Source organism: Stenotrophomonas sp. YJH_SMC_127 (assembly GCF_059372445.1).
The window spans coordinates 1-111,206 of record NZ_JCAFVO010000008.1 but is presented as its reverse complement, the minus strand read 5'-3'; the positions used below and the strand labels follow the sequence as shown (position 1 = coordinate 111,206).

The following is a 111,206-nucleotide window of genomic DNA, read 5'->3' as shown; positions in this document are numbered from 1 at the left end:
TCCCGCATGCCTGCCACCCCCGAACGCTTCTTCGATGCGCGTACCGAACAAGGCGTGCTGCGCCTGTCCATCGCAGGCTCATTGCTGCTGGCTGCCGCTGCGGTGGTATTTGGTCTTCTGGCCAATTCCTCGCTGATCATCTTCGATGGCATCTACGGCCTGATCGATGTGGTGATGACGTGGCTGTCACTGCTGGTCGCGCGTCTGATCGCACTGTCCACCAGCACCGACGCGCTGCAGTCGCGGCTCAACCAGCGCTTCACCATGGGCTTCTGGCACTTGGAGCCCATCGTGCTGGGGGTGAGCGGCACGCTGATGATCGGCGCGGCACTGTATGCGCTGGTCAATGCGGTGGATGCGCTGATGTCCGGCGGCCGCCACATCGCACTCGGTCCAGCCATCGCCTTCGCCGGGTTGTCGATCATCGGCGAAGGTGCGCTGGCCTGGTTCGTGCTGCGCGTCAACCGCCGCATCGGTTCGGAGTTCATCGCGCTGGACGCGAAGAACTGGGTGATCGCCGCCAGCATGTCGGCCTGCTACCTGCTGGCCTTCCTTGGCGGCGTACTGGTGCGCGGCACCTCGCTGGCCTGGGTCGGGCCGTACATCGACCCGGCCATCCTCGCTTTCGTCTGCGTGCTGGTGATGATCGCCCCGCTCGGGACGGTGCGCCGGGCGCTGGCCGGCATCCTGCTGGTCACCCCGCCGGAACTGCAGGCGCACGTGGACGCGGTGGCACGCGCGATCGTGGCCAAGCATGGCTTCGTCGAGCATCGCAGCTACGTCGCCCAGGTGGGGCGTGGCGAGCAGATCGAGTTGTTCTTCGTGGTACGCGAGGACGACCCGCCGCGGCCCCTGCTGGAATGGGACCAGCTGCGCGACGAGATCGGCGATGCGCTGGGCGAGGCCTCGCCGGACCGCTGGCTGACCATCATGTTCACCACCGACCGCGAGTGGACGATCTAGGCCAACAGGACGATCAATCAAGTTTTTCGTACGGACTGCAACCCAACGTACGCAGAAACCGGGCAAAGTAGGCTCCATAGCAGTACCCACCCACTGATCAGGAGCATCCCGATGTCCATCGAAAAGGTTCTGTATACCGCCCAGGCCACCTCCACCGGCGGCCGTGAAGGCCGTTCCGTCTCGTCCGACAACGTGCTGGACATCCAGCTGTCGACCCCGCGCGAGCTGGGTGGTGCCGGCGGCCCGGGCACCAACCCGGAACAGCTGTTCGCCGCTGGCTACTCGGCCTGCTTCCTGGGCGCGCTGAAGTTCGTGGCCGGCCAGGCCAAGGTCGCGCTGCCGGCCGACACCACCGTCACCGGCAAGGTCGGCATCGGCCAGATCCCGACCGGCTTCGGCATCGAGGCAGAGCTGACCATCAACGTGCCGGGCGTGCCGCGCGAGCAGGTGGAAGAACTGGTGCAGAAGGCGCACATCGTGTGCCCGTACTCCAACGCCACCCGCGGCAACATCGACGTGACGCTGATCGTTGCCTGATGCGGTGCCGGGGTCGGATCCCTTTGCCACCGGCAAAGGGCTCTGACCCCATCCCAGGCCCGCACGGCTATATGGGGTCAGAGCCCTTTCGCGTTGCGAAAGGGATCCGACCCCCAAAAAAATGGGCGGATGCCGGTCGAAACCGGGCATCCGCCCATCCCACCTCGGGTGGGCCCCAGCACGTGGCCGGGGACGCATTCGCTGCGGCGCGCATCCATCCTTCTGGAGAAGAGCCCCCTTGTTGTTCAAGGGGGCGCGCCAACGGCGCGGGGATAAGGTGGAATGCGCGGACCAGCGACCAGTTACTGGTCGCTGGTGATGAGCTGCACGACGCTGGAGAAATCCAGCTTGCCGCGGCCGGCCTGGTGGTTCATCGAGTAGAGATTGCGGGCCACTTCGCCCAGCGGAATCGAAGCGCCGACACTCATCGCCGCTTCCACCGCCAGGCCCATGTCCTTCAGCATCAGATCGCTGCCGAAACCGCCGCTGTAGCCACGCGAGGCCGGCGCATTCTCCAGCACGCCCGGCCACGGGTTGCACACTTCGGTGGCCCAGCTGCGGCCGGTGCTGACCGCCATCATCTGCGACAGCACCTTGGGGTCCAGCCCGTGCGCCACGCCCAGTGCGATGGCTTCACCGGTCACCGCCATGATCACGCCCAGCGCCATGTTGTTGCACAGCTTGGCGACCTGGCCAGCGCCGCTGGCGCCGACGTGGAAGATGTTCTTGCCCATCGCCTGCAGCACCGGGCGTGCGCGTTCCAGCGCGTCTTCCTCGCCGCCGACGATGAAGGTCAGGGTGCCGGCCTGGGCGCCGGCGGTACCGCCGGACACCGGCGCGTCGATCATCTGCAGGCCACGCGCGGCGGCCGCTTCCGAGACCTTGCGGGCACTGGCCGGGGCGATCGTGCTGCAGTCGATGACCAGTGCACCGGCCGGGATCGCGGCAAGAATGCCGTCGTCGCCCAGGTACACGCCTTCGACATGACGGCTGGCCGGCAGCATCGAGATCACCACTTCGGCATCGGCCAGGGTGTCGCGCGCCGACGATGCAGCGCTGGCGCCGGCGTCGACAGCGGCCTGCACCGCGGCCGGAACCAGATCGAATACGCGCACGCTGTGGCCGTTCTTGACCAGATTGGCGGCCATCGGGCCACCCATGTTGCCCAACCCGATGAATGCAATGCGGCTCATGCAAGGCTCCTTTCAACAAGGGGAGTGCCCAGGTCGGCCAGCGGATGCGCGGCGTCGGCCCAGGGGGAAGCGAAGAAGGTGTCTGCCCACGCGCCAGTGGCCTCGGCCAGGGTGGCCGGGTTCCACTGCGGGTTGCGCTCCTTGTCGACCAGCAGCGCGCGGATGCCTTCGGCGAAATCACCATGGGCGGCGCAATGCAGGGCGACGATGTACTCCAGGCGGTAGATCGCGGCCAGGTCCTGGCCGGCACTGCGGCGCTGCAGTTCGTACGCCAACCGTGCCGAACCCGGTGCACCGGCAGCAAGGGTCTTCTGAGCCGCCTGCAACCAGGCGTCGTCGGTCTGCAGGCCGGCAATGCGCGCCACGATGGCTTCAAGGTCATCGCCTTCGCACAACGCATCGACCTGCGCCGCGTGGGCCAGCAGTGGACCGGTGGCGGCATCGCTGGCATGCGACTGCAGCAGATGGGTCAGGCGTTCGTGGTTGTGTGCGGTGTCATTGGACCAGGCCACCTGCAGCAGCGCATCGAACACCGCGCTGCGGCGTTCTTCGGCCACGTGCACGTCGGCCAGGCCGGCGTAGATGGCATCGCCCGGGTTGAGCAGTGCGCCGGTCAGGGCCAGGAACAGGCCACCCTTGCCCGGCACGCGCGACAGCAGCCAACTGCCACCTACATCGGGGAACAGGCCGACGGTGATTTCCGGGAAGGCCAGCTTGGAGCGTTCGCTGACCACACGGTGGCTGGCGCCGGACATCAGGCCGATGCCGCCGCCCATCACGATGCCGTGGCCCCAACACAGGATCGGCTTGGTGTAGGTGTGGATGAGGTAATCGACGCGGTATTCGACGTCGAAGAACTCGGCGGCATAGGCGTTCTGGCGGATGTCGCTGTGGCCGGCCTCACGGAAGGCGACCATGGCCTTGTACAGGCTGTGCAGGTCGCCACCAGCACAGAACGCCTTTTCGCCGGCGCCCTGCAGCACCACCATGGCGATGCCATCGTCGTCGGCCCAGGCATTCAGCTGGTTCAGCAGCAGGTGCGCCATCGGCAGCGAGAAACCGTTGAGCGTACGCGGCGCATTGAGCGTGGCGATGCCGATGCGCGTGCCGTTGCCGGCCACGCGCTCTTCGAACAGCACCGGTGCGTCGTCGGCAGCGGTATCCGTGCTCATGCGTTCTTCCACTGCGCGGCGCGCTTTTCCAGGAAGGCAGTCACGCCCTCGACCTGGTCGGCGGTGTCGAACAGGTCGACGAAGGCTTCGCGCTCGGCCACCAGCGCCGAGGCGTGGGTGCCGGTGCGGGTGGACTGCACCAGGGTCTTGCAGGCGGCGATGCTGGTCGGGCTCTGCTTGCCGGCCTTCTTCGCCCATTCCAGCGCCAGCGCCTTGGCTTCGCCCTTGCCGACCTTTTCTTCGGCCAGGCCAATGCGCAGCGCGGTCTCGGCGTTGATGCGCTCACCCAGCAGGATCATGCGCTTGGCCCAGCCCTCGCCGACCAGGCGCGGCAGGTTCTGGGTACCGCCGGCACACGGCAGCAGGCCGACGGTGGCCTCCGGCAGCGCGACCTGGGCATGGTCTTCAATGATGCGCAGGTCGCAGGCCAGCGCGCACTCCAGGCCACCGCCCATGGCGTAGCCGTTGATCGCGGCGATCGACACGCCACGGAAACCGGACAGCGCTTCGAAGGCTTCACCGAAGCGGCGCGCGGCCTCACGTGCAGCGGCCTTGTCGCCGGAGGCGAACTGGTTGAGGTCGGCACCGGCGGAGAAGAATTTCTCGCCATCACCGGTGATCACCAGCGCGTAGATGTCGCGGTCTGCGTTGAGCGCGCCGACCAGGTCGCGCAGCGCCGACAGGCTGTGCACGGTCCAGGTATGCGCCGGCGGGTTGTTCAGGGTGACCACGGCGGTGTGGCCATCGACCTCCACCTTCAGGCCCACGTGCTCCTGGGTACGCCAATCCTTCATCGCAGTTCCTCTTCGGTGTTGAGCAGGTGACGGGCAACAATCACCCGCATGATCTCGTTGGTGCCTTCCAGGATCTGGTGCACGCGGCAGTCACGCAGCAGGCGCTCGATCGGGTATTCGCGGATGTAGCCGTAGCCCCCGTGGATCTGCAGCGCTTCATTGCAGACGTTGAAACCGGCATCGGTGGCGAAGCGCTTGGCCATCGCGCACCACACGTTGGCATCGCTGGCACCGGCATCGAGCTTGCGTGCCGCGGTGTGCACCATCTGCCGTGCAGCCACCAGCTGGGTGACCATGTCGGCCAGCTTGAACTGCAGCGCCTGGAACTCGGCCAGCGCCTTGCCGAACTGGCGGCGCTCGCCCATGTAGCGGCGCGCAGCATCCAGTGCACCCTGTGCGGCACCCAGCGAGCAGGCGGCGATGTTGATGCGGCCGCCGTCCAGCCCCTTCATCGCCAGCTTGAAGCCGCCGCCTTCCTCTCCCAGAAGGTGGCTGACCGGCACGCGGACGTTCTCGAAGGTGATGCCACGGGTGGGCTGGCTGTTCCAGCCCATCTTCTCTTCCTTGCGGCCGAAGCTGATGCCCGGCAGGTCCGCCGGCACCGCAATGGCGCTGACACCGCCGGCACCGGCACCGCCGGTACGCGCCATCACCACCAGCAGCTCGGTGGCACCGGCGCCGGAAATGAAGGCCTTCGAGCCGTTCAGCACGTAGAAGTCGCCATCGCGCACGGCGGTGGTCTTCAGCGACGCCGCATCGGAACCCGCACCCGGTTCGGTCAGGCAGTACGAGGCCAGCTTGCTGCCCGAGGACAGATCGGTGCCCCACGCATCGCGCAGGGCCGGCTGGCCCCACCTGGACACCATCCACGAGGCCATGTTGTGGATGCTGATGTACGCCGCGGTCGACGGATCGACGTTGGCGAGCTCCTCGATGACGACGGCGGCGTCCAGTCGGCTCAGGCCGCTGCCGCCCACTTCCGGGTCCATGTACAGACCGCAGAAGCCCAACTCACCGGCCTTGGCGATCGCCTCGCGCGGAAAGATGCCCTCCGCATCCCATCGCGCGGCGTGCGGCGCCAGTTCGGCCTGTGCGAAGTCGCGCGCCGCCTCGCGGTACGCCTGCTGCGCTTCTTCCAGTTCCGTCGTCATCGAGTGGCTCATGGCTGCTCCTGCCGTTACTTCAGGCTGATCGTGGTGTTGACGCCGTGGCTCAGCGTCTCGTCATCGAACCAGCGCGCGGTGACCGTCTTGGTCTGGGTGTAGAACAGCACCACCTGCTTGCCATACGGGCCCAGGTCACCCAGCTTGGAGGCGCGCGAACCGGTGAACGAGAACAGCGGCACCGGCACCGGGATCGGCACGTTGATGCCGACCTGGCCGACGTCGATGTCTTCCTGGAACTTGCGCGCGGCAGCGCCGGACTGGGTGAACAGTGCGGTGCCGTTGCCGTTCGGGTTGCTGTTGACCATCGCGATGGCCTCTTCCAGCGTTTCCGCTTCGAGGATGACCAGCACCGGCCCGAAGATTTCTTCCTGGTAGATGCGCATGTCGGTGGTGACACCGGCAAAGATGGTCGGGCCAACGAAGTTGCCCTTCTCGAAGCCATCGACCTGCGGCTTGCGGCCATCGAGCACCAGCTTGGCGCCCTGCTCCACGCCCGAGGCGATCAGGCCTTCCACGCGCTCGCGGGCGCTGCAGGAGATGACCGGGCCGACGTCGGTACCGGACACGGTGCCGGCGCTGACCTTCAGGGTCTGGGCCTTGGCCACCAGGTCCTGCACCCAGTTGCGCGCTTCACCGACCAGCACCAGCGTGGAAGCCGCCATGCAGCGCTGGCCAGCGGCACCGAAGGCGGCACCGACCATTGCGTTGAGGGTCTGTTCCTTGTTGGCGTCCGGCAGCACCACGGCGTGGTTCTTGGCGCCCATCATGCACTGCACGCGCTTGCCGGCCAGCGAGGCGCGGTTGTAGACGTGTGTGCCGACGCGGGTGGACCCGACGAACGACACGGCCTTGATGTCCGGGTGGTCGCAGATCGCGTTGACCACTTCCTCGCCGCCGTGGACGACGTTCAGCACGCCCTTGGGAATGCCGGCTTCCAGCGCCAGCTCGACCAGGCGCATGGTGACCATCGGGTCCTGCTCGGACGGCTTGAGGATGAAGGTGTTGCCCGTTGCAATCGCCATCGGGAACATCCACAGCGGAATCATCGCCGGGAAGTTGAACGGGGTGATGCCAGCGCACACGCCCAGCGGCTGCATGATCGTGTAGGTGTCCACGCCATTGGCCACGTTGTTGGCCAGCTCGCCCAGCTGCAGGTTGCCGATGGCGGCGGCGTGCTCGACCACTTCCAGGCCGCGGAACACATCACCTTCGGCGTCCGGCAGGGTCTTGCCCTGTTCGGCGGTGAGGATGTGGGCCAGCTCACTCATGTTTTCGCGGATCAGCTGCTGGTACTTCAGGAAGATGCGCGCGCGGGTGCCGATCGGGGTCTTGCGCCAGGTCTTGAAGGCTTCCTTGGCGGCGGCGACGGCGGCGTCCACTTCGCCGGTGGTGGCGAACGGCACCTGGGCCAGCACGTCCTGGGTGGCCGGATTGATCACGTCCTGCCAGTGGGAAGTGGCCGATTCAACGAACTGGCCATCGATCAGCATGCGGATACGGGGCGCTGCAACAGTCATGACGACAATCCCACAGGGTGCGAAAGATGCTTGGCATTATTCACAGCACCCGGCTCGATTTCCGGGCTGAATCCGCTTAATCTGGCCAACGCGCCCCACGATTCCTGTTAATTCTGTGAATTATTCAGCTCCCCAGCGGCAACTCGGCCTGCGCCTGCTGCGGCTGCGCGAGCAGCGCGGCTACAGCCAGGCCGATCTGGCGCGTGCGCTGGGGCTGTCGGCCAGCTACCTGAACCAGATCGAGCGCAACAAGCGCCCACTGACACCGGCGGTGCAGAAGAAGCTGGGAGAGGTGTTGGGCGACGTTTCCTCGCTGTTCGATGACGATGAGCCCGCCGCCCTGCAGGAAGCGCTGGGCGAAACCCTGCGCGACCTGGGCCTGGCCGAGGTCAGCGCGACCGAACTGCGCGCGCTGGCCGGGAACCTGCCGCAGGTCAGCCGCGCGCTGTTGGACCTGCACCGTCGTCACCTGGCGCTGCGCGAGCACGCGGCCGCACTGGAGTTCCAGCTGGGCGAGCCCGGCGCCGGCAGCACCCTGCCCGCCGGTGACCAGGTGCGCGAGTTCTTCAACCGCATGCACAACCACATTCCCGAGCTGGACGAGCTGGCCGAGCAGCTGTTCGCCGAATGGGGGCTGTCGCCCGGGCATGTGGCACCGCGGCTGCGCCAGCTGCTGGCCGACCGCCATGGCGTGCTGGTGGAAGTGGCCGCACTGCAGGCCGGGCGCGAAAAGCGGCACTACGATGCCGGTGCGCGGCGGCTGTGGCTGCCCGATTACCTGGAGCCCGGACAGCAGGCGTTCCAGATGGCGGCCGAGCTGGCCCTGCATGGCTACCTGCCGCAGATCGATGCGGTGGTGGCGCGCGCCGGGTTCACCGATGAGGCACGCATCGCGCAGGCGCGGATCGGTCTCTCCAACTATTTCGCCGGTGCGCTGGTGATGCCGTACATGCGCTTCCTGCGTGCAGCCGAAACCAGCAGCTACGACATCGAACTGCTGGCACACCAGTTCGGCGTCGGCTTCGAAGCGGTCTGCCATCGGCTGAGCACGCTGGCACGGCGCAGCGCGCCCGGCCTGCCGTTCTTCTTCATCCGCGTGGATCGGGCGGGCAACGTCTCAAAGCGCCATTCGGCCACCGATTTCCACTTCTCGCAGGTGGGTGGATCGTGCCCGCTGTGGATCGTCTACGAGGCGTTCAACCAACCCGGGCGCATCCTCACCCAGACCGCGCGCATGCCCGATGGGCGCCGCCATTTCTGGCTGGCGCGGCAGGTCAGCAGTGGCCCGGTCGGCCATGGCCAACCGCGCAAGACCTTCGCGGTGGCGCTGGGCTGCGACCTGCAGCATGCCGAACGCCTGGTGTATTCACTGGGGCTGGATGTGCAGAGCCCGGGCAATTCGGTATCGATCGGCCCGGGGTGCCGGGTGTGCCCGCGCGAGGACTGCATGCAGCGCGCGTTCGCGCAGTTGCCGGGGCGATAGGGGGTTCTGCAGGGCTGCGCCCTGCACCTGCGGTAGTGCCGGCCGCTGGCCGGCAAGAGCAGCAACCACTGCGGGGTCAGATCCGTTTTCCTGCGGAAACGGATCTGACGCCGATTCGACCGCAGGATCGGGTCAGTAGATCGGGGTCACCTTCATCTGCGGCAGCGGACGCGGTGCGCCGTCGGTAAGGTCCGGGCCGAGGTCCTCCCAGGTGCGGCCCTGCTCGACCATCAAGCCCCACAACTGCTGCGAGGCCAGCCGTTTGTCTTCCGAGCCCAGCTTGTACGACGGTGGCGTCGGCTGACCGCTGGCGACCATCGCGTACGCCGCGCGGTAGGCCAGCACCTGCTGCGCCGGATCATCGGTGCGCGCCACTTCCAGCGTGTAGCGCTGGTAGGCCGAGGCCAGGTTGCGCCAGCGGATCCAGTAGTGGTTCTCGAACGAGAACGAACAGAAGCGCGCACCGGCCAGGCTGCCCTTGTCGGCGATGCGGGAGAGTACCTCCTGCGGCATGTCCAGGTTCATGCCGCCTTCGTCGCCCTGCAGGCTGACGTGCACGATGCGGTCGCGGTAGCCCGGTGCGCGCGCCTGCAGCAGGTCGCGCCAGTTCTGCATGGTCGCCACCACCGCGAACAGGAAACGACCCAGCTCGGCTGCGGCCAGTGGCGTGGCGATGGACTGGTAATGCCGTTGCCAGCCGTGGCGGTTTTCGGTGGGCAGGAACACCGCATGTTCCAGCGCCTGGCGGCCGCCGCTGCCCTGGCTCACCGCTTCGGCGTGCTGTGGATAGACCAGGTTGATGGCGAAGGTCGGCCAACGCGGCAGGGCGGCGTCGAACAGATGGATCGGGAAGTTGCTGCTGATGCCGCCATCGGAGAACCAGCAGATGCGGAAGGCGGTGATCACCGGGCCGCAGGTCTGCCCGGCACTGGTCAGCCCTTCCATGCTGTCGGCAACGTTGTGCTCCTGGTCGGCCGCAGGGGCGGTCGGTTCGCAGCGTCGTTCGCGGCGTGAGGGTTCATGCAGCGGCACCGCGCTGATCAGCAGCGGGAAGCTCAGGCTCATGCGCGTGGCCACCAGCACCGGCAGCTTCGGGCCCTGTGGCAGGTGGTAGTACTGCCGCCCGTCCACCTCCAGCGGCGGGCCGGCCTGGCTCACCAGCCACTGCACCACGCTGGCGGGGAACAGCTGCTCGAACTCCTCGCGCAGGAACCAGAACTGCGCACCGCCCAGCGGCAGCGTGCGCGGCTCATTGTGTGAGATGCAGGTGGTGATCATCTGCAGGCTGATCGCATGCGGGCTGTCCGGCTCACCGGCGTAGCGCGGCGCATCGTGCAGGTCGGCGAAGGTCAACGGTGCATCCAGCGGCTTGCCCGACAGCTGCTGCAGGCATTCATGCAACCACTCGGTCAGCGCCGGCCTGCGTGGATCGCGGCTGAGGCCGCTGCACAGGCCCAGCAGGTTGCGACGCGCCACCCGCGCGACCCGCAGCGCGGCACCGGCCACACCCGCACCGTAGGCGCACAGCAGTGATGGCAGCAGCGTGGCGGCCACGCCGCTCCAGCCACCGCCCCACCAGCCCAGGCCGAGCAGCAGCGCCAGCGACACCAGCACTTCCAGCGGCGCGATCTCGAATACCGCAACGGCCAGGCACAGCAGTTTGTGCGGCAGGCGGGCATTGCCGGTCAGCACCACCAGCAGCCGATAGGCCGCGCGCGCGCCGCGCGCCGGCTGGAACAGGCTGTAGATGAAGCCGCGCCGGGACAGCTGTGCCGACACCGCCGACAGCCCGCCATAGCCTGCATCGCCGGGCAGCTGCTCGCCGGCCTGCTGGCGGCGATCGCCGCAGGCCGCTGCAGCCGCCACCGCTGCCGCAATGGCGCCGGCTGAAGTGCCGCCGATGCTCTTGAAGCGATACTCGCGGGCCAGCGCCAGTACCGCATTGGGGTACACGATGCCGCTGGTGATGCCGCCTTTCATGACCAGATCGCAGTACTTGTCCGCCACTGTCTTGCCCCCGAGCATGCCGTCCGCCGCGTGGGTTGCAGTATGGCGCAGCGGCTTCTCAGGGCCTGAGAACAACGGCGCAGTCCGCGCACGCAATGCGCCGTTCAGCAGAAAGCACGGCTGCAGGCTTGACCCGCCCCGCCATCGGCGTAGCATCTGCAGCAAGCCAAGGGACAGACCCGCGGCTGCCACAACGACATGAGGGATTCTCATGGAATTCGACTATCTCGTCTTCATCGGGCGATTCGAGCCCTTCCACAACGGCCACGCCGCCGTTGCCCGCCTGGCCCTGAGCCGGGCCCGCAAGCTGATCTTCCTGGTCGGCTCTGCCGATACCCCCCGCAGCCTGCGCAATCCCTGGACCGTGGCCGAGCGCGCCGTGATGATCCAGGCGGCCCTCGACGGCCACACCGACCGTCTGCTGATCCGCCCGCTGCGTGACCACCTGTACAACGAAGCACAGTGGATCGCCAACGTGCAGCGCCAGGTGGCTGACGCCCTGCGCAACGACGGTGCCGCCGCCGATGCCAGGGTGGGCCTGATCGGCATGGACAAGGATGCGTCCAGCTACTACCTGCGCGAGTTCCCGCAGTGGCCGCTGGTGGACGTGCAGCACACCGCCACCCTGTCGGCCACCGAGCTGCGGCGCTACCTGTTCGAAGCCGGCGACGTCGACTTCCACGGCGCGCTGCTGATGCTGCGTGGCAATGTGCCGGCGCCGGTGTATGACATGCTTGAAGCGTTCCGCAAGAGCGCGCCTGCCTATGGCCAGCTGGTGGCCGAGTACCGCTTCATCGAACAGTACAAGGCCGCCTGGAAGGATGCGCCCTACGCGCCCACCTTCGTCACCACCGATGCGGTGGTGGTGCATTCGGGCCACGTGCTGCTGGTGCGTCGCCGCTCGGAACCCGGCAAGGGGCTGTGGGCATTGCCCGGCGGCTTCGTCGGCCAGGAACAGAGCCTGCTCGACAGCTGCCTGCGCGAACTGCGCGAGGAAACCCGGCTGAAGATTCCGTTGCCGGTGTTGAAGGGGTCGCTGAAGGGCCAGCAGGTGTTCGACCACCCGGACCGCAGCCAGCGTGGCCGCACCATCACCCACGGTTTCCACTTCGAGTTTCCGGCCGGCGAGCTGCCGCCGGTGCGCGGTGGCGACGATGCCGACAAGGCACGCTGGATACCGGTGAGTGAGGCCCTGGACATGGGCCCGCAGCTGTTCGAAGACCACCTGCACATCCTGGAGTATTTCCTCGGCCGCGGCTGACCGGCCCGGCTTTCCCACTGGCGGATAGACCGCCGGTGCCACCCGACGCGAAGGAGCTTCCGTCATGCACTACCTCGATAATCTTCTCCTCAACACCGACAGCTACAAGGCCAGCCATTGGCTGCAGTACCCGCCGGGTACCGATGCCACGTTCTTCTACGTCGAATCACGTGGCGGCCTGCACGATCGCACGGTGTTCTTCGGCCTGCAGGCGATCCTCAAGGACGCGCTGGCACGGCCGGTCACCCACGCCGACATCGACGACGCTGCTGCGGTATTCGCCGCGCATGGCGAACCGTTCAACGAGGCCGGCTGGCGCGATATCGTCGACCGGCTTGGCGGCCACCTGCCGGTGCGCATCCGCGCCGTTCCCGAGGGCAGCGTGGTGCCCACCCACCAGGCGCTGATGACCATCGAATCGACCGATCCGGCCGCGTTCTGGGTGCCGTCGTACCTGGAAACGCTGCTGCTGCGCGTGTGGTACCCGGTCACCGTGGCCACCATCAGCTGGCACGCACGGCAGACCATTGCCGCGTTCCTGCAGCAGACCAGCGACGACCCGCAGGGGCAGCTGCCGTTCAAGCTGCATGACTTCGGCGCGCGCGGTGTATCGAGCCTGGAATCGGCCGCGCTGGGCGGTGCCGCACACCTGGTCAACTTCCTCGGCACCGATACCGTATCGGCGCTGTGCCTGGCGCGCGCGCACTATCACGCGCCGATGGCCGGCTATTCGATTCCCGCCGCCGAGCACAGCACCATCACCAGCTGGGGCCGCGAGCGCGAGGTGGACGCCTACCGCAACATGCTGCGCCAGTTCGGCACGCCCGGTGCGATCGTGGCGGTGGTATCGGACAGCTATGACATCTACCGCGCCATCAGCGAGCACTGGGGTACCACCCTGCGCGATGACGTGATCGCCTCGGGCGCCACCCTGGTCATCCGCCCCGACTCGGGCGACCCGGTGGAGGTGGTTGCCGAAAGCCTGCGCCGGCTGGATGAAGCGTTCGGCCACACCCTCAACGGCAAGGGCTACCGCGTGCTCAACCACGTGCGGGTGATCCAGGGCGATGGCATCAACCCGGATACCATCCGCACCATCCTGCAACGCATCACCGACGACGGCTACGCCGCCGACAACGTAGCCTTCGGCATGGGCGGTGCGCTGCTGCAGCGGCTGGACCGCGATACGCAGAAGTTCGCACTGAAGTGCTCGGCGGCGCGGGTCGAGGGTGAGTGGATCGACGTCTACAAGGATCCGGTCACCGACGCCGGCAAGGCCAGCAAGCGTGGCCGCATGCGCCTGCTGCGCCGCCTGGACGATGGCAGCCTGCATACGGTGCCACTGCCGGCCAACGGCGACGACACCCTGCCGGACGGCTTCGAGGACGCAATGGTGACCGTGTGGGAGAACGGCCGCCTGCTGCACGACCAGCGGCTGGACGACATCCGCACGCGGGCGGCCGTGGGGCATTGAAGGTGCATCCCGACCGGGGTCAGAGCCCGCTGCGTGGCAGCGGGATCCGACCCCTTCCTTCCGCTGGGGTCGGATCCCGTTGCAGCGTAGCGGGTTCTGACCCCTGCGCTCTTGACCGGCGCCACCAACAGGTCCACCTTGCACACGCCGAAGGTATCCCTCCCATCGCTGCGGCGCGGGGAGGGATTTAAACGGGAATCCGGTGAAGGCGCCTCGCGCGTCCATTCCGGAGCTGCCCCGCAGCGGTGAATGGAAACGAATCCTGCCAACAGCACTGGGCTCGCGCCTGGGAAGCGGCGGGTAGTAGGTGGGCTGCGGCCCGTGTCCATCAGCCCGAATACCGGCCCCGGCCGGGGGACACGACCGTCCCCTGACTCGACCTGGAATCTCCGCGGGGAGGTTGCCGGGGCCGTCGTCGTCCTGCGCGTGCAGGCGGTGTGGCCGCGCGCGTCCTGTTCACGGTATCCGGCCAGACCCGTTCACCCACGCGCTGATGCATGGGCCACCGCCGTTGCCGGCGGTCCATGCGGTACCTGACGATGACCGAGCTCCAACGCCCCACCCTGACCCTGCCCGCCGACGGCAAGCGCCTGCTGCTGCATTCGTGCTGCGCGCCCTGTTCCGGCGAAGTGATGGAGGCGATCACCGCCTCCGGGATCGACTACGCGATCTTCTTCTACAACCCCAACATCCACCCGGTGAAGGAATACGAGCTGCGCAAGCAGGAGAACATCCGCTTCGCCGAGCAGCACGGCATTCCTTTCATCGACTGCGACTACGACACCGACAACTGGTTCAGCCGTGCGCGGGGCATGGAAAACGAACCCGAACGCGGTATCCGCTGCACGATGTGCTTCGACATGCGTTTCGAGCGCACCGCGCTGTATGCGCACGAGCACGGCTACGACACCATCAGTTCGTCGCTGGGCATCTCGCGCTGGAAGAACATGGCGCAGATCAACGACTGCGGGATCCGTGCGGCGTCGCGCTATGAAGGCCTGCAGTACTGGGACTACAACTGGCGCAAGGGCGGCGGCGCCAGCCGCATGATCGAGATCAGCAAGCGCGAGCAGTTCTACCAGCAGGAATACTGCGGCTGCGTGTACTCGCTTCGCGATGCCAACCGCCATCGCCGCGAGAATGGCCGCGAGCGGATCAGGATCGGCCTGCTGTACTACGGGCAGGACGCTGGGACGCCACAGGGCGATTGACGTGCAGGCATGGGGCGGCCACGCTGGTCGCCCCTTCTGTTGTAGCGGACCTGCCATGACCGCCCTGCCCGCCGATGTCGCCCTGCTGGTGATCGACCTGCAGCCGGACTTCATGCCCGGTGGCGCCTTGGCCTGCGACCAGGGCGATGCGCTGGTGGCACCGATCGCCGATCTGTTGGCGCAGCGCCGCTACCGCACCGTGGTGGCGACCCAGGACTGGCACCCGGCCGACCATGCCTCGTTCGCCAGCCAGCACCCCGGCCAACGCCCCTTCGAGACCATCCTGCTGCACGCGCAGCCGCAGACGCTGTGGCCGGACCACTGCGTGCAGGGCAGCGCCGGTGCCGCGCTGCACCCGGGCGTGGACTGGACCGTGGCCGACCTGATCCTGCGCAAGGGCACGCGCCAACAGGTGGATTCGTACAGCGCCTTCCGCGAGAACCATGGCCCAGATGGCGAGCGCCCGGCCACCGGCCTGGCCGGCTGGCTGCACGAGCGCCGCATCCGCGAAGTGCACGTGTGCGGCCTGGCCCGCGACTACTGCGTGCTGTGGAGCGCGCAGGATGCGGTGAAGTCCGGCTTCCGGGTGAAGTTCCTGTGGGACCTGACCCGGCCGGTGACCGAAGCCAACGACGCGATGGTGCGCGATGCGCTGGGCAAGGCGGGAATCGCGACCGCCTGACCCACGACGGTAGTGCCGGCCGCTGGCCGGCAACGCCTGGATCCCTGCAGTTGCCGGCCAGCGGCCGGCACTACCGGATCACATCCGTGCGTAGCGCCGGGCCATGCCCGGCGGACGCGGGATGGGCGATTACCGGAACACCACCGTGCGATGCCCGTTGAGCAGGATGCGGTGCTCCACATGGCGGCGCACGGCGCGTGCCAGCACCAGCGATTCGGTATCGCTGCCCAGCCGCACCAGTTCGCGCGGTGCCATCGCATGGTCAACGCGGGCCACGTCCTGTTCGATGATCGGTCCTTCGTCCAGATCCTCGGTGACGTAGTGCGCGGTGGCGCCGATGATCTTGACCCCGCGCGCGTGCGCCTGGTGGTACGGCTGCGCGCCCTTGAAGCTGGGCAGGAAGCTGTGATGGATGTTGATCGCACGCCCGGCCAGCGCGCGGCACAGCGTGGGTGACAGGATCTGCATGTAGCGCGCCAGCACCACCAGGTCGATGCGCTCGCGCTCGACCAGGTCGATGATCTGGTGCTCCTGCACCGCACGCGTATCGGCGGTCACCGGCAGGTGGTGGAACGGTACCTGGTAGGACGCGGCCAATGGCGCGAAGTCGGCGTGGTTGGAGGCCACCGCGGCAATGTCGACCTTCAGCTGGCCGCTGTGGGCGCGGAACAGCAGGTCGTTGAGGCAGTGCCCCTGCTTGCTGACCAGCACCAGCAGGCGTGCCCGGCGGCGGCCATCATGCAGCTGCCAGTCCATGCCGAAGCCTTCGGCAAGCGTGGCCATCGCGGCGTGCACGGTCTCCAGCGGCAGGCCGGCGTCACGGTCGAAATGCACGCGCAGGAAGAAGCGGCCGCTTTCCTCATCGCCGAACTGCTGGGCGTCGAGGATGTTGCAGCCGTGGTCGAACAGCAGGCCGGACACGCGATAGACGATGCCGGTACGGTCGGGGCAGGACAGGGTGAGGATGGAATCGGGGCGCATCGCCACAGTGTAGGGCAGCTTCCTGCCCAGCAGCCGGATGATCACCGATGCAACCGAACCGCTTGGTTCAGTCCCAAGCGATACTTGGCCATCACCGTGGCAAGCTGGTCGGTCATGAACCTGTTGCAACTGATCCGCAGCTTCACCCGCACCGCAGAGACCGGCAGCATTGCCGCCGCGGCCCGCATCCTTGGCATCAGCGCCACCGCAGTCGGCCAGAACATCAACCGGCTGGAAGCGCATCTGGGCGTACGGCTGCTGAACCGGAGTACGCGCCAGCTGGCGCTCAGCGAGGCCGGCGCGCTGTACCTGGCGCAGGTCCGCCACATCGAGGCCGACCTGGCGCGCGCGCAGGCGATGGTCACCTCCGGTGATATCGAACCGGCCGGGCCGCTGCGCATCGCCAGCAGCAGCGCGTTCGGCCGCCACGTGCTGGCCCCGTTGCTGCCGTCACTGCAGCAACGCTACCCGCAGCTGCAGCTGGAACTGCGGCTGACCGACCGCGCCGTGCAGCATGGTCCAGAGGCGGTGGATGCCAGCATCCGCATCGGCGCGCAGCTGGAAGACGGCGTGGTCGCACGGCAGCTGGCACGCGTGCCGTTCGTGTTCTGCGCCTCGCCGGCCTACCTGAAGGCCCATGGCACCCCGCAGGAACCATCGGATCTGGGCAGCCATCGCGGGCTGCTGCACCGCTTCCCCACCGATGGCCGGCCGTTGCGCTGGGGCCTGCTGAAGGACGGCCAGCGTGTGGACGCCGTGCTACCGCCGAGCATGGTCTGCGATGACATCGATGCGCTGGCGTCGCTGGCGGCGGCCGGTGCCGGCATCACGCGGTTGGCTGCGTTCGTGGCCCAGCCCTACCTGCGCGATGGACGCCTGCAGGCCGTGTTCGGCGCCGACAGCACGTGGCGTCCGGAGCCGATGGAGGTCTATTTCTGCGTCAGCGATCGCCGCGACTTCACCGCCAAGATCCGCGCGCTGTTCGAGCACCTGCAGGCCGGCATGGCGCCGGCCTGGCGGGTGTGAGCCTCAGCGCGCCTTGAACACGCCGCGCGCATCGCGCGGCTCGCAGCGCAGGTACTGCGGCGCCGGTTCAACGCTGTCGCGCAATGCGGCGGCGGCATGCCACGGCCAGCGCGGGTCGTAGAGGATGCCGCGCGCCAGGGCCACGGCATCGGCGTGGCGATGGCGCAGGATCGATTCGGCCTGCTCCGGTTCGGTGATCATGCCCACGGCGATCACCGGCATGCGCACCTTGGCCTTGATCGCCGCCGCGAACGGCACCTGGTAACCGGGGCCGACGGTGATCTTCTGGCGCTCGTCCAGGCCGCCACTGGAGACATGCAGGAAATTGCAGCCGCGCGCGTCCAGCACCTGGGCCAGCGCTTCGCTCTGCACCAGGTCCCAGCCGCCATCGACCCAGTCGCTGGCGGAAATGCGCACGCCCACGGCGACCTTGTCGGACACCGCCGCGCGTACCGCGTCGAACACTTCCACCAGCAGGCGCAGGCGGTTCGGCAGCGACCCACCGTAACCATCGGTGCGGCGGTTGCTCAGCGGCGACAGGAACTGGTGCAGCAGGTAACCGTGCGCGGCATGCAGCTCGATCAGCTCGAAGCCCAGGCGCTCGGCGCGCACCGCACTGGCAGCGAAGGCGGCGATGACCTCGGCGATGCCGGCCTCGTCCAGTTCCTGCGGTGCCGGATCGGCGGCATGGAACGGCAGCGGCGACGGCGCCACGGTGGCCCAGCCACGCGCATCGCCGGCCGGCAACTGGCCACCCCCGTCCCACGGACGGGCGGTGGATGCCTTGCGGCCGGCATGGCCCAGCTGGATGCCCAGCGGCATCGGCGACCAGCGGCGGACGCTGGCCAGCACCTGTGCCAGCGCGGCCTCGGTGCCGTCATCCCACAGGCCCAGGTCGGCCCAGCTGATGCGGCCGCGCGGCTCGACCGCGGTGGCTTCCAGGATCAACAGGCCGGCGCCGGACTGCGCCAGGTTGCCCAGGTGCATGGCGTGCCAGTCGCTGGCGCGGCCGTCTTCGGCGGAGTACTGGCACATCGGCGCGATGACGATGCGGTTGGACAGGGTCAGGGGGCCGAACGAGATCGGCGAAAACAGCTGGCTCAAGGGGGTGATGAACGACGTAGGGGGTGCGTATTGCACCGCTGCGCGGCTTCTGGATCAACCGTCTGGATGGATCGCTGTTTCGCAGTCGATCATGCCGCCGAGCGCCGAACAGCCCCTTGTAGAGCCGAGCCCACGCTCGGCTCAGCCCGCCACCCAACCGGACAAGGCTTCAGCGCAGTCCCGCTCATCCTTGAACAACAGCAGGTCGTCGGCACGGGTGTGGCCGCGGTTCAGCGCCGCCACCGGCAACCCTGCCTTCGCCGCCGCCTGCACGAAGCGGAAGCCGGAATAGACCATCAGTGACGAGCCCACCACCAGCACCGCATCGGCCTGCTGCAGATGATCGTGCACCGCCGCCACCCGCTCGCGCGGCACGTTCTCGCCGAAGAACACCACGTCCGGCTTCAGCACGCCGCCGCAGTGCGGGCAATCGGGCACCACGAATGTGGAGAAATCGGTCTCCAGGTCGGCATCACCGTCGGGGGCGATGCCGGCCTCCAGCGCGTCCCAGCCGGGATTGGCGTCCAGCAGCCGCTGCTGGAAATCCTCGCGGCCACTGCGGCGCTCGCAGCCCATGCAGCGCACCAGATCCAGGCGGCCATGCAGGTCGATCACGTTGCGGCTGCCGGCGCGCTGGTGCAGGCCGTCCACGTTCTGGGTCAGCAGCACCTGCAGCTTGCCGCGGCTTTCCAGGGCGGCCAGGGCCTGGTGGGTGCCGTTGGGCCGGGCCAGGCCGAAGCGCGGCCAGCCCAGCAGGCTGCGCGCCCAGTAACGCTGGCGGGTGGTCGCCTCGCCCATGAAGGCCTGGTAGGTCACCGGCGGTGTGCGTTTCCACTGGCCGTCGGCATCCCGGTAATCGGGTATGCCCGAGGCGGTGCTGCAACCCGCGCCGGTCAGCACGAACAGGCGCTGGGCGCGGTCGATGAAGTCGGTCAGTGGCAGGGTCATGGCTGCCAGATGGGGGCGCCGCAGCGCCCCCGCAAGCACCGGTTCAGCCGGTGGTCTCAGGCGGCCGGCAGCGGCGCCACCGCGATCGGGTGGCCTTCCTCGTCCAGCGCGATCATCACGAAGTGGCCGCGGGTGCACAGCTTGCGCTCGCCGCTGTGCAGGTCCTCGGCGACCAGTTCCACCTCGACCTTCATCGAGCTGCGGCCGACTTCGACGATGCGGCCGATGGTTTCCACCATCTGGCCGATGCGGATCGGCAGCTTGAAGTCGACCTGGTCGCTGCGCGCGGTCACCACGGTGCGGCGCGAATAGCGGGCGGCGGCCAGGAACGCGGCCTTGTCCATCCATGCCAATGCCTGGCCACCGAACAGGGTGCCCAGGTGGTTGGTGTGGTTGGGGAAGACGATTTCAGCCATGCGCACTTCGGTGGGCGGCACGGTCTCGGGGATCGGGGTCATGGGGGTGCTTCGGTGTGGGGTGCTGCGGATTCTAAGCGACCGGCGTGATGGCCATCGGCATGCACGTGCAACGGTCACCCGGCAGCGGTGCCTGCGCAGGCCGCGCCTGCGGCAGGCGTTACACTGCGCCACGCCCACTGCCAGGACTGCCCATGCCCGCCACTTCCGACCTGCTGGCCTTCGCGCTGGTTTCGCTGGCCATGGTGCTCACGCCCGGGCCGAACATGATCTACGTCATCTCGCGCTCGATCTGCCAGGGGCCGATGGCTGGCCTGATCTCGCTGGGCGGGGTGGCGCTGGGCTTTGTGTTCTACATGCTGTGTGCGGCACTGGGCATCACCGCCCTGCTGATGACCGTGCCGTTCGCCTACGACGCGCTGCGCATCGGCGGCGCGCTGTACCTGCTGTACCTGGCCTGGCAGGCGCTCAGGCCCGGCGGCCGTTCGCCGTTCGCCGTGCGTGACCTGCCGCAGGACAGCCCGCGCAAGCTGTTCACGATGGGCTTCCTGACCAATCTGCTGAACCCGAAGGTGGCGGTGATGTACCTGTCGCTGCTGCCACAGTTCCTGCACCCGGACGGCGAAGGCAGCGTGCTGATGCAGTCGATCGTGCTGGGCTCCACCCAGATCCTGGTCAGCGTCAGCGTGAACGGCATGATCGCGCTGACCGCCGGCAGCATCGCCGGCTTCCTGGCCGCGCGCCCCACCTGGCAGATGGTGCAGCGCTGGCTGATGGGCACGGTGCTGGCCGGGCTGGCTGTGCGCATGGCGGTGGAAGGGCGGCGCTAGCCGCTCCTTGTAGAGTCGAGCCGTGCTCGACTGCTGTTTGCGAAGATCAGTCGAGCATGGCTCGACGCTACGGAAACAAGAAACCCCGGCATTGGCCGGGGTTCTTCGTTGCGACAGGCCTGACCGTTTCGATCAGAAGTTCATGTCGAAGGCGACTTCGCCCTGCACGCCGACCTGGTAGGCCGAGACGCGGCGTTCGAAGAAGTTGGTCAGCTCCTGCACGTCCTGCAGTTCCATGAACGGCAGCGGGTTGCGCACGTTGTACTTCTTTTCCATGCCCAGCTTGGCGAAGTGCTGGTCGGCGCAGTGCTGCAGGTACTGGCGCATGTCGCGGGTCGAGATGCCAGCCACGCCACCGGACAACACGTCCTCGGCGAACTGCACTTCGCATTCGATGGCTTCGGCCAGCATGTCGTAGACCTGCTGCTTCATCTCGTCGTCGAACAGGTCCGGCTCTTCCTCACGCACCACGCGCACCGACTCGAACGCAAACTCCATGTGCGCGCTCTCGTCGCGGAACACCCAGTTGGTGCCCGAGGCCAGGCCCGGCAGCAGGCCGCGCGAACGGAAGTAGTACACGTAGGCGAACGCAGCGAAGAAGAACAGGCCTTCGATGCAGGCGGCAAAGCAGATCTGGTTGAGCAGGAACTGGCGGCGCTGTTCGCGGGTCTCGATGCGGGTCAGGTCCTGGATCGAGTCGATCCACTTGAAGCAGAAATCGGCCTTCTTCTTGATCGAGTCGATGTTCTCCACCGCCGAGAACGCCTTGGCGCGCTCTTCCGGATCCGGCAGGTAGTTGTCCAGCAGGGTCAGGTAGAACTGCACGTGCAGTGCTTCCTCATACAGCTGGCGCGACAGGTACATGCGCGCTTCGGGCGCATTCAAGTGCTGGTACAGGTTCAGCACCAGGTTGTTGGACACGATCGAATCGCCGGTGGCGAAGAACGCGACCAGGCGGTGGATCAGGTGGCGCTCACCCGGCGACATCTTGCTGTGCAGGTCGGTGATGTCGATCTGGAAGTTGATCTCTTCCACCGTCCAGGTGTTCTTGATCGCATTCCGGTACATGTCATAGAACTGCGGGTAGCGCATCGGGCGCAGGGTCAGTTCAAAACCGGGATCGAGCAGCATCTGCTTGGGCTTGTCGGCCATGGGTGTTTCCTTGAATTCCTGGGTGAGCCGCCGGGCGTGGCCCGGCGCTACCGTGGGTGTTTTTCCGCAGCCGAGCATGGCTCGGCTCTACAGGTGCGAGGTGTTCGAGTGCCGACCAACGGTCGGCACCCACCGCGCGGTGTCTTACTGGCAGGCCTCGCAGGCTTCCGGGTTTTCCAGCGAGCAGGCGATGGCTTCGTCCGGGCTGAACACCTTGGCCGGGGCCGCAGCGCTGACCGTGGTCTTGGCGATCTTGGTGGCCGGGCGCGAACGCAGGTAGTAGGTGGTCTTGATGCCCTGCTTCCAGGCGTACATGTACATGGAGGACATCGCGCCGATGTTCGGGCTTTCCATGAACAGGTTGAGCGAGGCCGACTGGTCGATGAAGGCGCCACGTTCGGCGGCCATGTCGATCAGCGAACGCATCGGCAGTTCCCACGCGGTGCGATAGACCTCGCGCAGCGTTTCCGGGATCTGTGGCAGACCCGCGATGGAGCCTTCGGCCAGCTTGATGGCATCGCGCATTTCCGGCGTCCACAGGCCCAGCTTCTTCAGCTCGTTCACCAGGTAACGGTTGACCTGCAGGAAGTCACCGGACAGGGTCTCGCGCTTGAACAGGTTGGACACCTGCGGCTCGACGCACTCGTAGCAGCCGGCGATCGAGGCGATGGTCGCGGTCGGGGCGATCGCGATCATCAGCGAGTTGCGCAGGCCGTGTTCCTTGATGCGGGCGCGCAGGGCATCCCAGCGCGCGGTGTCTTCCGGCACCACGTTCCAGGCGTCGAACTGCAGTTCGCCACCGGCGGCACGGGTGTCGTTGAACGACGGGTGCTTGCCACGTTCCTGGGCCAGCTCGCAGGAGGTTTCCAGCGCGTGGAAGTAGATCGCTTCGGCAATCTTCTTCGACAGGGCGCGGGCTTCGGCGCTGTCGAACGGCAGGCGCTTGCGGAAGAACACGTCCTGCAGGCCCATGCAGCCCAGGCCGACCGGACGCCAGCGCAGGTTGGCGCGGCGGGCGGTTTCGATCGGGTAGAAGTTCAGGTCGATGACACGGTCGAGCTGGCGCACGGCCAGGCGAACGGTCTCGGCCAGCTTCTCGAAGTCGAACTCGTTGTGCTCGTCGAAGTGGTTGCCCAGGTTGATCGAACCCAGGTTGCACACTGCGGTTTCATCGTTGGAGGTGACCTCCAGGATTTCCGTGCACAGGTTGGACAGGTGGATCACGTTGCCCGGACGCAGGGTCTGGTTGCTGGCGCGGTTGCACTTGTCCTTGAAGGTCATCCAGCCGTTGCCGGTCTCGGCCAGCGTACGCATCATGCGGGCATACAGCTTGCGCGCGGAGATGGTGCGGTTGGCCTTGCCCTGGGCTTCGGCCTGCAGGTAGGCCTGCTCGAAGGCTTCGCCGAACAGGTCGGTGAACTCCGGCACGACGCGCGGATCGAACAGCGACCATTCCTGGTCGGCTTCGACGCGCTTCATGAACAGGTCCGGCACCCAGTTGGCCAGGTTCAGGTTGTGCGCACGGCGGGCTTCGTCACCGGTGTTGTCGCGCAGTTCGAGGAAGTCCTCGATGTCGGCGTGCCAGGTTTCCAGGTACACGCAGGCCGCGCCCTTGCGCTTGCCGCCCTGGTTCACTGCGGCCACCGACGAATCCATGGTCTTCAGCCACGGCACGATGCCGTTGGAATGGCCATTGGTCGACTTGATCAGCGAACCACGCGAACGCACGCGGGTGTAGCTGACGCCGATGCCGCCGGAGAACTTCGACAGCTGGGCGATGTCGCCGTACTTGGCATAGATCGATTCCAGCGAGTCCTGCGGCGAGTCCAGCAGGAAGCACGAGGACAGCTGCTCGTGGGTGGTGCCGGAATTGAACAGGGTCGGGCTGGACGGCAGGTAGTCCAGGTTGCCCATGCGCTTGTACAGCGCGAGGGTCTCGGACACGTCCTCGCTCAGCGCGCTGGCGATGCGCAGGAAGAACTGCTGCGGGGTCTCGATCACCTTGCGGGTGTGCGGGTGGCGCAGCAGGTAACGGTCGTACAGGGTACGCAGGCCGAAGTAATCGAAGTTCAGGTCCAGCGAGATGTCGATGGCATCGTTGAGCTTGCGTGCGTTGGTCTGCACGAAGTTCAGCAGGCGGTCGTTGATCAGGCCGACTTCATGGCCACGGCTGACCGACTGCGAGAAGGCGTAGATTTCCTGGCCCGAGACTTCCTTGGCGATGTAGTTGGCCAGCAGGCGCGCGGCGAGACGGCCGTACTCGGGCTCTTCACCGATCAGCAGGGCGGCGGTGCGGATGGACAGTTCGTCCAGCTCGCGGGTGGTGGCACCGTTGTACAGGCCGGAAATGGTGCGGGTGGCCACGCGCATCGGGTCGACGGCGTGCAGGCCTTCGGAGGAACGCTGCACCGCACGCACGATCTTGTTCAGGTCCACCAGTTCGGTGGTCCCATTGCGCTTGGTCACACTCATCGCGTTGGCCGTCGGCGGCGACGTCAACAGGAATTCGCTTTCCTTCTCGATGGTGGCGCTGGATTCGGTGCTCACGGCGTGTGTCCTCTTGGCGTGATTTGGGGGTGCTCGATGCATCGGGTGACGCGGCCCGGGACATGACAGCCCAGGATGGCAGGACGGCGTCGCAGGGGATGAGACCCTGCGCCTGCCACTGCCGTTGACGATCGCGGATGGGTACCCCGGGGCAACCCCTGGAATGGGGGTTGCTGCGACCGACGGCCACAAGATAGTGGGGGTAATGGGGTCCGTCAACGCCAAATGTAGTGAAATTCGGCAATCCCTTGCGCCGCAAGGATCGTGCCATCGGCGCCCGGATCAGACGCTTCAGACCTGCCGGAACGGGCTGCGCAGTCAAGCCCGAAAGGCGTCATTGCGGTGGCACAGCGCACCGCGAAAACGGAACAATGACAGCTTCACATGACAGTGATGAAACTGGCTAGGGACAACCCTGTGGATAGGTGGTGGGCAGCCGGTGGGAAAGCCGGTATGGCCGGACGAATCGCCATCGCGCAGTGACTTTCGGCGGGTGACGGCGCCTGCCGAACGCGGGATGCTGGGGTCCTGCAATGACCGGAAAGGATTCCACCATGCGCCTGTCAGCACCCGCCTTGGCCCTGTTGGCTGCTGTGGTCACCGTACCTGCAATTGCCGCTGACACCCCGAAGCTGCGCGCGGACCAGTGCGGTATCCACACCGACTATGACGTGCTGGTGGACAGCGGTGGCATCTGGCTGCGGCATGGCCCGCAGGCACCGCACGAGGTGGTGTTCCACGATGGCGTGCTGAGCCTGGACGACACGGTCGTGCCGGTCAGCGAGGCCGACGCGGCCCGCCTTCGGCAGATGGAGGCCGGGGCACGGCAGCTGATGCCGGCCGCCACGGCGCTGGCCCATGAAGTGAGCGGACTGAGCTTCGACGTGCTCGACGGGGTCTATGAAAGCCTCACCGGTACCGCCAACAGCCGCAAGGTCCGGCGCCTGCGCCGGCAGGCCGATGACTGGATCGGCGGCACGCTGGGCAAGGGCTACTGGGAACAGGCTGTGTTCGGGCCAGGCTTCGAGGCCAAGGTGCAGGACATGGCCGAGTCGCTGTCCGCCTCCATCGCCCGCAGCATGCTGTGGCAGATCTTCACCGGACGCAGCGATGCGATGGAGGCACGCGCCGACCGTCTGGACGCGCAGATGGAACAGCAGCTGGAAGGCCGCGCCGAACGCATCGAGGCCCAAGCACAGTCGCTGTGCCCGCTGGTGCAGTCGCTGGCCGACACCCATGACGCGCTGGAAGTGCGCTACCAAGGCCAACCGCTGCGGCTGCTGGAGCGCAGCGAGAGCGTACGGGTGGAGCACGGCGATGGCTCGGGCCTGCAGGTGTCGGCCGGGCCGGATGAGCGGCCGCGTGGGAATGCGGTGGCGCCTTCCCGATAGCTGCGCGGCGCTGCTGTAGAGCCGAGCCCATGCTCGGCTCCCTTTCGGCACATCATCCAGAAGCAGCCGAGCGTGGGCTCGGCTCTACAGTAAACCGCCCTCACGCCCGGTGCGGGGTACCCAGGTACTCGGCGCTCTGCATCTCGATCAGGCGCGAGGCGGTGCGTTCGAACGCGCCCTGCAGGCGCTGGCCGGTGTACAGCTCGATCGGCGAGGTGCTGGCGGTGCAGACCAGGTTGACGTGGCGGTCGTACAGCTCGTCGATCAGGTTGACGAAGCGGCGCGCGGCATCCTCATTCAAGCGGTCGAAGGCGGGAATGCCGCCCAGCAGCACCGTGTTGAACTCGTGCGCGATCTCGATGTAATCCGAGGGCCCGCGCGGGCCTTCGCACAGCGCGGCGAAATCGAACCAGGCAATGCTCTTGCCGCGGCCACGCACCGGGATCTTGCGGCCCTCGATCTCGATGTTGCCGGCCTTGGCCGGCTGGCCGCCGCTCAGCTCGTTCCAGCGCGTGGCCAGCCAGTCGTCGCTGTCGGCCGCCAGCGGTGCGCGGTATACCGGCGAGCGGGTCAGCGCGCGCATCCGGTAATCCTCGGTACCTTCGGCGTACAGCTCCACGCAGAAGCGCTGCAGCAGGCCGATGGCCGGCAGGAAGCTCTCGCGCTGCAGGCCGTTGAGGTACAGGTTCTCCACTGCGGTGTTGGAGGTGGTGACCAGGGTCACGCCCTCGGCGAACAGGCGCTCCAGCAGCCGCGCCAGCAGCATCGCATCGCCGATGTCGGTGACGAAGAACTCGTCCAGCACCAGCACGCGCAGGTTGCTGCGCCATTCCTGGGCGATCTTAGCCAGCGGGTCGCTCTGGCCCTGGTGCTCGCGCAGGCGCTCATGGACGCTGCGCATGAAGCGGTGGAAATGGGTGCGGTACTTCTGCTTGATCGGCAGCCCGTCGTAGAACAGGTCGACCAGGAAGGTCTTGCCACGGCCGACGCCGCCCCAGAAGTACAGGCCCTTGATCGGCTCGGGCTTCTTCCAGAACGAAGACAGGCGGTCCAGCCAGCCATCCTCGGCACTGTCCAGCAGGCCCAGGTGGATGCGGTCCAGCTCGGCCAGCGCCGCATGCTGGGCCGGATCGTTCTGCCAGTCGCCACGGGCAACCCCTTCCGCATACCGCTGCGACGGGGTCAGCTCGGGTGCACTCATGCCGCCGCGCCCAGCCAGTGCTTGACGCCGTGGGTCAGCGCGCCGCGCAGGTCGATCAGCTTGCGGTGGAAGAAGTGGCTGGTCTCGGGCATGCGTACCAGCTCATGCGGGGCGTCCAGCGAGTCCAGCCACAGGTAGACGGCCTGCGGGTCGACGATCTCGTCCTGCTCGCCCTGGATCACCAGCCAGCGCGCCGGCGGCGCGATGCCGTCGAAATCCCAGCGACCGGCCGGCGGCGCGATCGAGATCAGCGCTTCCGGCTGCAGCGTGGCGGCGGCCTTCAGCGACACGAACGCGCCGAAGCTGAAACCGGCCAGCCACAGGCGGTCGTCCGGGCGCTGGCTGCGCACCCAGGCCGCGACGGCCTTCAGGTCATCCTGCTCGCCCACGCCGCCATCGAAGGTGCCAGCCGAACCACCCACGCTGCGGAAGTTGAAGCGCACCGTGGCGATGCCCAGCTCGCGCAGGGTGGAGGCGGTCATGGTGACCACCTTGTTGTGCAGGGTGCCACCTTCGGTGGACAGCGGATGGCAGACGATGGCCACGATCGGCTGCACCGGCACATCGGCCTTGGGCAGGTCGACGACCACTTCCAGCGGGCCGGCCGGGCCGTACAGTTCGAGGCAGGCGGTTTCGCCGGGGGCAACGGGGAACAAGGGCTTGTGCATGGCACCATGATACCGTCCCCCGCCCCTGCCCTGTGCCCGCCCCATGCTCTATCTGTCACTGGCCGTGATCTGCAGTGTGCTGGTTTCGGTGTTGTTGAAGGTGGCCGCACGCCGCCAGCTGGATGTTGCGCAGATGGTCACCTGGAACTATCTGGTGGCGGCAACGCTCACCGCCGTGGTGCTGCAGCCACCGCTGGATGCGCTGCGCGCGCCGCATGCGCCGTGGCTGTCACTGCTGGCGCTGGCGGTGGTGCTGCCCTCGATCTTCCTGGTACTGGGCCGCGCGGTGGCGGTGGCCGGCATCGTCCGCAGCGACGTGGCGCAGCGGCTGTCGTTGCTGCTTTCCCTGGCCGCCGCCTTCCTGTGCTTCGGCCAGACCGCAACGCCCTGGAAACTGGCCGGCCTGGGCCTGGGCCTGCTGGCGATGGTGGCCATCAGCCTGCGCCCGCGCGGCCCGGCGGTGGCGTCCTCACCCGGCGGCTGGGGCTGGCTGCTGGGCGTATGGGCCGGATTCGCAGTGGTGGACGTGCTGCTCAAGCAGGTGGCGCTGTCCGGCACGCCGTCGATGGCGGCGGTGCTGGCCAGTTTCAGCGTCGCCTTCGTGCTGATGCTGGCAATGCAGCTGTGGCGGCATGTCAGTGGCCGCAGCCGACTGGCCTGGCGCAACCTCGGCGCGGGTGCACTGCTGGGCCTGCTCAATGGCGGCAACATCCTGTTCTATGTGCATGCGCACCAGGCGATGCCAGAGAGTCCGGCCACCGTATTCGCCGGCATGAACATCGGCGTGGTGGTGCTGGGCGCGCTGGTAGGCATGTTCGTCTTCGGCGAGGCCACCACGAAGTGGAACCGCGCGGGGCTGGCGCTGGCGGTGCTGGCGATCGGGATGATCGCCTGGGGGTGAGCGATACCCGGGGTCGGATCCCATTCCCACGGAATGGGCTCTGACCCCTACGCCTCAGACCCCGCGATGCCTTGGGTCAGAGTCCATTCCGTGGGAATGGGATCCGACCCCGGCCTGGCGCGTTACTTGTCGAAGCCCAGCAGCAGCGGGTCGTGGTCGGAGCTGCGCCACGGGCCCTGCACGTTGCGGCCCTGGTAACCGCTGGCGTCCTGCTCGTCGGCGTTGCTGTGCCATTCGGCGGCACCGCGCAGGCGCCTGGCCATGCCCGGGTTCAGCAGCGCGTGGTCGAGGCGGCCGGTGTAGCCGTTGTAGACGTAGCTGTAGGGATGCTCGACCTTGGCCACCTTGAACGCGTCCTGCCAGCCCAGATCATGCAGGGCGCGGATCGGGTCTTCCATCGCGTAGGCATTGAAGTCACCCAGCAGCACCGCGTCCCTGGCGCCGGTACCGGTCGGATCGGTCTGCAGCCAGGCGTGCAGCTGCTGCGCCGACGTCACACGGGTGGCGTTCCAGCAGCCCTGATTGTCGTTGCGGTCGGCGTCGGCACCGGCCGCATCACGGCAACCCTTCGATTTGAAATGGTTGGCAACCACCACGAACGGCGCGCCCTGCTTGCCCTGGAAGGCCTGCGCCAACGGTACGCGGCTGTGCTCGACGAACGGGCCGCCGGTCAGCGTGGCCGGCTTGCCGACCGGCTGCAGGCGCGTGCTGCGATAGATGATGCCGACCCGGATCGGGTTGTCGCCGGGGCCGTTGCCGGCGTCGACGAAGCGCCAGTCGCCCTGCGCGCCGCGGTCGCGGTTGAGCGCATCGACCAGTTCGGCGATGGCCGACTGCGGGCCGTAGCCGTCGTTCTCCAGTTCCATCAGCGCAGCGACATCGGCGCCCAACGCATTGACCGTGGTGACCAGCTTGGCGAGCTGCGCCTTGTGCTCGTCCAGCGTGCGCGCGCCGCGCAGCGTCGGGAAGCCACCGCCCTGGCCGTCACCATTGAAGAAATTCTCCAGGTTGAAGGCGGCCACGTGCAGGCTTCCCGGCACCGTGGGTACTGCCGGGCGCTTCAGTTCCGGCAGCTTCAGCGCGCCTTCGACCTGCAGGCGCGGATGGCCCTGCGCGTCCACGCGCACGATGCCCTCCACGTTGCGCAGCTGCATGCCGGTGCGCAGCACCGGGTTGCCCGGCAGGTAGGGCACGCTGGCGGGGTCGCGGGCATCGCTGCCATCCTCCAGCACCAAGCGGCGGCGCCGGTTGTCGGCCATCACCTGCTCATAGCCGGCAGTGCCCGGCGCGGCCACTTCGGTCGGCTGCCAGAGGCGGCCATCGAACGCCACCGTGAGCTGGCCGAAGTGCTGCAGGCCATCGGTACCGGCCAGGGTAAGCGGCGCGGCGATGCGCACGCGCTGCCCATCCAGCGCGCGCCAGTCGGCCGGCGCGGCGGTCAGCACCACAGTGGCGCTGCCGCGCGCGACGGAGGGCGCGACCGGCGTGGCCTGCGGCTGGGCCTGGGCAAAGGCGCCGGCCGGCAGCAGCAGGGACAGGGCAAGGGCGAGGGAACGGCGGCGCATCAACGGGCGACTCCATGGAAGAGGCGCACAGACTAACCCTGAAATGCGAAACCCCGCCTGCGCAGCGGGGGCATATGAGCGATCAGGCCTCGGTGGGCAAAGCCGGGGGATCGTAGAGCCGAGCCCATGCTCGGCTGCACCTGGCCACACCGCGCGGAGAGCAGCCGAGCGCGGGCTCGGCTCTACAGGAAGCGGCGCGTTGCGGCGGTTACTTCAGGTTGCCCAGCATCCAGTCCACGGTGGCGTGGATCTGTTCTTCGGTCAGCGCCGGGTTGCCGCCCTTGGGCGGCATGATGCCGCCGTCGGGGCCGGTATAGCCCTCGATGGCGTGCTTGTAGAGGGTGTCCTTGCCCTGCGCGATGCGCTTGTCCCAATGCGAATGGTCCAGCGTCGGTGCCATGCCCACACCGTTGGTGTGGCAGGCGGTGCACAGGTTGTCGAAGATCACCTTGCCATCTTTGGTGCCGCCGTAGGCCACCTGCGACGCCGCCTTGGCCAGCGCGGCGGCCTTGGCCGCGGCCTGCGCGGCGGCGCCGGTGCTGCCGGCATAGACCGCGCCGGTGGGCGAAATGCGCTGTTCGGTGCGCTTGGCCGCAGTGGGCGACACCTCGGGCGGAATCCGGGTGTGGATGTAGGCGGCAAGGAGGATGAGGCCGAGGGTGATGGTCGCCAGCAGCGCGATCACCATGGAGAAGCGTTTCAGGAACTCCAGATCGTAATTCCGCACTCTTCGTTACCCCTGGCTGATAGTCGTTGGACCACGGCTGAGCGACTGCGTGATGGACCGAGTATAGAACGCGCCTTGCGTGCGACAACAGGCGTCACTGCTGGTGCGGCGCAACATGCCGGAGGATGGGGTCAGATCCCTTTTGCGGCGCAAAAGGGATCTGACCCCAGCAACAGAAGCCGGCCAACGGCCGGCGCTACCGGATTACCGGGGCACCGATCGCGCGCAGGCAGAAGCTGCAGATCGCATCCACCAGCGCGTCTTCGTCGCGGTGCGCTTCGCGGCTGGGCGCGGTCGGACCGACCATCGCCTCGGTGAAGGCGCCGACCAGGCACGCGGCGGCCACATGCGCGTCCTGCGCCGGCAGCTCACCGGCGGCCACGCCTTCCTCCACCAGCCGCAGGAACACGTCGCCGAACGCGCGACGTCCGCGCATGCGCTCGGCCTCCACGTCCGGATCGACCGGTTCGACGATGAAGGCGTGCGCCAGCCCCGGCCCGGCCAGGGCGCGGCGGACGAAGGCGGTGATTGCCAGCCGCAGGCGCTCGCTGGCCACCTCCGGACCGCTGGCGATGCGCTCCATGATCGCGACCTCGTGGGCCACCGCGGCGTTGAGCACCTCCACGAACAGCTCGGCCTTGGACGGGAAGTGGCGATAGATCAGGCCGGTGGACACCCCCGCCTGGGTCGCCACGGCGGTCACCGGGGCGTTGCGCCAGCCGCCGGTGGCGACCAGCTCGCGGGTGGCCAGCAGGATCCGTTCACGGGCGCCCGCCAGGCGTTCTTCCATCAATGCAGAGCGTTTATAGGCCATGTTCTGATTCTAGTTTCAATTTTTGAATTCGTATTCACTTCTTATCCGAACCCCGCTACGCTGGGGCCATCGCCCGTGCGGGTGGCGGTCCTGCCGACCGCCGCCCGCTCCCCCGCCGGGTGCGTCCATTCCCTGCCATCCCGCCGTGGAGCCACCACAATGCACGTGCCATCCCTGAACTTCGATCTTGGCGAAGACATCGACCTGCTGCGCCAGAGCGTGGCCCATTTTGCCGCCGCCGAGGTCGCACCGCTGGCCGCCGAGGCTGATGCCAGCAACCAGTTCCCGCTGGCCCTGTGGCCGAAGCTGGGCGAACAGGGCCTGCTCGGCCTCACCGTGGAAGAAGAATACGGTGGTACCGGCATGGGCTACCTGGCCCACGTGGTGGCGATGGAAGAAATCTCGCGCGCCTCCGGCGGCATCGGCCTGTCCTATGGCGCGCACTCCAACCTGTGCGTGAACCAGCTGCGCAAGAACGGCAACGAAGAACAGAAGCAGCGCTTCCTGCCCGGCCTGTGCAATGGCAGCCTGGTCGGCGCACTGGCGATGAGCGAACCGGGTGCCGGTTCGGACGTGGTGTCGATGAAGCTGCGTGCCGACAAGCGCGGCGACCGCTACGTGCTCAACGGCAACAAGATGTGGATCACCAACGGCCCGGATGCCGACGTGCTGGTGGTCTACGCCAAGACCGACATGGAGGCCGGTGCCAAGGGCATCACCGCGTTCCTGGTCGAGAAGGGCATGAAGGGCTTCTCCACCGCGCAGAAGCTGGACAAGCTCGGCATGCGCTCCTCGCCCACCTGCGAGCTGGTGTTCCAGGACTGCGAGATTCCCGAAGAGAACGTGCTGGGCCAGGTCGGCGGTGGCGTGCGCGTACTGATGTCCGGCCTGGACTACGAGCGCGTGGTGCTGTCCGGTGGCCCGCTGGGCCTGATGGCCGCGGCCATGGACGTGGTCATGCCCTATGTGCACGAGCGCCACCAGTTCGGCGAACCGATCGGCAGCTTCCAGCTGATCCAGGCCAAGATCGCCGACATGTACGTGGGCCTGGGTGCCTGCCGCGCGTATGTCTATGCCGTGGCGCGCGCCTGCGACCAGGGCCGCACCACCCGCCAGGACGCCGCCGGTGCGATCCTGTACGCCGCCGAGAAGGCCACCTGGCTGACCGGCCAGGCGATCCAGATCCTCGGCGGCAACGGCTACATCAACGAATACCCGACCGGCCGCTTGTGGCGCGACGCCAAGCTGTATGAAATCGGCGCCGGCACCTCGGAGATCCGCCGCATGCTGATCGGCCGCGAACTGTTCCAGCGCACCCTGTAAGGCCACCGCGATGACCGTCCTGAACAGCCAGCTGCAACCAGGCAGCGAAACGTTTGAAAGCAACCGCGCGGCCATGCAGGCCGTGGTCGACGACCTGCATGCCACCCTCGCGCGCACTGCGCTGGGTGGCAGTGAGGCGGCACGCGCCAAGCACACCGCGCGCGGCAAGCTGCTGGTGCGCGATCGCATCGACGCCCTGCTCGACCCCGGCAGCGCCTTCCTGGAAATCGCGCCGTTGGCCGCGCACGGCATGTATGAAGACGCCGTGCCCGCCGCGGGCGTGGTGGCCGGCATCGGCCGGGTGAGCGGCGTGGAATGCGTGATCGTGGCCAACGACGCCACGGTCAAGGGCGGCACCTACTACCCGATGACGGTGAAGAAGCACCTGCGCGCGCAGGAGATCGCCGAGCAGAACCACCTGCCGTGCATCTACCTGGTCGATTCCGGTGGCGCGTTCCTGCCGCTGCAGGACGAAGTCTTCCCCGACCGCGACCATTTCGGCCGCATCTTCTACAACCAGGCCAACCTGTCGGCGCAGGGCATTCCGCAGATCGCCTGCGTGATGGGCAGCTGCACCGCCGGTGGCGCCTATGTGCCGGCGATGAGCGACGAGACCGTGATCGTGCGCGAGCAGGGCACGATCTTCCTCGGCGGCCCGCCGCTGGTGAAGGCGGCCACCGGTGAAGTGGTCACGGCCGAGGAACTGGGTGGCGCCGACGTGCACACCCGCATCTCCGGCGTTGCCGACCACATGGCCGACAACGATCTGCAGGCACTGGCACGGGTGCGCGCGATCATCGCCCAGCTCAACTGGCGCAAGCCGGAACCGGCGATGGCGGTGCGGGCCCCTGAAGCGCCATTGCTGCCGGCCCATGAGCTGTATGGCGTGATCCCGGCCGATACGCGCAAACCCTACGACGTTCGCGAAGTGATCGCGCGGCTGGTGGATGGCTCGCGCTTCGACGAGTTCAAGCCGCGCTACGGCGCAACGCTGGTGACCGGTTTCGCCCATCTGAACGGCTACCCGATCGGCATCATCGCCAACAACGGGATCCTGTTCTCCGAGTCGGCCTTGAAGGGCGCGCACTTCATCGAGCTGTGCACCCAGCGCAACATCCCGCTGGTGTTCCTGCAGAACATCACCGGCTTCATGGTCGGCCGCAAGTACGAACAGGGCGGCATCGCCAAGGACGGCGCCAAGCTGGTGATGGCGGTGGCCTGTGCCAGGGTGCCCAAGTTCACCGTGGTGATCGGCGGCTCGTTCGGTGCCGGCAACTACGGCATGTGCGGCCGTGCGTACTCGCCGAACTTCCTGTGGATGTGGCCGAACGCGCGCATCGGCGTGATGGGCGGCGAGCAGGCCGCCAGTGTGCTGGCCACGGTCAAGCGCGATGGCATTGAAGCCAAGGGCGGCCAGTGGCCGGCGGCGGAAGAGGATGCCTTCAAGGCACCGATCCGCGACCAGTTCGAACAGCAGGGCCACCCGTACTACGCCAGCGCGCGCCTGTGGGACGACGGCGTGATCGATCCGGCCGACACCCGCCAGGTGCTGGCGCTGGCGCTGTCGGCCAGCCTCAACGCCGCCCCGCAGCAGACGCGCTTCGGCGTGTTCCGCATGTGACCCGTGCCATGACCGAGCACGCTCCTATGAAGCACGTTGCCATGTTCAGCAAAGTCCTGATCGCCAACCGCGGCGAAATCGCCTGCCGCGTCATCGCCACCTGCCGCCGCCTCGGCATCGCCACCGTGGCGGTGTATTCCGATGCCGACCGCAACGCACGCCACGTGCGCCTGGCCGATGAAGCCGTCCACATCGGCCCGGCCGCCGCACGCGAGAGCTACCTGCGCAGCGATGCCCTGCTTGATGCCGCGCGCGCTACCGGTGCACAGGCCATCCACCCCGGTTACGGCTTCCTGTCCGAGAATGCCGACTTCGCCGATGCCTGCGCCGCCGCCGGCATCACCTTCATCGGGCCACCGCCCAGCGCGATCCGAGCGATGGGTGACAAGAGCGCGGCCAAGGCGCTGATGGCCAAGGCCGGTGTGCCGCTGACGCCGGGTTACCACGGTGACCAGCAGGCGCCGGACTTCCTGCGCGCGCAGGCCGATGGCATCGGCTATCCGGTGCTGATCAAGGCCAGCGCCGGTGGCGGTGGCAAGGGCATGCGCAAGGTCGAACTCAGCGAGGACTTCGTCGATGCGCTGGCCAGCTGCCAGCGCGAGGCGGCCTCGGCGTTCGGCAACGACCACGTGCTGGTCGAGAAGTACGTCGAGCGCCCGCGCCATATCGAGATCCAGGTGTTCGGTGACAGCCACGGTGAGGCGGTCTACCTGTTCGAGCGCGACTGCTCGGTGCAGCGCCGCCACCAGAAGGTGCTGGAAGAAGCGCCCGCGCCGGGCATGAGCGCGGAACGTCGTGCTGCAATGGGCAAGGCCGCGGTCGATGCCGCACGCGCAGTGGGCTATGAGGGTGCGGGCACGGTGGAATTCATCGCCGGCCCGGACGGCGATTTCTACTTCATGGAAATGAACACCCGCCTGCAGGTCGAGCACCCGGTCACCGAATACATCACCGGCACCGACCTGGTGGAGTGGCAGCTGCGCGTGGCTTCGGGCCAACCGCTGCCGCTGCGCCAGGACCAGCTGGCCATCCACGGCCACGCGATCGAAGCGCGTCTGTACGCCGAGGATGCCGACCGTGGCTTCCTGCCCTCCACCGGCACCCTGCGCCGCCTGCGCCTGCCGGCAGCGTCGGCCAACGTGCGCGTCGATACCGGCGTGGAGGAAGGCGACAGCATCACCCCGTACTACGATCCGATGATCGCCAAGCTGATCGTCTGGGACGTGGACCGCGACGCCGCGCTGCGCCGCATGAGCCAGGCCCTGGCCGACTGCCAGGTGGTGGGCTTGACCACCAACGCCGGCTTCCTGCGCCGCCTGGTGAATACCGATTCGTTCGCGCACGCCAGGCTGGATACGGCGCTGATCGAACGCGAACAGGCGGCATTGAGTGCCGTGGGCAACACGGATGATGCCTTGTGGCAGCTGGCCGCCGTGGCCGCGGTTGCAAGCACTGCCGGTGCCAGCACCGACGCGCGCGACCCGCATTCGCCGTGGCAGGCCCAGGACGGCTGGCGCCTTGGCGCATCGGCACCGCGCGTGCTGCCGCTGCAGCAGGGCGAACGCAAGCACACGTTGAGAGTGTGGGCACAGGCCGATGGCTGGCGCGTGCAGCGCGATGACGCCGCACCGGTGCAGGTGACCGGCACGGCCGATGCGCAGCGCTTGTCAGTGCAGTTGGATGGCCGTCGCTGGTCACTGCAGCAGCTGCGCGAAGGCGATCAGCTGTATCTGTTCGGCGCCGATGGCCAGCACCGCTTCACCCTGCATGATCTGGTGGGCGAATCGGACCACGCCGTGGCCGATGCCGGCAGCCTGCTGGCGCCGATGCCGGGCAAGATCGTCGCGACACTGGTCGCGGCCGGCACCGAGGTCAAGCGCGGCACGCCGCTGGTGGTGTTGGAAGCGATGAAGATGGAGCACACGCTGCAGGCACCGGCGGACGGCACGGTGAAGGGTTACCGCGCCAAGGCCGGCGACCAGGTGGGTGATGGTGCGGTGCTGGTGGACTTCGAAGCGGCGTGAACGCCGGGGCGGCGACCGCTCAGCGGTCGTCGCCCGCCACCACCCGGCCAGCGGGATCGAATTCGGCCGTGTCCAGCGTGGCACTGCGCCAGCCCAGGCCGCAGATGGCCATCGCACTCTGTCCGATGCCGTCGAAACCGAAGGCGCGATCGACATCGGCATCGTTGATGGCTGCGGTGACAAATGCCGCCAGGCCACGCTCGGTCGCGCACAGGTACAGCAGCTGCGAGATGTGGCCGACATCCAGCGTCACCGCACGATATGCCTTGGCGTGATTGCGGTACTTCCAGAAGCAGCGGTCGTACCGCGGTGCCAGCACCAGCAGCGCCGGTGCATCGGCGAACCACTCCTGACCGGACAGCATCCGCCGTGCCAGCGCAGGCAATGCATCTGCCGGCGGCGAAGGCAACGGCAGTACCGCGTGCTGCACGGGGTGGTAGTGGTACAGCCCCGGTACCAGCCCTTCCACGTTCTGTACCAGCAGGAAACCTTCGGTAGGATGCAGGCCGCCACCAGAGGGCACGTTCTTCTTCAGGAACTCGGTATCACGCTCGACCTTCTGCACCGCGTGCGCCATCAGCGTACGCTGCAGCACCTGGGCCAGCAGCGGCAGCGGCAACGCGCGCTGCGGGTCGAAATTGCGGCAGGTGGTGCGACGCGCCAGCAGTGCATCGAACGCGGCCTCTTCGCTGCGCGGCAGCGGCTGGTAGTCGCCCTGCATCGGCTGCACCACCGGCGGTGGCGGCCCCAGGCGCTGGCGCAGGCCGGCCGCGGTGTCCAACCCCTGCCGGCGCATGTCCTCCACGCTGTCCACGGCCTGCCAGCGCGCATGGCGATGGGCCAGCGCAGCCAATGGCCACCACTGGCTGCGCCGCAGCGCCTCGTCGCGCATCTGGTGCCCCACCTCGCTCGGTGGGTCGGTCAACAGCAGGCCCTGTTCGACCAGGCGGGCCAGCATGGCCGGGCAGGCATCGGCGGGCGGTTCGCTCCAGCGGTGCGCGCTGAGCCCGCCCAGCAGCTGGCGCTCCTCGGCGTCCACCGGCAGTGGCTGGTCCAGGTGGGCGGCCAGCGCCACCCAGCTGATCTGGCTGTCCATCTCGGCGTGGCCGGCCAGCATCGCGCGCAGGTCCAGGGTGACCGCCTCGCGAGGCTCGAACATCAGGCTGGCGCAGCGGCGCAGGCGCATCGGTTTCCTTCCTTGTGCCGCACAGCCGGCATAGCAGCAACGACCGCAGCGCGGCCAACTTTAGCGACGTGCACAGCGCGGCCCTCAATGGCAGGCTGTCGCGGCCGATACGAGTAGCTCCACCTACGGACAATCCCCATGAGCCATCCCCGTCTTTCCGCCGCCGACGCCAGCACCCTGCTGGACCACCTGATCGGCAGCGAAGCGTTCCGCAGCCACTTCACCGCTTCGCCGGCCAAGGCCCTGGCCTCGATCGGGCTGGACGGTGCCGTTGGCGAAAACGACTGCATGAAGATCGGCACCCTGGCCTCGGTCGAGGAGCTGAGCCGGGTGCGTGATGGGCTGCAGGCCCACCTGTCCGGGTCGGTAGCGGCCATGACCGTGGTGTTCTGCTTCGAAGCCGGCAAGGTCGGCGAACGCATCGACGGCTGACCGACCATCACGGTGCGCCGGCCGTGGCCGGCGTCGCCCACGTGGAGACGTCATGCACGTTCAGCGGTTGCCACACCTGCAGCGCGGTGACCTCGGCAATCGCCCGGCCCCGGTGCTGGGCCAGCCAGGCCTGCTGGCGGCGGACGGCGGCGGCGTCGCCCTGCGCACGCAACGCGAGCAGCAGCACCACGTGGGCCTGCACCGGCTCGTTGCCGTCGAGCATCGGCTCGATCAGGGTGCGGGCGGCATCCGGTCGCTGCATCTGCAGTTGATCCTCCGCGCTGACGATGCGCAGCCAGCGTTCCGCGACTGGACTACGCAGGCTGCTCAGCAGCGGCCGCTGCTCGTCCAGCCAGCGCCTGGCCAGATCGAACTGGCCCTGGCGCTGGGCCAGGTGCACCAGCGCCAGCCATTGCAGGACACGCGCATGCAGCATGGGATCATCGCGCTCCTGCAGCATCGGCTGCAGCAGTGCGGCGATGGCCTGCAGTCCGGTCCGGTCCGCCGTGCCGCACAGCGCCGATACGCTGGCGTGCTGCAGTCGCTGCTGCACCTGGAAGTCGGCCAGCGTCGGCGCCGGTGCGTCTTCGCGTACCGCCTGCTGCATGGCCGCGCAATCGCGCTGCGCGGCCGCCAGCAGCAGCTGCGCGCGCAGCTTCATGCGCTGCTGCAGGGCATCGGTGGCACGGATCTGCGGCAGCAGCTGCGCGGCCTTCGCATACTGTCCCTGCGCCACCAGCACGTCCACGCCGGTCTCATCGACATCATCACGACCGCGCAGGACCTGTGCCTGGGCCAGCGTCCCGGCCGCAAGCTGCGGCTGGTTGGCGGCGATCTGTATCCGCACCAGGTGGACCAGCGGATACAGGCGCAGCGGATCCTGCGGCACCGCAGCCGCACGCGCATAGGGTTCGGCCTCGCTGAACTGGTTGGCCTGCAACAGGTACCAGGACGTGTTGGACAGCCCCGCGAACGAATCCGGATAGACCTTGGCCAGCGTGCGCCAGTGCTCCAGCGGCCAGCCACCGGGCTCCAGCTCGGCCATCCAGGCCTTCAGGTACAGCCGCTCGCGTGGCGGCAGGCGATCCTGCAGGTCCAGCGCGTGCTGCATGGCTTCGCGCGCGCGCCGCCCTTCCTCGACGCGCGCATGCAGCTTGGCCACGCCCATGTAGGCCAAGGCAAAACCGGGATCGATGTCGATCGCGGCCTGGTAGAGGTTGCGTGCTTCTTCGAAGCGACGCTGACCCAGTGCGCTCTCGGCCAGCGCGAACGCACGCAGTGCGCGCAGGTCCTGGGTCGAGGCGCGCGGCAGCGGCAGGGATTGCTCCAGGCTGGCCACCGACTCGCCCAGTCCGCGACGCAGGCGACCGACCACGTCGTCCACGGCGAACACCATCTGGTCGGATCGATCGGCGGTGGCGGTGAAGGTCTGGATCACCTGGCCACTGCCCGGTGCGGCAACATCGATGGCCAGCTCGTAGCCACCGATCTTCTGCCGCACGGTCGGCAGCAGCACCGCGCGCGCGCCCTCCCGCACCGCCACATCGACTGCGGTATCGCGGTTGAGCCGGGTATCGCCCGAGAGCCGCGCCATTTCCAGGCTTTCGCGGATCTTGCCTTCCGACAGCACGTTCACGTAGCGCGACTGTTCCAGCGCGATCCGGATCGCGTGCCGCATCGAGTCATCGAAGATCGGATCGCCGGTGAGGTTGTCGACATCGCCAAGCACCACCCAGTCACGTTCGGCGAAGGCAATGGCCGGCTCCGACCGCAGCAGCAGCCAGCCGCCCAGCACGGCCGCGGCAAGGATCAGGCCTTCGGCGGCCAGCACCAGCGGTTGCCGCCACAGCGGCAGGTCGCGGCGCGCCTTGGCGTTGGCGCGCGGCATGCGCAGCGGCGCCGAACCGATCTCGCCCACTTCGATCACTTCCTGCACCACCGGCACGCCCTTGAAGCGCCAGCGCCCGTGCGATTTCCACAGCAGGCGCGTGCCACGCTCGCCCAGTGCATCGGTGGCACGGCGGGTCAGCGATTCGGCCACCGCCGACAGCAGGATCTGGCCGGGGCGGGCCAGCATCATCAGGCGCGCCGCCATCGGCTTGGCCAGGCCTTCCACCTCCATCGACTTGGCACCGGCACGGACCGCCTCGGTACTGTTCTCCCAGGTCAGCACGTCGCCCACGTGCAGGCCGGCGCGCGCGCGCAGTTCAATCGCGCGCTGCTGGCCCAGCGCGTGCAGTTCGCGCTGGTAGTCCAGGGCGAAGCCCAGTGCGTCGACGGCGCGCTCGAACAGCATGAACAAGCCATCGGAGCGATCGATCAGCTGGCCGTTCCAGCGCTGCTGCAGCACCAGTACCAGGCGATCGTGTTCCTGGAACAGGCTTGCCGCCGCCACATCGCCGATCCGCTCGACCAGCTGCAGCGAATCACACAGATCGGTGAACAGCAGGGCGCGCAGCTGTGGGCTATGCGGGGCTGACGTTCCGTTGTCGCCATTCATCGCCTGCCTCTCCCTATTGGCCGTCCGGATCATCCGCCCAGCGCAGGCAGTTGCCGCCATCGCGCTTGGCCTGGTACAGCGCACGATCCGCGCAGGCATACCACTCGCTCCAGCCTGCCTCCGGCGCCAGCAGGCAGGCGCCGATGCTGACCAGGCTCACATGCGGCGTGCCATGGCTGCGCTCGAGCAGGCCATGCACCGCACTGATGATGAACTCGGCCGCGTGCTGCACGATCTCGTGATTGCCACGGCGCAGGATCAGGCAGAACTCATCGCCACCAAGCCGGCAGGCCAGGTCCTGCTCGCCGGCCATCGAGCGCAGGATGTTGCCCATGCTCTGCAGCACGCGGTCGCCGGCCTGGTGGCCGTGGCGGTCGTTGATCTGCTTGAAGCGGTCGCAATCGATCAGCAGCAGCGCCTGCGGCGGCCCCTCGGCCCGCTCGCGGCACTCCTGCAGGTACAGGGTGAGGCCTCGCCGGTTGTGCAGCCCGGTCAGTTCATCGGTACGCACCAGCTCACGGGTGTGGGTCAACTGATGGGTAGTGATGTACAGATTGTCCAGCGCGGTTTCCAGATCGTGGTTGCGCCGGCGCAGCTGTGCGATCAGTGCCTGTTCGTTGGCCAGCACGCGCATGATCGTGCGGCGCAGGAAATAGGCCACCAGGCCGGGATCGGATTCGACCAGCCGATGGAAATCGGCCGGGCCCAGCTCCAGCACATCGCAGTCGACCAGCGCGCGCGCACTGGCGCTGCGCAGGTGGTCGCCGACCAGCAGGCCCAGTTCTCCGAAGAACTCGTGCTGCCCGAGCGTCTTGATCACCAGGTCCTCGCCGAAGTCCAGTTCGATCTGGCCTTCGAGGATCACATACATGCGCTCGCCGCGGTGGCCACGCTGGAACAGCCACTGTCCGGCACGGAGCTTGCATGCGCGGGCGAATCTGGCGAACAATGCCACCTCGGCATCGGACAACAGAGCGTGCACGATCTCGGCCATCGCCACCCGGGCGATACCTGTCGTCACATCACTGTTCTCGGCCGCACCCCTGCCGGTCATTCCCTGCACCCGCCGCCAGCGTCCCCTGGTGAGCCGCGGAGCATAGCACCGCTTTAAAGTGTGCGCCCTATCTCATTTTGACCCTTCTGCCGATCTTGATTGATGTGAAGATCGGTGATGGCCCGTTCTGGTCACGGGTGTCCGGGCAAAACTCCTGCTGGATCAATCCGATGCCGGGTTTCACAGGGTTTCGGCCAAGTTGCCGGCACCGGGGTGCGCCTGATTGACGCTCCGCGCGTGCTGCGCCCTTGCATCGATACAACAACGCCGGCAGGTCCCCCGACCGGCCGGCGTTGTCTGGCCCTTCCCTGGCCACCCTGATCACCCGGAGCCCGGTAGTGCCGGCCGCTGGCCGGCAACTGCATGGGCTTCGGAAACATCGATGGGTTGCCGGCCAGCGGCCGGCACCACCGGATCACGCGGCGCGCCGCATCACGCCGCGCGTTCGCTGCGCCCGCCATGGAACTGTTCTTCCTCGGTCGAGCCGGTCAGCGCGGTGGTCGACGACTGGCCCTGCTGGATCGCCTGGGTCACCGCATCGAAGTAGCCGGTACCGACCTCGCGCTGGTGCTTGACCGCAGTGAAGCCGCGCTCGGCCGCTTCGAACTCGGCTTCCTGCAACTCGACGAACGCGCTCATCTGGCGGCGTGCGTAGCCGTGGGCCAGATTGAACATGCCGTAGTTCAACGCATGGAACCCGGCCAGGGTGATGAACTGGAACTTGTAGCCGTAGCTGCCCAGTTCGCGCTGGAACTTCGCAATGGTGGCGTCGTCCAGGTTCTTCTTCCAGTTGAAGCTGGGCGAGCAGTTGTAGGCCAGCAGCTTGCCCGGGAACTTCGCGTGGATCGCCTCGGCGAACCTGCGTGCGAATTCCAGGTCCGGCTTGCCGGTCTCGCACCACACCAGGTCGGCGTAGGGCGCATAGGCCAGGCCGCGGCTGATCGCCTGGTCCAGGCCGTTGCGGGTCTTGTAGAAGCCTTCGACGGTGCGCTCACCGGTGGTGAACGGCTTGTCGTTGCCGTCGATGTCGCTGGTCAGCAGATCAGCCGCTTCGGCATCGGTGCGCGCCACCAGCAGGGTCGGCACGCCCAGCACATCGGCGGCCAGGCGCGCGGCGTTGAGCTTCTCGATCGCCTCGCGGGTCGGCACCAGCACCTTGCCGCCCATGTGGCCGCACTTCTTCACCGAGGCCAGCTGGTCCTCGAAGTGCACGCCCGCAGCACCGGCCTCGATCATCGCCTTCATCAGTTCGAAGGCGTTGAGCACGCCGCCGAAGCCAGCCTCGGCATCGGCCACGATCGGCTGCAGGAAATCGATCTCGTCCTTGCCTTCGGCGTGGTGCAGCTGGTCGGCGCGCAGCAGCGTGTTGTTGATGCGCTTGACCACTGCCGGCACCGAATCGGCCGGGTACAGCGACTGGTCCGGATACATCTGCCCGGCCAGGTTGGCGTCGGCCGCCACCTGCCAACCGGACAGGTAGATCGCCTTCAGGCCCGCCTTGACCTGCTGCATGGCCTGGTTGCCGGTCAATGCACCCAGCGCGTTGACGAACTCGCGCTCATGCAGCGACGCCCACAGCTTCTCCGCACCCAGGCGGGCCAGCGAATGCTCGATGTGGACGGTGCCGCGCAGGCGCACCACGTCGGCGGCGCTGTAGTTGCGCTGGATGCCTTCCCAGCGCGGGTTGGTATCCCAGTCGTGCTGGATCTGTTCGGCAGTGGGCAGCGTGCTCATGTCTTTCTCCAGTTCGGTTCGTGCGTGCAGCGGGGAGGGAAACGGCGGGAAACGCGGGCGGCGATCAGTCGATGCGCGCGTAGGCCGGCAGGGTCAGGAAATCGGTCAGTTCGTCGCTGCGGCTCAGTTCGCCGAGCAGGGCGATGGCCTCGCCGATGCGTGCGCCACCGGGCAGCGTGGCGGTGTCACCCAGCCGTGCCGGCAGCTGTGCCAGCGTGGCATCCAGCAGTGCCAGGTCGATGGCGGTGCCATCGTCCAGCTGCTGGCCCGGCGTATGCAGCCACTGCCACAACTGGCTGCGGCTGATCTCGGCGGTGGCCGCGTCCTCCATCAGGTGGTGGATCGGCACGCAGCCGTTGCCATCCAGCCATGCCGCCAGGTAGCGCACGCAGACTTCCACGTTGCCTTCGAAGCCGGCGCGGGTGATGGTGCCGGGCGGCCGTGCGATCAGTTCGTCGCGGCCGACGCACACATCCTGGCGCAGCACGCTGTGCTGGTTCGCACCGGGCATGTGTTCGTCGAAGATCGCCATCGCCACCGGAATCAGCGCCGGATGCGCAACCCAGGTGCCGTCGTGGCCGGCGGTCACTTCGCGCAGCTTGTCAGCGCGCACGCGGGCCATCGCCTGTTCGTTGGCGGCGGCATCGTTGTTGATCGGAATCTGCGCGGCCATGCCGCCCATCGCATGTGCACCACGGCGATGGCAGGTCTGGATCAGCAGTTCCGAATAGGCCTTCAGGAACGACTGGGTCATGGTCACCTGGCCGCGCTCGGGCAGCACGCGGTCGGCGTGGCGTCGGAAGGTCTTCAGGTACGAGAAGATGTAGTCCCAGCGCCCACAGTTCAGGCCGACGATGCGGTCACGCAGCGCGTGCAGGATCTCATCCATCTCGAACACCGCCGGCAGCGTTTCGATCAGCACGGTCACCTTGATCTGGCCGTGCGGCAGGCCGAGCATGCCTTCGATGTGCGACAGCGCGGTTTCCCACAGCGCCGCCTCTTCCATGCTCTGCAGCTTGGGCAGGTAGAAGTACGGGCCGCGGTCCTTCGCCTGCAGGGTGCGGGCGTTGTGGAAGGCGAACACCGCCGCGTCGAACAGGCCGCCGGCGATGAACTGGCCATCGATGCGCACGTGCTTTTCGTCCAGGTGCCAGCCACGTGGGCGCACGATCAGCACCGCCTGCTCGTCATGCGGGCGCAGCGTGTAGTGCTTGCCATTGGGGGCGGTGTAGTCGAGATCGCCACGCACCGCGGCGGCCAGCGACTGCTGCCCGGCCAGCAGGTTGCGCCAGGTCGGCGAGGTCGAATCCTCGAAGTCGGCCATGAACACCTTGGCGCCGGAGTTCAGCGCGTTGATGACCATCTTCGGGTCGGTGGGGCCGGTGATCTCGACGCGGCGGTCCTGCAGCGCGGCCGGCAGCGGGGCAACGCGCCAGTCGCCGTTGCGGATCGCGGTGGTGTCTTCGCGGAAGTCCGGCAGGCCGCCCTGGTCGAAGAACGCCTGGCGCTCGCGGCGCGCCTGCAGTCGTGCCTGCCGGCCCGGTTCCACCGCACGGTGCAGCGACACCAGCAGGGCCAGCAGCGGCGCCGGCAGCAGGGTGTCCTGGCCGGCCACGCGGGTCGCCAGGGCGATGCCGGGGGTAGCCTTGCTGGCAGGGGTGGGAACAGCGGAAGCGACGGCGGACATGGGGCGACTCCAGCGGTGGGGGAACGTCTCCACGGTGCCGCTGGGCCGGAGTATTTGGCAAAACAGTTTTTGCAATGTTCTACATAAGTTGTGCTAATACTTGTGACGCGATGAGCACACGCACCCCGCCAAGTCCGCGTTTTTCCTACAAATCCGACCGGCTGAAGCCATTGCGTGCGTTCTGCCAGACGGTGCGCCTGGGCTCGGTCTCACGGGCGGCTGAGGCACTTTTCGTCAGCCAGCCAGCCATCAGCCTGCAGTTGCAGGCCCTGGAACGGGAACTGGGGGTGCCGTTGTTCGAGCGCAGTGGGCGCCGCCTGGTACCCAGCCGCGAGGGCCAGCTGCTGTACGAGATGGCGCAGCCGCTGGTGGAGAACCTGGACGGGCTGGAGGCGCGCTTCCGCGACAAGGTGCGCGGCCTGGATGCGGGCGAGCTGAACATCGCCGCCAACAGCTCGACGATCCTGTACCTGCTGCCGAAGATCGTCGAGCGCTTCCGCCTGCACCACCCGGACGTGCGCCTGACCCTGCACAACGCGATCAGCGCCGATGGCACCGACCTGCTGCGCGAGGACGCCGCCGACCTGGCGATCGGTTCGATGACCGATGTACCGGCCGACCTGACCTACGCCCCGGCCTACCGCTTCGAGCAGGTACTGATCGCGCCGCACGACCATCCGCTGGCCAGTGGCGGCGAGCTGGAGCTGGCCGACATCGCGCGCTACCCGCTGGTGCTGCCGCCGAAGCGGCAGATCACCTACCGGCTGGTTGACCAGGTGTTCCAGCGCCACCGCATCGCCTACACCGTGGCACTGGAAGTGGGCGGCTGGGAGGTGATCAAGCAGTACGTGGCGATGGGCATGGGCATTTCCATCGTGCCGGCGCTGTGCCTGCACGAGGCCGACCGCGAGCGGTTGGCGGCGCGGTCGATGAAGCGCTGGTTCCCCGAGCGCAGTTACGGGGTGATCGTGCGCCGGGGCAAGGCGCTGTCGGCGCAGGCGCGCGCGTTCATCGAGCTGATCCAGCCGGAGTTGTTCAGTCCGCGCGATTACGACCAGAGCGGGCATTCGGAGCGGTGAGGGGTGTTCGGCAGGGCTGCGCCCTGCACCTGCCGAATCAACGTCAACGGCAACGTCAAAAGCGGGCATTCCGTAGATGGCGGGGCGGTGTGGGTGGGCAGGACACGCCGTGAACCCCTCCTTGGGGGCTCGATGGCGCCATCCATGGCGCCAACGGTCCTGCCCACCCACACCGCCCCGCCTCTGACAGTTGGTCGCTGCTGTTGGTGGGTGTCGACCTTGGTCGACACGGTAGATCCACGCCATGCGTGGATGACGGGTGACCGGGGTCAGATCCGTTTTCCGCAGGAAAACGGATCTGACCCCATTTGTGGCTGGCGATGCATAGACTGGGCGCATGTCCATCGAACTCCGCCACCTGCGTTACTTCCTCGCCGTTGCCGATACGCTGCACTTCGGCCAGGCGGCGGAGCGGCTGGGCATGTCGCAACCGCCGCTCAGCCAGCAGATCCGCCAGCTGGAAGACCTGATCGGGGCGCGCCTGTTCGTGCGCAGCCATCGTCGTGTGCAGCTGACGCCTGCGGGTGAGCTGCTGCAGGAGCGCGCACGGGCCATCGTGCAGCAGGTGGAAACCGCGGTGGACGAGGTACAGCGCGCGCAGCGCGGCGAGCAGGGCGAACTGCGTATCGGCCTGACCCGGGCCACGCCGCTGTCGCCGCAGATTCCGCGTTCGATCCTGCGCTACCGCCAGCAGTACCCACAGGTGCGGCTGCAGCTGAGCGAAATGAACACGCTGCAGCAGATCGATGCGCTGCTCGACGGTTCACTGGACGTGGGCATCATCCGCAAGCGCGCATTGCCGCCGGAGCTGGTGGCGCACAGCCTGTTCGTCGATCCACTGGCGTTGATCGTGCATGCCGACCACCCTGCCCTGCGCAGGCTGTCGAAGCAGGGCACGTTGTCGCTACGCGACTTCGCGCAGGAGCCGTTCGTGGCATTTCGCCGCAGCGCGGGCGCGGGCATCCATGACCACATGATCGCGCTGTGCGCGGCCGCCGGGTTCACGCCGCGCATCGTGCAGGAAGCCGGTGAGGCATCGACATTGATCAGTCTTGCGGCTGCAGGCCTGGGTGCGGCGATCCTGCCCTCGTCCTGCGATCACATCCGCGTGGAAGGCGCGCGCTTCGTGGCGCTGGCCGATGCCGGTGCGCATTCGGAGGTGCAGCTGGCATGGCACCGCGAGGGGGTGACGCCGCTGATCCGCAACTTCGCCGGGCTGTTGCGCGGGGCGTTCGCCGAAGGGTGAAGTGCCACCCACTTAGGTTTGGTAGACGCCAACCTTGGTTGGCTGCCGTGCCAGAGCGCCGACCAAGGTCGGCATCTACCAGAGCAACGCCGCGCCCGTGCGGAACGCGAGGCTGGCGTCAGGCCGTGACCGGCTGCGGCGCGCGCTGCTGCAGCGCCCAGACGATGCCGCCCCCGATCAGGGTCAGCACGGCAGCGAACGCGCACACGCCCAGCCAGTCCCAGGCCGCGTAGGCTAGGCCACCCACCCCGCCCAGCACGCTGGAGCCCAGGTAGTAGGCGAACAGGTACAGCGCCGACGCTTCCGCGCGCATCGTACCGGCACGGCTGCCGACCCAGCTGCTGGCCACCGAGTGGCCACCGAAGAAGCCGAAGGTCACCAGCGCGATGCCCAGTGCCATCGTGCTCAGCCACGGCATCGCCAGCAGCGCGATGCCGGCGCCGATCAGCGCGAACGAGATCGACAGGATGCGGCCGCGCCCGTACCGCGTAGCCTGCTGGCCCATCCACGCCGAACTGAAGGTGCCCACCAGGTAGACGCTGAAGATCAGCCCGACCACGGTCTGGCTGAGGTGGTACGGCGGCGCCAGCAGGTGATAGCCCAGGTAGTTGTAGAGGGTGACGAACACGCCCATCAGCACGAACGAGGTGGCGAACAGCCACGGCAGGCCCCGGTCGGCGAACAGCGTGCGCCAGCGCGACGGCAACTCGCGCAGGCCATCGCGTCGCGCGCTGAAATGGCGCGACGGCGGCAGCTGCAGCCACAGCAGCACGGTACTGGCGATGGCGATGATCGAGACCACGCCGATGCCCCAGCGCCAGCCCCAGTGATCGGCGATGATGCCGGCCAGCAGGCGCCCGCTCATGCCACCGATGGCGTTGCCGCCGATGTACAGGCCCATCGCCAGGCCCAGCGCGCGGCTGTCCATCTCCTCGACCAGGTAGGTCATCGCCACCGCCGGCACGCCGCTCAGGGCCAGGCCAAGCAGGGTGCGCAGCACCAGCAGCGTGGTCCAGTCGTCCACCAGCGCCGTGCTCAGCGACAGCATGGCCGACGCCAGCAGCGCAACGATCATCAACGGGCGACGGCCGACCGCATCGGACAGCAGGCCGGCCAACAGCATCGCCACCGCCAGCGTGCCGGTGGTCAGCGACAACGACATCGCGCTGCCTGCGGCGGACACGCCGAAGTGGCGGCTGAACTCGGGCAGCAGCGGCTGCACGGTGTACAGCAGGCCGAAGGTGGAGAAGCCGGCCAGGAACAGTGCCAGCGCGGTGCGGCGGAAGGCCGGCGTGCCCTGCTGGATGCGGGTCTCGGCGATGGGATCGACAGTGGGGGGGCGGCGCTCGACGGCCGCCGCGGTTTCGCCAGTCATGGGATCGAAGGGCCGGTGGGGCGGCCGGGCATGGGAGGGAACGGGCCTCAGACTAGGCCTGTCGATCCAGTCGATCCATAACCTGATAAGTCAGGATTGATACTCAAGAAGTATCAATTCAGCTTACAGGCGCTGCCACTCGAAACCGTCGCCGCGGCGGTAGTACACCGCCACCGCACGGCCGTAGACCTTGTCGGCGTCGACGAAGCCGAAGAAGCGGCCGTCGAAGCTGTTGCCGCGGTGGTCACCCAGCACCAGCACCTTGCCGGCCGGCACCACCAGATCGGCGATGTCCGGACCGCCGCCCATGTCCAGGTCGAGGCGGGCACGGCGCTCGCCGAAGGCTTCCACGTCCTGCAGATCGGCGATCTGCAGCGGCTGGCCGTTGATGCTCAGATGGCCCTCGCGCATCTGCACGTGGTCACCGGCCACCGCCGCCACGCGCTTGATCAGGCGGGTGCCGTCGGCCGGTGAATCGAACACCGCCACTTCACCGCGCTGCGGGACGCCGGTGGCCATCAGTTCCTTGCCGGTGAACGGCAGGCGCAGGCCGTAGGCGCGCATGTCCACCACCACCCGGTCGCCCGGCTGCAGGGTCGGCTGCATCGAGCCACTCGGCACCACGTAGTGGTTGGCGAGGGTATCGCGGGCGGCGGCGAGCAGGCCGAGCATCACCAGCAGCGGCAATGCTTCCTTCTTCAGCCAGACCAGCGCGCGTTCGGACAAGGGAGGACGGGCAGCAGCATCCATGACAGGCTCCGGGTAGGTGGTAGCTGCATCAGACCACATCCAGGCGGGAGAGGTTCCCGCGACGCGATCCGGTAGAGCCGAGCCCACGCTCGGCTTGTTCCTTGTAGCGTCGAGGTTGCCCGACTGGGGCGCAGAGCAGCCGAGCGCAGGCTCGGCTCTACAGGAAGGGTTACGCAGGTTTTACGCGCGGGACCGGCCGCGGGCATCGCACCTTTACGGCCAGCGCGCGCATCGTGTGCCCACCGCGCCGCAGGGCGCATTCCGCAAGGTGTTGTATGACCCTCCTGGTGATCCGCCACGCCTCTTCGTCGGCACCGCGTCCCCAACTGCCGGCGCAGCTGGCCGGCCATCGCGTGCTGTGCAGCGACTGCGCCAGCCTGTCCGAGGTACGCCAGTGCCTGTGCCAGCCGCAGGCGCGCTCGGCCGACTGGGTACTGCTGGATGTCGGTACCGCTGACGAGGCGCAATGGCAGGCCGAAGGTGGCGCGCTGCAGGCGGCGCTGGAACGGCTGCCGGCGCAGTACATCGAACTGCAGGCCCCCAGCGAACCCGGTCTGGAGGCACGCCTGCGCCTGCAGCACGGTCCCGCCGCCGTGGTGGTCGACCAGCGCAGCCAGCAGGCCGGCTACCCGTTGTCGCTGGCCATTGTCGGCCGCCGCCTGGCACAGGAGGGCTGAGCCATGTCGATCTTCATCATCCGTGGCCCGGAAGCGGCCGGCGCCCTGATCCGCACCGCGATGCCGCTGCCGGCACCGGTCCTGAAGTCACTGGTGCATCGTGCGATCGACGCCGGCACCAGCGTGGCGATCCGTGCCTGTGGTTCGGAACAGGAACTGCTCGATGCGCTGCGTGTGGCCGATCACAGCCGCGGCGAGGTGACCCTGCTCGATCCGGGCGCGTGTGCCAACAGCCTGCGCCTGCAGCGCCTGCTGCCCTACCTGCACAACGCCTATGTGGAAGTGCATGACGACGGCGCGGTAGCCGAGCCGTGCCTGCCGGCTGGTGTCGGCCAGCGCCTGGGCATCGCCGCCGGCTACGGCGCGCAGAGCTACGTGCTGGCGCTGGATATCGCGCTGGATCACCTGGGCCTGGCCGAGCAGGCCAACCGGGTGCACGTGGGAACGTAACGCTGTTTGTAGAGCCGAGCCCATGCTCGGCTGCCTTTCCAGGAACCATCAGCCGAGCGTGGGCTCGGCTCTACAGAAGAACGTCGAGCATGGCTCGACGCTACAGAAAGAAAAACGGCGGGGTTGCCCCCGCCGTTTTCGCTTTCTTATTTCAGCCCGCGGAACTTCAGCAGCGGTTCCACCGACGGGTCCTTGCCGCGGAAATCGCGGTACAGGGTCGACAGCTCCACGCTGTTGCCGCGCGAGAGGATCTTGTCGCGGAACTCCTGGCCATTGGCCGCCGTCAGGCCACCGTGCTCGGTGAACCACTGGTAGGCATCGTGGTCGAGCACTTCGGCCCAGAAGTAGGCGTAGTAACCGGCCGAGTAGCCACCACCCCAGATGTGGTCGAAGTAGGTGGTGCGGTAACGCGGCGGCACCTGCGGCAGGTCGACCTTGAACTTCTTCAGCGCGCTGGCTTCAAAGGCGCCGACATCCTGCAGCGGCGCGTCGGCCTTCTGCGTGTGCCAGGCCAGGTCCAGCAGCGCGGCCGACAGGTACTCGGTCGTCGCGTAGCCCTGGTTGAAGCTGCGTGCCTTGAGGATCTTGTCGACCAGCTCCTGCGGCATCGCCTCGCCGGTCTTGTAGTGCTTGGCGTAGTTGGCGAACACCTTCGGGTCCAGCGCCCAGTGCTCGTTGAACTGCGACGGGAACTCGACGAAGTCGCGCGAGGTCGCGGTGCCGGCGATCGACGGGTACTTCACGTTCGAGAACATGCCGTGCAGCGCATGGCCGAACTCATGGAACATGGTGGTGACGTCGTCGAAGCTGATCAGCGCAGGCTGGCCGGCGGCCGGCTTGGTGAAGTTGCAGACGTTGTAGACCACCGGCTTGGCACCGGTCAGGCCGTCCTGTTCGACGAACACGTCCATCCAGGCGCCACCGGACTTGCTGTCACGCTTGAAGTAGTCGGTGTAGAACAGCGCCAGCGAGGTGCCGTCCTTGTCGAACACTTCGTACACCTTCATGTCCGGGTTGTAGGTCGGAATGTCGGTGCGCGGCTTGAAGGTGATGCCGTACAGCTGGGTGGCGGCGTAGAAGACGCCGTTCTGCAGCACGTTGTCCAGTTCGAAGTACGGCTTGATCTGCGACTCGTCCAGATCGTACTTGGCCTTGCGCACCTGCTCGGCGTAGAAGTCCCAGTCCGAAGCGGCGACCTGGAATCCGCCCTTCTGCGCGTCGATGACTTTCTGGATCTCACCGGCTTCGGCACGCGCCTTGGCAGTGGCGGCCGGCACGGTGTCGGTCAGCAGCTTGAGCGCGGCAGCCGGGGTCTTGGCCATCTGGTCGCCCAGCTGGTAGTCGGCGAAGGTGTCAAAGCCGAGCAGCTTGGCCTTCTGCGCACGCAGCTGGGCCAGGCGCTGCACGGTCTGCCGGGTGTCGTTGGCATCGCCGCGCTCGGCGCGGGTTTCCGAAGCCTTCAGCACGGCGGCGCGCTGATCGCGGTCGCTCAGCGAGCCGAGCACCGGCTGCTGGGTGGTGTTCTGCAGCGGCAGCAGGAACTTGCCATCCAGCTTGCGGTCCTTGGCGGCGGCCGCAGCGTTGTTGATAGCGCCCTCGTCCAGGCCGGCCAGCTTGGCCTTGTCGTCGACGACGACGGCCGCAGCGGCGGTGGCGGCCACCAGGCGGGTATGGAACTGGGTGGAGAGCGTGGTCTCTTCCACGTTGAGCTTGCGCAGGGTCGCCTTGTCAGCGTCGGACAGCTGCGCACCGGCGCGCACCAGGCCGTCGTAGTAGTGCTCGACCAGGCGCTTCTGCACCGGGTCCAGTTCCAGCGTGTCACGCTGGTCGTACAGCGACTTCACGCGCGCGAACAGCTTCGGATCGAGGTTGATCTCGTCCTGGTGCGCGGCCAGCTTCGGCGCCACTTCTTCCTGGATCTTCTGGCGCGCATCGTTGGTATCGGCCTGGACCAGGCCGAAGAAGATGCGCGACACGCGGGTCAGGGTCTCGCCGCTGCGCTCCATCGCCACGATGGTGTTGTCGAAGGTGGCCGGCTCGCTGCTGTCGGCGATCCTGCGCACGTCGGCCAGGTGCTGGCGCATGCCTTCTTCAAACGCCGGCAGGTAGTCGCTGTCCTTGATCTTGTCGAACGGCGGTGCCTGGAACGGCAGCGTGCTCGCGCTCAGCAGCGGATTGGTGGAGGCTTCGGCCGGCTGCTGGGCCGGGGTCTTCTGGGCATCGGACACGGGGGTGGACTCCTTGCCGGAACAGGCCGCCAGCGCCAGGCTGATGGCGGCGGCCAGGACTACGGTACGCGACATGTAAAACGCTCCTTGGGCAGACGGTATGGATACCAGCCCTCCACCCTACTCCTGTCGCGCTCGCCCGGCATGTGCCGGACGTGGCGTCTATGCGGCGGCCTGCAACCGGCTCAGACCGTGCCGCGGGTCTTGCCGATCCAGGGCCGGTAGAACTCGCGGATGGCAGCCATGTCGGCCACATCGTCGCCGCTCGGGGTGAACAGCGGACCGATGCCGATGGTCTTTTCCGGATAGTGGAAATACGCCGCCAAGATCGGCACGTCAGCCATCCGGGCGATCTTCAGGAAACCGGCCTTCCAGTCCTTCACCGCCTTGCGGGTGCCCTCGGGCGTGATGGCGAACCACATCTTCTCGTTGTTGCGCAGCAGGTCCACGGCCTGGCCGACGGTGCCCTGCGGCGAGCTGCGATCGAGCGGGATCACGCCCAGCTTGTGCAGCAGCGGGCCCAGCGGCCACCAGAACAGCGAGGCCTTGCCCAGCACCTTCACCTTCATGCCCAGCGCGATCTTCGCCGCCATGCCCCACAGCCCGTCCCAGTTGGACGAATGCGGGGCGATGATGAAGACCAGCCTGGGGATGTCCGGCAGGGTGCCGGTCACCTTCCAGCCGCCCATGCGCAGGGTGCAGCGCGCCAGCCAGCGCAGGAAGGCGTTGGGTTTGACCTGCGGCATCTGCGGCGGCACGGCCGGCAGCAACGAAGTCGGGTTGTTCAAGCAATCACTCCCAGTCACGTGATGAGCGCCCGCGCTTGATCTGCGCGCGCCCGCGTTTGGCGTCCAGACGACGCAGTTTCGACCCGAGGGTCGGCTTGGTGGCCTTGCGCGGTTTGGGCACGCTCAGCCCGGCCTGGATGAAGGCCGCCAGCCGCTCGCGCGCATCCTCGCGATTGCGATCCTGGGTGCGGAATCGTTGCGCGTCGATGACCAGCACGCCTTCGCCGGTCATGCGCCGGTCACGCCGCGCCAGCAGGCGCGCGCGCAACGGTTCGGGCAACGAGGGCGAGTTGGCCACGTCGAAACGCAGTTCCACCGCGGTGGACACCTTGTTGACGTTCTGGCCGCCGGCGCCACTGGCGCGCACGAACCGCTCGACGATCTCGCCGTCGGGGATTTCAAGCTGCGCGCTGATGGTGACCGGTCCACTGCCCATCCGCGCATTGTAGCGGCAGGCACGTGGTGAAGTACGCCATCGCGCCCCGTATGCCGCCGATCAGGCACCGAACACGCCGCCTTCGCCTGGGCTGCGGGTATGCTGGCGGTCCCATGTACCGCAGGAAGCCCCGCATGACCCGCTCCACACCCGCCCTGCCGTCCCTGCTGCGCCGCGCCGCCCTGCTGCTGGCGCTGGCCGTGGCCAGCGTTCCGGCCCTGGCCGCCCCGCCGACCGACGGCGACATCAACCGCCTGCTGTCGGCCTCGCGCGCGCAGAGCATGATCGACACCATGGTGCCGCAGATCGAAGCCATGCAGCAGCAGCAGTTCCAGCAGGTGGCCGCGCAGCGCCAGCTCACCGCCCAGCAGCAGGAACAGCTGAAGCGGATCCAGGCCCGGACCAGCCAGACCCTGCGCCAGGCGATGTCGTGGCAACAGCTGCGGCCCATGTACGTGGACCTGTACAAGAAGACCTTCAGCAAGGAAGACGTGCTGGCAATGGCCGAGTTCTACGAGAGCGCGGCCGGCCAGAGCCTGCTGGACAAGACCCCGGCGCTGATGCAGAACGTGATGGTGGCGATCCAGGCGCGCATGCAGCCGCTGTTCGCGGATCTGCAGAAGGACCTGGAAGCGATCGTCAACGAGCCGGAAAAGAAATAACGGGGTGCGCCGGGCCACGCCCGGCCGCTGGCTGTAGAGCCGAGCCCACGCTCGGCTTACCGCAGCAGCATCAGGCGTCGTCCACCTGCCAGCCGAACAGGTCCAGCGCCTTCTGGAACTCGCGATCCAGCGGCGCACTGACATCCACGCTGCCACCGTCCGGGTGCGGGAAGCGCAGGCGCTCGGCGTGCAGCAGCATGCGGTGCACGCCCTGCATGCGGAAGATGCGGTTGTGGCGGCCATCGCCGTGGCTGGTGTCGCCGATCATGTGGTGCGACAGGTGCTTGAGGTGCCGGCGGATCTGCCGGAAGCGCCCGGTCTGCGGCTGGCAGCGCAGCAGCGCGTAGCGCGAACTGCTGAACTCACCCACCGGCACCGACAGCTCGCCGGTGGCCAGGCGCTGGAAGTCGGTGACCGCCGGCTTCTTCACCGGCTTGCCCGGCCCGCCGTCCAGGTCATGGTCCACCCGCCAGGACAGCTCGGCCGGCCAGCCCCGGCAGACCGTCAGGTAGTCCTTGGCCACTTCACCCCCCATCAACGCCTTGCCCAGCGCACTGGCGGTCTCGCGGTCGAAGGCCAGCAGCAGGCAGCCGCTGGTGGCCCGGTCCAGGCGGTGCACGAGGAAGATCGGGCGGCCCAGCTGCTCGCGCAGGCGGTCGGCCAGGAAATCATCTTCGCCACGGGCCAGCTTGCTGTCGTGGACCATCAGCCCGGCGGGCTTGTTGACCACGGCCAGGCGCTCGTCCAGGTGCAGCAGCTGCAGGGGCACGGTTTCGGTCTCGACCGCGGCGAGGGTGTCAGGTTCGGTGCTCACCGCAGGATTATACGGGCGCCCTGATCGGGGTCAGATCCCTTTTCCTGCGGAAAAGGGATCTGACCCCGGGTTGGTGGCGCGGCGGTCAAGCGTTGCGCACGGCCAGAAGCTCGCCGTTGCCCACCGGCACCAGGCTGGTGCCGAAGTCCGGATCGGCATCCAGCAACGCGCGCAACGGTTCCATCTGCGCGGCGTGCGAGGTGGCGTTGTCCACCACCAGCAGGCCCCCCCGCCGCAGCACACGGCGCAGCTGCGGCCACCAGCCGGCGTACTGTTCGCGGTCCGAATCGAGGAACAGCAGGTCAATGCTGGCATCGGCGGCCTGTGCCAGCCACTGCCCGGCATCGCCGTGGACCAGCGTGATGCGATCGGCAAGGCCACTGCGCGCGAAGGTGTCACGCGCCATCGCCACCTTGTCCGCGGCGTATTCCAGTGTGGTCACGTGGCCGTCGATGGCGGCTGCGGCTTCGGCAATCCACAGCGTGGAATAACCGTTGGAGGTGCCGATCTCCAGCACCCGGCGCGCATTGCCGAAACGCACCAGCACCGACAGGAATTCACCGGTGTCCGGCGTGATGTTGAGCATGCGCCGAGCGCGCTCGGTTTCATGCGCGTCGTTTTCAGCACCGAAGCGTGCCAGTTCGTTCTTCAATTCCGAAAGCTGCATCGTCATTGCTTCTTTCATTTGCCACAGCAAGGGTGAGCATTGTGGCCTGTCCGGCCACATTTCGTACTTCTCTTAAGCCTGTACTCCGATGAGGTTGCGATAGTTCCCGCCTTCTTCACGCGGGATGGTCCACCGGCCCGCGGCCCTCATTGGTTTCCGCAAGGACACGGCCATGGTTCTCGACATTCTGGCAATCGGCGCCCACCCCGACGACATCGAACTCGGTTGCGGCGGCAGCCTGGCCAAGCTGGCCCGCGACGGTGCACGCATCCATGCGCTGGTGCTCAGCCGTGGTGGCCGTGGCTGCCATGCCGGCATCGACCGCAGCGACGAATCCCACCGCGCGTTGCGCCGCCTGGGTGTGACCGAGGTGATCCAGCAGGATTTCCCGGATACGCGCTTTCCTGCCTGCCGCAACGACATCGTCGCGGTGATCGAGCAGGCCTGCGCGCAGATCGCACCGCATCGCGTCTACACGATGTGCGGCGAAGACCACCACCAGGACCATCGCACCGTCCATGAAGCGTCAATCATCGCCTGCCGCAGCATCCCGCAGATCCTCTGCTACGAGAGCCCCAGCACCCTGCCGCAGTTCGCACCGCAGGTGTTCGAGGACATCAGCGCACAACTGGACCTGAAGATCCACGCATTGCGCGAGCATGCCAGCCAGGGCGATCGCCACTACATGCAGGAGGACCACCTGCGCTGCCACGCGCAGTTCCGCGGCCAGCAGATCGGCATCGGCCCCAGTGAGGGCTTCGTGCCCTACCGGCTGGTGCTGTGATGAAAACGCTGCTGTTCCTGGCCATGTGTGCCTTCATCCTGGTGCGTGTGTGCGTGCAGGCCTCGCGTCGCCCCAGCACGCGCCTGTACAGCATCGATGCGATCGTGCCGGCCTACAACGAAGCGCCGTGCCTGGAGCGCTCGTTGACCGGCCTGCTGCAGAACCCCTACGTGGCACGGGTGATCTGCGTGAACGACGGTTCCACCGACAACACCGCCCAGGTACTTGATGCGCTGCAGGCGCGCTGGCCCGGGCGCCTCGTGGCCGTGCACCAGGTCAACACCGGCAAGGGCGGCGCGCTGATGCATGGCCTGCGGCACGCCACCGCCGAGCAGGTGTTCCTGACCGACGCCGACACCCACATCGATCCGCGCGGCCATGGCCTGGGCCACCTGCTGGACGAGATCGAGCGCGGTGCCGATGCGGTCGGTGGCGTACCCTCGTCCAGCCTGCAGGGTGCCGGCTTCCTGCCGCATGTGCGCGCCAGCCTGAAGCTGCCGATGATCGTCATCAAGCGCAGCTTCCAGCAATGGCTGGGCGGCGCACCGTTCATCGTCTCCGGCTCGTGTGGCCTGTTCCGCACCTCGGTGCTGCGCAAGGTCGGTTTCTCCGACCGTACCCGCGTCGAAGACCTGGACATGTCCTGGTCGCTGGTCGCGCAGGGCTACCGTGTCCGCCAGAGCGTGCGCTGCGTGGTCTACCCGCAGGAATGCAACACGCTGGTGGAGGAATGGCGGCGCTGGCGACGCTGGATCGTCGGCTATGCGGTATGCATGCGCCTGCATCGCGGCCTGCTGCTGACCCGCTTCGGCGTGTTCAGCATCCTGCCGATGATGCTGCTTGCCCTTGCCGGCATCGTGCTGACGCTGCAGGTCTGGTTCGGTGCGGCCCAGCTGCATGGGCCGGGTGGCCTCGCCCTGTCGGTGATGCCGTTGTTCTGGATCGGCATCGTCATGTTGCTGGCGGTGATCAGTGCGATCCACCACCGCCGCGCGTCGCTGGTCCCTGCCGCCGCGTTCTCGATGCTGTACGTGCTGCTCGCCTATGCGATCTGGCTGATGCATGGCGTGGCCGGGCTGTTTACCGGCCGCGAGCCGGCACGCGACAAGCCGACCAGGTATCCGCATGTGGTGGAATGACCTCGCCGCCATGGCCGACGCGCTATCGACGCTGCCACCCCACGTCGATTCCAGCGCCCAGGTTTCGCCGCGTGCGATCGTGCGGGGCGAGGTGCGGATCGGCGCTGGCAGCCGCATCTGCGACGGCGCCCAGCTGCAGGGGCCGGTATCGATCGGCCGCGACTGCCTGATCGGCAACAACGCACTGCTGCGCGGTCCGCTGCACATCGGTGACGGTGTGCGCATCGGCTTTGCCAGTGAACTGAAGAACGCACTGATCGGCGACGGCGCCTGCATCGGCCCGCAGTGCTTCATCGCCGACAGCCGCGTCGACGCCCGTGCCTACCTGGGCGCGCTGGTGCGTACCAGCAACCATCGCCTGGATGGCGCAACGGTCACCGTCCACATCGGCGACACCGTCATCGACAGCCAGCGCGACAAGCTCGGCGCCTGGATCGGCGAAGGTGCCGCGCTGGGCGTCGGCGTGATCATCCTGCCCGGTCGCATCGTCGCCCCGGGCAGCCAGTTCGGCCCGCGCATCACCGTGGAACGAAACCTGCCGCCCGGTCGCTACCGGCTGCTGCAGTCGCTGCATTCCCAACCCCTGGAGTAACCCCATGCGATTGATCATCCGTGGCGCACTGCCGTGCGCCCTGCTGCTGGCTGTGTCCAGCGCCCATGCCGGCATCGACCGGGTCTCGGTGCAGCTGGATCATGCCGACTACACCGATGGCTTTGGCAAGCGCGACGTACAGACCGTGGATGTGGCCGGTCGCAGCGGTGACAGCCGCTGGCATCTGGGCCTGGCCCATGGTGAACGCGACTACGGCAGCAAGCGCTTCAGCGGCAATCGGGTGCAGGGCTCCCTGCACCAGCGCTGGAGTCAACGCTTTTCGACCCGCACCGCCTTCACCGCCTCCAACGATGACCCGGTATTCGTCAACCGCCAGCTCAACCAGGACTTCCAGTGGAAGGTGGCACCGCAGACCGTGCTGAGCGTGGGCGGCAAGTACGCCCAGTACCATGCCGGCGCATACGTGAGTGGCTGGTCGGTAGGTGCCTCGCACTACTTCCCGCGCGTGACCACCTCACTGCGCCACGAGCGGCATCGCCAGTCCAATGGGCCCGACGGCCATGGCACCACGCTGTCACTACGCCTGAAGGATGCGCAGGGCGGTGGTTCGACCCAGCTGTGGCTGGGCAGCGGTACTTCCGGCTACACCGCCGATTCCGATCCGCTGCTGCTGCGCGAACACGATGCACGTCGTGCCTTCCTGCGCCGCAGCCAGCCGCTGGGGGAGCATCTGGTGCTGGACATGGGCATTGGCAAGACCTGGCACAGGACGCGCCTGGACCGCTTCCAGAGCGTGCAGTCGCACCTGGGCCTGGGCTACCACTGGTAGAGCCGTGGCTGGTCGGCGGCGCGTGATGCCGCCGACCCTCGATCAACAGGCTTCAGCGCCACCACGCGCGCGCCAGCGCCAGCGCGCCGACGGCACCGGACACCCAGCTCCACATCGGCAGGTCGCCCCAGTACCAGCCTGGCGGCTGCAGCACGTACACCAGTGCGGCGATGGCCAGCAGGCCGACGCCGGTGATCGCACCGACCGCGCGTTTCTGCAGGCGCTGCACGCTGGCATCGAGCGCGACCAGATCGCGCGAGCGCATCGCCAGCTCATGGCGGCCCTCCACCTGCTGGGTCAGCCAGGCATGTACCAGGCGCGGCATGTCCGGCGCGTGGGTCATGATTTCCGGCAAGCGCTTGCCGATCTCGCGCACGACCCGACGCGGGCTGTAGCGCTCGCGCAGGATCTTCGCCAGCACCGGCTTGGCCACCGCCCAGATGTCGATCTGCGGATCCAGCTGGCGCCCGACACCTTCGATGTTCAGCAGGGTCTTCTGCAGCAGGATCAGCTGCGGCTGCAGGGTCAGCTGGTAGCGCTGCGCCACGCGGAACAGCTTCATCAGCACTTCGGCCAGCGAGATCTGCGACAGCGGGCGGGTGAAGTACGGCTCGCACACCGAACGCACGGCCGCTTCCAGATCATCGATGCGCACGTTGTCCGGCATCCAGCGCGCCTGCACGTGCAGTTCGGCGATGCGGCGATAATCGCGGTTGAAGATGGCCATGAAGTTCTCGGCCAGGTAGTACTGATCTTCCTGCGACAGCTGGCCCATGATGCCGAAGTCCAGCGCGATGAAGCGCGGGTTGGCGCGACGCGACGGATCGGTATCGACCCAGATGTTGCCGGCGTGCGCATCGGCATGGAAGAAGTTGTCGCGGAACACCTGGGTGTAGAACACCCGCACGCCCTTGGCGGCCAGCGCCTTGCGGTCGATGCCGGCCTTGTCCAGTGCAGCGATGTCATCGGACGGAATGCCCCACACGCGCTCCAGGGTCAGCGCGCGCTCGGCGGTGTGGCTCCAGATCACTTCCGGCACGTACAGGTCGTCGCTGTTTTCCCAGAAGCGGCGCAGCACGCTGGCATTGGCGCCTTCGCGCTGCAGGTCCAGCTCAGCGGCCAGGGTGTTCTCGACTTCGGCCACCACTTCGCGCGGACGGATCTTGTCGGCACGCGGATGGGTACGCTCGACCAGGGCGGCCAGCGAGTTGAGCAGGGCGATGTCGGCGTCGATCTGCTTCTCGATGCCCGGGCGCAGCACCTTGACCACCACCTGGCGGCCATCGGCCAGCGTGGCCGCATGCACCTGTGCGATCGAGGCCGAGGCCAGCGGTTCGGTATCGAAGCTGGCGAATGCCTCGCTGACCGGCAGGCCGAGTGCTTCCTCGACGATGCGGCGCGCGGTATCGCCGTCGAACGGCTTGACCCGGTCCTGCAGCAGGGTCAGTTCGTTGGCCACGTCCGGCGGCACCAGGTCGCGGCGGGTGGACAGGATCTGGCCGAACTTGACGAAGATCGGGCCGAGATCCTGCAGCGCCAGGCGCAGGCGCGCACCGCGCGACTGTACAGCGATGTCGGCCGAAGCACGCGGCACGAACGGTTTGGCCAGGCGCAGCCAGCGCTCAGCCGGCGTGCCGTGCAGCAGGTCGTCCAGGCGGTAGCGCAGGATCACCCGGCCGATGCGGCTTGCCCGCAGCACGGCCTTCATGCGGCACCCCGCAGGCGCTGGACGCGCGCGCCAAGGCGCTCGACGTCATCACGCAGTACGTCCACATCATCGTGGAAGGCATCCAGTTCGGCGCGCGGTACCACGTCGCGCGATTCCTCGGTGATGAACTCGGCAGCGCTGTGGGCCAGATCGATCGCACCCTGGCGCGCGTGCTGCAGGGCGCTGCGCAGGGTGTTGGCCACCTGCACGCCCAGTACCTCGCCGAACACGCTGACGAACGGCTGCTGCCAGTCTGGATCGAAGCCCTTGGCCAGCTGCTGCAGGCGTCGCGCCAGTTCGGCGTCACCGGCCACGCGTACACGGCCCTTGTTATTGGACTCGCCGCGCCGTGCGTTGGCCAGCAGCGGCAGCTGCGCCAGCACACCGGCCAGGCTACTGCGCACGGCCAGGTCGGCTTCCTGCGCATCCACCGGGCCGACCCGCAACTGGTCGCCGTCGACGCTGATGCGCATCGCCAGCGACGGCGCTTCCAGGGTCAGGTCGATGTGCCGGCCATCGAGGCTGGCCAGTGCATGGCGGGTATCCGGATCCAGCGCCAGCGCGCGGTTCAGGGCGATCTGCAGGGCGCGGCCAGCGACCGGCTTGAGGGACTTGAGCAGGGAAAGAGCCATGTGCGCATTCTACCTGCGTGGGTGGGGGGCTTGCGCCGGGCTGCCGCCCGGCACCCGCGGTAGTGCCGGCCGCTGGCCGGCAAGATCAACATCAAAAGCTGGCGATCCGTGAGATGGCGGGGTGGGTCCCGTTGCTGCGCAACGGGCTCTGACCCCAATGCTGATGGGATCTGGCGTTGGTAGATGCCGACCTTGGTCGGCGCTGGATGTCAGGGGGCCAACCATGGTTGGCCGCTACCCGAGCCGGCAGCCCGGTGATTCATCTGTGCCTCACCTGGGTGGCTATGGAAGGTTCATGCTGTACGGCCACGCAACGCACAGGACATCGCATTCCCATGGCACGGACCCGGGTCGGCATCATCTTCGGGGGCAAATCCTCCGAGCACGAGGTTTCACTGCAGTCGGCGAAGAACATTCTCGATGCGCTTGATCGCGAGCGCTTCGAGCCGGTGCTGGTCGGCATCGACAAGCAGGGCCAGTGGCATCTGAACCAGCCGGACACCTTCCTGATCAACGCCGATGATCCGTCGCGCATCGCGCTGCATCGCTCGGGCCAGTCGCTGGCGGTGCGCCCGGGTGCGGAACAGGCACAGCTGCAGCCGTCCGATCCGGCCAGCGCGCTGGGCCAGATCGATGTGGTGCTGCCGATCGTGCATGGGCCGCTGGGCGAAGACGGTGCGCTGCAGGGCCTGCTGCGCATGGCCAACCTGCCCTTCGTCGGCTCGCCGGTACTGGGTTCGGCAGTGGCGATGGACAAGGACGTGACCAAGCGCCTGTTGCGCGACGCTGGCCTGCAGGTGGCACCGTGGCTGTGCATCCGTCGCCACCAGGCGGCAACGGTCGATGTCGATGCGGTGATCGCACAGCTCGGCCTGCCGCTGTTCGTGAAGCCGGCCAACCAGGGTTCGTCGGTGGGCGTGAGCAAGGTCAAGGACGCAGCGGGCTTCGCCGAGGCACTGGCATTGGCGCTGCGCTACGACCACAAGGTGCTGGTGGAATCGGCGGTGGTCGGCCGCGAGATCGAGTGCGCGGTACTGGGCAACGCGCACCCGCAGGCCAGCCTGTGCGGCGAGGTGGTGGTGCACGACGAGTTCTACGCCTACGACACCAAGTACATCAACGAAACTGGCGCCGAGGTGGTGGTACCTGCGGATATCGATGCCGCAACCCAGGCGCGCATCCAGCAGATCGCACTGCAGGCCTACCAGGCGCTGGAGTGTGCCGGCATGGCGCGCGTGGACGTATTCCTTACTGCTGGCGGCGGGATCGTCATCAACGAGGTCAACACGCTGCCGGGCTTCACCCGCATCAGCATGTACCCGAAATTGTGGGGTGCCAGCGGAGTCGATTACACGACGTTGATTACGCGCCTGATCGAACTGGCACTGGAGCGTCACGAAGCCGATCGCGGATTGCACAGCGCCGTGTAGCGTTGTGATCGCCCGCAGAGCCGAGCATGGCTCGACTCTGCGGAAAGCGATGCCGGCCAGCGGCCGGCACTACCGGCTAGCCGCGCTTGCGGAACATGGAGATCACCGCAAGGATCAGGAACACCACGAACAGGATCCAGGCGATGTTCGTTGCGGCGCCGGCAATGCCGGAAAAGCCCAGAACGGCGGCGATGATGGCGATGACAAAGAAAATGATGGCGTAATGCAGCATGGCGCTCCTCGCGGGTGGTCGAGCCTTGGATGGCGTGGGTCCATCCTCCCGATCCTGCGGTGTGCAACCAGTGACGGCGATCTATGCAGCAGATGAAGCCTTCAGCCTGCGCAGCCCTTCTTCGATGCTGACCTGCGGCACATAGCCGAAATCGCGGCGGGCCGGCTCCATGCTGTACCAGTGCGGCGTGCACAGCTGCTCGGCCAGGAAGCGGGTCAGCGGCGGCTCGCCACGCAGGCGCAGCAGCGGCCACAGCCGTTCGCAGACCGCGCCGATGCGATAGGCGGTCTTGAAACTGATCGCCTTGTCCACCGTCGGCGCGCCAACAGCGGCCAGCAGCCGGTTGACCAGCTCGCGCATGGGCAGCGGTTCGCCGTTGGAAATGAAGTAGGCCTTGCCCGCACACGCGGCACCCGGCGCCAATGCCTCGAAAGCGAGGAAATGCGCGAGCGCGGCGTTGTCGATGTAGGTGGTATCGACCTTGTTGTTGCCGTCGCCGACCAAGCGCAGGCGGCCCTGACGTGCACGCTCGGCCAGGCGTGGCACCAGCTGCTGGTCACCCGGGCCCCAGATCAGGCGCGGGCGCAGTGCCACCGTCGCCAGCGATACATCGTTGGCGGCCAGCACGCGCTGTTCGGCGATCGCCTTGGTCGCCGCATACGGTGCCTGGAAGTCTTCTCCGTACGGCACCTCGTCGGCCCCCAGGCCTTCCACCGGATGCGTGGCGCGGTGGGTCACGCTGGGCGTTGAGGTGTAGACCAGCCGGTTGATGCCGTGCGCGCGGCATGCCGCAATGACATTGTCGGTGCCGACCACGTTGGCCTGGTGGTAGCTGTCATAGCTGCCCCAGGCGCCGGCCTTGGCGCCGTTGTGGAACACCGCATCGACGCCGGCCACCGCGTGCAGCACTGCCTGCGCATCGGCCAGATCGCCGCGGATCTGGCCCACGCCCATGGCCTGCAGTTCCGGGTAGTGGCTGCGGTTGAACGCCAGCACCTGGTGGCCACGTTCGACCAGCCCGCGGCACAGCGCCTGGCCAAGGAAACCACCACCACCGGTGACCAGGATCTTCATGCGCGCTTCTCCAGTTCGGCGCTGGCCCAGACGGCGAGCTTCTCGCGGCCGATCTTGGCGTTGTGACGGATATCGACGGGGAACGCGGGATGCATCAGGAAGTGCTGCAGGCCGGCCTCAGGCGTGCGCGCTGCGGCATGCGCACGCAGCGCTTCCTGCAACGCCGGGCTGTCGCTCTGGCCACGCTGCAGTTCCACGCACAGCACCGGTACCTGCGCACCCGCCGGGCCAACGCCGACCAGTGCCGTGCGTGCCACGCCGGGCACGGTATTGAACACCGGCTCGACCTGTTCGGTGTACAGCGGCCCTTGTGCGGTTTCCACGCGATGGGTCTTGCGCCCGCAGAACCACAGCCGGCCCTGCGCATCGAAGTAGCCCACGTCACCCATGCGATGGACGATGCGGGTGCTGCCATCGGCCAGCGTCTCGCGGATCTTCGCGGCGGCCGTGGCCTGCGGGCGGTTGAAGTAGCTGTCGGTGGCGGTCGGGCCAGCCACCGTGATTTCTCCCACTTCGCCAACCGCCAGCACGCGCGCCTGCGACCAGTCGGCCAGCGGGGCGTCGTCGATGGCGATGATGCGCACCTCGTTGGGGGCCACCACGCTGCCCACGCAGGTGCCGGCGCCGGCCTCGGTGGCCGCGCGGGTACGCTCCAGCTCACGCCCCTCGACCACCGCCACCGGCAGGCACTCGGTGGCGCCGTACGGGGTCCAGAACTGCGCATCGGCCGGCAGTAGGCTGCGGATGGTGGCGACCACGTCCGGCGGCACCGGCGCACCGGCCGAGGTCACCCGGGTCACCGTCGGCAACGGCCGGCCATGCCGGGCCAGCACCCGCATCAATGCCGGCGAGCCGAACAGCTGGGTCACGCCGAAGCGCTGGATGGCATCGTGCAGGCGTGCCGGATCGGCCTGCGCCGGCCGGGTCGGGTCCATGTCCGGGATCACCGAGGTCAGGCCCAGCGCCGGGTCGAACAAGGCAAAGGGCGGGAAGGTCGGCAGGTCCACGCCGCCCGCTTCCATGCCGAACGCGCTGCCCAGCAGCTGGATCTGGCCCACGAAGTGGCGGTGGCGGTAGACCACGCCCTTGGGCACACCGGTGGAGCCGCTGGTGAACAGGATCGCCGCCATGTCCTCGCCATCGGTATCGGCCAGCATCGCCCCGCCCTTGGCGCCGGCGCGCTCCAGCGCAGCCAGGCTGGTACCGCCCCAGCCGAGGCGGCGGCCAACGGTGACCAGGCGGGTCGCCGACGGCGCCCAGCGCAGCGCCAGCCGCGCCACGTGCGCCAACGGAATGCCGATGAAGGCCTGCGGCTGCGCCTCGTCCAGGCACTGTTTCAGCGCGCGCTTGTCGATGCCCGGATCGACCAGCACCGGCACCGCGCCCAGCTTGAACAACGCGAACATCAGCAGGAAGAACTCCGGCGACGGCCGCACCATCACCACCGTGCGCACTCCACGGCCGATCCCATAGCCGGCCAGGCCGGCGGCCATGGCATCACTGCGGGCGTCCAACTGGCGGTAATCCAGGGTGACATCGTAGGCGGCCATGCCGTTGCCGGCGCCCCGGCGGCCCGGGCAGCGGATGGCGATCTGGTCAGGGCGTTCACGCGCCAGTTCAGGCAGGCGCGCGGCAATGTTGCAGGGTCGGTTCATCCGTTCATTGTCGCCGCTTACGGAATTTCTTGCGCGGCGGCCCACTTCGTGGAAAATCCGCACCCTCGTTCCTGATTCCGACTGCCGCCCGAGGCGGCTTGCCCATGCAACATCCCTGCATGACCTGCGGCGCCTGCTGCACCCAATACCGCGTGGCCTTCCACTGGATGGAATCGGACGAGGTCACCCCCGGCGGCGTGCCGCACCAGCTGACCGAGGTGCTGGACCCGCACCGCCTGTGCATGCGCGGCACCCACTCCAAGCCGGTGCGCTGCGTGGCGCTGGACGCGCAGATCGGCGTGTACTCACGCTGCACCATCCACCCCAACCGGCCCAGCGTGTGCCGTGAGGTGGATGCATCGTGGGAGTACGGCAAGGCCAGCCCGCAGTGCGACAAGGCACGCATCGCCTACGGCCTGGACCCGCTGACGCTGGCCGACTGGCGCTGGCGCGATGACGCCGACAATGACGACGATCACCCGGACGACAACGGCAACAGCCCGTCCTCACCGCCGCAGGCACCGGTCGCCGCGTAATGGTAGTGCCGGCCGCTGGCCGGCAACCTCATCAACCCTTCGGGTGTGCCGACCGTTGGTCGGCACACCGATCAGATCGGGTTCTTGTCCAGAAAAGCGCGGATCTCCGGCACCAGCACTTCGTGCTTGTCTTCCAGCACGTAGTGCCCGGCGTCCTCGAAGGCATGCACCTGGGCCTGCGGCAACGCGGCCTGGAAGCCCTTCAGGAAGTGGTGGTCGAACACGAAGTCGCGCAGGCCCCAGCCGAGGAAGGCCGGTCGGTCGGCGAACGACGGCAGCGCCTTGCCGGCCCGCTCCAGCAGCGACGAGGCCTTGTCGGCCGGCGACAGCGGGATGTCCTGCATGAAACGGATGGTGCTGATGCGGTTGGCCCAGCTGTTGTACGGCGACACGTAGGCGCGGCGCACGTCGGCCGGCATCTTCCGCTCCACGCCCAGCCACGAGGCACCGGACGAGAACGCATTGAAGCTGCGGATGATCCACTCGCCGATCTTCCAGTGGCGGCCCAGCGCGATCTGCCACGGCATCGTCTTCGCCGCCGGCATCGGGAACGCGGCGGTATTGAGCACCACCAGGCGCTTGACCTGGTCGTGGTGCGACAGCGCCCAGCCGAAACCGATCATGCCGCCCCAGTCGTGCACCGCCAGGGTCACCGGGCCGGTGATGCCCAGGTGCTTCAGCAGCGCATCGAGGTCGTCAACGCGCGACTGCAGCGTGTACTCGTAGCGGCTGTCATCGGGCTTGTCCGACAGGCCCATGCCGATGTGGTCCGGCACGATGCAGCGGTATGTGTCCGACAGGCCGGCCACCAGCGTGCGCCAGTAATAGCTCCACGACGGGTTGCCATGCACCATTACCACCACTTCGCCATCGCGCGGGCCTTCGTCGAGATAGTTCATCGACAGGCCGGGGCGAACCTCGAAGCGCTGCGGGTGGGCGGGGTAACCGGGAAGATCGCGCATGCGGAGCACCTAGGGAGAGTCGCGGCGCAATGTGGAGCCGAACCGATGCTCGGCTGCTCTCCGGTCCGCTGCGGAAGAGCCGCGCTGCGCGCGTGAGCCGAGCATGGCTCGGCTCTACAGGAGGTCGGGCAGCGGGCTGCTTACCAGACCACTTCGGCCATCGAGCAGTTCAGGCCGGAACCAATGCCCAGAAGTGCAATGCGATCGCCCTTCTTTAGCTTGCCCAGCTGCTTGAGCTTGCTCAGCACGATCGGCACCGAGGCCGGGCCGATGTTGCCGTGCTCGCCGAAGATGGTCATGACCTTCTTCGGGTCGATGCCGAAGTTCTTGATGAACGCAGCGGTGTGCGGCTGGCTGACCTGGTGGATCACGAACTGGTCCAGCTCTTCCACGGCCCAGCCCAAGGCGATCTTCGCGGCGGTGAAGGTCTTCTGGGCCAGCTTGATGCCTTCGATCAGCAGCAGGCGGGTATCGGTGACCATGCGGTCCAGATTGCCCAGGCACAGCTGGTTCCACTCGGTGGCCGAACGGGTCACGCCACCCTTGTAGCGGGGTGCATCCGGCACCAGTTCCGAGCGCGCCATCACCATCGCGGCGGCGCCCGAACCGGTGGTCAGGGCGGCCAGCTCGTTGCGGAAGTCGTCGGCGGTGACGTCCGGGGCGGTCATGCGCTCCAGGGTCTTCTCGTACACCAGGTTGGCGGTCTCGCCATCCACCACCAGCGCGTAGTCGATGTCGCCACGCTCGATCATGCGCGCCGCGATATCCATGCCGTTGATGAAGGCCAGGCAGGCATTGGCGACGTCGAAGGTCATGCACTCGTCGCTGACGCCGAGGTTGCCCGACACGATCGAGGCGGTGGACGGCTCCAGGTAGTCGCGGCTGACCGAGGTGTTGACCAGCAGGCCGACCTGCGTCGCATCGATGCCTGCGTCTTCCAGCGCCTTGCGGCCGGCCATGGTGGCGGCATCGGACGCCAGCACGCCGTTGTCCCACAGGCGGCGGGCATGGATGCCGGCGATATCGCCGAGCACGTCGGTGCGGATACCGAGGCGATCCAACGTCGGCTGCAGCCGCTCGTTGATTTCCTTGGTCGTCAGCGTATGCGGCGCATCAACGTGTGCCAGGCCGGCGATCGAGACATTCTTGAAGAGCATCGAGGTTAGCGCCAAGGCTCAGGCAAAAGGGGGCGCTATTCTATAACCCCCGGGGCCTTCACCGCATCTTTACGAATTCAGGCTTGGCCGTATGGTGAAGCGTTCAGCGCGGCGGGCACTGGAACGCGGCGAACCGCTGGCTGCCATCGGCGGGCGCGGCGGCGGCCTGTACGGCGTTGGCGCCGGCACTCGGGGCCTCGTTGCGGGCCAGGGTTTCCAGCTCTTCCTGCACGCGCAGCGGGTTGCGGTTGTAGAAGCCGACCTTGCTCTTCACGGTGACCACCACCTCGCCCTTGGCGATGCAGCCGGCCGGAACCGGACCTGCCGGCAACACGCGGGTCGCCTTGCCGGCCGGTTCGATCGGCACCCAGGTACAGGCAGTGACGGTGAGCAGCAGGGAGGAAAGCAGCAGAACGCGCATGGGCAGATCCTGGAAGGGTATGGGGCGATTCTGCCTGAACAGCCTGAATCGGGGGTAGCCGGGGCCGGGGTCAGAGCCCCTGCGGGGGATCCGACCCCAGGTCGGCGGAGGGGTCGGATCCCCCGCAGGGGGCTCCGACCCCTTAAGGGTTTGCCGGCCAGCGGCCGGCACTACCGGGGGAGCCGGCCCGCCACAGGCGGGCCGGGTCGTGCCTTATTTCTTGACCGGGTTGCCCTCGGCGTCGATCACCGTCACCTCGCCCAGGTTCAGCGCGCGCACGGCCGCTTCGGTCTGCTTGAGATCGCCCACCACCACCCAGGTCAGGGCCTGCGGCTTGATCTCGGCAGCGGCCTGCTGCACCTGCGCCGGGGTCATCGCTTCGATCTCGGCCTTGCGACGCAGCACATAGTCGTCCGGGCGCTTGAACTGCACGATCGAACCGATGGTCGCGGCCACTGCATTGGCGGTCTCGTAGGCACCGGGCAGGCTGAGGGTCTGGATGTTGCGGATGCGGTTGACTTCGGCAGCGGTGGCCGGCTTGCTGCCGTCGGCGAATGCGGCGATCTCCTTGCGCATTTCCGCCAGTGCCGGGCCGGTCTTGTCGATCTGCACCGGCGCACTGGCCATCCACGGGCGCTGGCCCACCGAACTGGTCGCGCTGCTGCGCGCGCCGTACGACCAGTGCTTGTCCTCGCGCAGGTTCATGTTCAGGCGCGAGGTGAAGTCGCCGCCGATCACGCCGTTGGCAATGTCGAAGCGGGTCGAACTGGCGGCGCTGGACGGCGCCACCACCTGGCCGGCGAACAGGTTGGCCTGCACCGCACCCGGCTGGTCGATCAGGAACACGCGCGGGCCCTTCGGCAGCGCGACATCGGTGGCCGCCTTCACCTGCGGCGCCTCGCCGGTCGCCTTCCAGTCACCCAGCTGCTTGTCCAGCAGCGGCACGATCTCGGCCAGGGTGGTGTCACCGACCACGATCAGGGTGCCATTCTGCGGGCGCAGCCAGTCGTGGTGGAAATCAACCAGATCTTCGCGGGTGAGGCCGTTGATCGCCGCCTCGTCGCCGCTGCCGGTGAACGGGATGGCGTACGGGTGACCCTTGCCGTACAGCAGCGGCGGCAGCACGCGCATGGCCACTGCACCCGGGTTCACCTTCTCCTGCTGGATGCCGGCGATCCAGGTCGCCTTGACCCGGTCGATCTCGCCCTGCTCGAAACGCGGTTCGCGCAGCAGGTCGCGGTACAGCGCCAGCGACGGTGCCAGGTTTTCCTTCAGCGCCGACAGGTCCACGCTCATCGAGTCCAGGCCGGCCGAGGCATCCAGGCTGGCGCCCAGTGCGTCGGCGGCGTCGGCGAAGGCCAGCGAACCGAGCTTGCCGGCGCCTTCGGTCATCAGGCTCATGGTGAAGTTGGCGGTGCCGGGCTTGCGGCCCTGGTCGGCGCTGAAGCCGCCCGGGAACTGGTAGCTGAACTGCACCACCGGAATCTCGTGGCGTTCGGCCAGGATCACCTGGGTGCCGTTCTTCAGCGTGGCGCGCTGCAGTGCCGGGAACTTCAGCTGCGGGAACTCGCGGGTCTGCGGCACGCCGGCCTTGCGGTCCACCTGTTCCGGCAGGGTGCTGTACTTCGGGTCCACCGCCGGCACGGTGAACGGCTTCGGCGTCTGGCTCGGTTCTTCCTTCAGCGCCACGCGCTCACCCGGTGCGATCACCAGGGTGTGGCTGCCCTTGTCCAGCCACTGTGCGCCCAGGCGGCTCAGATCGGCGGCACTGGCCTTCTCGATGTTGGCCAGCGAGGTGCGGAAGCAACCCGGGTCGCCGGTGAACACCGCGCACTCGGCCAGCGCATCGGCCTTGCCGCCGAAGCCACCGATGCGCTCGATGCCACGGATGAAGCCGGCACGGGCGCCGGTCTTGGCGCGCTCCAGCTCGGCCGCGGTCGGGCCCTGCTTGATCAGGCGGTCCAGTTCCTCGTCGATGATCTTCTCGACCTTGGCCGGGTCCTGGCCCTGCTTGACGGTCGCCACGATCACGAAGTTGGAGCCCAGCTGCGACGTCGACAGGCCCGAGCCGATGCTGTCCACCAGCTTGTCCTGGTGCTGCAGGCGCTGGCTCAGGCGTGAGGACTTGGCGCCGCCCAGCACTTCGGAGAACAGCTGCAACTGGTCGATGTCGGCGGTGCCGATCTGCGGCACGTTCCAGGCGCGGTAGATGCGCGCCTGCGGCACCTTGTCGGTCATCGTCTCGCGGGTATCGGCACTGCGCTTGGCCACGTTCACCGCCGGCTGCGCCATGGTCGGGCCAGCGGGGATGCTGCCGAAGTACCTGGCGACCTTCTCCTTGGCGGTGGCCAGATCGATGTCGCCGGCCAGCACCAGCACCGCGTTGTTCGGGCCATACCAGGTGCGGAACCAGGTCTTCACGTCATCCAGCGAGGCCGCGTTGAGATCGTTCATCGAGCCGATCACGCCGTGGTGGTACGGGTGGCCAACCGGATACAGCGCCTTGTTGATCTGGTCCCAGGCCTGGCCGTAGGGCTGGTTCTCGCCCTGGCGCTTCTCGTTCTGCACCACGCCGCGCTGCTCGTCCAGCGCAGCCTGGTCGATCGCACCGACCAGATGGCCCATGCGGTCCGACTCCATCCACAGTGCCATGTCCAGCGCGGTGGTCGGCACGTTCTCGAAGTAGTTGGTGCGGTCGGTGTTGGTGGTGCCGTTCTGGTTGGTGGCACCGACCTGCTTGAACGGTTCGAAGAATTCGCCGTCGTGGTTCTCGCTGCCCTGGAACATCAGGTGCTCGAACAGGTGCGCGAAGCCGGTGCGGCCGGCCGGCTCATCCTTGCTGCCCACGTGGTACCAGACGTTGACCGCGACGATCGGCGCCTTGCGATCGGTATGCACGATCACGCGCAGGCCGTTGGGCAGGGTGAACTGCTCGTACGGGATATCGACCTTGGCCGGTGCCGTCGGCCTGGCGGCAAGCGCGGAGGTGGGCGCAAGCGTGCCCAGGGCGGTGCTGAGGGCGACGGCCAGCAATGCGGCGCGCGGGCGAAGGGCGAGAGACATATCCGGATCCTTGGTCACATAGGTGAACCCCGATCCTAGCCTGCGCAGGCAACGGCAGGAATCGGTCGCCAGTCACTGGGGGTGTTTGCCCTGAAGGCCATCCGGCCCGGCCCCAGCCGGGGGGGCGTGAACCGTCACATGTGCCGGCTGAAGGCGTCCGGACAGTGTCCGCGGCACATCGAATGGACAGGTGTCCGCCCACCGGACACTTTTCGATTGATAAAAAACCCTTGTAAATCAATGAATAAAAGTTGGCACGGGGATTGCTTGGTACTTCCTGCGCCAGGAAGGGCTTCAGACGCAAGCTGACTGAAGACTGAACAAATGCAGGGAATCGAAAATTCTCCTTGCATCCCCAGAATCGGTGTACTACCTTACTACCACACCACTGCTCACCAACACTAAACAGGCCCCGTCATGAACGCCAAGACCATTGCCATCGCCATCGCCCTGATCGCCGGCACCGCGGTTGTTTCGTCGGTGCAGGCCTCCGAATCCATCAAGACCCTGGCCACCGTGCAGGTTCGCCCGGCCGCCGACCAGCTGGCCCAGCAGGCCTGGGAACAGGCCAGCGGCATCCCGACCCTGGCCGCCGTGGAAGTGCGCCCGAGCGCCGACCAGCTGGCCGAGCGCAACGGCTACGTCGCCGCCCCGGTCGCCGCCGCGATGCCGATCACCACCCTGGCCTCGGTGGAAGTGCGCCCGAGCCTGGAACAGCGCGTCGCCCTGGCCGCCGAACTGGAAGCCCAGCGCTACGCCGCCACCCTGGCTGCCGCTGCCACCAGCGTCGCCAACCAGATGATCGTCAACCTGCCGGCCCTGCAGGTGCGTCCGAGCGCTGCAGACCTGCAGGCCCTGGCCACCGAAACCGCCCAAGTCCTGCTGCGCCCGTAAGCGGTGCCGCCCTGCCCAGCGCAGGGCGTGCGCCGTAGAGGCGGCCGCCGTCGCAGGTACACTGCGCCGATGAATGCCGCGCCCCCGTTCCACGTAATCCTGTTCCAACCGGAAATCCCGCCCAACACGGGCAATGTGATCCGGCTCTGCGCCAACACCGGCGCGCAGCTGCACCTGGTCGAGCCGCTCGGCTTCGCACTGGAAGACAAGCAGCTCAAGCGCGCCGGCCTGGACTACCACGAGTACTCGCGCCTGCAGGTGCACCCCGACCTGGACACCGCGCTGGCGCGGATCGCACCGAAGCGGTTGTTCGCCCTGAGTACGCGTGCCAGCGTCCGCTACGACAGCGTGGCGTTCGAAGATGGCGATGCCTTCCTGTTCGGCCCGGAAAGCCGTGGCCTGCCGCAGGACGTGCTCGATGCGCTGCCGGATGGCCGCCGCCTGCGCCTGCCGATGCGGCCGGGCAACCGCAGCCTCAATCTTTCCAACACCGTTGCCGTGGTGATGTACGAGGCGTGGCGGCAGCATGGGTTTGCCGGCGGCGCGTAAACCGCCTCAGGTGGGTGCGAAGCGCTGCTGATGGGTGTGACCTGCTTCTGGTGGGTGCGGACCTTGGTCCGCACTGTGCCAACCAAGGTTGGCACCTACCAAAGACAGGTCAAGGCGGCTGCAGAAACTTCTGGAAAGATGTGCCAACCAAGGTTGGCACCCACCGGAACCAGGTTTCAGAACGCGTTGATGCCGGTCAGTTCGCGGCCGATCACCAGCTGGTGCACGGTCTCGGTGCCTTCATAGGTGATCACCGATTCCAGGTTCAGCGCGTGCCGGATCGCCACGTGTTCGGTGGTGATGCCAGCCCCACCGAGCAGATCGCGACACTCGCGGGCGATGTCGATGGCCATGCGGCAGTTGTTCCACTTGGCCAGGCTGACCTGCTGCGGCTGCAGCTGCCCGGCTTCCTTCAGGCGGCCCAGCTGCAGCGCCAGCAGCTGCGCGGTGGTGATGCGGCGGGCCATTTCGGCCAGCTTGATCTGCGCGCTCTGGGTGGCCGCCAGCGGGCGGCCGAACAGCACGCGCTCCTTGGCATAGCCCAGCGCTTCATCCAGGCAGGCAATGGCGGCACCGATCGGGCCCCAGCTGATGCCGTAGCGGGCCTGGGTCAGGCAGCCCAGCGGCCCCTTCAGCCCCTTCACGTTCGGCAGGCGGTGGCTGTCGGGCACGCGCACGTCATCGAAGAACAGCGCACCGGTCAGCGATGCCCGCAGGCTCATCTTGTGCTTGATTTCCTGCGTGGTGAAGCCGGCCATGCCCTTCTCCAGCACGAAGCCCTGGATGCCGTCCTCGGTCTGCGCCCAGACGATGGCCAGGTCGGCCACCGGGCCGCTGGTGATCCACATCTTGCCGCCGCTGATGCGCCAGTCGCTGCCGTCGCGCACCGCGCGGGTCTTCATGCTGGCCGGATCGGAACCGCCGTGCGCTTCGGTCAGGCCGAAACAGCCGATCAGTTCGCCGCGTGCCATCGCCGGCAGCCACTGCTGGCGCTGTTCCTCGCTGCCGTAGGCATAGATCGGGTACATGCACAGCGAGCTCTGCACCGAGACGAAGCTGCGCAGGCCCGAATCGCCGCGCTCCAGCTCCTGGCAGATCAAGCCATAGCTGACCGCACCCAGATCACCGCCGCCGTATTCGGCCGGCAGGGTGGCGCCCAGCAGGCCCAGCGAGGCGATCTCCGGCACCAGTTCAGAGGGGAAACGGGCCTGGTCGAAGGCATCGCCGATGATCGGCAGCACGCGCTCGTTGGTGAAGCGGGCGACGCTCTCCTGCACCGCGCGCTCTTCCTCATTGAGCAGGGAACGGACATCGAACAGATCGTACGGATGCAAAGCCATGGCACTCACGCGCAGTCAGGACCCGGCCATTGTCGGTCATCCGGGCAGAGCGTGCCGACCAGGGTCGGCACCCACCCGGGCCGCAGCCTTACGCTGCACCGCAGCAATCATGACGTGAACATCGGCGATCTAGCTCGATCACGCGCGGCCCGGTACCCTGACACATTCAAACAACCGTTTCGCTCGTGGCTGCACGCGCGATTCCCAGGCACCGCCGGTGGCCCCGATGCCGGCCCTACCCACGAGTCATGCAATCGATGAGCGCTGAAGCCAACGCCCTGCCCCCGCGTGAAGTAATGGAATTCGACGTGGTGATCGTCGGCGCCGGCCCCGCCGGCCTGGCCACCGCGATCCGCCTGCGCCAGCGCGCGATCGAAGCCGGCCGCGAGTTGTCGGTGTGCGTGCTGGAGAAGGGGTCCGAACCAGGCGCGCACGTGCTGTCTGGTGCGGTGATGGATCCGCGCGCGCTGACCGAGCTGTTCCCGGACTGGGCCGAGCGCGGCGCACCGCTGAAGCAGAAGGTCACCCGTGACGAATTCCTGTTCCTCAGCGAAACCGGCGCGCGCAGCACGCCCAACGCGCTGCTGCCGGAGTGCTTCCACAACGAAGGCAACTACATCATCAGCCTGGGCGAAGTGACCCGCTGGCTGGCGCAGCAGGCCGAGGCGCTGGAAGTGGCGATCTTCCCCGGCTTCGCCGCAGCCGAGGTGCTGTACGGCGACAACGGTGAAGTGATCGGCGTGGCCACCGGCGACATGGGTATCGAGAAGGATGGCAGCATCGGCCCGGCGTTCGAGCGCGGCATGGCGCTGCAGGCGAAATACACGATCTTCGCCGAAGGCGCGCGCGGCCATCTCGGCCGCCAGTTGATCGCGCGTTACACGCTGGACGAAGGCAAGGACCCGCAGGCCTACGGCATCGGCATCAAGGAGCTGTGGCAGATCGACCCGTCCCGGCATGAGCCGGGTCTGGTGGTTCACGCCGCCGGCTGGCCGCTGGACAGCGACACCTACGGCGGCGCGTTCCTGTACCACGCCGACGGCGGCAAGGTCGCCATCGGCTACGTGGTCGGCCTGGACTACAGGAACCCGTGGCTGAGCCCATTCGAAGAGTTCCAGCGCTTCAAGACCCATCCGTCCATCCGCAAGCATCTGGAAGGCGGTACCCGCATCGGTTACGGCGCGCGTGCGATCACCGCCGGTGGCCTGCTGTCGCTGCCGAAGACGGTGTTCCCGGGCGGTGCACTGGTCGGCTGCGAGGCCGGCTACCTCAACGCCAGCCGCATCAAGGGCAGCCATGCCGCGATCAAGACCGGCATGCTGTGCGCCGACGCCGCGTTCGACGCGCTGGCCGCCGACCGCCAGCACGATGAACTGAGCGCCTACCCGAAGGCGTTCGAAGCCAGCTGGCTGTTCACCGAACTGCAGCAGGCCAAGAACTTCAAGCAGTGGTTCAAGAAGGGCCAGACCGTGGCCACGCTGATGACCGGCGTCGAGCAGTGGCTGCTGCCGAAGCTGGGCGTGCGCAACCCGCCGTGGACCCTGCACCGCACGCAGCCGGATCATGCCTGCCTGGAACCGGCCGCCAAGCACACCCGCATCGTCTACCCGAAGCCGGATGGGGTGCTGACCTTCGACCGCCTCAGCTCGGTGTTCCTGAGCAGCACCAACCACGACGAGAACCAGCCCAGCCACCTGACGCTGAAGGACCCCAGCATTCCGGTGAAGGTGAACCTGGCCGAGTACGCAGGCCCGGAAGCCCGCTATTGCCCGGCCGGTGTGTACGAGTTCGTTGGCGAAGCCGACAACGCGCGCCTGCAGATCAACGCGCAGAACTGCGTGCACTGCAAGACCTGCGACATCAAGGATCCGACCCAGAACATCGTCTGGGTGACCCCGCAGGGCGGCGGCGGCCCGAACTACTCGGGCATGTGATCGCCCCGGGCTGCGACCGTGTGTCGCAGCCCGACCGCTCCACCGCACCGCTATCCTGCCCACCCATGCGTGCCTGCCGCCTGCTCACCGCCGTTGCCGTGGCCCTGCTTGCCACGGCCTGCCAGCGCCCGCCCGCGGTGCCGGCCACGCCCGAACAGGCCCGGCAGCAGGCCATGCAGCGCGCGTTCGAACTGTGTGCCGGCTGCCACACCGTGCAGCCCGGTGGCATCCACCGCTTCGGGCCCAACCTTCACGGCGTGATCGGCCGCCGCGCCGGCAGCCTGCCCGACTATGGGTATTCCGACGGCATGCGCCGCGCCGACATCACCTGGACCGCACAGACGCTGGATACCTTCCTGCAGTCACCCACGCACCTGGTGCCGGGCACCCGCATGTACAACGCCTTCCCCAGCGCAGAACGCCGCGCCCTGGTGATCGCCTACCTGCAGCAGCAGTCGGCTCAGTGAGCCAGGCGCTGCAGCTGTTGCTGCAGCCGCGCCACGAACGTCGTTACGGTGGCGAACAACGGCGCCGTATCGGCCTCTGCCGCATCCTGCAGGCGCTCGACCAGGGCATTGGCCTGCTGGGCCAGTGCCGTGGCCCCGATCGCCCCGAGCCCGCCGGCCTGGCGATGCAGGTGCAGCGCCGCAGCCTGGCGGTCGCCAGCCTGCACGGCGCGCTGCACGGCGGCCAGGTCACCCTCGCTGGCCTGCAACAGGCTGTCGCGCAGCTGCTCGGCCACCACGCGCGAGCCGAAGCGCTGCTGCAGGGTGGCCAGATCAGGCAATGCTTCACCGTCGTCGGCGGCAACCTCCGGCACCGGCACCTCGAACGACTGGCCCTGGGCCTGCGGCAGCCAGCGCAGCAGCGCCGCACGCAGCGTGGCCAGCGACAGCGGCTTGGCCAGTACCTCGTCCATGCCGGCCTCGCGGCAGCGGCGCGCATCGTCGTCCAGCACGCTGGCGGTCAGCGCCAGCACCGTCAGCCGCGGCTGGCCGGTACGGCCCTCGCGTTCGCGCAGCAGGCGGGTGAAGCCAAATCCATCGAGTACCGGCATGCGGCAGTCGGTGATCACCAGGTCGAAGCTCTCCGACGACAGGCGATCCAGCGCCTGCTGGCCATCGCCCAGCAGCACATGGGGCACGCCCAGCTGCTGCAGCCGCCACGCCATCATCGCCTGGTTGGTCGGGTGGTCCTCGATCACCAGCACCCGTGCCTGACGCAGCGCGGCGGGCAGCAGCGCGGTCTGGTCCTGCTCGGCCAGCAGTGCCGCCGCGTCCTCGCTGCCGGCCTCCACCAGCGATACCCGCACTTCGGCGCGGGTTCCTTCGCCCAGCGTGCTGTGCAGGGTCAATTCGCCCTGCATCATCTGCACCAGTCGCTGGCAGATGCTCAAGCCCAGGCCAGTGCCGCCGTGGTCACGCTGGATGTAGGCGCCGGCCTGCGTAAAGGGCGCGAACAGGTGCTGCAGTTGTTCCGGTGCGATGCCGATGCCGGTGTCGGTAACGCTCAGGCACAGCGGTTGCACGCTGTCTTCGCTGGTCGGCCCCAGCACCTCCAGCTGCAGGCGCACCTCGCCCTGTGCGGTGAACTTGATGGCATTGCTGAGCAGGTTGAACACGATCTGGCGCAGCCGCACGCCGTCCACTTCGTGGGCCGGCGCCAGCTCGGGATCGATCTGCACGTGCAGCGCCAGGCCACGCGCGCTGGCCTGGGCCGACAGCAGGCGGCACACGCTCTCCAGCAGGGGCCGCAGCGGTTGCGGCACCGGTTCCAGGCGCAACGCCCCTGCTTCCAGCCGCGAGTAATCGAGGATGTCATCGAGGATCTGCCGCAGCATCTGGGCCGAATCCTCGATAACGCCGAGGATGCGCTGCTGTTCGCTGTCCAGCGGTGAGTGCGCCAGCACCTCCAGCATCCCCAGCACGCCACTCATCGGCGTGCGGATCTCATGGCTCATCGTGGCCAGGAAGCGCGATTTGGCCTCGGCGGCCTGCTCGGCGTCCGCCTTCGCCGCCGCCAGGGCATCGGCCTGCATCCGCGCTTCGCTCACGTCCACCCAGTAACCGCTCCAGATCACCGCGCCCTCTTCGGCGGCATAGGGGTGGGCCTGGCTGCGCACCCAGCGCACGCCCTCCCCATCGCTGCGCAGGCGGAACTCCAGGATCAATGGGGCGAACTGGCGCGCGGCCTGCTCGATGGAGTGCAGGATGTGCGCGCGGTCCTCTTCCTCGATGCGTTCCAGCAACACCCTCGCATCCTGTTCGGCCTGCTGCCGTGTAATGCCGAACAACGCAGGCAGGTCACCGGCGATGAACGGGAAGCTGAGCGCGCCATCGGCGTCGCGACGCGCCTGATAGACCACTGCAGGCAGGTTGTCGGTCACCTCGGCCAGACGCTGCTCCAGCTGGCGACGTCCTGCCACCTCGCGGCGCAGCCGCCAATGGCCGACGCCATGTACCAGCAGCGCGGTCAGCAGCACCAGCAGCACCGGCACGCCCCACCGCAGCACCTTGTTCCAGTCGACACCGTTGCGGTACTCCACCCCCAGCCAGGCATTGCGCAGGGCCTCGCGCTTGCGTGGGGTCATCTGCAGCAGCAGGCGATCGAAGGTGGTAGCCAGTGCCGCGTGGCGGCGGTCCACAGCCAGCACCAGCTGGTCGTTGAAGCCGGCCGGTGCCGCCACCTGCAGCCGCCCCGGGAAACGGCTGCGCAGCAGGTGATCGACCACGGCAAGGTTGCCAATGTACGCATCGGCGTCGCCAGCGAGCAGGCGCTGCAGCGACTGTTCGGCGCTGCGTGCAGCGATGATCCGCGCCTGCGGTGCCTGCTGCAGCACGTAGCCGCGCACACGCTCCGGGTCGGACAGCAGCACGCGCTTGCCCTGCAGGTCAGCCAGGCCCAGCAGCGACTCGCCATCGCTCCTGACCACAATCACGTTCGGCACGCTGATGAAGGGCTGGCTGAACACCCAGTCCGGGCCCAGGTACCGTGAATCGACAGGAATGCCCATCACCGCCTGCAGCTCACCGCGGCGGGCCTTCTCGCGCACCTCGTACCAGTCGTGGCTGTCCTCGACCTGCAGGTTGGCACCGGCCTGCATCAGGCGCTGCAGGTATTCGCTGGCCAGCCCGCTGGGCCGGCCATCCTCGCCGGTGAACGACAGTGGCGCGGCATTCGGGGCGAAACCGATCTTCAACGGCTGCTCCAGCACGCGCTTCTCGGCCTGGCTCAGCGCCAGCTGCGCCGATGCCGACCAGTGCGGCGGTGGCAGCCATCGTTGTGCGAGGGCATCACGCTGGGCCTGGCTGGTGGCCGCCAGCGCCAGGTCCAGGGCTTCAGCCAGGGGTTGCTTGCTGTTGGGAATGCCGAAGTGCAGCCGTTCAGGGGGCAGGTCGCTGGGCCGCAACAGCGCCACGCCCTGCAGGCGCCGGCTGGCAATCAGCTCGGTGGCGACAAAGGCATTGCCGATGTAGACGTCGGCCTTGTCGTCTCTGACCATCTGCAATGCGCTCAACGTGTCGTTTACGACAAGCTGGCGGGCACGCGGGAATCGGGCGCGCACCTGCGGACCGGTCAGGAAATCCTGCTCGATCACCACCCGCAGACCCTCCAGGTCGGGCATGTCGGAGGCACGCAGGTCGTCCGGCCGGCCCACCAGGGCCAGCGGCGCTTCGCTGTAGGCCGCGGTATAGACCATGCAGCGGGTGCGGTCGGCACTGAGGCCGACATTCATAACCACGTCGATCTCGCCACGACATGCCGCATCCAGCACGGATGTCCAGTCCGGATAGCGGCGCGCCTCGACCTTCATGCCGAGCTGGTGTGCAAGATGCGACAGGTAGTCCGGTCCCAGACCGACCTGCTGGCCGTCACGGAGGGACTCGAAGGGCGGCCAACCGCTGTCATACTGCCCGACAACGATGGTCGGATGCGCCACCAGGTATTCGCGCTGCAACGGGCTGAGCGGCAGCAGCCCAGGGGCCGGCTGTGCCTGGGCCACGGGCAGGGCCAGCACCGCCAGCAGCAGGAGCAGCCCGCGAACAGCCCACCTACGCATCTGCGTCGATCTCCTAGAATCCTGCCAGGGACCGCGATGGTCGCGGTCCGGCGTGCCCGATGGCCATACTAGAGCATGAGCTTGCGCATCATCATCGCAGACGATCACCCGGTGGTCCGCATCGGTACCCGCGCCGTCATCGAGTCGAGCGGCGTGGGCCGCGTGGTCGGCGAGGCCGACAGCGCGCAGGCGCTGATGACCCTGCTCGCCAACCAGCCCTGTGACCTGCTGGTCACCGACTACTCCATGCCGGGCAGCCCACAGGCCGATGGCTTCGCCATGATCGGCATGATCCGCCGCCGGCATCCGGATCTGCCGGTGCTGATGCTCAGCGTCTCCAGCAACCTGGCGATCCTGCGCATGGTGCTCGACAGTGGCGTGCTCGGTCTGGTCGACAAGAGTTCGTCAATGGACGAGCTGCCGCAGGCCATCCAGTCGGTGTACCGCGGCCAGCCCTACATCAGCCGCAGCCTGCGCGAGCGGGTGGACGCGGCCGGCAGCTGGCGCATGCGCGAGGGCGACGGCAAGCCGTTGTCACCACGCGAAGTGGAGGTGCTGCGGCTGCTCGGCACCGGCATGACAGTGAAGGAGATTTCGCTGCAGCTGCACAAGAGCGTCAGCACCATCAGCCGGCAGAAGGGCGACGCCATGCTCAAGCTGGGGTTGAAGGGCGACGCCGAATTGTTCGACTACCTGCGTGACGGCAAGATCTGAGACGCACTTCACATCACAGACCCGGCTGCCGCCCCCCCTCTTTGACGGCCTGCGGATCTGTGCCAAGATGGACGGGCATGAGTTCTCAATGCGAGGTCGAAGGAATCGACCGGCTCATGTCCTCGCTCCCGTCCGTGGTGGATGGGGTGCGGCTTCCTGCCGGCCGTCTGGCCCGGCAACGCTGACCATGGAGAGGCGCATGCAGTCCCCCCCCGAGCTACGTTGGACCCTGCCGTTGCGGCCCCTGCGCGCATTCGCGGCATGCCTGCTCGTCTCTCTTTCCGCTGCCGCCTGCAGCGCCGCCGATCCGGCCCCCTCGTCCTCCCAGCCTGCGCCTGCGCAGGCTGCCAAAGCGCCCCGACAGGATGTTGCCCCGATGCAGAACCCCTCTCCCGATGCCGCCGTCACCCCGCCCGACGCGCCGACCGTGATGTATTTCATCTACCAGGTGGATGGCGACGGTGCGACGTCCTATGAGGTCCAGAACGGCAGCGTGGCGACCTTCTGGTTCGGCCACCGCTTCACCTTGGACGGCACCACCTACTACACCGGCTTTTCCTGGGATACCCGCGAGCATTACGGCAAGCCGGGCGAACAGCAGCCGGCCGGCCCCGACGACCGCGCCAATCTGGCCGAGGCCACCTTCGTGCTGGCCGGCGGCGACGCGAAGAAGCCGTGGAAGTTCCGCGGCCAGGAATGGACCATCGGTGCGCTCGGCGCCTACGACAAGGCCGACGACGTCGATACCCGGCGCAAGCCGATCGAACACCGCACCGCCGACGGCCGCCTGCTGCTGGCGGTGCCGACCAGCAGCTTCGACCGCGGCATCAGCAGCAGCGGCTACGCCCTGCTGCTGTTCAACCCCAAGCGCAGCGAGGACGACCTGGACAGCAAGGTCTGGCGCTACGTCGGCTCGGTGCGCACCGGCGAAGACAACAGCGCGGCCTGCGACGACGGCAACGTGATGCCGTGCACCGACAGCGATGGCGAACTGGCCTTCGTGGCCGATGGCAACGGCCTGCCGCAGCTGATCGTGACCTTCAAGGGCACCACCATCGAAGCCCCGGGCAAGACCCGCGCGCTGGGTGCCGGCGACACCGTGCACTACCGCTTCGACAGCAAGGCCCAGCAGTACATCACGCCCTGATTTCCATCCGCCGCAGGCGGGTTACCTGTTGACCGACATGTTCTTGACTCACGGATGAGTCCGGTTGGCGATTCGCGGCATCGGCCGCTCCATCAACCCCGAGGAAAACGTCATGGCACAGCATGACTACAGCAAAAAGGAAGTCCTGGACATCGTCGAGCAGGTCGCCCGGCAGAAGGGCATTCCGGTCGATGACTTCATGCGCTTCGCGCACATCGAGACCGGCGGCACGTTCAACGAACGCGCCCACAATACGTCGACCGGGGCCAAGGGCCTGTTCCAGTTCGTGCCCGGTTCGGCGCGCCAGTACCACCTGACCGGCCACGAGTTCGATCCGACCCGCAACACCGAAGCCGCCGCGCAGATGTACCAGGACAACCTGGGCTCGATGGCGCGCCGCAATGAGCGCACCGGCCACCCGTACCTGTCCGGCGGCGACACGCCGACCGGCCTGGACCTGTACCTGGCCCACCAGCAGGGCAGCGCCGGCTATGGCTCGGTGCAGACCGCGATCGCCACCGGCACCTTCGGCGTGGTCCGCAACGGCCATGGCGAAGAGATCAACATGCGCCGCAACGTGCTCAACCAGATCGGGTCCGATGCCAAGGCGCTGACCGGCCACACCCTGGCCGAAATGCGTGGCATGAACGACGGCGACCTGGCGCGGACCTTCTCCAGCTACTACATCCACAAGTACGCAGCGATCAGCATCCCGGAAAAGCACATCACGCCGCAGACCGTGGCACCGGGCCAGGCCCAGGCTCCAGGCACACCTGCGCAGACCGCCGCAGTGGGCGCCGCTGCGGCCACGCTGGCGGCGACCGCAACGGCTCCTGCTGCGCCGAAGCCGGGCATCGAACTGCACGCCGCGTACGACGCTGGCGTGAAGTACGACGATGTGAAGTACGCCATCAACATCCCGGGCCACGCGCTGTACGTGCCGGGCAAGACCGGCAAGAACGTGGACCAGGGCTACATCGATTGCTCCGGCTGGGTCGGCACCCTGCAGAACCGGACCATGGACGAGATCAACCAGAAGGCCGGGCACGCTGTCTTCAGCAAGGCCGACCGCATCGACCTGGGCAACCTCGGTTCCGGCGGCATCGTGCACAAGGCCGTCGAACAGTCCGGCGTGCTGCTCGAGCGCGACGCCATCCTCAAGCCCGGTGCGCTGAAGGAAGGCATGGTCATCGGCCTGGATACGGCCAGGACCCGCCACGAGCACTGGAATGGCATCGACCACATCGTGATGGTGGTGCGCGACCCGAATACCGACAAGCTGCTGATCAGCCAGTCCACCGGCAGCAAGGGCGTGCACACCATGCCGGTGGAGGATTACCTCAAGCAGGTGAAGGACCACCCGCACTGGAAGCTGTTCGCGTCGGACCCGTTGTCCAAGGCGCGCGACCTGCTGGAAAGCCGCACCCAATCGCATGAGCAGACCCAGGGCAAGCCTGCGGCCGAACACAAGGCCGCTGCCGCCCCGCACGCCGAGCTGTACAAGCCGGGCGCGCACAGCGAGGGCGTGCGCAAGGTGCAGGAGCAGCTGGGCCACCTCGGCTATGCCGGGGCCGACGGCAAGCCGCTGGCCGAGGACGGCCGCTTCGGGCGCAATACCGAAGCGGCGGTACGCCAGCTGCAGAAGGACAACGGGCTGGTTGCCGACGGCATCGTCGGTGCAAAGACGCTGGATGCGATCAAGGAGGCCCGCGAGCGCCCGCTGCTGAACGACGAGCGGCACCCGCGCAATCCGATGTACCTGCAGGCCACCGAAGGCCTGGAGCGGATGCCGGCGGGCACCTTCAAGGACCGCCACGCGCTGGAAAGCGCCGCAGCGGCCCTGACCAGGGAGGCGCATGCCGCCGGCCTGCAGCGCATCGACGCGGTGGTGCCCAGCCCGAACGGTGAGCGCCTGTTCGCCGTGCAGGGCACGGTCGGTGACCCGGCGGCCAGCCGCGTTGCGGTGGAAACCCGCACCGCCAGCGAGCAGAGCATGGCGCTCAGCAGCGGCGCGGTGCAGGGCGCGCCGAACGTGCTGCACCAGCAGCAGGACGCGCAGCAGGAACAGACCCGCCAGGCGCAGAAGGCCATGGGCGTCTGAGCCCGCAGCGCCTTGCAGACCGGGAGGGGCCGCGCCATGCGCGGCCCTTTCCCTTTCTGCCAGCTGAGCGGTAAAAGCCACTTTCAGCCTTGCTTCATGCCGCCTGCCGCTAGATGAATGCGCAAGCCGCCCGGTAGGCCAGGCAATGTTCCGGCAATGTTGGAACGCCAGCGTGGTCTCCACGGCAGCCGGGGCGCCCCGCGCCCTCCCTGCCCAGCGTGGCATGCACCTCACAGGAGAACCGAACATGCTCAGTACTTCCACACTCAGCTTCCGTGGTCTGGCGATGGCCCTGGCACTGGTTGCCGGTGTCGCCGTGGTCAGCGATGCCAGCGCGATGTCGAGGAAGGACAAGCGCACCCTGGTCGGCGCCGTGGTCGGTGGCGTGGCCGGCAACCTGCTGTCCAACGGCGACCCTGCGGCCACCGTCGGCGGTGCCGTGGCCGGCGGCGCGATCGGCAACCTGACCACCTCCGACCGCCGCGACCGCCGTTACTACGACAATCGCCGTTACGACGACCGCTACGATCGCCGTTACGACCGTGGCTACTACCGCAGTGGCTACTACGACCGTGGCGATGACCGCCGCTGGCAGCGTGAGCGCTACTACGACAACCGCTACTACCACGACCGCGGCCGCCATCGCGGCTGGTAAGCAGCGCCGACATACCGATGACGCGGAGACGGGCGGGTCGATGACCCGCCCGTTTGCGTTGGCCACGCGCATGGCGTTGAATGCGCAGCCTTGGATGTGACTTTCCCGATCGGACTGTGGCATGACGTCTTCCTCCCACCGCGTGCAGGGCCTCAACAACGACGAGGTCGCTGCCGACTGGCCACCGATCAGCGCGGCGGACATCGCGTGGCTGAGTACGCGTTACCCGCAGCTGGGCGGGCACAGCCAACCGCGCTGGCACAGCCCGCGGCCGCTGTCTGCCGCCGCCATCGTCGACGACACGCGCGGCGCGGTGTTCATCAAGCGCCACCACCACAGCGTGCGCAGCGCGGCCTGTCTGGAAGAAGAACACCACTTCATCGCCCATCTCGCCGCCGCCGGCGTGCCAGTGGTGCAGGTGCTGCCGGCCACCGATGGCCACACTGCGGTCGAACACGGCGAATGGACGTTTGAACTGCACGATGTCGGCGTGGGCGACGACCTGTATCGCGACGCGGTGTCGTGGTCGCTGTTGACCGATGTCGCGCAGGCCCGCGAGGCAGGGCGCACGCTCGCACAGCTGCACCGTGCCGCCGCCAGCTACCACGCGCCCCAGCGCAGCACCCATCTGCTGGTGGCGCGCGACGACCTGATCCGTGCCGACGATCCGATCGCCGCCATCAAGGCAGGACTGGATGAACGTCCCGGGCTGGCACGCTATCTCGCGCGCATTCCATGGGAAGCACAGCTGCAGCGCGACGTGCTGCCGTGGCACGCCGGCCTGGCCGAGCGCCTGCGCGCCGAGCCCCGGCTGTGGGCGCACAACGACTGGCATGTCTCCAACCTGCTGTGGCGCAACGGCGAGGTCAGCACCGTGCTGGATTTCGGCCTGGCGTCGCCCACCAGCGCGCTGTTCGACCTCGCCACCGCGATCGAGCGCAACGCAGTGGCGTGGCTGGAACTGGAGCGCGGCATGGAGGCAGTGCGCATCGATATCGCGCTGGCCCTGCTCGACGGCTACCGCGAGGTGCTGCCGTTGTCGGCGGCACGCGTGCACCTGCTGGCCGACCTGCTGCCAATGGTCCATTTCGACTTCGCACTGTCCGAAGTGGAGTACTTCGAAGGTGTCACCCGCTCAGCCGCGAATGCCGACGTGGCCTGGCAGCCCTTCATGCTGGGCCATCCGGCGTGGTTCCACAGCGCGCCGGGACGGGCACTGCTGCAGGCCCTGCACGCCGTCGCGTGATCCGGTTGACGCAGCGTTGGGGTCAGATCCCTTTCCGCAGGAAAGGGATCTGACCCCGGCTGGCGCTCGCAAATCCGTACCATTTGTAGTGAAATGGTCACCTGAAGCGGGGGTGCCTGGATCTGCCAGGCTGAGAGAGTCCCTTGGAACCTGATCCGGTTTGCACCGGCGTAGGGAGCTTTGAGCCGCAGCCACACCCCCATCATGGGCCGGTGCACCTGCGCGCCGTCGCTTCGTCTCCCTTGTTGTCCGAAGACGAACCGAATGAACCGCTGCCTGCGCCCCACCCTGCTCTCACTCGCCCTCTGCGCCGCGCTGCCGCTGCATGCCAGCGAGGCCGAGGCCACCACCGATGCGGCTGCCACTGGTGCCGAACGCTCGCCGACCGAACTGGCGGCGGTGCGCGTGGAGGCCGGCAAGCCGAAGGCCGATACTTCGCGCGTGAATGCCTTCGGCGGCGGTTCGTGGAAGGACACGCCGGCTTCGGTGAACGTGCTCGAGCGCGACTATCTCGAACGTCGCCAGGTACGTTCGCTGTCCGAGCTGGCCAGCAACGATGCCTCGCTGGGTGATGCGTATGCACCTGTGGGCTACTACCAGAACATCGCCATCCGCGGCTTCGCGCTGGACGCCGCCACCGGCTACCGCTTCAACGGGCTGTCCATCGCCGGCGAGCAACGCCTGGCGCTGGAGAACGTGCAGTCAGTCGAGATCCTCAAGGGTGAAGCCGGCCTGGCGGCAGGGGTGATGGCGCCGGGCGGGATCATCAACTACATCGGCAAGCGCCCGGCTGAAGTACGCACCGCCACGCTCGGCACCGATTCGGAAGGCTCACGCTACGTCGCCGTCGATGTCGGCCACTGGATCACCCCGCGTTTCGGCCTGCGCCTGAATGCCGCATGGGACTCCAGCAATTCCTACGTCGCGCACGCCGATGGCCGCCGCAACTTCTACTCGCTGGCCGCCGACTGGCTGATCGGCGAGCGCGGCAAGCTGGAAGTAGATGCCAACTACCAGACCAGCTCGCAGCGCTCGGTGTCCGGCTACCAGCTGCTGGGCGCGCGTGACCTGCCGCGCGGTGTCGACCGCGAGCACCTGCTCGGCTACCAGCCGTGGCAGCGCCCGGTGGATATCGCCAGCACCAACATCACCGCGCTGCATACCTACGACTTCAACGATGCCTGGCAGTCGCGCGTCTCGGTCGGCCACAGCCGCTCGGTGATCGATGACAACGTCGCCTTCGCCTACGGTTGCTACTACGCCGTGCAGTGCGCCGATGGCAGCGTGCCAGGCAACTACTTCGCACCCAACGGCGACTACGATGTCTACGACTACCGCAGCCCGGACGACACCCGCCGCAACCAGCAGGCCCGTGCCGAGCTGCGTGGCCGCTTCGAGACCGGCAGCGTCGGCCATCAGCTGACCCTCGGTGCCGACTACTTCCGCCGCACCGTGGACAAGCGCCCGAGCGTCAACGAGTACGTCGGCACCAGCAACATCCACGACCCGCAGGTGCCCGTGTTCGAGCCGTCGCCGAAGATGCCCGGCCCCTCCGCACGACGCCTGGACAGCCGCCAGACCGCGTTCTTCGCGCTGGACCGGATGAGCTTTGGCGATGACTGGCAGTGGTTGGCCGGTGGCCGCTTCGTGCGCTTGGACGAGCGTGCCTACGACAAGCGTGGCGTTCCGCAGCGGCACAGCCGCCTGTCGCGGTTCCTACCGCAGACCGCGGTGGTGTGGAAGGCCACCGATCAGCTCAACGCCTATGCCAGCTACGTGCGCGGCATTTCGCTGGGCCAGGAAGCGCCGTTCTGGACCAGCAATGCCGACACTTTCCTGCCGTCGGTGCAGTCGCGGCAGCTGGAAGCAGGCGTGAAGTACGTGCCGGTCGAGGCGCTGACGCTGGGTGCAGCGGTGTTCCGCATCTCGCAGCCCTACCAGTACGCCAGGCCCGACAGCAGCGACGTCGGCTACACCTTCGTCGAGGATGGCACGCAGACCCACACCGGCCTGGAGCTGACCGCCAACGGCCAGCTGACGGACGCACTGCAGATCGTGGCCAGCGCCAGCGTGCTGCAGGCGCGCGCGCGCGACACCGGCACGCCGGCCTATGAAGGCCATCAGCTGGTGAACGTGCCGAAGGTACGCGCCAGCGTGCACGTGGCCTACGCGCTGCCGTTCGTGCAGGGCCTGGACGTGACCGGTGGCTGGCGCTATGCCGGTGCCAACGTGGCACGCGCCGATGGTGGCGTGCGCGCGCCGGACTACTCGGTGTTCGATGCCGGCCTGCGCTTCCAGCATCGCCTGCACGAACGCGCGGTGACCTGGAACCTGTCGGTGGACAACGTATTCAACCGCTTCTACTGGCGCGATACCGGCAGCAGCGGCGGTGACTACTACCTGTTCCCCGGTGCACCGCGACAGGCCCGCCTGTCGGTGACGTTCGCGCTGTGAGCGGCGTGATGCTGGAGTGGACCGCCGCGCTGTGCAGCATCCTCGGCGTCTGGCTGATGGCCCGGCGCCGGCTGGCAGCGTGGCCGGTGGGCCTGCTGTCGGTGGCGCTGTATGGCCTGGTGTTCGCCGAGGCCAAGCTGTACTCGGACACCCTGCTGCAGGTCGCCTTCGGTGGCTTCCTGGTCTATGGCTGGCTCAACTGGCGGCAGCACGCCGCCGATGAGGGCAGCATCCGCATCGTGCCACTGGCACGCGGCACCCTGCTGCGCGACCTGGCCATCGGCCTGTGCGGTGGCGTGGTGCTGGGTGCAGCCATGCACAGCTTCACCGACGCTGCCCTGCCGTGGTTGGATGCGCTGCTGACCGGTCTGAGCCTGGTCGGGCAATGGTGGCAGGCCCGCCGCCACGTGGCCTGCTGGTGGGTGTGGATCGCAGTGGACGTGGTCTATGTGGGTGCGTACCTGTTCAAGTCGCTGCACGTGACCGCCGCGCTGTACGTGTTCTTTCTCGGCCTGGCCGTGTTCGGCCTGCGCGCATGGAGCGCCGCCGCGCGTGAACCGCAGGTGGCAACGCGGTAGCGCCACGCCATGCGCGGCCGGGCTACCGGTAGTCGCCAACCTGGGTTGGTGCGCGCCTGCCGACCAAGGTCGGCATCTACCCACCACATCCACGCATGGCGCGGATCTACTTCGGCTCCAGCAACAGGCCCAGGCGCAGCGGTTGGCGCATGTCGGCCGGCGGTGCCGCCTGCAACGGCGCGGCCTGCAGCGTCGCGCGCAGGTCGGCGTCGACCTGGGCATCGCCCAGGCTGTCGAATTCCAGTTTCGAAATACGGCCATCCGCCGCGATCCACACGCTCACCGGAAGCGGTGCCGGTGTGTCAGGGTGCGCCTGCAACCACGCCAGCACACGCTGCGCCTGCGGGTCCTGTTCCTGCTGCAGGCGCTGCTGCAGCTGGCCACCCACGGCGGCGGCGTAGGCCATCCAGTGCGCAGGGGCTTCCTGCGCGGAAACGCTGGCACTCCCCAGTGCCAACGCGCCGAACACCGCGGCCAGACGCCGCCACCAGCGGCGCATGCCGGTCCTGTTTGCTGACATGACCATCGCCTGCCTCCTGCACTCCCATCCAGCGCGCCATGGTCGGCGCCCTAGATGACAGGCAGATGGCGGCCGGTGATGGCCCGGCGCGATCACTCGCCCAGGTCGGCCAGCACCTTGCGCGAGGGCGCGAAGAAGGTCACGCCGGTGGTGGCGGTGGAGAAGTCGAGGATGCGGTCATGCAGCGGCGCAGGATTGCCGATGAACATGCGCTCGAGCATCTTCTCGATCACCCACAGGCGGCGGGTGTAGCCGATGAAGTAGGTACCGTACTCGCCACGCCCCGGGTTGGCGAACGGCATGTTGTCGCGCAGGATCTCGTGCTCGCCGTCGGCATCCTCGATGGTGCACAGGGTCTTGTGCGATTTCTGCGCATCGGCCGGCGCGTCGTCCAGCTCGATGTTGTCGTGCTTGGTGCGGCCGATGATCGCCTCCTGCGCCTCGGTCTTCTGCGCGCGCCACGCATCGAGGTTGTGCAGGTACTTCTGCACCACCACGTAACTGCCGCCGGCATGCTCCGGGTCCTCGTCACCCACGATCGTGGCTTCCGGCAACGACAGCCCTTCTGGATTGGCCGTGCCATCGACGAAGTCGAGCAGGTCGCGGCCATCGAAGTAGCGGAAACCGGCGACATCATCGACCGTTTCCACCGCGTCACCGAAGGCCATCAGCAGGTTGCGCTCGAACGCCACGATCAGGTCCATGGTGCGTGCGCGGATGTGGTACAGCAGGTCACCGGGCGTGGACACGGCGGTGTGGGTCGCGCCCTTGATCTCGCGGAACGGCTTCAGCTCGCGTGGCGGCGTGGAGCCTACCAGCGGCTGCCACACGCGATGGCCAATGGCAACGTTGCAGGTGAAGGTGCGCTCGATCTCGCGGATGGCGGTGTTCTTGATCAGATCGTCGGTACTGGCCAGCACCTCGCGCGCCTTGGCGATCGACGCCTCGTCATCCTTCACCTTCAGCACCAGGAACGCCGCCGAATGGGTGAGCGGCGCAGTGATCTGCTGCGGCTCGTTGTCGAGCGTGTGGTTGACGGCGGTGATCGGTGCGGGCTGGGAGTTCACGGCGGTTCCTGCTGGCTTGAGGCGGACGCATCGCGTGTGGCGATGTGCGGGCGATCATAGCGGAACCGCCTGACCGGGGACGGAGCGGTTCTCGTTCCGTCCACCAGCGAAGGTACGAAGACCTCAGTCCACATCACTCCAGACCGCCAGTTCGTAGCCATCCAGATCGCGGAAGTGGAAGCGGCGGCCCCCGGGGAAGGCGAACACCGCCTGCACCACTTCGCCACCGGCGGCGACCACGCGCTGCCGTGCGTCGGCCAGGTCCGCGCAGTACAGGATCACCAGCGGTCCTCCGTGAGCACGCAACGGCGCGTCAGACACGAAGCCGCCCTTCAGCCGGCCATCGTCGAACTCGGTATAGGCCGGGCCATAGTCGGTGAACTGCCAGCCGAACACCTCGCCGTAGAAGCGTTTGCTGCGGGCGATGTCGGCGACGTTGAATTCGATGTTGTCGATGCGGCCTTCGGCTTCGTGGGTAGCTTCGTGGCTCATGAGGTTGCTCCGTGATTGGAACCCCAGCTTCGGTCAGCGCGGCACGGCGGTCTTGAACAAAACGGCCATCATTGTCCCCACTCCAGGCGCAGCTCGCTGGCGGTCATGCCAGCCAGCTCGCGCGCCTCGCGGCTGAGATGGGCCTGGTCGGCATAGCCGGCATCAGCGGCCAGCATCGCCAACGAATGCTGTGGCAGCGCGCGACTCTGGCGCAGGAAACGTTGCAGCCGCAGGATCCGCTCCAGCGTCTTGGCGCCGTAGCCGAACTGCGACTGGCTGAAACGCCGCAGGCTGCGCGGGCTCAGGCCCAACTGCGCCGCCAGCGTATCCAGCGTGGCATTACCCGCGGCGAGCGCCTGAAACAGGACATGGGCGCGCTGCGCCGGCGTATCGAGCGCGGCCGCACCCATGTGCTGTTGCAGGCAATGCGCCATCCGCTGCAGGCGCTGCACAGGCGCGGTGTCGCCGATGGAGGCCGCCGCCTTGTTCGCCCACGCGCCCTTCAGATCAGCCAGTGGCACGGCCTGGCCGATGATCCCGGCCAACGGCAGGCCCAGCGCGGCCAATGCCTGGCCGGGGCGGAAGCGTGCGCCCAGCACCTGCGCACCGGGTGCCAGCGCCGGGTGCGCGGCCACACGGTCCGGGCCGACGACGAACAGCGCACCGTCGCGCCAGAGGATATCCACGCAGCCATCGGGCAATACGCTGATGTGCCCATCGGCATCGGCAGGAAGCTGGCTCTGCCACAGCTGGCCAAAGTGGCCGCGCAGCGGCGCAGGCGTCAGATGTTCCTGGTAGGTCGTGCCGGTGCCTGCAAGAGAGGAAGGGTCGCCCATGCCGCATTGTGGCGCCACGGGGCCCATAAAAGTGAAGCCCGGCGCGAGGCCGGGCTTCGGTTGGCGTGTGGGAGAGAGAGAGAGTCACACGCCAGCACAACACGCACTAACGACAGGCGTTTGTTACCAGGTGAAGCGCGGGCCCACGAACCACTCGCGGTCGCCGGCCTTGGCCAGCTTCACTTCGCCACTCAGGCCCCAGTTCTGGTTGAACTTGGCGGTGGCGCCGACGCGGCCGTAGAACTCGCCGTCCGGGTTGATGCCGTGCTTCTTGGTGTAGTCCTCGTAGCCGGCCATCACGTAGCCTTCCACGTACGGGTTGAACGCGGTGCGCACGCCGACTTCGGTCGAGTAGCCGTTGAAGTCCAGGCCATGCTTCATGTCGAACTTCTGGTACGCAACGCGAGCCACCAGGTCGGTGTTCGGTGCGATGCCGTAGTTGTAGCCGGCGCCGATGCGCCACTGGTCGACGTCATTCTTGAACTTGTCGGTCTCCTGCGCGCTGTAGTCGCCGAAGATGTGGAAGTTCGGGTGCACCGCCACGGAACCCTTCACCTTCCAGCCATCGGCGTCGCCGCCCTTGGCATCGGTGTTCACGTAGCCGCCTTCAACGTAGTTGTACGACAGGCCGTCGGTTGCCGATGCGGCGAACGGCAGGGCAGCCAGGAGACCCAGGGCGAGCAGCGAATTCTTGTTCATCGGGACACACCTTTAATTATTTTGGTTTCGTCGGCCGCCTCCCGGGAGGGGGAGAGAGAGGAGGCGGTCGACAGGTGTGAATTATCCGTTAGGGGGTCTAATCAACCCTGAATATTGAACTGACTGGTGTATAAATAAGGCTGGCGTTCAGGGAACTCCACATGCCGCACGCGTCCGTCGCATCACTGCTGTTTCCGCCCCATACGCGCCGCGCGGTGCGGGTGCTGCTGCTCGTCGCCCTGCCGATGATGCAGCTGCCAGCCAACGCGGCCGAGCGCGCCCAACCTTCTGCACGCATCGTGGTACAGACAGACGATGTCACGCGTTTCTTCAGCGTGCTGGATGCCACTGGAGGAAAACCAAGTGCCGAAGACCTGCAGCGCGGCTATCTGGACATCGGCACGGAGGCGTTGCGCAGCTTCACCGGCAGCCGCATCGGTTCAATGGAGCGTTTGGCCAGGGCCATCCAGGACAAGCCGGCGTTGTTCGCCAGGGCGCGGACCTGTGCAGCGGCATTGCCGGCGATCCGCGCGCGGGTTGCCGACGCACTCGATCGGTTGGGCACGCTGCTCCCCACTGCACGTTTTCCTCCGGTCACCGTGCTGGTCGGGCGGGGTAACAGCGGCGGCGTCACCACCGAAGATGGTGTGGTGATCGGACTGGAAGCACTGTGCAACGCCGACTGGATGCAGCCTGACGTCGGCGATCGTTTCGTGCACCTGATCGCCCATGAGTACGTGCACGTGCAACAGCCCGGTGCGAGCGTCGATGTCGCGCAGCCCACCCTGCTCTATCAGACGTTGCTTGAAGGCGGCGCCGAGTACGTGGGTGAACTGATCTCGGGGCAACCGGCCAACGCGCATCTGCGTCGCTGGGCCCAGGGCCGCGAATGTGCGCTGGAGCGCGCGTTCGTACAGGACAGCGGGGGCACCGATCTTTCGAAGTGGCTGTACGACGGCCCCGGCGATGAAGCACGACGTGGAGATCTCGGATACTGGGTCGGCTACCGCATCGCGCGCAGCTATGTTTCCCGCGCGCCAGACAGGACCAGGGCCATCGCCACGCTGCTGGATGTGCGGCCCGACACCGCCGCGACCGTGTTCGAGGCGAGTGGATGGACGCCTGCCTGCACTGCTGCCAAAGGCGTGGAAACGCACGTGCTGTGAGAGCCGCTTCATACTGATGAATTGGCGACCTTGAACAGGCACAAGGCACGCCGCCGACGTAGATCAGCTCGCCTGATCCCGCTTGTTAATGTTGGGTCAGGGGCCGGCTTCACAGTGCTTCCACGTATTCAAATTCCAGCTGAAAGCGCTTGGTAGCGGCGGGAACAAACGCCGCTATATTCCAGCTTCCCCAGACGAAGGAGGGAGTGCAATGAACCTGAACCCGCAACACATGAAGACGGCCCGCGCACTTGCTGTGGCTCTCATCGCCACCGTAAGCCTTGGCGCCTGCGCGTCATACAAGAACGAGTTTGCAACCATCAACTCGCGTCTCGATCAGCTCGACGTCAAGGTGCAGGGCGCTGCGCAGAGCGCGGAGTCCGCCAACCAGTCCGCACAGCAGGCCAATCAGCGCCTGGACCAGATCGAAGGTCGCGTGCAGCAGCTTGAAAGGGCACCTGCCGGCCGCAAGCCGCGCGGGTAATCGCTCCCTCACCGTTTTGAATTGATCCACCTCTGTATCGGGTGCATCGGGACCCAGTGGCCTTCACCGGCCACTGGCATCCTTCCACCCACGATTGCATTGCAAGGAGCCGTCCCATTCGTACTTCCCCCTCCCCTGCACGCCGCGCCCTCCATGCCGCCCTGGCCATGGCACTGGCCGTTGCGTGCAGCGGCGTAGCCAACGCCAGGGACAAGGACGCACCTGCACCATCGGTCGCCGCCGTTGATGAACTTCCGCCCGACCAGAGCGTGTCCGAGACAGTGATCGAACTGGCCGGCTGGGTGGTCGCCAGCAAGGACAACCAGGGCTATCCGTTTGCGGTCATGGACAAGGCGGCGGCGCAGGTTCTGGTCTTCGGCGGTGACGGCAAGCTGCGCGGCGCCGCACCGGCGCTGTTTGGGTCGGCGATCGGCGACCATTCCGCACCGGGCGTCGCCAAGCTCGCACTGAGCGCGATTCCCGGCCACGACCGCACCACGCCTGCCGGCCGCTTCATTGGCGGTTACGGCCCGTCCGACGATGCCGGACGCGTGCTGTGGGTGGACTACGATTCCGCCGTGTCGATGCACCCGCTGCCGCCGGGCAGCCCGAAGGAAAAGCGCGCCGAGCGGTTGGCATCGCCCTCGCCGGACGACAACCGCGTCACCCACGGCTGCATCAATGTCTCGCCCGCGTTCTACGAGCAGATCGTGCAGTCCACGTTCGAGAAGGGCGGTGTGTTCTACATCCTGCCGGACAAGGATTCGATCGCGAAGACGTTCCCGGAGTTCGCGCAGAGCCGTGCCGTCACAGATGGCAACCAAAAGAAGACCGCACAGCACGCTGGCGAGTAGTGCGTTTGTGCGTCCGCCCTGGGCGTTGTGGGCACATGCCCGGGCCATGCCCGCCCGCCGGGCGGCTGCGATGCACAGTCTGCTCATGGAGAGTCGCCTGCGTGTGAGGCGTGGTGCCCCCGAGGCCCGGCACGCTGGCATACTGCGCCCGTAGACGATCCTGCGAGGCAATGTCTGCCTCGTCCATGAGGCCGCCGGTGGACCCACTCTTCCAGTTTCTGCTGAGCACGATGGGAGGCGTATTCGTCTTCCTGTTCTTCGTGGCGCGCGACTACCTGCGTGGATTGGGGTGGCTGCTCGGTTCCTGGGATCCGAACATGGGGCACGCGACCGAAGATGCGCTCATTTCGAAGGCCAATCGCAGCGCCTTGCTGATTGCGGCGGTGCTTCTGGCGTGGGCCTTCATGGGCCCTTCTCCCTACCGCCGCAACTGGGAAATCGAAGTAATGGGCATCGGCACCGGCATGTTGCTGGCCTATGTGGTGATCATCCGCCTTGCAGCTTCAAGGGTGAAGAGGCTGCTTGGGTGAGCGTGCCTCACATCGGCACCAATGAGGATCAGGAAGCCGTAGCCTCTGCAGCCCGCGCCAATGCCGCGGCGTGCGCGTCGCCCTTCCGCTCGCTGTAACGGTCTACCAGGTAGTCCGACCGGCCCCGCGTCAGCAGCGTGAACTTCACCAGCTCTTCCATCACATCCACCACCCGATCGTAGTACGGCGAGGGCTTCATCCGGCCGTCGTCATCGAATTCCTGCCAGGCCTTGGCCACCGACGACTGGTTGGGGATGGTCAGCATGCGCATCCAACGACCAAGCACGCGCAACGCGTTGACCGTGTTGAACGACTGCGAGCCGCCGCTCACCTGCATCACCGCCAGCGTCCTGCCCTGCGTGGGCCGCACGCTGCCATCTTCCAGCGGCAACCAGTCGATCTGGTTCTTGAACACGCCGGTGACCGTGCCATGCCGCTCGGGGCTGACCCATACCTGGCCTTCCGACCACTGCGACCATTCGCGCAGTCGCTGCACTTCAGGGTGGTGCGGGTCCACGCTGTCCAGCATCGGCAGCGCATGCGGGTCGAACACCCGGGTTTCGCACCCCAGATGGCGCAGCAGTCGCTCGGCTTCCAGCGCCAGCTTGCGGCTGAACGACTGGGGCCGCAGCGAGCCGTAGAGCAGGAGGATGCGCGGCGGCCCCAGATCCGCCGCGGCGAGCTGGTGATGATTGGGCTGGGGCAATGACGATTCCACCAGGTTGGGCAGGTCCAGGCTTGTGATTGGCTCATTCATTCGATTATTCTAGAAATATGGAAACATCGAATGCAATCTCCGCCCTGACCGCCCTCGGTCATGCCACCCGCCTGGCTGCCTTCCGCCTGCTGGTGGAGGCCGGCCCGGCAGGCCGCATGGCGGGCGACATCGCTACGGCCCTGCAGGTGCCCCCAGCCACGCTCAGCTTCCACCTGAAGGAGCTGGTGCAGGCCGGGCTGGTGGAGAGCGAGAACCAGGGCCGCAACGTCTGCTATCGGGCCAACTTCGATGCCATGAACGGCTTGATCGAGTACCTCACGCACAACTGTTGCGCGGGCTCCCCGGATGCGCGGTGCGCGGTGAGCGAACCGGCATGCAGGTGCTGAGATGAAACCCGACCCGGTGATTCGTGCAGGCACGCGCGACGACGTGTGCTCCATCCGCGACCTTCTGCAGCAGGCGCAGCTGCCCGTGGCCGATCTGGAAAGCAGCGAGGTGGCGTTTCTCGTCGCAGACCTCGACGGCGTTCCCGTGGGTGCCGTTGGATTGCAGATCTTCGGCGCGTCGGCCCTGCTTCGCTCCCTGGTGGTGTCCGATGACCGACGCAATACCGGCCTTGGGCGCGCGTTGCTGTCAGCGGCCGAGGACATGGCCCGCCGCATGCAGGTCTGGGAACTGGTGCTGCTGACAACGTCGGCAGGCCCGTGGTTCGCGCGGCACGGCTATGCCGGATGCGATCGCGCGCAGATAGCCGAGGCGATCCGCAGCTCTGCCGAGTTCACTTGTCTCTGCCCGGCCAGCGCGCTTTGCATGTCCAAGCCACTCACTGACCACGGAAGCCCCATGACCCGCAATGTCCTGTTCCTCTGTACCGGCAACAGCGCCCGCAGCGTGCTTGCCGAAGCCACCCTGCGCGCCTGGGGCGGCGATCGCTTCAGGGCATTCAGTGCGGGCAGCCAGCCCACCGGCCAGGTCAATCCGTTCGCGCTGGCACAACTGCATGCCGAAGGAATGCCCGTTGAAGGGCTGCGCAGCAAATCATGGGACGAGTTCGTGGATGCAGCGCCCATGGACCTGGTCATCACCGTGTGTGATGCGGCCGCTGCCGAAGCTTGCCCAGTGGTGTTCGGTGACTTCATCCGCAGCCATTGGGGCCTGCCCGATCCGGCCGCCGTGGCAGGCAGCGATGCCGACAAGGCCGCAGCCTTCGCGCTGGCCCATGCCATCGTGAAAACCCGCCTGCGTGCGCTGCTCGCACTGCCCGAATCGGTGTGGTCCGAACGCGAAGCGCTGCAGCACGCGCTGGACCGGATCGGCCAGCTGTTGCCGACCGACGGCGCGCAGTGACGGTGCCACTGCCATGAGTCTGTTCGAGCGACACCTGACGCTGTGGGTTGTGCTGTGCATTGCGATGGGCACGCTGCTGGGCCACGTCCTGCCCGGTGCCTTCGCGGTGCTGGCGTCCGCCGAAGTGGCCAAGGTCAATCTGCCGGTTGCGGTGCTGATCTGGCTGATGATCATCCCGATGCTGCTGAAGGTCGACTTCCGCGCGATGCGCCAGTTGCAGCAACACTGGAAGGGCATCGGGGTAACACTGTTCATCAACTGGGCCGTGAAGCCGTTCTCGATGGCGCTGCTGGGCTGGCTGTTCCTGCGCCATGCCTTCGCCGACTGGTTGCCCGCAGCACAGATCGACAGCCACATCGCCGGGCTGATCCTGCTGGCAGCCGCACCCTGCACCGCCATGGTGTTCGTGTGGAGCAACCTGTGCCGCGGTGATGCCAACTTCACCCTGAGCCAGGTGGCGTTGAACGACGCGATCATGGTGGTTGCCTACGCGCCGGTGGTTGCACTGCTGCTCGGCCTGTCAGCGATCACCGTACCGTGGGATACGCTGTTGCTGTCCGTTGGTCTCTACATCGTGGTGCCGGTGCTGGCTGCTGCACTGCTGCGGCACTGGATCCTTTTGCGCAGCGGCGAGGCGGGCCTGCAACTCACGCTTCGAAGGTTGGGGCCGCTGTCCCTGTCCGCGCTGCTGCTGACGCTGGTGGTGCTGTTCGGGTTCCAGGGCCAGCAGATCGTGAAGCAACCGCTGGTAATCGCGCTGATTGCCGTGCCGATCCTGATCCAGGTCTATTTCACCTCGGGCCTGGCCTACCTGCTCAACCGTCGGCTGGGCGTGGCACATTGCGTGGCCGGCCCGTCAGCGCTTATTGGTGCCAGCAACTTCTTCGAACTGGCGGTGGCGACTGCGGTGGGACTGTTCGGCGTGCATTCCGGGGCGGCGCTGGCGACGGTGGTGGGCGTGCTAATCGAGGTGCCGGTCATGCTGTCCGTGGTGCGGATCGTCAACCGTACTCAGGCCTGGTACGAAAGACCCCAAGAGCGCTGACAACCAGAGTGGGGCGAGTTCGATTTACGTTCTTCGCTCCGCACTGTCGTCATCGGCTTGGTGGGGTACCCATATCCCTGTCATCAAGTTCGAACCATGTCGCATATTCCCCACGCTGCCACGGACGTTGCGGCACCTGCGTCCGCGACGGCTTAACAGCATGCAAGAATGCTGAAAGCGTCTTCGATCAAACGCTGTTTGCAACTCGTCTGATTGGCGTTGCGCAGCGACAGCGTTACAGATGGCGGGCCACCGGAAAATCGGTGGCCGGGCCTCGAAAACCCGTTAGATCACGAACGTTGTTTGCGCTTGCCAGCCGGCGTCACCCCGCGTGGCGCCGGCTGGCATTCCGTCTGCCGGCTATGGCGGGCGGAGCGTGGAGGCCTTGCGCCTGCCGGTCTTGTTCGTGATCTCCCGGTTTTCGAGCCACGTCTCCGCCCGCCACCTTTGTGTGGCGGCTACCGTCTGTCCTGCACGGAGCACTGCCATGACCACACCGGACTTCCCTCGCCTGCATCCGCATCGCTCATCCGCCACTGGCGGTGGGCCGCCAGAGCACGCGGCTGCGACCGATCCGAACGCCTTCATCGCCACGCTTCGCCGCATCGGCAAAGGCGCGGCCGCCGACGGCCAGCCCTGGCCGGAGCGTCACCAGATGCCGGGCCGCTGCATGGCGCTGGCCGATGCGGACTGTGCGTTGGCAAGCCAGCGCGTGACGCTGGAACTGCTGCTGGCGGCCGAACGCGTACGCCAGAACGGCGCGGAGGCCGAGTACGTGGGCGACCGGGTGATGGAAGGGCTGATCATGGCGTGCCTGGCCATGAACGCACAGGCCAGCGCGCGTATGCGGCCGGAAGGGTGACGCGGGCGACAACGCCCGCGATTCCGCCGGGTATGATTCGGCGCTGCGGAGCGCGCCACATCACTCGCAGAGTGCGCTGTCTTCCTTCAACGCGGCATCCTGCAGTGGCTGGCGCTGTTCGATCTGCGCACGTTGTTCCGCCGTCGGCTCGCCCAGCCACCAGACACGGCAGCGCGCGGTAAGACGGCCGACCATCTTCGACTGGTCGGCCGAATACAGCATCGTCAATGCGGTGCCGGGGCAGTCGTGGGCCTGGCAGGCGGTATAGAACCACCACGGCTCGCCCTGCAGCACCAGCAGCTCACCAGGACCGCTGGGCCCGCTCAACAGGCGTTCGCGCAGCGATGGAATCTCCCTGTCAGCGGATTCGGCTGCGGCTGTGTCCTTCATCAGGGCGTTGAACGCGGCCAGCACCTTCGGGTCCTTGCGGCCGCAGTCGTCCACGGTATTGCCGCCCACCAGGGTGAAGAAATGCGTCGCCAGCGGGTTGTCCGCGCAGGTGAGTTCGCCGCCGGCACTCGGGTCTTCCGGTTCGCCTTCGTTGTCCCACACCGAGGGATCCACGCCATCTTCGATGGATGGCGCCTTCTCGACCACCGTTGCCGTGGCCGCAGGTGCTTCTGTGGCCGGTGCTGGTGCGGCTGGTGCTGCATCGGGTGCCGGTGCCTGCCCGCAGGCGGCCAGCAATGCGACCGTCAGTGCCATCCCTGTGATTCGAATCTTCATTCCCCGTCCTTGTCTGATCTGCGCTGCATCCACCAAATCGGCGGCCGCGTGATTCTAACCAGCACCGTGCCAGGATGCGTTCGTAGCTTCCCGTCATCGCCTGGAGCCGGACGCATGCGCCGTACACGACTCGCCATGATCTTCTGCAGTACGCTGCTGCTGGCATCGCCGGCAATTGCCCACGATGCAGAAAACGCGAAGCCTGCACGGCCTCTCCCGGGCGCAGCCCTGCCCGCACCGCTGGAGCGCGTACTACGCGATTAGGAGCGGGCGTGGCGCTCGGCTGATGCCAAGGCATTGGCTGCGCTGTTTGCCGAGGATGGTCTTGTACTGCAGAGCGACCAGCCGCCGGTGCGCGGGCGTACTGCGATCGAGGCCGCGTATGCCGGCCAGGGCGGCAGTCCGTTGCGGCTGCGGGCGTTGGCTCACTCGGTGGAGGGCAACACGGGCTACATCATTGGTGCGTATCGCTACGGCAGCAACGAGGGGGACACCGGCAAGTTCACGCTGACCCTGAAGCGCGTGGGCGACGGGCCGTGGTTGATCTTCTCGGACATGGACAACACCAGCGCGCCGCCACGGGCGCGGTGATTGCCGCCGTCGGGCGCCAACCAAGGTTGGCAGCTACCAGAAGCGGGTTCGGCAGTAGATCCACGCCATGCGTGGATGGCTCGCGCACATAAAAAACCCCGGCACGTGGCCGGGGTTTTTCGATTCACTTGAACAGCGTGTCCGGGTATTCCGGTTTCTGTTCCCGCGCGAGCAGTGCGCGCAGGCCTTCTTCCGGGGTCTGCTCGCCGTGCAGCACGGCACGCACGCCGTCGGAGATCGGCAGGTCGATGCCATGGCGGCGTGCCTGTCGCATCACTTCGTCGGCGGTCTGCACCGACTCGACCACCTGGCCGATTTCGCGCACGGCATCCTGCAGCGTCTGGCCACGGCCCAGGGCCAGGCCCAGGCGACGGTTGCGCGACAGATCGCCGGTGCAGGTCAGCACCAGATCGCCCAGGCCGGCCAGGCCCATCAGCGTTTCCGGCTTGGCGCCGATCGCCGCAGCCAGGCGCAGCATTTCATTGAGACCGCGGGTGATCAGGCCGGCACGGGCGTTGAGGCCCAGCTGCATGCCATCGGCCACGCCGGTGGCCACCGCCAGCACGTTCTTCATCGCACCGCCCAGCTCGGCACCGACCATGTCGTCGCCGGTGTAGGCGCGGAACGCCGGGCCATGCATCGCCTCGGCCACCGTCTGCGCGAACTCGGGCACGTCGCCGTGCACGGTGATCGCGGTGGGCAGGCCCTGGGTTACTTCCTTGGCGAACGATGGCCCGGTGACGACGGCCAGCGGCACGTCCTCGCCCAGCACTTCGCGCGCTACTTCATGCAGGAAACGGCCCGAACCGGGTTCGAAGCCCTTGGTGGCCCAGGCCACGCCGGCACCGGCCGGACGCAGCGGCGCCAGCGCACGCACGGTTTCACCGAAGGCATGCGACGGGGTCACCACCAGGATCCAGGCCGCGCCTTCCACCGCCGACGCCAGGTCGGTGGTGGCACGCAGGCTGTCCGGCAGCGGGATGCCCGGCAGGTAGCGCGGGTTCTCGTGGCGCTGGTCGATGGCCTCGACCACGGCAGCGTCGCGCCCCCACAGCACGGTCGGGTGACCGTGCCGTGCGAGCAGGCTGGCCAGCGCGGTTCCCCAGGAACCGGCGCCCAGCACGGCGATCTTGTCAGCGGGAGTGCTCATCCGTGACGTCGCGGCAGGAATCAGGCGTTGCCAGCCGGCTCGGAGTCAGCCAGCGACGGTGCGTCGCCCTGCTCCTGGCGCTGGCGCAGGGTTTCTGCGTACAGGCCTTCGAAGTTGATCGGCTGCAGGAAGAACGGCGGGAAGCCGCCGGCCTGGATCAGGTCGCTGATCAGCTGGCGCACGTACGGGAACAGGATGTTCGGGCACTGGGTGCCAAGCAGCACGTCGATCGACTGCGGGTCCAGGCCGACCAGGCCGAACACGCCTGCCTGCTTCACTTCGGCCACGTAGGCGGTGCGCTCACCGGCCTGGCAGGTCAGGGTCACGGCCAGCACGACTTCGAAGGCGTTCTCACCCAGGCGCTGCACCTGCTGGTTCAGGTTCAGCTGCAGCTCCGGCTGCACCTGGTCATTGAAGATGGTCGGGGCGTTCGGCGACTCGAAGGAGACGTCCTTGACGTAGATCTTCTCGACGGTGAAAGCGGGGCCGGTGGCGGCATCGACCGGCGCAGCAGCGCCGTTGGTGATCTCTTCGGACATTTCCAGTAACTCCAATGAATGCAATGAAAACGATGGTCGAATTACTGCGATGGGGGCGGGATCAGGCCCATACAAGGCCGGATCCGCCACCTGCGGCAATCAGTTGCGGCCCTTGACCAGCGGCAGCTCGGCCTGCTGCCAGGCGGGAATGCCGCCGTCGAGCACGTAGACCTTCTCGAAGCCGGCCTTCTTCAGCGCCTTGGCGGCGGTTTCCGAGGCATTGCCGCTGCGGCACACCAGCACCACCGGCGACTGCTTGGCGTTGGCCACCAGCTTGTGGTCCGGGCCGAAGGCACTGGCCTGGGCGTTGCGGCTGCCGGCAATGTGGCCCTTCTCGAAGTCACCGCTGGCCGACAGGTCGACCACCACCGTGCCGCCCGCGTTGATCAGCTGGGTCAGTTCGGCGGGCTTGATGCCCTTGAAGCCCCGGAATAGGCGGCGGATCTCGGTGACGATGATGGCCACGGTCAGGCCGACCAGGGCCGCGGACAGCATCGGGTTTCGGCCTGCAAAGGCCAGCAACTCTTCGTAATTCACTCAGGTCACGGGTCGATTAAGCGGGCGCCGATTGTCGCACAAGCCGGACGCGGCCCGTCACTGCCCCTTCCACAGGTCCGGCAGGCCGGCGGTCTGCCACCAGCGCTTGGCTTCCGGGTCCCAGCGCCAGCGCTCGACCACGACCACCGTGCGCTCGGCCTGGGTGTTCTGGTTGATCACCCCGATTTCGACCCGCCGCTCGACCAGTCCCCCGTCCAGTGAGGCACTGCTGCGCTCGCGGTAGGACGACACGCGCAGCTGCGCGTAACGGTTGAGCTCGAACTCGGTGGGCGGCTTTTCCTTGCGCAGCTTGGGGTCGAGGTAGCCGATGGCATCGTCCATGCTGCCCCAGCGGATGGTCGCCCCGTAGGCGATCTGGGTCTCTTCCAGCAGCTTGCGCTGCTTGCGGCTGAGGTCGTCGGCCGAGGCCACGGCACTGGCCAGCAGCAGGGAACAGATCAGGAACTGGATCAGGCGGCGCATCAGTGGTTTCCCCAGAACGTCAGCCTGCCATCCTACCCTTTGGCGAAGGCAACGAAGCGACCGCTGAATTCGGCGGCGGGCTTGCCATCGGCGCCGGGCTGGGTGGCGATGATGCTGATGCGGGCCTTGCGGCGTTGCCGGAAGGTGTTCAGGAAGGCGTCCCAGCCGGTGGCCTCGGCCGCTTCGGCGTGGGCGTGCAGGTCTTCGTAGACCGGGGCCAGGTAGCGCAGGTTGCTGTCGGCCACGTAGACCTCGGCATCGTGGCCGGCCAGGCGCAGGCGCAGGCTGACCAGCGCCCAGCCGGACAGGGTCAGCACCGAGGCCAGGCTGCCACCGAAGGCGTTGCCCTTGTCGTTGACGTTGGCGGCCAGCGGCGCGGTGATGCGCAGCACGCCATCGGCATAGCCGTCGAGCTGGATCTGCATGGCGCGCACCGCCGGCATGCAGTCCAGCACGTCCTGCAGGGCGGCCAACGAGGAAGTCAGGGCATCAACGGACATCGGAGCAGCGACCACGACAACGAAGGGCCCGCATAATGCAGGCAATGGCCGACCATACGATACCCACTGGCGCCACCCGTTCCGGCGCGCGCTGGACCCTGATCTCGCTGCGCCCGCAGGGCCAGAATGTGGCGCTGCGCCGCGCCGTTGCTGGGCTGGGCGGGCATGTCCTGGCCCTGGCGCCCTGGCGCCTGCAGCGCCTGCATGGCACGCCCGTGCTGCGCCAGCTGCAACGCGCGCTGAACTGTGATCGGGTGGTGTTCACCAGCCCGGCCGCCGTGACCGCGGCCGCCACCCTGCTGCCGCTGGCCGAGGCGCAGCGCAGCCCGTGGCTGACCGTCGGCGAAGGCACCGCGCGCGCATTGCGGGCACACGGCATCACCGAGGTGCACGCGCCGCAGCGGATGGACAGTGAAGGCCTGCTGGCGCTGCCGGTGCTGGCTGACGTACAGGGCCTGCGCATCGGCCTGGTGACCGCGCCCGGCGGGCGTGGCCTGATTGCCGCGCGGCTGCAGGCGGCCGGCGCCACAATCGAACGTGCCGACATCTACCAGCGTCGCCTGCTGCACCTGCCGCCCCGTGCGCTGGCTCGATTGGCGCATTCAGCGCAGCCGTGGATGCTGGCGGTGAGCAGTGGCGAAGCGCTGCAGCATTTCTGGCAGCAGCTTCCGCCGCCCTTGCAGCAGCGTCTGCAGGCGCACGCGACTGCCGTGGTGGCCAGTGATCGCCTCGGCGAACAGGCCCGGGCACTGGGCCTGCAGCATGTCGTGCGCGCGGCAGGCCCCACCAGCGCGCAGCTGGTGGCGGCAGCACACGCCACGCTCACCGTCCCGGCAGCGACCTGAACAGGGACGTGGGTCACGCTTGCCGCTGTCGTCGGCAACAGTGATGCTGTGCACAACGCGGCCTGCCGGCCCCCGACCGGCGACGTTGCCGACAAGGAAGCCCGATGAACGACACTCCGCCCGTTTCCCCGCCCCGTCGACCCGTGCGCTGGCTGCTGCCGCTGGCCGGTGTGGTCGTGCTCGGCGTGGGCGGCTATGCCGGCTGGTATGTCTGGCAACAGCAACAGAACGAACAGGCAGCGCAGGCACAGACCACGGCTGTCCAGCTGAAGGGCCTGGAGGCCACGCTGGATGCGCTGCGTCGTGACCAGCGCGCGACCAGCCAGCGCCTGCAGGACGCGGCCGCCACCAACCGCGTGCTGCGCGACGAGATGCTGGGCCTTTCCCAGCGCAGCGCATTGCTGGAAGAGAACCTGGCCAAGCTGGCCGACAGCGCCAACCAGGGCCGCCAGGCGGTACAGCGCGATGAGGCCGAACTGCTGCTGACCCAGGCCGCGCAGCGCCTGAACTACGCCGACGATGTGGAAGGCGCACGCAGGTTGTACGCCCAAGCCGCGACGGCACTGGCCGAACTGCCCGACAGTGATGGCCTGAACCTGCGCCAGGCGCTGGTGCAGGAGCGCGAGGCACTGGATGCGCTCGGCAGCGGCCCACGCGTGCAGTCGCTGCAGCGCTTGGATGCTGTGGGCAGGGCACTGCAGGGCCTGCCTTCGCAGATCACCGGCACGACCGGCAGCAGCACCGCCAAACCCTGGTGGCAGGCAGCTCTGGCGCCGTTCGTGGACATCACCCCGAGCCGCCAGAACGGCCCGCTGACCGCCGCCGAACAGCGCAATGCCGACGACGCGCTGCAGCTGGAACTGACATTGGCACGTGCGGCAATCGAGCGCGGCGACCGCGCGGGGCGCAATACCGCATTGGACCGCGTGGAGCACTGGGCACAGCGGCGCTGGCCGGATTCACCAGCCCTGCGCGCGCAACGTGCTGAACTGAAGGCCTTGCGCGAACTGCCGCTGCAGGCCAACGACGCTGTCCTTGGCAGCACCCTGCAACAACTGCGCACCCAGACCGACCGGAGGTAAGCCCGCATGAAACCCCTGCAATCCCTGGTCGTGCTGTTGCTGGCCGTGGCCATCGGCGTGGTCGCTGCGCAATGGCTCGGCGCCGATGACCTGAACCGCTTCGGCGAAGTGACCCTGCGCTACGGCGGCTACGACTACCACAGCAACCTGCCGAAGGTGGCGCTGCTGGCAGTGATCGCGGTGCTGGTGCTATGGCTGCTGTGGAGCCTGATCGCCGCACCGTTCCGCGCCTGGGGCCGCTACCGCCGCAAACAGGGCCGGGTGCGCCTGATCGACGGCCTGCAGGCCTATGAGCACGGCCAGTGGCAGCGTGCCGAGAAACTGCTGGACGGTGCCGCCAAGGACCCGGAGGTGAGCGCGGTGGCGCTGGCCAACGCCGTGCGCAGCGCGCAGGCACGTGCCGACGGCCCGGCTGGCGAGGCGCTGCTGCAGCGCCTGGGCGAAAGTGATGCCACCCTGCAGGCGCTGCTGCGCGCCGAACAGCTGCTGGCGCGCGATCTGCCGGTGGATGCGATCAACGCATTGGACGTAGCGGCGATCCAGCCGCTGCCGCCACGCGGCCTGTGGCTGCGCACCGAGGCACTGGCACAGGCCGGCCGCGCCCACGAGGCGTATGGCCAGCTGGGTGCACTGCGCCAAAGCAAGGTGCTGCCGGCCGAGGCCAGCAGTGAACTGGAAGCACGCCTGGCTGCACAGGCGCTGCTGGAAGCGGCCGACGTCAACGCACTGGCCGCGCAGTGGGAAGCCACGCCGAAGGCACTGCGACCGACTCCGGACGTGGTTGGCGCCTATGCCAGCCGCGCGGTGGCGCTGGACTGGGACGAGCCGGCGCTGCTGGCGCTGGAACAGGCGCTGGACCAGCGCTGGGATGACGAACTGGTGGCGCTGTATGGCCGTCTGCCGGCCGAGCGCTTGGCTACCCGCCAGGCCAACCTCGCACGTTGGCGCAACGTGCATGACGGCTCGGCCGCGTTGCGCCTGGCGCAGGGCCGCGTGGCCCTGGCCCAGCAGCAGTGGGAGGCCGCCGATGCGTTCCTGCACGAGGCCATCGCCGCGGGCGCCGGTGCGCAGGCGTGGGAAGCACTGGGTGAACTGTTCGCCCAGCGTGGCGAACACGCGCTGGCCGCGCAGTGCCTGGCCAATGCGCTGCGCCTGCAGCGCGGCGAGGACAGCGTGGCGCTGGTGCGCGGCGGCGAGACGCCACTGCGTGCCACGGTGGAAGAACAGCCGCTCGCGGTGCAGCCGCCGGTGTATGACGCCAACGAAGAGCGCGACGAATTCGGTAATCCGCGGTTGCCGTGACCGCTGCTGAAGTGGGCCGACCAACGGTCGGCACCCACAGGAGCAAAAAACGCCGCCCAATGGGCGGCGTTTTCATCTGCGGGACCCGGTAGTCGCCAACCCTGGTTGGCGCGTGGCCTCTTCCGAGCGATGCCGTTTCACGGCCGACCAAGGTCGGCATCTACCACAGCAGATCCAGCACGCATTTCTGGTAGTCGCCAACCTTGGTTGGCGCGCGGTCGCAGCGATCAGCGTTCGACGATCGCCACCACGCCCATGCCGCCGGCGGTGCAGATCGACACCAGCGCGCGACCACCGCCGCGTTCGGCCAGCTGCTTGGCGGCGGTGGCGATGACGCGGGCGCCGGTGGCGGCGAACGGATGACCGGTGGCCAGCGACGAACCCAGCAGGTTGATCTTGTCCGGGTCGATGCGGCCCAGCGGTGCGTCCAGCCCCAGGCGGTTGCGGCAGTAATCCTCGCTCTCCCACGCACGCAGGGTGCACAGCACCTGCGCGGCGAAGGCTTCGTGGATCTCGTAGATGTCGAAGTCCTGCAGGGTCAGGCCATTGCGCTTGAGCATCTCCGGCACTGCGATGGTCGGCGCCATCAGCAGGCCTTCGCCATGCACGAAGTCCACCGCAGAGACATGCGCGTCGCGCAGGTAGGCCTGCGGCTCATGGCCGTGCGCGCGCGCCCACTCTTCGCTGGCCAGCAGTACCGCAGCGGCACCGTCGGTCAGCGGGGTGGAATTGGCGGCGGTCAGCGTGCCGCGGCCGGAAACCTTGTCGAACGCCGGCTTCAGCGTGGCCAGCTTTTCCAGCGACGTATCCGGGCGCAGGATGTTGTCACGCTCGACGCCACGGAACGGTGCGATCAGGTCGTTGAAGAAGCCACGCTCATAGGCGGCGGCCAGCTTCTTGTGCGACGACACCGCCCACTCATCCTGCGAGTCGCGCGAGATGTTCCATTCCTTGGCCATGTCCTCGCAGTGGTCGCCCATGCTCTTGCCGGTGCGCGGCTCGGCCACGCCCGGGAACTCGGGCTTGAGCTCGGAGAACTTGAAGCCGGCGGTGAGGGCGCGGATCTTGTCGCCGGTGCTCTTGGCGCGGTTGGCCGCCAGCAGGCGTGCACGCAGCTTCTTGCCGTAGACGATCGGCACGTCGGAGGTGGTGTCCGAACCGCCACCGATGCCCGATTCGATCTGGCCCAGCGCGATCTTGTTGGCCACGGTGATGATGCTGTCCAGCGAAGTGCCGCAGGCGCGCTGCAGGGTGATGCCCGGGGTCAGCGGCGACAGGCCGGAGGACAGCGTGGCCTCACGGCCCAGGTTCCAGTCGCTGGAGTGCTTGATCACCGCACCCATCGCCACTTCGCCCAGCTGCTGGCCGTGCAGGCCGAAACGTTCGACCAGCGCGCCCAGCGTACGGACCGACATGCCGAGGTTGCCGACATCCGAATACGCGGTGTTCTGGCGGCAGAACGGAATGCGGACGCCACCGAGGATGGCGACGGGACGAGCGTTGGGCATGGAGATACCTGGCATGGATGAGGGTGTCTGCAACATGGCCTGCACGGCGGAGCAGGCATAATGGAGCCAAGTGTAGCTGCCGCCCTGTGATGGGCCAACCGTGGAACCATGAGCAAACCCGACCCCGCGATGAATGCCCTTGGCGTGCTGGCCCTGGAACTGGCCGGCGGTGAAATCCCCCGCCAGGCGGTGCTCAGCGCTGAACAGGCCGGTGAACTGGCCGAACGCGTCGGCCGTGACCTTTCCAAGCTGGTGCCGCAGGTGGCCGAGCTGGACCTGGTGTTCGCGGCCGCCCATTTCGACCCGGCCGAAGTACTGCGCCCGGGCTGGCCGATCCATCGCCGCCTGGAAGAACTGCAGATGCGTGCCCCGGGCCGCAACCAGGGCCCGCGCCTGCTGGCCTTCGGCACCGATGCCGCAGGCGATGTGCCGCTGCCGTTCCAGGCCGATGCGACCCTGGTGGGGGGCGGCCTGCGCGTGGTGCCGTTCCTGCTGACCGGCAGCGACGTGGCCACCACCAACGCGGTGGCCAATGCGCTGGAAGATACACTGCTGGCCAACGGCATGGCGCATGCCGACACCGCGTTGATGGCACAGAACAGCTTCGGTGCCCGCATCGAACACGCGCGCTATTTCACCGTGAACGACCTGGCCGCGATGATGTCGATGCAGTACGACAACCAGGGCCTGGCGGCGCTGTGGCCGCTGATCGAGACCGCGATCATGGCGCCGGGCGAAGACGAGTGGCTCAATGCCGCGCCCGAGCCACTGCTGCGCTATACCCATGGCGAGGCACGCATGGCGCTGTTCGATCCGGCGGGTTGGTGCGCGTACTACAACCACAGCAAGAACGATTGCGACCGCCTGCAGGGCATCTACGAGCAGTTCCTGATGCGCCAGCGGCAGATGGCCGCGGTGCTGGAAGCGCACGGCGTGCCGGTGCTGTTCGTGCACTGCGAGGCCGGCCAGGACGCGCGCGAGCTGCTGGCGCGCTGAAGACGGGTAGTGCCGG

The 111,206-nt window shown here is 67.5% G+C and carries 102 protein-coding genes, 2 pseudogenes and 2 riboswitches; of the genes and pseudogenes, 51 read left to right on the top strand and 53 right to left on the bottom strand.

From position 1 onward, the window contains the following. Positions 1-6: 6 nt before the first annotated feature. Both AC5QAB_RS16970 and AC5QAB_RS16965 read left to right on the top strand, forming a co-directional pair. Positions 7-963 carry a cation diffusion facilitator family transporter gene (locus tag AC5QAB_RS16970; RefSeq protein ID WP_197561481.1) on the top strand — a complete coding sequence of 319 codons (957 nt, stop codon included), beginning with the start codon at positions 7-9 and terminating at the stop codon, positions 961-963. A 111-nt stretch (positions 964-1,074) separates the two neighbouring features. Further along, complete coding sequence (locus AC5QAB_RS16965; protein ID WP_004153735.1) at positions 1,075-1,500, top strand: organic hydroperoxide resistance protein; 426 nt, start codon at positions 1,075-1,077, stop codon at positions 1,498-1,500. A 302-nt stretch (positions 1,501-1,802) separates the two neighbouring features. On the opposite strand, the gene mmsB is transcribed toward AC5QAB_RS16965, so the two are convergent. The 5 genes from mmsB to AC5QAB_RS16940 are packed head-to-tail and all read right to left on the bottom strand — an operon-like array spanning position 1,803 to position 7,342. Next, the gene (gene mmsB, locus AC5QAB_RS16960; RefSeq protein ID WP_032962101.1) at positions 1,803-2,693 is read right to left on the bottom strand and encodes a 3-hydroxyisobutyrate dehydrogenase; all 891 of its coding nucleotides are present in this window, start codon (positions 2,691-2,693) and stop codon (positions 1,803-1,805) included. Next, a complete protein-coding gene (locus tag AC5QAB_RS16955; protein ID WP_495233507.1) occupies positions 2,690-3,865 on the bottom strand; it encodes an enoyl-CoA hydratase/isomerase family protein in 1,176 nt (391 codons plus the stop codon). Before AC5QAB_RS16955 ends, mmsB begins: the two co-directional genes overlap by 4 nt. Continuing rightward, positions 3,862-4,659 carry an enoyl-CoA hydratase gene (locus AC5QAB_RS16950; protein ID WP_005407685.1) on the bottom strand — a complete coding sequence of 266 codons (798 nt, stop codon included), beginning with the start codon at positions 4,657-4,659 and terminating at the stop codon, positions 3,862-3,864. The genes AC5QAB_RS16955 and AC5QAB_RS16950 overlap by 4 nt, the downstream gene beginning before the upstream one ends. Beyond that, a complete protein-coding gene (locus AC5QAB_RS16945; RefSeq protein WP_014645592.1) occupies positions 4,656-5,822 on the bottom strand; it encodes an acyl-CoA dehydrogenase family protein in 1,167 nt (388 codons plus the stop codon). Before AC5QAB_RS16945 ends, AC5QAB_RS16950 begins: the two co-directional genes overlap by 4 nt. Before the next feature lie 14 nt (positions 5,823-5,836). Further along, on the bottom strand, positions 5,837-7,342 hold the full coding sequence (locus tag AC5QAB_RS16940; protein ID WP_014645591.1) for a CoA-acylating methylmalonate-semialdehyde dehydrogenase: 1,506 nt from the start codon (positions 7,340-7,342) through the stop codon (positions 5,837-5,839). A 115-nt stretch (positions 7,343-7,457) separates the two neighbouring features. Between AC5QAB_RS16940 and AC5QAB_RS16935 the strand changes: the two genes are divergently transcribed. Beyond that, positions 7,458-8,825, top strand: a complete 1,368-nt coding sequence (locus AC5QAB_RS16935; RefSeq protein WP_014645590.1) for a helix-turn-helix domain-containing protein — start codon at positions 7,458-7,460, stop codon at positions 8,823-8,825. Positions 8,826-8,957: 132 nt separating this feature from the next. On the opposite strand, the gene AC5QAB_RS16930 is transcribed toward AC5QAB_RS16935, so the two are convergent. Then, positions 8,958-10,850, bottom strand: a complete 1,893-nt coding sequence (locus AC5QAB_RS16930) for a patatin-like phospholipase family protein (protein WP_069118146.1) — start codon at positions 10,848-10,850, stop codon at positions 8,958-8,960. A gap of 193 nt (positions 10,851-11,043) precedes the next feature. Between AC5QAB_RS16930 and AC5QAB_RS16925 the strand changes: the two genes are divergently transcribed. The 4 genes from AC5QAB_RS16925 (at position 11,044) to pncA (ending at position 15,460) form a co-directional block, all read left to right on the top strand. Then, complete coding sequence (locus AC5QAB_RS16925; RefSeq protein WP_014645588.1) at positions 11,044-12,093, top strand: bifunctional nicotinamide-nucleotide adenylyltransferase/Nudix hydroxylase; 1,050 nt, start codon at positions 11,044-11,046, stop codon at positions 12,091-12,093. 64 nt (positions 12,094-12,157) lie between these two features. Beyond that, on the top strand, positions 12,158-13,567 hold the full coding sequence (locus AC5QAB_RS16920) for a nicotinate phosphoribosyltransferase (protein ID WP_197561817.1): 1,410 nt from the start codon (positions 12,158-12,160) through the stop codon (positions 13,565-13,567). A 133-nt stretch (positions 13,568-13,700) separates the two neighbouring features. Next, positions 13,701-13,930: riboswitch (cobalamin riboswitch) on the top strand. Between the two features lie 161 nt (positions 13,931-14,091). Beyond that, on the top strand, positions 14,092-14,778 hold the full coding sequence (locus tag AC5QAB_RS16915; RefSeq protein WP_080281917.1) for an epoxyqueuosine reductase QueH: 687 nt from the start codon (positions 14,092-14,094) through the stop codon (positions 14,776-14,778). A gap of 55 nt (positions 14,779-14,833) precedes the next feature. Next, a complete protein-coding gene (gene pncA, locus AC5QAB_RS16910; protein WP_014645585.1) occupies positions 14,834-15,460 on the top strand; it encodes a bifunctional nicotinamidase/pyrazinamidase in 627 nt (208 codons plus the stop codon). A 129-nt stretch (positions 15,461-15,589) separates the two neighbouring features. Here the strand turns inward: pncA and purU are convergent, their stop codons facing one another. Next, on the bottom strand, positions 15,590-16,441 hold the full coding sequence (purU, locus tag AC5QAB_RS16905) for a formyltetrahydrofolate deformylase (RefSeq protein WP_495233513.1): 852 nt from the start codon (positions 16,439-16,441) through the stop codon (positions 15,590-15,592). Between the two features lie 114 nt (positions 16,442-16,555). Between purU and AC5QAB_RS16900 the strand changes: the two genes are divergently transcribed. Then, positions 16,556-17,467: a LysR family transcriptional regulator gene (locus AC5QAB_RS16900; protein ID WP_164109154.1), complete on the top strand. Its 912-nt coding sequence runs from the start codon at positions 16,556-16,558 to the stop codon at positions 17,465-17,467. Between the two features lie 3 nt (positions 17,468-17,470). Here the strand turns inward: AC5QAB_RS16900 and AC5QAB_RS16895 are convergent, their stop codons facing one another. The 3 genes from AC5QAB_RS16895 to AC5QAB_RS16885 all read right to left on the bottom strand — a co-directional run bounded on the left by AC5QAB_RS16895 (position 17,471) and on the right by AC5QAB_RS16885 (position 19,977). Further along, the gene (locus AC5QAB_RS16895; RefSeq protein WP_032962118.1) at positions 17,471-18,571 is read right to left on the bottom strand and encodes an NADH:flavin oxidoreductase/NADH oxidase; all 1,101 of its coding nucleotides are present in this window, start codon (positions 18,569-18,571) and stop codon (positions 17,471-17,473) included. A 141-nt stretch (positions 18,572-18,712) separates the two neighbouring features. Next, on the bottom strand, positions 18,713-19,519 hold the full coding sequence (locus AC5QAB_RS16890) for an NAD-dependent protein deacetylase (protein ID WP_197561818.1): 807 nt from the start codon (positions 19,517-19,519) through the stop codon (positions 18,713-18,715). A 56-nt stretch (positions 19,520-19,575) separates the two neighbouring features. Further along, a complete protein-coding gene (locus AC5QAB_RS16885) occupies positions 19,576-19,977 on the bottom strand; it encodes an acyl-CoA thioesterase (protein WP_053494645.1) in 402 nt (133 codons plus the stop codon). Positions 19,978-20,129: 152 nt separating this feature from the next. Here AC5QAB_RS16885 and AC5QAB_RS16880 point away from each other — a divergent pair, with 152 nt between their 5' ends. After that, positions 20,130-20,765, top strand: coding sequence for a LysE family translocator (locus AC5QAB_RS16880; RefSeq protein ID WP_032956621.1), 636 nt, complete (start codon positions 20,130-20,132; stop codon positions 20,763-20,765). Between the two features lie 132 nt (positions 20,766-20,897). On the opposite strand, the gene AC5QAB_RS16875 is transcribed toward AC5QAB_RS16880, so the two are convergent. Together AC5QAB_RS16875 and AC5QAB_RS16870 are read right to left on the bottom strand one after the other, a co-directional pair. Further along, a complete protein-coding gene (locus tag AC5QAB_RS16875) occupies positions 20,898-21,917 on the bottom strand; it encodes a ribonucleotide-diphosphate reductase subunit beta (RefSeq protein WP_005420683.1) in 1,020 nt (339 codons plus the stop codon). Between the two features lie 144 nt (positions 21,918-22,061). Next, a complete protein-coding gene (locus tag AC5QAB_RS16870; RefSeq protein ID WP_197561819.1) occupies positions 22,062-24,464 on the bottom strand; it encodes a ribonucleoside-diphosphate reductase subunit alpha in 2,403 nt (800 codons plus the stop codon). A gap of 554 nt (positions 24,465-25,018) precedes the next feature. On the opposite strand from AC5QAB_RS16870, the gene AC5QAB_RS16865 reads away from it, so the two are divergent. Beyond that, on the top strand, positions 25,019-25,855 hold the full coding sequence (locus AC5QAB_RS16865) for a DUF2884 family protein (protein WP_032956617.1): 837 nt from the start codon (positions 25,019-25,021) through the stop codon (positions 25,853-25,855). A 100-nt stretch (positions 25,856-25,955) separates the two neighbouring features. Here AC5QAB_RS16865 and zapE read toward each other — a convergent pair whose 3' ends face one another. Together zapE and AC5QAB_RS16855 are read right to left on the bottom strand one after the other, a co-directional pair. Next, positions 25,956-27,056: a cell division protein ZapE gene (gene zapE, locus AC5QAB_RS16860; RefSeq protein ID WP_032956616.1), complete on the bottom strand. Its 1,101-nt coding sequence runs from the start codon at positions 27,054-27,056 to the stop codon at positions 25,956-25,958. Then, positions 27,053-27,724, bottom strand: a complete 672-nt coding sequence (locus AC5QAB_RS16855) for an alpha/beta hydrolase (RefSeq protein WP_495233506.1) — start codon at positions 27,722-27,724, stop codon at positions 27,053-27,055. The genes zapE and AC5QAB_RS16855 overlap by 4 nt, the downstream gene beginning before the upstream one ends. Before the next feature lie 43 nt (positions 27,725-27,767). On the opposite strand from AC5QAB_RS16855, the gene AC5QAB_RS16850 reads away from it, so the two are divergent. Then, positions 27,768-28,625, top strand: coding sequence for a membrane protein (locus AC5QAB_RS16850; RefSeq protein ID WP_046428023.1), 858 nt, complete (start codon positions 27,768-27,770; stop codon positions 28,623-28,625). Positions 28,626-28,747: 122 nt separating this feature from the next. Here AC5QAB_RS16850 and AC5QAB_RS16845 read toward each other — a convergent pair whose 3' ends face one another. The 3 genes from AC5QAB_RS16845 to AC5QAB_RS16835 form a co-directional block, all read right to left on the bottom strand. After that, positions 28,748-30,190: an ExeM/NucH family extracellular endonuclease gene (locus AC5QAB_RS16845; protein ID WP_032956206.1), complete on the bottom strand. Its 1,443-nt coding sequence runs from the start codon at positions 30,188-30,190 to the stop codon at positions 28,748-28,750. Positions 30,191-30,398: 208 nt separating this feature from the next. After that, complete coding sequence (locus tag AC5QAB_RS16840) at positions 30,399-30,917, bottom strand: c-type cytochrome (RefSeq protein WP_014035592.1); 519 nt, start codon at positions 30,915-30,917, stop codon at positions 30,399-30,401. A gap of 196 nt (positions 30,918-31,113) precedes the next feature. After that, on the bottom strand, positions 31,114-31,731 hold the full coding sequence (locus tag AC5QAB_RS16835) for a TetR/AcrR family transcriptional regulator (RefSeq protein ID WP_014645572.1): 618 nt from the start codon (positions 31,729-31,731) through the stop codon (positions 31,114-31,116). A gap of 159 nt (positions 31,732-31,890) precedes the next feature. Here AC5QAB_RS16835 and AC5QAB_RS16830 point away from each other — a divergent pair, with 159 nt between their 5' ends. From AC5QAB_RS16830 to AC5QAB_RS16820, 3 genes are read left to right on the top strand one after another with little or no spacing between them, the layout of a single operon-like run. After that, on the top strand, positions 31,891-33,054 hold the full coding sequence (locus AC5QAB_RS16830; protein ID WP_014645571.1) for an isovaleryl-CoA dehydrogenase: 1,164 nt from the start codon (positions 31,891-31,893) through the stop codon (positions 33,052-33,054). Between the two features lie 10 nt (positions 33,055-33,064). Continuing rightward, positions 33,065-34,675, top strand: coding sequence for a carboxyl transferase domain-containing protein (locus AC5QAB_RS16825; RefSeq protein ID WP_100450894.1), 1,611 nt, complete (start codon positions 33,065-33,067; stop codon positions 34,673-34,675). Positions 34,676-34,683: 8 nt separating this feature from the next. After that, complete coding sequence (locus AC5QAB_RS16820; RefSeq protein ID WP_495233505.1) at positions 34,684-36,699, top strand: acetyl/propionyl/methylcrotonyl-CoA carboxylase subunit alpha; 2,016 nt, start codon at positions 34,684-34,686, stop codon at positions 36,697-36,699. A gap of 19 nt (positions 36,700-36,718) precedes the next feature. On the opposite strand, the gene AC5QAB_RS16815 is transcribed toward AC5QAB_RS16820, so the two are convergent. Beyond that, positions 36,719-37,885, bottom strand: coding sequence for a putative peptide maturation dehydrogenase (locus tag AC5QAB_RS16815; RefSeq protein ID WP_329856225.1), 1,167 nt, complete (start codon positions 37,883-37,885; stop codon positions 36,719-36,721). Positions 37,886-38,023: 138 nt separating this feature from the next. Here AC5QAB_RS16815 and AC5QAB_RS16810 point away from each other — a divergent pair, with 138 nt between their 5' ends. Continuing rightward, a complete protein-coding gene (locus AC5QAB_RS16810; protein ID WP_032956215.1) occupies positions 38,024-38,317 on the top strand; it encodes an NHLP-related RiPP peptide in 294 nt (97 codons plus the stop codon). Between the two features lie 7 nt (positions 38,318-38,324). Here the strand turns inward: AC5QAB_RS16810 and AC5QAB_RS16805 are convergent, their stop codons facing one another. The 4 genes from AC5QAB_RS16805 to aceB form a co-directional block, all read right to left on the bottom strand. Then, on the bottom strand, positions 38,325-40,817 hold the full coding sequence (locus AC5QAB_RS16805; RefSeq protein WP_197556925.1) for a putative peptide modification system cyclase: 2,493 nt from the start codon (positions 40,815-40,817) through the stop codon (positions 38,325-38,327). A 13-nt stretch (positions 40,818-40,830) separates the two neighbouring features. Next, entirely contained in the window at positions 40,831-41,871 is a 1,041-nt protein-coding gene (locus AC5QAB_RS16800) for a GGDEF domain-containing protein (protein WP_032956218.1), read from the bottom strand. A 432-nt stretch (positions 41,872-42,303) separates the two neighbouring features. Beyond that, entirely contained in the window at positions 42,304-43,605 is a 1,302-nt protein-coding gene (aceA, locus tag AC5QAB_RS16795) for an isocitrate lyase (protein ID WP_197562177.1), read from the bottom strand. 64 nt (positions 43,606-43,669) lie between these two features. Continuing rightward, positions 43,670-45,292, bottom strand: coding sequence for a malate synthase A (gene aceB, locus AC5QAB_RS16790; protein WP_262216939.1), 1,623 nt, complete (start codon positions 45,290-45,292; stop codon positions 43,670-43,672). Positions 45,293-45,402: 110 nt separating this feature from the next. Here aceB and AC5QAB_RS16785 point away from each other — a divergent pair, with 110 nt between their 5' ends. Together AC5QAB_RS16785 and AC5QAB_RS16780 are read left to right on the top strand one after the other, a co-directional pair. Beyond that, positions 45,403-46,371 (top strand): LysR family transcriptional regulator, encoded by a 969-nt coding sequence (locus AC5QAB_RS16785; protein ID WP_032956220.1) that lies wholly within the window; start codon positions 45,403-45,405, stop codon positions 46,369-46,371. Between the two features lie 337 nt (positions 46,372-46,708). Further along, a complete protein-coding gene (locus tag AC5QAB_RS16780; RefSeq protein WP_014645561.1) occupies positions 46,709-47,617 on the top strand; it encodes a LysR family transcriptional regulator in 909 nt (302 codons plus the stop codon). 118 nt (positions 47,618-47,735) lie between these two features. Here AC5QAB_RS16780 and AC5QAB_RS16775 read toward each other — a convergent pair whose 3' ends face one another. Beyond that, on the bottom strand, positions 47,736-48,992 hold the full coding sequence (locus AC5QAB_RS16775; protein ID WP_197561641.1) for an MFS transporter: 1,257 nt from the start codon (positions 48,990-48,992) through the stop codon (positions 47,736-47,738). Positions 48,993-49,115: 123 nt separating this feature from the next. After that, positions 49,116-49,742, bottom strand: a complete 627-nt coding sequence (gene lepB / locus AC5QAB_RS16770; RefSeq protein ID WP_014645559.1) for a signal peptidase I — start codon at positions 49,740-49,742, stop codon at positions 49,116-49,118. Positions 49,743-50,017: 275 nt separating this feature from the next. Between lepB and AC5QAB_RS16765 the strand changes: the two genes are divergently transcribed. Then, positions 50,018-50,419, top strand: a complete 402-nt coding sequence (locus AC5QAB_RS16765) for a hypothetical protein (RefSeq protein WP_197561642.1) — start codon at positions 50,018-50,020, stop codon at positions 50,417-50,419. Positions 50,420-50,422: 3 nt separating this feature from the next. After that, complete coding sequence (locus tag AC5QAB_RS16760) at positions 50,423-50,869, top strand: 3-dehydroquinate dehydratase (RefSeq protein ID WP_004153636.1); 447 nt, start codon at positions 50,423-50,425, stop codon at positions 50,867-50,869. Positions 50,870-51,015: 146 nt separating this feature from the next. Here the strand turns inward: AC5QAB_RS16760 and dcp are convergent, their stop codons facing one another. The 3 genes from dcp to arfB form a co-directional block, all read right to left on the bottom strand. Then, on the bottom strand, positions 51,016-53,172 hold the full coding sequence (gene dcp / locus AC5QAB_RS16755) for a peptidyl-dipeptidase Dcp (RefSeq protein ID WP_142235528.1): 2,157 nt from the start codon (positions 53,170-53,172) through the stop codon (positions 51,016-51,018). 110 nt (positions 53,173-53,282) lie between these two features. Then, positions 53,283-53,885, bottom strand: a complete 603-nt coding sequence (locus AC5QAB_RS16750; RefSeq protein WP_049405171.1) for a lysophospholipid acyltransferase family protein — start codon at positions 53,883-53,885, stop codon at positions 53,283-53,285. Between the two features lie 4 nt (positions 53,886-53,889). Beyond that, positions 53,890-54,321: an alternative ribosome rescue aminoacyl-tRNA hydrolase ArfB gene (gene arfB / locus AC5QAB_RS16745; protein WP_005420755.1), complete on the bottom strand. Its 432-nt coding sequence runs from the start codon at positions 54,319-54,321 to the stop codon at positions 53,890-53,892. Between the two features lie 113 nt (positions 54,322-54,434). Between arfB and AC5QAB_RS16740 the strand changes: the two genes are divergently transcribed. Further along, positions 54,435-54,983, top strand: a complete 549-nt coding sequence (locus AC5QAB_RS16740; protein WP_401730180.1) for a DUF2059 domain-containing protein — start codon at positions 54,435-54,437, stop codon at positions 54,981-54,983. A gap of 70 nt (positions 54,984-55,053) precedes the next feature. On the opposite strand, the gene AC5QAB_RS16735 is transcribed toward AC5QAB_RS16740, so the two are convergent. Continuing rightward, entirely contained in the window at positions 55,054-55,797 is a 744-nt protein-coding gene (locus AC5QAB_RS16735) for a pseudouridine synthase (protein ID WP_495233504.1), read from the bottom strand. A gap of 85 nt (positions 55,798-55,882) precedes the next feature. Continuing rightward, positions 55,883-56,470 carry an O-methyltransferase gene (locus AC5QAB_RS16730; protein WP_014645553.1) on the bottom strand — a complete coding sequence of 196 codons (588 nt, stop codon included), beginning with the start codon at positions 56,468-56,470 and terminating at the stop codon, positions 55,883-55,885. 166 nt (positions 56,471-56,636) lie between these two features. On the opposite strand from AC5QAB_RS16730, the gene AC5QAB_RS16725 reads away from it, so the two are divergent. From AC5QAB_RS16725 to AC5QAB_RS16710, 4 genes are read left to right on the top strand one after another with little or no spacing between them, the layout of a single operon-like run. After that, positions 56,637-57,248 (top strand): PIG-L deacetylase family protein, encoded by a 612-nt coding sequence (locus tag AC5QAB_RS16725; RefSeq protein ID WP_014645552.1) that lies wholly within the window; start codon positions 56,637-56,639, stop codon positions 57,246-57,248. Continuing rightward, positions 57,248-58,387, top strand: coding sequence for a glycosyltransferase (locus tag AC5QAB_RS16720; protein WP_197562051.1), 1,140 nt, complete (start codon positions 57,248-57,250; stop codon positions 58,385-58,387). Before AC5QAB_RS16725 ends, AC5QAB_RS16720 begins: the two co-directional genes overlap by 1 nt. Further along, positions 58,374-58,979, top strand: a complete 606-nt coding sequence (locus AC5QAB_RS16715) for an LbetaH domain-containing protein (RefSeq protein WP_164109130.1) — start codon at positions 58,374-58,376, stop codon at positions 58,977-58,979. The genes AC5QAB_RS16720 and AC5QAB_RS16715 overlap by 14 nt, the downstream gene beginning before the upstream one ends. A 4-nt stretch (positions 58,980-58,983) precedes the next feature. Next, positions 58,984-59,769: a YaiO family outer membrane beta-barrel protein gene (locus tag AC5QAB_RS16710; protein ID WP_032962225.1), complete on the top strand. Its 786-nt coding sequence runs from the start codon at positions 58,984-58,986 to the stop codon at positions 59,767-59,769. A 52-nt stretch (positions 59,770-59,821) separates the two neighbouring features. Here AC5QAB_RS16710 and ubiB read toward each other — a convergent pair whose 3' ends face one another. Together ubiB and AC5QAB_RS16700 are read right to left on the bottom strand one after the other, a co-directional pair. Beyond that, on the bottom strand, positions 59,822-61,477 hold the full coding sequence (gene ubiB, locus AC5QAB_RS16705; protein WP_014645548.1) for a ubiquinone biosynthesis regulatory protein kinase UbiB: 1,656 nt from the start codon (positions 61,475-61,477) through the stop codon (positions 59,822-59,824). After that, on the bottom strand, positions 61,474-62,109 hold the full coding sequence (locus tag AC5QAB_RS16700; protein ID WP_005420772.1) for a ubiquinone biosynthesis accessory factor UbiJ: 636 nt from the start codon (positions 62,107-62,109) through the stop codon (positions 61,474-61,476). The genes ubiB and AC5QAB_RS16700 overlap by 4 nt, the downstream gene beginning before the upstream one ends. A 335-nt stretch (positions 62,110-62,444) precedes the next feature. Here AC5QAB_RS16700 and ddlA point away from each other — a divergent pair, with 335 nt between their 5' ends. Next, positions 62,445-63,539 carry a D-alanine--D-alanine ligase gene (gene ddlA, locus AC5QAB_RS16695; protein ID WP_197562052.1) on the top strand — a complete coding sequence of 365 codons (1,095 nt, stop codon included), beginning with the start codon at positions 62,445-62,447 and terminating at the stop codon, positions 63,537-63,539. 76 nt (positions 63,540-63,615) lie between these two features. Here the strand turns inward: ddlA and AC5QAB_RS16690 are convergent, their stop codons facing one another. From AC5QAB_RS16690 to oleC, 3 genes are all read right to left on the bottom strand, one after another. Beyond that, positions 63,616-63,771: a DUF1328 domain-containing protein gene (locus AC5QAB_RS16690; RefSeq protein WP_005407633.1), complete on the bottom strand. Its 156-nt coding sequence runs from the start codon at positions 63,769-63,771 to the stop codon at positions 63,616-63,618. Positions 63,772-63,852: 81 nt separating this feature from the next. Then, positions 63,853-64,845, bottom strand: a complete 993-nt coding sequence (oleD, locus tag AC5QAB_RS16685; protein WP_014645546.1) for a 2-alkyl-3-oxoalkanoate reductase — start codon at positions 64,843-64,845, stop codon at positions 63,853-63,855. Beyond that, on the bottom strand, positions 64,842-66,500 hold the full coding sequence (gene oleC, locus AC5QAB_RS16680) for an olefin beta-lactone synthetase (protein WP_041862955.1): 1,659 nt from the start codon (positions 66,498-66,500) through the stop codon (positions 64,842-64,844). The genes oleD and oleC overlap by 4 nt, the downstream gene beginning before the upstream one ends. A 104-nt stretch (positions 66,501-66,604) precedes the next feature. On the opposite strand from oleC, the gene AC5QAB_RS16675 reads away from it, so the two are divergent. Then, positions 66,605-67,036: a YkgJ family cysteine cluster protein gene (locus AC5QAB_RS16675; RefSeq protein WP_029380125.1), complete on the top strand. Its 432-nt coding sequence runs from the start codon at positions 66,605-66,607 to the stop codon at positions 67,034-67,036. Positions 67,037-67,107: 71 nt separating this feature from the next. Here AC5QAB_RS16675 and AC5QAB_RS16670 read toward each other — a convergent pair whose 3' ends face one another. The 4 genes from AC5QAB_RS16670 to AC5QAB_RS16655 form a co-directional block, all read right to left on the bottom strand. Then, complete coding sequence (locus AC5QAB_RS16670; RefSeq protein WP_495233503.1) at positions 67,108-67,998, bottom strand: alpha/beta fold hydrolase; 891 nt, start codon at positions 67,996-67,998, stop codon at positions 67,108-67,110. 140 nt (positions 67,999-68,138) lie between these two features. Then, a complete protein-coding gene (locus AC5QAB_RS16665) occupies positions 68,139-69,155 on the bottom strand; it encodes a 3-oxoacyl-ACP synthase III (protein WP_014035559.1) in 1,017 nt (338 codons plus the stop codon). A gap of 103 nt (positions 69,156-69,258) precedes the next feature. After that, complete coding sequence (locus AC5QAB_RS16660) at positions 69,259-69,576, bottom strand: DUF4156 domain-containing protein (protein ID WP_005407628.1); 318 nt, start codon at positions 69,574-69,576, stop codon at positions 69,259-69,261. A 213-nt stretch (positions 69,577-69,789) separates the two neighbouring features. Continuing rightward, a complete protein-coding gene (locus AC5QAB_RS16655) occupies positions 69,790-72,639 on the bottom strand; it encodes an insulinase family protein (protein ID WP_197561869.1) in 2,850 nt (949 codons plus the stop codon). Positions 72,640-73,056: 417 nt separating this feature from the next. On the opposite strand from AC5QAB_RS16655, the gene AC5QAB_RS16650 reads away from it, so the two are divergent. Together AC5QAB_RS16650 and AC5QAB_RS16645 are read left to right on the top strand one after the other, a co-directional pair. Continuing rightward, positions 73,057-73,533: an XAC0231 family protein gene (locus tag AC5QAB_RS16650; RefSeq protein ID WP_197561870.1), complete on the top strand. Its 477-nt coding sequence runs from the start codon at positions 73,057-73,059 to the stop codon at positions 73,531-73,533. Positions 73,534-73,602: 69 nt separating this feature from the next. Further along, complete coding sequence (locus tag AC5QAB_RS16645; RefSeq protein ID WP_049441773.1) at positions 73,603-74,082, top strand: tRNA (cytidine(34)-2'-O)-methyltransferase; 480 nt, start codon at positions 73,603-73,605, stop codon at positions 74,080-74,082. A 176-nt stretch (positions 74,083-74,258) separates the two neighbouring features. On the opposite strand, the gene AC5QAB_RS16640 is transcribed toward AC5QAB_RS16645, so the two are convergent. Beyond that, a complete protein-coding gene (locus AC5QAB_RS16640; protein WP_197561871.1) occupies positions 74,259-75,422 on the bottom strand; it encodes an acyl-CoA dehydrogenase family protein in 1,164 nt (387 codons plus the stop codon). 257 nt (positions 75,423-75,679) lie between these two features. Between AC5QAB_RS16640 and AC5QAB_RS16635 the strand changes: the two genes are divergently transcribed. Both AC5QAB_RS16635 and AC5QAB_RS16630 read left to right on the top strand, forming a co-directional pair. Continuing rightward, the gene (locus AC5QAB_RS16635; RefSeq protein WP_197561872.1) at positions 75,680-77,356 is read left to right on the top strand and encodes a 4Fe-4S dicluster domain-containing protein; all 1,677 of its coding nucleotides are present in this window, start codon (positions 75,680-75,682) and stop codon (positions 77,354-77,356) included. Between the two features lie 65 nt (positions 77,357-77,421). Then, a complete protein-coding gene (locus tag AC5QAB_RS16630; protein WP_014645538.1) occupies positions 77,422-77,823 on the top strand; it encodes a c-type cytochrome in 402 nt (133 codons plus the stop codon). On the opposite strand, the gene AC5QAB_RS16625 is transcribed toward AC5QAB_RS16630, so the two are convergent. Further along, positions 77,817-81,416, bottom strand: coding sequence for an ATP-binding protein (locus AC5QAB_RS16625; protein ID WP_495233502.1), 3,600 nt, complete (start codon positions 81,414-81,416; stop codon positions 77,817-77,819). The genes AC5QAB_RS16630 and AC5QAB_RS16625 overlap by 7 nt on opposite strands. A gap of 75 nt (positions 81,417-81,491) precedes the next feature. On the opposite strand from AC5QAB_RS16625, the gene AC5QAB_RS16620 reads away from it, so the two are divergent. The 7 genes from AC5QAB_RS16620 (at position 81,492) to pnuC (ending at position 90,311) form a co-directional block, all read left to right on the top strand. Next, the gene (locus AC5QAB_RS16620; protein ID WP_014035550.1) at positions 81,492-82,130 is read left to right on the top strand and encodes a response regulator; all 639 of its coding nucleotides are present in this window, start codon (positions 81,492-81,494) and stop codon (positions 82,128-82,130) included. 376 nt (positions 82,131-82,506) lie between these two features. After that, a complete protein-coding gene (locus tag AC5QAB_RS16615; protein ID WP_164109118.1) occupies positions 82,507-83,277 on the top strand; it encodes a hypothetical protein in 771 nt (256 codons plus the stop codon). 112 nt (positions 83,278-83,389) lie between these two features. Beyond that, positions 83,390-85,378 (top strand): peptidoglycan-binding protein, encoded by a 1,989-nt coding sequence (locus AC5QAB_RS16610; RefSeq protein WP_032959398.1) that lies wholly within the window; start codon positions 83,390-83,392, stop codon positions 85,376-85,378. Positions 85,379-85,625: 247 nt separating this feature from the next. Beyond that, complete coding sequence (locus AC5QAB_RS16605; RefSeq protein ID WP_014645533.1) at positions 85,626-86,033, top strand: glycine zipper 2TM domain-containing protein; 408 nt, start codon at positions 85,626-85,628, stop codon at positions 86,031-86,033. A gap of 121 nt (positions 86,034-86,154) precedes the next feature. Beyond that, positions 86,155-87,279, top strand: a complete 1,125-nt coding sequence (locus AC5QAB_RS16600; RefSeq protein WP_100450879.1) for a phosphotransferase enzyme family protein — start codon at positions 86,155-86,157, stop codon at positions 87,277-87,279. 98 nt (positions 87,280-87,377) lie between these two features. After that, positions 87,378-87,473, top strand: a riboswitch (TPP riboswitch). A 70-nt stretch (positions 87,474-87,543) separates the two neighbouring features. Next, positions 87,544-89,733: a TonB-dependent receptor gene (locus AC5QAB_RS16595; protein ID WP_164109116.1), complete on the top strand. Its 2,190-nt coding sequence runs from the start codon at positions 87,544-87,546 to the stop codon at positions 89,731-89,733. A gap of 8 nt (positions 89,734-89,741) precedes the next feature. Further along, the gene (gene pnuC, locus AC5QAB_RS16590; RefSeq protein ID WP_069118177.1) at positions 89,742-90,311 is read left to right on the top strand and encodes a nicotinamide riboside transporter PnuC; all 570 of its coding nucleotides are present in this window, start codon (positions 89,742-89,744) and stop codon (positions 90,309-90,311) included. Positions 90,312-90,417: 106 nt separating this feature from the next. Here the strand turns inward: pnuC and AC5QAB_RS16585 are convergent, their stop codons facing one another. The 5 genes from AC5QAB_RS16585 to AC5QAB_RS16565 form a co-directional block, all read right to left on the bottom strand. Then, the gene (locus AC5QAB_RS16585) at positions 90,418-90,837 is read right to left on the bottom strand and encodes a hypothetical protein (protein WP_197561737.1); all 420 of its coding nucleotides are present in this window, start codon (positions 90,835-90,837) and stop codon (positions 90,418-90,420) included. 86 nt (positions 90,838-90,923) lie between these two features. Further along, positions 90,924-91,898 (bottom strand): Dyp-type peroxidase, encoded by a 975-nt coding sequence (locus AC5QAB_RS16580; protein ID WP_014645528.1) that lies wholly within the window; start codon positions 91,896-91,898, stop codon positions 90,924-90,926. Positions 91,899-92,021: 123 nt separating this feature from the next. Then, a complete protein-coding gene (locus AC5QAB_RS16575) occupies positions 92,022-92,390 on the bottom strand; it encodes a VOC family protein (protein WP_197561738.1) in 369 nt (122 codons plus the stop codon). Positions 92,391-92,458: 68 nt separating this feature from the next. Then, entirely contained in the window at positions 92,459-93,226 is a 768-nt protein-coding gene (locus tag AC5QAB_RS16570) for a helix-turn-helix domain-containing protein (RefSeq protein WP_197561739.1), read from the bottom strand. Between the two features lie 123 nt (positions 93,227-93,349). Further along, positions 93,350-93,925, bottom strand: a complete 576-nt coding sequence (locus AC5QAB_RS16565; protein ID WP_005411880.1) for an OmpO family porin — start codon at positions 93,923-93,925, stop codon at positions 93,350-93,352. A 161-nt stretch (positions 93,926-94,086) separates the two neighbouring features. On the opposite strand from AC5QAB_RS16565, the gene AC5QAB_RS16560 reads away from it, so the two are divergent. From AC5QAB_RS16560 to AC5QAB_RS16545, 4 genes are all read left to right on the top strand, one after another. Further along, positions 94,087-95,091, top strand: a complete 1,005-nt coding sequence (locus AC5QAB_RS16560) for a DUF2268 domain-containing putative Zn-dependent protease (RefSeq protein WP_495233501.1) — start codon at positions 94,087-94,089, stop codon at positions 95,089-95,091. Between the two features lie 211 nt (positions 95,092-95,302). Further along, positions 95,303-95,575 carry a hypothetical protein gene (locus tag AC5QAB_RS16555; protein WP_010487149.1) on the top strand — a complete coding sequence of 91 codons (273 nt, stop codon included), beginning with the start codon at positions 95,303-95,305 and terminating at the stop codon, positions 95,573-95,575. Between the two features lie 167 nt (positions 95,576-95,742). Next, positions 95,743-96,429: a L,D-transpeptidase gene (locus AC5QAB_RS16550; protein WP_014645514.1), complete on the top strand. Its 687-nt coding sequence runs from the start codon at positions 95,743-95,745 to the stop codon at positions 96,427-96,429. Between the two features lie 197 nt (positions 96,430-96,626). Beyond that, entirely contained in the window at positions 96,627-96,959 is a 333-nt protein-coding gene (locus AC5QAB_RS16545; protein ID WP_227864434.1) for a hypothetical protein, read from the top strand. Positions 96,960-96,987: 28 nt separating this feature from the next. Here the strand turns inward: AC5QAB_RS16545 and arsH are convergent, their stop codons facing one another. Beyond that, a complete protein-coding gene (arsH, locus tag AC5QAB_RS16540; RefSeq protein WP_049441739.1) occupies positions 96,988-97,716 on the bottom strand; it encodes an arsenical resistance protein ArsH in 729 nt (242 codons plus the stop codon). Between the two features lie 17 nt (positions 97,717-97,733). On the opposite strand from arsH, the gene AC5QAB_RS16535 reads away from it, so the two are divergent. The 5 genes and pseudogenes from AC5QAB_RS16535 to AC5QAB_RS16515 all read left to right on the top strand — a co-directional run bounded on the left by AC5QAB_RS16535 (position 97,734) and on the right by AC5QAB_RS16515 (position 100,931). Next, positions 97,734-98,063, top strand: coding sequence for a metalloregulator ArsR/SmtB family transcription factor (locus tag AC5QAB_RS16535; RefSeq protein WP_197561740.1), 330 nt, complete (start codon positions 97,734-97,736; stop codon positions 98,061-98,063). 1 nt (position 98,064) lies between these two features. After that, positions 98,065-98,484 (top strand): annotated as a pseudogene (arsN2, locus tag AC5QAB_RS16530) (arsenic resistance N-acetyltransferase ArsN2); the annotation flags it as partial. Between the two features lie 36 nt (positions 98,485-98,520). Then, entirely contained in the window at positions 98,521-99,024 is a 504-nt protein-coding gene (locus AC5QAB_RS16525; protein ID WP_164077213.1) for an arsenate reductase/protein-tyrosine-phosphatase family protein, read from the top strand. Positions 99,025-99,037: 13 nt separating this feature from the next. Then, complete coding sequence (arsB, locus tag AC5QAB_RS16520) at positions 99,038-100,069, top strand: ACR3 family arsenite efflux transporter (RefSeq protein WP_164109105.1); 1,032 nt, start codon at positions 99,038-99,040, stop codon at positions 100,067-100,069. Between the two features lie 487 nt (positions 100,070-100,556). Then, a complete protein-coding gene (locus AC5QAB_RS16515; protein ID WP_075076523.1) occupies positions 100,557-100,931 on the top strand; it encodes a hypothetical protein in 375 nt (124 codons plus the stop codon). Positions 100,932-100,991: 60 nt separating this feature from the next. On the opposite strand, the gene AC5QAB_RS16510 is transcribed toward AC5QAB_RS16515, so the two are convergent. Continuing rightward, positions 100,992-101,657 carry an Ivy family c-type lysozyme inhibitor gene (locus AC5QAB_RS16510; protein WP_134966103.1) on the bottom strand — a complete coding sequence of 222 codons (666 nt, stop codon included), beginning with the start codon at positions 101,655-101,657 and terminating at the stop codon, positions 100,992-100,994. Between the two features lie 135 nt (positions 101,658-101,792). On the opposite strand from AC5QAB_RS16510, the pseudogene AC5QAB_RS16505 reads away from it, so the two are divergent. After that, positions 101,793-102,248: pseudogene (locus AC5QAB_RS16505) on the top strand (YybH family protein). A 124-nt stretch (positions 102,249-102,372) separates the two neighbouring features. On the opposite strand, the gene AC5QAB_RS16500 reads toward AC5QAB_RS16505, so the two are convergent. The 5 genes from AC5QAB_RS16500 to AC5QAB_RS16480 form a co-directional block, all read right to left on the bottom strand. After that, positions 102,373-103,398: an NAD(P)H-dependent glycerol-3-phosphate dehydrogenase gene (locus AC5QAB_RS16500; RefSeq protein ID WP_005420929.1), complete on the bottom strand. Its 1,026-nt coding sequence runs from the start codon at positions 103,396-103,398 to the stop codon at positions 102,373-102,375. 20 nt (positions 103,399-103,418) lie between these two features. Further along, the gene (gene secB, locus AC5QAB_RS16495) at positions 103,419-103,937 is read right to left on the bottom strand and encodes a protein-export chaperone SecB (RefSeq protein ID WP_005407596.1); all 519 of its coding nucleotides are present in this window, start codon (positions 103,935-103,937) and stop codon (positions 103,419-103,421) included. A gap of 99 nt (positions 103,938-104,036) precedes the next feature. Beyond that, entirely contained in the window at positions 104,037-104,474 is a 438-nt protein-coding gene (locus AC5QAB_RS16490) for a rhodanese-like domain-containing protein (RefSeq protein WP_014645505.1), read from the bottom strand. Between the two features lie 57 nt (positions 104,475-104,531). Next, positions 104,532-104,957, bottom strand: coding sequence for a hypothetical protein (locus AC5QAB_RS16485; RefSeq protein ID WP_014035526.1), 426 nt, complete (start codon positions 104,955-104,957; stop codon positions 104,532-104,534). Positions 104,958-104,989: 32 nt separating this feature from the next. Next, the gene (locus AC5QAB_RS16480; protein WP_005407593.1) at positions 104,990-105,457 is read right to left on the bottom strand and encodes a YiiD C-terminal domain-containing protein; all 468 of its coding nucleotides are present in this window, start codon (positions 105,455-105,457) and stop codon (positions 104,990-104,992) included. Between the two features lie 35 nt (positions 105,458-105,492). Here AC5QAB_RS16480 and AC5QAB_RS16475 point away from each other — a divergent pair, with 35 nt between their 5' ends. From AC5QAB_RS16475 to AC5QAB_RS16465, 3 genes are all read left to right on the top strand, one after another. Further along, positions 105,493-106,302, top strand: a complete 810-nt coding sequence (locus AC5QAB_RS16475) for a uroporphyrinogen-III synthase (protein WP_197561743.1) — start codon at positions 105,493-105,495, stop codon at positions 106,300-106,302. A gap of 104 nt (positions 106,303-106,406) precedes the next feature. Then, the gene (locus tag AC5QAB_RS16470; RefSeq protein WP_032959352.1) at positions 106,407-107,384 is read left to right on the top strand and encodes a uroporphyrinogen-III C-methyltransferase; all 978 of its coding nucleotides are present in this window, start codon (positions 106,407-106,409) and stop codon (positions 107,382-107,384) included. Between the two features lie 6 nt (positions 107,385-107,390). Next, positions 107,391-108,686: a heme biosynthesis HemY N-terminal domain-containing protein gene (locus AC5QAB_RS16465; protein ID WP_164109097.1), complete on the top strand. Its 1,296-nt coding sequence runs from the start codon at positions 107,391-107,393 to the stop codon at positions 108,684-108,686. 227 nt (positions 108,687-108,913) lie between these two features. On the opposite strand, the gene AC5QAB_RS16460 is transcribed toward AC5QAB_RS16465, so the two are convergent. Continuing rightward, complete coding sequence (locus tag AC5QAB_RS16460) at positions 108,914-110,209, bottom strand: acetyl-CoA C-acetyltransferase (RefSeq protein ID WP_087786464.1); 1,296 nt, start codon at positions 110,207-110,209, stop codon at positions 108,914-108,916. 93 nt (positions 110,210-110,302) lie between these two features. Between AC5QAB_RS16460 and AC5QAB_RS16455 the strand changes: the two genes are divergently transcribed. Further along, entirely contained in the window at positions 110,303-111,190 is an 888-nt protein-coding gene (locus tag AC5QAB_RS16455; protein WP_241884612.1) for a hypothetical protein, read from the top strand. The last annotated feature ends 16 nt before the right edge of the window (positions 111,191-111,206 follow it).

Bases quoted from the DNA above. Each gene is read 5' to 3' on its own strand.
- ubiB (WP_014645548.1), bottom strand. From the start codon at position 61,477: ATGAAGGCCGTGCTGCGGGCAAGCCGCATCGGCCGGGTGATCCTGCGC.
- AC5QAB_RS16800 (WP_032956218.1), bottom strand. From the start codon at position 41,871: ATGACCGGCAGGGGTGCGGCCGAGAACAGTGATGTGACGACAGGTATC.
- AC5QAB_RS16585 (WP_197561737.1), bottom strand. From the start codon at position 90,837: ATGGTCATGTCAGCAAACAGGACCGGCATGCGCCGCTGGTGGCGGCGT.
- AC5QAB_RS16620 (WP_014035550.1), top strand. From the start codon at position 81,492: ATGAGCTTGCGCATCATCATCGCAGACGATCACCCGGTGGTCCGCATC.
- AC5QAB_RS16650 (WP_197561870.1), top strand. From the start codon at position 73,057: ATGAACGCCAAGACCATTGCCATCGCCATCGCCCTGATCGCCGGCACC.
- AC5QAB_RS16660 (WP_005407628.1), bottom strand. From the start codon at position 69,576: ATGCGCGTTCTGCTGCTTTCCTCCCTGCTGCTCACCGTCACTGCCTGT.
- pncA (WP_014645585.1), top strand. From the start codon at position 14,834: ATGACCGCCCTGCCCGCCGATGTCGCCCTGCTGGTGATCGACCTGCAG.
- AC5QAB_RS16845 (WP_032956206.1), bottom strand. From the start codon at position 30,190: ATGCGCCGCCGTTCCCTCGCCCTTGCCCTGTCCCTGCTGCTGCCGGCC.
- oleD (WP_014645546.1), bottom strand. From the start codon at position 64,845: ATGAAGATCCTGGTCACCGGTGGTGGTGGTTTCCTTGGCCAGGCGCTG.
- AC5QAB_RS16940 (WP_014645591.1), bottom strand. From the start codon at position 7,342: ATGACTGTTGCAGCGCCCCGTATCCGCATGCTGATCGATGGCCAGTTC.
- AC5QAB_RS16830 (WP_014645571.1), top strand. From the start codon at position 31,891: ATGCACGTGCCATCCCTGAACTTCGATCTTGGCGAAGACATCGACCTG.
- arfB (WP_005420755.1), bottom strand. From the start codon at position 54,321: ATGGGCAGTGGACCGGTCACCATCAGCGCGCAGCTTGAAATCCCCGAC.
- AC5QAB_RS16885 (WP_053494645.1), bottom strand. From the start codon at position 19,977: ATGACCCCGATCCCCGAGACCGTGCCGCCCACCGAAGTGCGCATGGCT.
- AC5QAB_RS16535 (WP_197561740.1), top strand. From the start codon at position 97,734: ATGGAAACATCGAATGCAATCTCCGCCCTGACCGCCCTCGGTCATGCC.
- AC5QAB_RS16570 (WP_197561739.1), bottom strand. From the start codon at position 93,226: ATGGGCGACCCTTCCTCTCTTGCAGGCACCGGCACGACCTACCAGGAA.
- AC5QAB_RS16740 (WP_401730180.1), top strand. From the start codon at position 54,435: ATGTACCGCAGGAAGCCCCGCATGACCCGCTCCACACCCGCCCTGCCG.
- AC5QAB_RS16515 (WP_075076523.1), top strand. From the start codon at position 100,557: ATGACCACACCGGACTTCCCTCGCCTGCATCCGCATCGCTCATCCGCC.
- oleC (WP_041862955.1), bottom strand. From the start codon at position 66,500: ATGAACCGACCCTGCAACATTGCCGCGCGCCTGCCTGAACTGGCGCGT.
- AC5QAB_RS16610 (WP_032959398.1), top strand. From the start codon at position 83,390: ATGGCACAGCATGACTACAGCAAAAAGGAAGTCCTGGACATCGTCGAG.
- lepB (WP_014645559.1), bottom strand. From the start codon at position 49,742: ATGGATGCTGCTGCCCGTCCTCCCTTGTCCGAACGCGCGCTGGTCTGG.
- AC5QAB_RS16525 (WP_164077213.1), top strand. From the start codon at position 98,521: ATGACCCGCAATGTCCTGTTCCTCTGTACCGGCAACAGCGCCCGCAGC.
- AC5QAB_RS16635 (WP_197561872.1), top strand. From the start codon at position 75,680: ATGAGCGCTGAAGCCAACGCCCTGCCCCCGCGTGAAGTAATGGAATTC.
- pnuC (WP_069118177.1), top strand. From the start codon at position 89,742: ATGCTGGAGTGGACCGCCGCGCTGTGCAGCATCCTCGGCGTCTGGCTG.
- AC5QAB_RS16725 (WP_014645552.1), top strand. From the start codon at position 56,637: ATGGTTCTCGACATTCTGGCAATCGGCGCCCACCCCGACGACATCGAA.
- AC5QAB_RS16625 (WP_495233502.1), bottom strand. From the start codon at position 81,416: ATGCGTAGGTGGGCTGTTCGCGGGCTGCTCCTGCTGCTGGCGGTGCTG.
- AC5QAB_RS16715 (WP_164109130.1), top strand. From the start codon at position 58,374: ATGTGGTGGAATGACCTCGCCGCCATGGCCGACGCGCTATCGACGCTG.
- AC5QAB_RS16915 (WP_080281917.1), top strand. From the start codon at position 14,092: ATGCGGTACCTGACGATGACCGAGCTCCAACGCCCCACCCTGACCCTG.
- AC5QAB_RS16820 (WP_495233505.1), top strand. From the start codon at position 34,684: ATGACCGAGCACGCTCCTATGAAGCACGTTGCCATGTTCAGCAAAGTC.
- AC5QAB_RS16865 (WP_032956617.1), top strand. From the start codon at position 25,019: ATGCGCCTGTCAGCACCCGCCTTGGCCCTGTTGGCTGCTGTGGTCACC.
- aceB (WP_262216939.1), bottom strand. From the start codon at position 45,292: ATGTCCGCCGTCGCTTCCGCTGTTCCCACCCCTGCCAGCAAGGCTACC.
- AC5QAB_RS16775 (WP_197561641.1), bottom strand. From the start codon at position 48,992: ATGACTGGCGAAACCGCGGCGGCCGTCGAGCGCCGCCCCCCCACTGTC.
- AC5QAB_RS16875 (WP_005420683.1), bottom strand. From the start codon at position 21,917: ATGGCCGACAAGCCCAAGCAGATGCTGCTCGATCCCGGTTTTGAACTG.
- AC5QAB_RS16950 (WP_005407685.1), bottom strand. From the start codon at position 4,659: ATGAAGGATTGGCGTACCCAGGAGCACGTGGGCCTGAAGGTGGAGGTC.
- AC5QAB_RS16595 (WP_164109116.1), top strand. From the start codon at position 87,544: ATGAACCGCTGCCTGCGCCCCACCCTGCTCTCACTCGCCCTCTGCGCC.
- AC5QAB_RS16475 (WP_197561743.1), top strand. From the start codon at position 105,493: ATGCAGGCAATGGCCGACCATACGATACCCACTGGCGCCACCCGTTCC.
- AC5QAB_RS16900 (WP_164109154.1), top strand. From the start codon at position 16,556: ATGAACCTGTTGCAACTGATCCGCAGCTTCACCCGCACCGCAGAGACC.
- AC5QAB_RS16700 (WP_005420772.1), bottom strand. From the start codon at position 62,109: ATGGCTCTTTCCCTGCTCAAGTCCCTCAAGCCGGTCGCTGGCCGCGCC.
- mmsB (WP_032962101.1), bottom strand. From the start codon at position 2,693: ATGAGCCGCATTGCATTCATCGGGTTGGGCAACATGGGTGGCCCGATG.
- AC5QAB_RS16655 (WP_197561869.1), bottom strand. From the start codon at position 72,639: ATGTCTCTCGCCCTTCGCCCGCGCGCCGCATTGCTGGCCGTCGCCCTC.
- AC5QAB_RS16945 (WP_014645592.1), bottom strand. From the start codon at position 5,822: ATGAGCCACTCGATGACGACGGAACTGGAAGAAGCGCAGCAGGCGTAC.
- AC5QAB_RS16955 (WP_495233507.1), bottom strand. From the start codon at position 3,865: ATGAGCACGGATACCGCTGCCGACGACGCACCGGTGCTGTTCGAAGAG.
- AC5QAB_RS16640 (WP_197561871.1), bottom strand. From the start codon at position 75,422: ATGGCTTTGCATCCGTACGATCTGTTCGATGTCCGTTCCCTGCTCAAT.
- AC5QAB_RS16485 (WP_014035526.1), bottom strand. From the start codon at position 104,957: ATGCGCCGCCTGATCCAGTTCCTGATCTGTTCCCTGCTGCTGGCCAGT.
- AC5QAB_RS16890 (WP_197561818.1), bottom strand. From the start codon at position 19,519: ATGACCCTGCCACTGACCGACTTCATCGACCGCGCCCAGCGCCTGTTC.
- AC5QAB_RS16465 (WP_164109097.1), top strand. From the start codon at position 107,391: ATGAAACCCCTGCAATCCCTGGTCGTGCTGTTGCTGGCCGTGGCCATC.
- AC5QAB_RS16780 (WP_014645561.1), top strand. From the start codon at position 46,709: ATGTCCATCGAACTCCGCCACCTGCGTTACTTCCTCGCCGTTGCCGAT.
- AC5QAB_RS16925 (WP_014645588.1), top strand. From the start codon at position 11,044: ATGGAATTCGACTATCTCGTCTTCATCGGGCGATTCGAGCCCTTCCAC.
- AC5QAB_RS16665 (WP_014035559.1), bottom strand. From the start codon at position 69,155: ATGCTCTTCAAGAATGTCTCGATCGCCGGCCTGGCACACGTTGATGCG.
- AC5QAB_RS16560 (WP_495233501.1), top strand. From the start codon at position 94,087: ATGCCGCACGCGTCCGTCGCATCACTGCTGTTTCCGCCCCATACGCGC.
- AC5QAB_RS16630 (WP_014645538.1), top strand. From the start codon at position 77,422: ATGCGTGCCTGCCGCCTGCTCACCGCCGTTGCCGTGGCCCTGCTTGCC.
- aceA (WP_197562177.1), bottom strand. From the start codon at position 43,605: ATGAGCACGCTGCCCACTGCCGAACAGATCCAGCACGACTGGGATACC.
- AC5QAB_RS16575 (WP_197561738.1), bottom strand. From the start codon at position 92,390: ATGAGCCACGAAGCTACCCACGAAGCCGAAGGCCGCATCGACAACATC.
- AC5QAB_RS16835 (WP_014645572.1), bottom strand. From the start codon at position 31,731: ATGGCCTATAAACGCTCTGCATTGATGGAAGAACGCCTGGCGGGCGCC.
- AC5QAB_RS16970 (WP_197561481.1), top strand. From the start codon at position 7: ATGCCTGCCACCCCCGAACGCTTCTTCGATGCGCGTACCGAACAAGGC.
- AC5QAB_RS16880 (WP_032956621.1), top strand. From the start codon at position 20,130: ATGCCCGCCACTTCCGACCTGCTGGCCTTCGCGCTGGTTTCGCTGGCC.
- AC5QAB_RS16455 (WP_241884612.1), top strand. From the start codon at position 110,303: ATGAGCAAACCCGACCCCGCGATGAATGCCCTTGGCGTGCTGGCCCTG.
- AC5QAB_RS16930 (WP_069118146.1), bottom strand. From the start codon at position 10,850: ATGCTCGGGGGCAAGACAGTGGCGGACAAGTACTGCGATCTGGTCATG.
- arsH (WP_049441739.1), bottom strand. From the start codon at position 97,716: ATGAATGAGCCAATCACAAGCCTGGACCTGCCCAACCTGGTGGAATCG.
- AC5QAB_RS16690 (WP_005407633.1), bottom strand. From the start codon at position 63,771: ATGCTGCATTACGCCATCATTTTCTTTGTCATCGCCATCATCGCCGCC.
- AC5QAB_RS16765 (WP_197561642.1), top strand. From the start codon at position 50,018: ATGACCCTCCTGGTGATCCGCCACGCCTCTTCGTCGGCACCGCGTCCC.
- AC5QAB_RS16500 (WP_005420929.1), bottom strand. From the start codon at position 103,398: ATGAGCACTCCCGCTGACAAGATCGCCGTGCTGGGCGCCGGTTCCTGG.
- AC5QAB_RS16920 (WP_197561817.1), top strand. From the start codon at position 12,158: ATGCACTACCTCGATAATCTTCTCCTCAACACCGACAGCTACAAGGCC.
- AC5QAB_RS16815 (WP_329856225.1), bottom strand. From the start codon at position 37,885: ATGCGCCTGCGCCGCTGCGCCAGCCTGATGTTCGAGCCTCGCGAGGCG.
- AC5QAB_RS16480 (WP_005407593.1), bottom strand. From the start codon at position 105,457: ATGTCCGTTGATGCCCTGACTTCCTCGTTGGCCGCCCTGCAGGACGTG.
- AC5QAB_RS16825 (WP_100450894.1), top strand. From the start codon at position 33,065: ATGACCGTCCTGAACAGCCAGCTGCAACCAGGCAGCGAAACGTTTGAA.
- AC5QAB_RS16565 (WP_005411880.1), bottom strand. From the start codon at position 93,925: ATGAACAAGAATTCGCTGCTCGCCCTGGGTCTCCTGGCTGCCCTGCCG.
- ddlA (WP_197562052.1), top strand. From the start codon at position 62,445: ATGGCACGGACCCGGGTCGGCATCATCTTCGGGGGCAAATCCTCCGAG.
- AC5QAB_RS16550 (WP_014645514.1), top strand. From the start codon at position 95,743: ATGGCACTGGCCGTTGCGTGCAGCGGCGTAGCCAACGCCAGGGACAAG.
- AC5QAB_RS16710 (WP_032962225.1), top strand. From the start codon at position 58,984: ATGCGATTGATCATCCGTGGCGCACTGCCGTGCGCCCTGCTGCTGGCT.
- purU (WP_495233513.1), bottom strand. From the start codon at position 16,441: ATGCGCCCCGATTCCATCCTCACCCTGTCCTGCCCCGACCGTACCGGC.
- AC5QAB_RS16605 (WP_014645533.1), top strand. From the start codon at position 85,626: ATGCTCAGTACTTCCACACTCAGCTTCCGTGGTCTGGCGATGGCCCTG.
- AC5QAB_RS16965 (WP_004153735.1), top strand. From the start codon at position 1,075: ATGTCCATCGAAAAGGTTCTGTATACCGCCCAGGCCACCTCCACCGGC.
- AC5QAB_RS16675 (WP_029380125.1), top strand. From the start codon at position 66,605: ATGCAACATCCCTGCATGACCTGCGGCGCCTGCTGCACCCAATACCGC.
- arsB (WP_164109105.1), top strand. From the start codon at position 99,038: ATGAGTCTGTTCGAGCGACACCTGACGCTGTGGGTTGTGCTGTGCATT.
- AC5QAB_RS16850 (WP_046428023.1), top strand. From the start codon at position 27,768: ATGCTCTATCTGTCACTGGCCGTGATCTGCAGTGTGCTGGTTTCGGTG.
- secB (WP_005407596.1), bottom strand. From the start codon at position 103,937: ATGTCCGAAGAGATCACCAACGGCGCTGCTGCGCCGGTCGATGCCGCC.
- AC5QAB_RS16730 (WP_014645553.1), bottom strand. From the start codon at position 56,470: ATGACGATGCAGCTTTCGGAATTGAAGAACGAACTGGCACGCTTCGGT.
- AC5QAB_RS16670 (WP_495233503.1), bottom strand. From the start codon at position 67,998: ATGCGCGATCTTCCCGGTTACCCCGCCCACCCGCAGCGCTTCGAGGTT.
- AC5QAB_RS16805 (WP_197556925.1), bottom strand. From the start codon at position 40,817: ATGAATGGCGACAACGGAACGTCAGCCCCGCATAGCCCACAGCTGCGC.
- AC5QAB_RS16855 (WP_495233506.1), bottom strand. From the start codon at position 27,724: ATGCACAAGCCCTTGTTCCCCGTTGCCCCCGGCGAAACCGCCTGCCTC.
- AC5QAB_RS16785 (WP_032956220.1), top strand. From the start codon at position 45,403: ATGAGCACACGCACCCCGCCAAGTCCGCGTTTTTCCTACAAATCCGAC.
- AC5QAB_RS16645 (WP_049441773.1), top strand. From the start codon at position 73,603: ATGAATGCCGCGCCCCCGTTCCACGTAATCCTGTTCCAACCGGAAATC.
- AC5QAB_RS16760 (WP_004153636.1), top strand. From the start codon at position 50,423: ATGTCGATCTTCATCATCCGTGGCCCGGAAGCGGCCGGCGCCCTGATC.
- AC5QAB_RS16470 (WP_032959352.1), top strand. From the start codon at position 106,407: ATGAACGACACTCCGCCCGTTTCCCCGCCCCGTCGACCCGTGCGCTGG.
- AC5QAB_RS16615 (WP_164109118.1), top strand. From the start codon at position 82,507: ATGCAGAACCCCTCTCCCGATGCCGCCGTCACCCCGCCCGACGCGCCG.
- AC5QAB_RS16810 (WP_032956215.1), top strand. From the start codon at position 38,024: ATGAGCCATCCCCGTCTTTCCGCCGCCGACGCCAGCACCCTGCTGGAC.
- AC5QAB_RS16720 (WP_197562051.1), top strand. From the start codon at position 57,248: ATGAAAACGCTGCTGTTCCTGGCCATGTGTGCCTTCATCCTGGTGCGT.
- AC5QAB_RS16510 (WP_134966103.1), bottom strand. From the start codon at position 101,657: ATGAAGATTCGAATCACAGGGATGGCACTGACGGTCGCATTGCTGGCC.
- AC5QAB_RS16600 (WP_100450879.1), top strand. From the start codon at position 86,155: ATGACGTCTTCCTCCCACCGCGTGCAGGGCCTCAACAACGACGAGGTC.
- dcp (WP_142235528.1), bottom strand. From the start codon at position 53,172: ATGTCGCGTACCGTAGTCCTGGCCGCCGCCATCAGCCTGGCGCTGGCG.
- zapE (WP_032956616.1), bottom strand. From the start codon at position 27,056: ATGAGTGCACCCGAGCTGACCCCGTCGCAGCGGTATGCGGAAGGGGTT.
- AC5QAB_RS16555 (WP_010487149.1), top strand. From the start codon at position 95,303: ATGAACCTGAACCCGCAACACATGAAGACGGCCCGCGCACTTGCTGTG.
- AC5QAB_RS16460 (WP_087786464.1), bottom strand. From the start codon at position 110,209: ATGCCAGGTATCTCCATGCCCAACGCTCGTCCCGTCGCCATCCTCGGT.